The sequence below is a fragment of the Pseudomonas sp. P1.8 genome, from assembly GCF_001269805.1.
Lineage (GTDB): Bacteria > Pseudomonadota > Gammaproteobacteria > Pseudomonadales > Pseudomonadaceae > Aquipseudomonas.
Genome location: NZ_LHVM01000007.1, coordinates 400,776 through 513,317 on the forward strand (window position 1 = coordinate 400,776; position 112,542 = coordinate 513,317).

Annotated in this window: 111 protein-coding genes, 1 tRNA gene, 2 pseudogenes and 1 riboswitch (2 of these 115 running past the window's edge); of the genes and pseudogenes, 58 read left to right on the top strand and 56 right to left on the bottom strand. The window is 59.2% G+C overall.

Annotated features, from left to right (window positions below):
• The 3 genes from AD668_RS05640 to pdxH all read left to right on the top strand — a co-directional run.
• Positions 1–894 carry the 3' portion of a serine hydrolase domain-containing protein gene (locus AD668_RS05640; protein WP_053155543.1) on the top strand. It extends 252 nt beyond the left edge of the window, so only the last 894 of its 1,146 coding nucleotides appear in the window; its start codon lies off the left edge, out of view; its stop codon occupies positions 892–894.
• A gap of 111 nt (positions 895–1,005) precedes the next feature.
• Complete coding sequence (locus tag AD668_RS05645; RefSeq protein ID WP_053155545.1) at positions 1,006–2,106, top strand: OmpA family protein; 1,101 nt, start codon at positions 1,006–1,008, stop codon at positions 2,104–2,106.
• A gap of 24 nt (positions 2,107–2,130) precedes the next feature.
• Positions 2,131–2,778, top strand: coding sequence for a pyridoxamine 5'-phosphate oxidase (gene pdxH / locus AD668_RS05650; RefSeq protein WP_053155546.1), 648 nt, complete (start codon positions 2,131–2,133; stop codon positions 2,776–2,778).
• 5 nt (positions 2,779–2,783) lie between these two features.
• On the opposite strand, the gene AD668_RS05655 is transcribed toward pdxH, so the two are convergent.
• Positions 2,784–3,020, bottom strand: coding sequence for a hypothetical protein (locus AD668_RS05655; RefSeq protein WP_053155548.1), 237 nt, complete (start codon positions 3,018–3,020; stop codon positions 2,784–2,786).
• 167 nt (positions 3,021–3,187) lie between these two features.
• Here AD668_RS05655 and AD668_RS05660 point away from each other — a divergent pair, with 167 nt between their 5' ends.
• Positions 3,188–3,652 (top strand): glycine zipper 2TM domain-containing protein, encoded by a 465-nt coding sequence (locus AD668_RS05660; protein WP_053155550.1) that lies wholly within the window; start codon positions 3,188–3,190, stop codon positions 3,650–3,652.
• Positions 3,653–3,708: 56 nt separating this feature from the next.
• Here the strand turns inward: AD668_RS05660 and AD668_RS05665 are convergent, their stop codons facing one another.
• Entirely contained in the window at positions 3,709–3,918 is a 210-nt protein-coding gene (locus AD668_RS05665) for a hypothetical protein (RefSeq protein WP_053155552.1), read from the bottom strand.
• A 192-nt stretch (positions 3,919–4,110) separates the two neighbouring features.
• A complete protein-coding gene (gene nhaA, locus AD668_RS05670) occupies positions 4,111–5,313 on the bottom strand; it encodes a Na+/H+ antiporter NhaA (protein ID WP_053155554.1) in 1,203 nt (400 codons plus the stop codon).
• 250 nt (positions 5,314–5,563) lie between these two features.
• Here nhaA and AD668_RS05675 point away from each other — a divergent pair, with 250 nt between their 5' ends.
• A complete protein-coding gene (locus AD668_RS05675) occupies positions 5,564–6,658 on the top strand; it encodes a PLP-dependent cysteine synthase family protein (protein ID WP_053155555.1) in 1,095 nt (364 codons plus the stop codon).
• A gap of 109 nt (positions 6,659–6,767) precedes the next feature.
• Here AD668_RS05675 and AD668_RS05680 read toward each other — a convergent pair whose 3' ends face one another.
• The 3 genes from AD668_RS05680 to AD668_RS05690 form a co-directional block, all read right to left on the bottom strand.
• On the bottom strand, positions 6,768–8,381 hold the full coding sequence (locus AD668_RS05680; protein WP_053155557.1) for an NAD(P)/FAD-dependent oxidoreductase: 1,614 nt from the start codon (positions 8,379–8,381) through the stop codon (positions 6,768–6,770).
• 107 nt (positions 8,382–8,488) lie between these two features.
• Positions 8,489–9,157, bottom strand: a complete 669-nt coding sequence (locus AD668_RS05685) for a COG3650 family protein (protein ID WP_053155559.1) — start codon at positions 9,155–9,157, stop codon at positions 8,489–8,491.
• Between the two features lie 160 nt (positions 9,158–9,317).
• Entirely contained in the window at positions 9,318–9,917 is a 600-nt protein-coding gene (locus tag AD668_RS05690) for a short chain dehydrogenase (RefSeq protein WP_053155561.1), read from the bottom strand.
• A gap of 104 nt (positions 9,918–10,021) precedes the next feature.
• On the opposite strand from AD668_RS05690, the gene AD668_RS05695 reads away from it, so the two are divergent.
• On the top strand, positions 10,022–10,930 hold the full coding sequence (locus AD668_RS05695; RefSeq protein ID WP_053155563.1) for a LysR family transcriptional regulator: 909 nt from the start codon (positions 10,022–10,024) through the stop codon (positions 10,928–10,930).
• A gap of 87 nt (positions 10,931–11,017) precedes the next feature.
• On the opposite strand, the gene AD668_RS05700 is transcribed toward AD668_RS05695, so the two are convergent.
• The 5 genes from AD668_RS05700 to AD668_RS05720 all read right to left on the bottom strand — a co-directional run bounded on the left by AD668_RS05700 (position 11,018) and on the right by AD668_RS05720 (position 16,021).
• Complete coding sequence (locus tag AD668_RS05700; protein WP_034146751.1) at positions 11,018–11,719, bottom strand: ABC transporter ATP-binding protein; 702 nt, start codon at positions 11,717–11,719, stop codon at positions 11,018–11,020.
• Complete coding sequence (gene livG, locus AD668_RS05705; protein WP_053155565.1) at positions 11,720–12,487, bottom strand: high-affinity branched-chain amino acid ABC transporter ATP-binding protein LivG; 768 nt, start codon at positions 12,485–12,487, stop codon at positions 11,720–11,722.
• Positions 12,484–13,740: a high-affinity branched-chain amino acid ABC transporter permease LivM gene (locus tag AD668_RS05710; protein ID WP_053155567.1), complete on the bottom strand. Its 1,257-nt coding sequence runs from the start codon at positions 13,738–13,740 to the stop codon at positions 12,484–12,486. The genes livG and AD668_RS05710 overlap by 4 nt, the downstream gene beginning before the upstream one ends.
• Entirely contained in the window at positions 13,737–14,660 is a 924-nt protein-coding gene (gene livH, locus AD668_RS05715; protein ID WP_053155569.1) for a high-affinity branched-chain amino acid ABC transporter permease LivH, read from the bottom strand. Before livH ends, AD668_RS05710 begins: the two co-directional genes overlap by 4 nt.
• Before the next feature lie 233 nt (positions 14,661–14,893).
• A complete protein-coding gene (locus AD668_RS05720; protein WP_053155572.1) occupies positions 14,894–16,021 on the bottom strand; it encodes a branched-chain amino acid ABC transporter substrate-binding protein in 1,128 nt (375 codons plus the stop codon).
• A 350-nt stretch (positions 16,022–16,371) separates the two neighbouring features.
• Here AD668_RS05720 and AD668_RS05725 point away from each other — a divergent pair, with 350 nt between their 5' ends.
• A complete protein-coding gene (locus tag AD668_RS05725; RefSeq protein WP_053155574.1) occupies positions 16,372–16,677 on the top strand; it encodes a DUF2288 domain-containing protein in 306 nt (101 codons plus the stop codon).
• 254 nt (positions 16,678–16,931) lie between these two features.
• On the opposite strand, the gene AD668_RS05730 is transcribed toward AD668_RS05725, so the two are convergent.
• Positions 16,932–19,127 (bottom strand): hypothetical protein, encoded by a 2,196-nt coding sequence (locus AD668_RS05730; RefSeq protein WP_053155576.1) that lies wholly within the window; start codon positions 19,125–19,127, stop codon positions 16,932–16,934.
• A gap of 193 nt (positions 19,128–19,320) precedes the next feature.
• Between AD668_RS05730 and AD668_RS05735 the strand changes: the two genes are divergently transcribed.
• The gene (locus tag AD668_RS05735; protein ID WP_172681785.1) at positions 19,321–20,217 is read left to right on the top strand and encodes an NAD(P)-dependent oxidoreductase; all 897 of its coding nucleotides are present in this window, start codon (positions 19,321–19,323) and stop codon (positions 20,215–20,217) included.
• On the opposite strand, the gene AD668_RS05740 is transcribed toward AD668_RS05735, so the two are convergent.
• Complete coding sequence (locus AD668_RS05740) at positions 20,174–22,390, bottom strand: bifunctional diguanylate cyclase/phosphodiesterase (protein ID WP_053155579.1); 2,217 nt, start codon at positions 22,388–22,390, stop codon at positions 20,174–20,176. The genes AD668_RS05735 and AD668_RS05740 overlap by 44 nt on opposite strands.
• 147 nt (positions 22,391–22,537) lie before the next feature.
• Positions 22,538–22,903, bottom strand: coding sequence for a YkgJ family cysteine cluster protein (locus tag AD668_RS05745; RefSeq protein WP_053155581.1), 366 nt, complete (start codon positions 22,901–22,903; stop codon positions 22,538–22,540).
• Positions 22,904–23,207: 304 nt separating this feature from the next.
• On the opposite strand from AD668_RS05745, the gene AD668_RS05750 reads away from it, so the two are divergent.
• Positions 23,208–24,557 carry an MFS transporter gene (locus tag AD668_RS05750; protein ID WP_053155583.1) on the top strand — a complete coding sequence of 450 codons (1,350 nt, stop codon included), beginning with the start codon at positions 23,208–23,210 and terminating at the stop codon, positions 24,555–24,557.
• 98 nt (positions 24,558–24,655) lie between these two features.
• On the opposite strand, the gene rapA is transcribed toward AD668_RS05750, so the two are convergent.
• Complete coding sequence (rapA, locus tag AD668_RS05755; RefSeq protein WP_053155585.1) at positions 24,656–27,502, bottom strand: RNA polymerase-associated protein RapA; 2,847 nt, start codon at positions 27,500–27,502, stop codon at positions 24,656–24,658.
• Positions 27,503–27,720: 218 nt separating this feature from the next.
• On the opposite strand from rapA, the gene AD668_RS05760 reads away from it, so the two are divergent.
• The 3 genes from AD668_RS05760 to ccoM all read left to right on the top strand — a co-directional run bounded on the left by AD668_RS05760 (position 27,721) and on the right by ccoM (position 28,582).
• Entirely contained in the window at positions 27,721–28,062 is a 342-nt protein-coding gene (locus AD668_RS05760) for a hypothetical protein (RefSeq protein ID WP_053155588.1), read from the top strand.
• Positions 28,059–28,325, top strand: a complete 267-nt coding sequence (locus AD668_RS29395; protein WP_156322304.1) for a hypothetical protein — start codon at positions 28,059–28,061, stop codon at positions 28,323–28,325. Before AD668_RS05760 ends, AD668_RS29395 begins: the two co-directional genes overlap by 4 nt.
• Before the next feature lie 146 nt (positions 28,326–28,471).
• Positions 28,472–28,582 carry a cytochrome c oxidase subunit CcoM gene (ccoM, locus tag AD668_RS30180; RefSeq protein ID WP_007976669.1) on the top strand — a complete coding sequence of 37 codons (111 nt, stop codon included), beginning with the start codon at positions 28,472–28,474 and terminating at the stop codon, positions 28,580–28,582.
• 274 nt (positions 28,583–28,856) lie between these two features.
• On the opposite strand, the gene AD668_RS05770 is transcribed toward ccoM, so the two are convergent.
• Both AD668_RS05770 and AD668_RS05775 read right to left on the bottom strand, forming a co-directional pair.
• Positions 28,857–30,332, bottom strand: coding sequence for an inorganic phosphate transporter (locus AD668_RS05770; protein WP_053155590.1), 1,476 nt, complete (start codon positions 30,330–30,332; stop codon positions 28,857–28,859).
• 375 nt (positions 30,333–30,707) lie between these two features.
• The gene (locus AD668_RS05775; protein WP_053155592.1) at positions 30,708–30,908 is read right to left on the bottom strand and encodes a hypothetical protein; all 201 of its coding nucleotides are present in this window, start codon (positions 30,906–30,908) and stop codon (positions 30,708–30,710) included.
• A 687-nt stretch (positions 30,909–31,595) separates the two neighbouring features.
• Between AD668_RS05775 and pcaR the strand changes: the two genes are divergently transcribed.
• The 11 genes from pcaR (at position 31,596) to pcaC (ending at position 42,449) form a co-directional block, all read left to right on the top strand.
• Complete coding sequence (gene pcaR / locus AD668_RS05780) at positions 31,596–32,438, top strand: pca regulon transcriptional regulator PcaR (RefSeq protein WP_053155594.1); 843 nt, start codon at positions 31,596–31,598, stop codon at positions 32,436–32,438.
• Between the two features lie 124 nt (positions 32,439–32,562).
• On the top strand, positions 32,563–33,909 hold the full coding sequence (locus AD668_RS05785) for an MFS transporter (RefSeq protein WP_053155596.1): 1,347 nt from the start codon (positions 32,563–32,565) through the stop codon (positions 33,907–33,909).
• Between the two features lie 275 nt (positions 33,910–34,184).
• Positions 34,185–35,042, top strand: a complete 858-nt coding sequence (locus tag AD668_RS05790) for a CoA transferase subunit A (protein WP_053155598.1) — start codon at positions 34,185–34,187, stop codon at positions 35,040–35,042.
• The gene (locus AD668_RS05795; RefSeq protein WP_053155600.1) at positions 35,042–35,821 is read left to right on the top strand and encodes a CoA-transferase subunit beta; all 780 of its coding nucleotides are present in this window, start codon (positions 35,042–35,044) and stop codon (positions 35,819–35,821) included. The genes AD668_RS05790 and AD668_RS05795 overlap by 1 nt, the downstream gene beginning before the upstream one ends.
• Positions 35,818–37,023 (top strand): 3-oxoadipyl-CoA thiolase, encoded by a 1,206-nt coding sequence (gene pcaF / locus AD668_RS05800; protein ID WP_172681786.1) that lies wholly within the window; start codon positions 35,818–35,820, stop codon positions 37,021–37,023. Before AD668_RS05795 ends, pcaF begins: the two co-directional genes overlap by 4 nt.
• Positions 37,024–37,060: 37 nt before the next feature.
• A complete protein-coding gene (gene pcaH / locus AD668_RS05805) occupies positions 37,061–37,765 on the top strand; it encodes a protocatechuate 3,4-dioxygenase subunit beta (protein ID WP_053155605.1) in 705 nt (234 codons plus the stop codon).
• 1 nt (position 37,766) lies between these two features.
• The gene (gene pcaG, locus AD668_RS05810; protein ID WP_053155606.1) at positions 37,767–38,333 is read left to right on the top strand and encodes a protocatechuate 3,4-dioxygenase subunit alpha; all 567 of its coding nucleotides are present in this window, start codon (positions 37,767–37,769) and stop codon (positions 38,331–38,333) included.
• Positions 38,334–38,513: 180 nt separating this feature from the next.
• Positions 38,514–39,818: an MFS family transporter gene (locus AD668_RS05815; RefSeq protein WP_053155608.1), complete on the top strand. Its 1,305-nt coding sequence runs from the start codon at positions 38,514–38,516 to the stop codon at positions 39,816–39,818.
• A gap of 45 nt (positions 39,819–39,863) precedes the next feature.
• Positions 39,864–41,228 carry a 3-carboxy-cis,cis-muconate cycloisomerase gene (locus AD668_RS05820; protein ID WP_053155611.1) on the top strand — a complete coding sequence of 455 codons (1,365 nt, stop codon included), beginning with the start codon at positions 39,864–39,866 and terminating at the stop codon, positions 41,226–41,228.
• A gap of 11 nt (positions 41,229–41,239) precedes the next feature.
• Positions 41,240–42,046: a 3-oxoadipate enol-lactonase gene (gene pcaD, locus AD668_RS05825; RefSeq protein WP_053155613.1), complete on the top strand. Its 807-nt coding sequence runs from the start codon at positions 41,240–41,242 to the stop codon at positions 42,044–42,046.
• Between the two features lie 10 nt (positions 42,047–42,056).
• Complete coding sequence (pcaC, locus tag AD668_RS05830; protein ID WP_008054163.1) at positions 42,057–42,449, top strand: 4-carboxymuconolactone decarboxylase; 393 nt, start codon at positions 42,057–42,059, stop codon at positions 42,447–42,449.
• A 92-nt stretch (positions 42,450–42,541) separates the two neighbouring features.
• On the opposite strand, the gene AD668_RS05835 is transcribed toward pcaC, so the two are convergent.
• The 4 genes from AD668_RS05835 to AD668_RS05850 all read right to left on the bottom strand — a co-directional run bounded on the left by AD668_RS05835 (position 42,542) and on the right by AD668_RS05850 (position 49,943).
• Positions 42,542–43,801: an OprD family porin gene (locus AD668_RS05835; RefSeq protein ID WP_053155615.1), complete on the bottom strand. Its 1,260-nt coding sequence runs from the start codon at positions 43,799–43,801 to the stop codon at positions 42,542–42,544.
• A 359-nt stretch (positions 43,802–44,160) separates the two neighbouring features.
• Positions 44,161–45,621: an efflux RND transporter outer membrane subunit EmhC gene (emhC, locus tag AD668_RS05840; RefSeq protein WP_053155617.1), complete on the bottom strand. Its 1,461-nt coding sequence runs from the start codon at positions 45,619–45,621 to the stop codon at positions 44,161–44,163.
• Complete coding sequence (gene emhB / locus AD668_RS05845) at positions 45,621–48,782, bottom strand: efflux RND transporter permease subunit EmhB (protein WP_053155619.1); 3,162 nt, start codon at positions 48,780–48,782, stop codon at positions 45,621–45,623. Before emhB ends, emhC begins: the two co-directional genes overlap by 1 nt.
• A 3-nt stretch (positions 48,783–48,785) precedes the next feature.
• A complete protein-coding gene (locus tag AD668_RS05850; protein WP_053155621.1) occupies positions 48,786–49,943 on the bottom strand; it encodes an efflux RND transporter periplasmic adaptor subunit in 1,158 nt (385 codons plus the stop codon).
• A 266-nt stretch (positions 49,944–50,209) separates the two neighbouring features.
• Here AD668_RS05850 and emhR point away from each other — a divergent pair, with 266 nt between their 5' ends.
• Positions 50,210–50,842 (top strand): efflux system transcriptional repressor EmhR, encoded by a 633-nt coding sequence (emhR, locus tag AD668_RS05855; RefSeq protein WP_053155623.1) that lies wholly within the window; start codon positions 50,210–50,212, stop codon positions 50,840–50,842.
• A gap of 278 nt (positions 50,843–51,120) precedes the next feature.
• Here the strand turns inward: emhR and AD668_RS05860 are convergent, their stop codons facing one another.
• The 3 genes from AD668_RS05860 to AD668_RS05870 form a co-directional block, all read right to left on the bottom strand.
• The gene (locus tag AD668_RS05860) at positions 51,121–52,170 is read right to left on the bottom strand and encodes an alkene reductase (RefSeq protein ID WP_053155625.1); all 1,050 of its coding nucleotides are present in this window, start codon (positions 52,168–52,170) and stop codon (positions 51,121–51,123) included.
• 30 nt (positions 52,171–52,200) lie between these two features.
• Positions 52,201–53,367 (bottom strand): MFS transporter, encoded by a 1,167-nt coding sequence (locus AD668_RS05865; protein ID WP_053155627.1) that lies wholly within the window; start codon positions 53,365–53,367, stop codon positions 52,201–52,203.
• Positions 53,368–53,462: 95 nt separating this feature from the next.
• Positions 53,463–53,765 carry a helix-turn-helix transcriptional regulator gene (locus AD668_RS05870; RefSeq protein WP_007983055.1) on the bottom strand — a complete coding sequence of 101 codons (303 nt, stop codon included), beginning with the start codon at positions 53,763–53,765 and terminating at the stop codon, positions 53,463–53,465.
• A gap of 170 nt (positions 53,766–53,935) precedes the next feature.
• On the opposite strand from AD668_RS05870, the gene AD668_RS05875 reads away from it, so the two are divergent.
• Positions 53,936–54,514, top strand: a complete 579-nt coding sequence (locus AD668_RS05875; protein WP_053155629.1) for an ACP phosphodiesterase — start codon at positions 53,936–53,938, stop codon at positions 54,512–54,514.
• Positions 54,515–54,629: 115 nt separating this feature from the next.
• Here AD668_RS05875 and AD668_RS05880 read toward each other — a convergent pair whose 3' ends face one another.
• Entirely contained in the window at positions 54,630–55,421 is a 792-nt protein-coding gene (locus AD668_RS05880; protein WP_053155631.1) for a 1-acyl-sn-glycerol-3-phosphate acyltransferase, read from the bottom strand.
• A complete protein-coding gene (olsB, locus tag AD668_RS05885) occupies positions 55,421–56,176 on the bottom strand; it encodes an L-ornithine N(alpha)-acyltransferase (protein WP_053155633.1) in 756 nt (251 codons plus the stop codon). Before olsB ends, AD668_RS05880 begins: the two co-directional genes overlap by 1 nt.
• A 155-nt stretch (positions 56,177–56,331) precedes the next feature.
• On the opposite strand from olsB, the gene AD668_RS05890 reads away from it, so the two are divergent.
• The 5 genes from AD668_RS05890 to AD668_RS05910 all read left to right on the top strand — a co-directional run bounded on the left by AD668_RS05890 (position 56,332) and on the right by AD668_RS05910 (position 60,600).
• The gene (locus AD668_RS05890) at positions 56,332–57,210 is read left to right on the top strand and encodes an acyl-CoA dehydrogenase family protein (RefSeq protein WP_053155635.1); all 879 of its coding nucleotides are present in this window, start codon (positions 56,332–56,334) and stop codon (positions 57,208–57,210) included.
• Positions 57,211–57,324: 114 nt separating this feature from the next.
• Positions 57,325–58,419: a serine hydrolase gene (locus tag AD668_RS05895; protein WP_053155637.1), complete on the top strand. Its 1,095-nt coding sequence runs from the start codon at positions 57,325–57,327 to the stop codon at positions 58,417–58,419.
• Positions 58,416–58,748 (top strand): hypothetical protein, encoded by a 333-nt coding sequence (locus AD668_RS05900; protein WP_053155639.1) that lies wholly within the window; start codon positions 58,416–58,418, stop codon positions 58,746–58,748. Before AD668_RS05895 ends, AD668_RS05900 begins: the two co-directional genes overlap by 4 nt.
• Positions 58,749–58,850: 102 nt before the next feature.
• Positions 58,851–59,441 carry a YceI family protein gene (locus tag AD668_RS05905; RefSeq protein WP_053155641.1) on the top strand — a complete coding sequence of 197 codons (591 nt, stop codon included), beginning with the start codon at positions 58,851–58,853 and terminating at the stop codon, positions 59,439–59,441.
• Between the two features lies 1 nt (position 59,442).
• Positions 59,443–60,600 (top strand): phosphatidylserine/phosphatidylglycerophosphate/cardiolipin synthase family protein, encoded by a 1,158-nt coding sequence (locus AD668_RS05910; RefSeq protein WP_053155643.1) that lies wholly within the window; start codon positions 59,443–59,445, stop codon positions 60,598–60,600.
• 103 nt (positions 60,601–60,703) lie between these two features.
• On the opposite strand, the gene bglX is transcribed toward AD668_RS05910, so the two are convergent.
• Positions 60,704–62,995, bottom strand: a complete 2,292-nt coding sequence (bglX, locus tag AD668_RS05915) for a beta-glucosidase BglX (protein ID WP_053155646.1) — start codon at positions 62,993–62,995, stop codon at positions 60,704–60,706.
• A gap of 249 nt (positions 62,996–63,244) precedes the next feature.
• Between bglX and AD668_RS05920 the strand changes: the two genes are divergently transcribed.
• The 5 genes from AD668_RS05920 (at position 63,245) to AD668_RS05940 (ending at position 66,058) form a co-directional block, all read left to right on the top strand.
• Complete coding sequence (locus tag AD668_RS05920) at positions 63,245–63,850, top strand: LemA family protein (protein ID WP_053155648.1); 606 nt, start codon at positions 63,245–63,247, stop codon at positions 63,848–63,850.
• Between the two features lie 33 nt (positions 63,851–63,883).
• Entirely contained in the window at positions 63,884–64,636 is a 753-nt protein-coding gene (locus AD668_RS05925; RefSeq protein WP_053155650.1) for a YgcG family protein, read from the top strand.
• A 28-nt stretch (positions 64,637–64,664) separates the two neighbouring features.
• Complete coding sequence (locus tag AD668_RS05930; RefSeq protein WP_053155652.1) at positions 64,665–65,282, top strand: TPM domain-containing protein; 618 nt, start codon at positions 64,665–64,667, stop codon at positions 65,280–65,282.
• A gap of 130 nt (positions 65,283–65,412) precedes the next feature.
• A complete protein-coding gene (locus AD668_RS05935; RefSeq protein WP_053155654.1) occupies positions 65,413–65,715 on the top strand; it encodes a helix-turn-helix domain-containing protein in 303 nt (100 codons plus the stop codon).
• Entirely contained in the window at positions 65,702–66,058 is a 357-nt protein-coding gene (locus AD668_RS05940; protein WP_053155656.1) for a putative holin, read from the top strand. The genes AD668_RS05935 and AD668_RS05940 overlap by 14 nt, the downstream gene beginning before the upstream one ends.
• 46 nt (positions 66,059–66,104) lie before the next feature.
• Here AD668_RS05940 and AD668_RS28575 read toward each other — a convergent pair whose 3' ends face one another.
• A complete protein-coding gene (locus AD668_RS28575; RefSeq protein WP_156322305.1) occupies positions 66,105–66,530 on the bottom strand; it encodes a helix-turn-helix domain-containing protein in 426 nt (141 codons plus the stop codon).
• Between the two features lie 300 nt (positions 66,531–66,830).
• Between AD668_RS28575 and AD668_RS05945 the strand changes: the two genes are divergently transcribed.
• From AD668_RS05945 to AD668_RS05955, 3 genes are all read left to right on the top strand, one after another.
• Positions 66,831–67,115, top strand: a complete 285-nt coding sequence (locus tag AD668_RS05945; protein ID WP_053155658.1) for an ogr/Delta-like zinc finger family protein — start codon at positions 66,831–66,833, stop codon at positions 67,113–67,115.
• A complete protein-coding gene (locus tag AD668_RS05950) occupies positions 67,112–67,471 on the top strand; it encodes a hypothetical protein (protein WP_053155660.1) in 360 nt (119 codons plus the stop codon). Before AD668_RS05945 ends, AD668_RS05950 begins: the two co-directional genes overlap by 4 nt.
• Positions 67,472–67,602: 131 nt before the next feature.
• On the top strand, positions 67,603–68,817 hold the full coding sequence (locus tag AD668_RS05955; protein WP_053155662.1) for an SAM-dependent methyltransferase: 1,215 nt from the start codon (positions 67,603–67,605) through the stop codon (positions 68,815–68,817).
• 74 nt (positions 68,818–68,891) lie between these two features.
• On the opposite strand, the gene AD668_RS05960 is transcribed toward AD668_RS05955, so the two are convergent.
• Positions 68,892–69,782 carry a DMT family transporter gene (locus tag AD668_RS05960; protein ID WP_053155664.1) on the bottom strand — a complete coding sequence of 297 codons (891 nt, stop codon included), beginning with the start codon at positions 69,780–69,782 and terminating at the stop codon, positions 68,892–68,894.
• A 199-nt stretch (positions 69,783–69,981) separates the two neighbouring features.
• On the opposite strand from AD668_RS05960, the gene AD668_RS05965 reads away from it, so the two are divergent.
• The 3 genes from AD668_RS05965 (at position 69,982) to AD668_RS05975 (ending at position 71,388) form a co-directional block, all read left to right on the top strand.
• Entirely contained in the window at positions 69,982–70,563 is a 582-nt protein-coding gene (locus AD668_RS05965) for a DJ-1/PfpI family protein (RefSeq protein WP_053155666.1), read from the top strand.
• Positions 70,564–70,576: 13 nt separating this feature from the next.
• Entirely contained in the window at positions 70,577–70,882 is a 306-nt protein-coding gene (locus AD668_RS05970; protein ID WP_053155668.1) for a ribbon-helix-helix domain-containing protein, read from the top strand.
• 161 nt (positions 70,883–71,043) lie between these two features.
• Positions 71,044–71,388, top strand: a complete 345-nt coding sequence (locus AD668_RS05975; RefSeq protein ID WP_053155669.1) for a YegP family protein — start codon at positions 71,044–71,046, stop codon at positions 71,386–71,388.
• An 85-nt stretch (positions 71,389–71,473) separates the two neighbouring features.
• Here the strand turns inward: AD668_RS05975 and AD668_RS05980 are convergent, their stop codons facing one another.
• Together AD668_RS05980 and AD668_RS05985 are read right to left on the bottom strand one after the other, a co-directional pair.
• Entirely contained in the window at positions 71,474–72,493 is a 1,020-nt protein-coding gene (locus AD668_RS05980) for a DUF4917 family protein (protein WP_053155671.1), read from the bottom strand.
• Positions 72,494–72,642: 149 nt separating this feature from the next.
• A pseudogene (locus AD668_RS05985) lies at positions 72,643–73,437 on the bottom strand (MFS transporter); the annotation flags it as partial.
• Positions 73,438–73,638: 201 nt separating this feature from the next.
• Here AD668_RS05985 and AD668_RS05990 point away from each other — a divergent pair.
• The 4 genes from AD668_RS05990 (at position 73,639) to AD668_RS06005 (ending at position 78,357) form a co-directional block, all read left to right on the top strand.
• Complete coding sequence (locus AD668_RS05990; protein ID WP_053155673.1) at positions 73,639–74,553, top strand: LysR family transcriptional regulator; 915 nt, start codon at positions 73,639–73,641, stop codon at positions 74,551–74,553.
• A 186-nt stretch (positions 74,554–74,739) separates the two neighbouring features.
• Positions 74,740–75,933 (top strand): CaiB/BaiF CoA-transferase family protein, encoded by a 1,194-nt coding sequence (locus AD668_RS05995; protein ID WP_053155676.1) that lies wholly within the window; start codon positions 74,740–74,742, stop codon positions 75,931–75,933.
• Positions 75,930–76,856, top strand: coding sequence for a hydroxymethylglutaryl-CoA lyase (locus AD668_RS06000; RefSeq protein ID WP_053155678.1), 927 nt, complete (start codon positions 75,930–75,932; stop codon positions 76,854–76,856). The genes AD668_RS05995 and AD668_RS06000 overlap by 4 nt, the downstream gene beginning before the upstream one ends.
• Before the next feature lie 169 nt (positions 76,857–77,025).
• Positions 77,026–78,357, top strand: coding sequence for an MFS transporter (locus AD668_RS06005; RefSeq protein WP_053155680.1), 1,332 nt, complete (start codon positions 77,026–77,028; stop codon positions 78,355–78,357).
• A 78-nt stretch (positions 78,358–78,435) separates the two neighbouring features.
• Here AD668_RS06005 and AD668_RS06010 read toward each other — a convergent pair whose 3' ends face one another.
• On the bottom strand, positions 78,436–78,924 hold the full coding sequence (locus AD668_RS06010) for a DMT family transporter (RefSeq protein WP_053155682.1): 489 nt from the start codon (positions 78,922–78,924) through the stop codon (positions 78,436–78,438).
• Between the two features lie 77 nt (positions 78,925–79,001).
• Here AD668_RS06010 and AD668_RS06015 point away from each other — a divergent pair, with 77 nt between their 5' ends.
• From AD668_RS06015 to AD668_RS06030, 5 genes are all read left to right on the top strand, one after another.
• Positions 79,002–79,910 (top strand): LysR family transcriptional regulator, encoded by a 909-nt coding sequence (locus AD668_RS06015; protein ID WP_053155684.1) that lies wholly within the window; start codon positions 79,002–79,004, stop codon positions 79,908–79,910.
• Between the two features lie 88 nt (positions 79,911–79,998).
• On the top strand, positions 79,999–80,637 hold the full coding sequence (locus AD668_RS06020; RefSeq protein WP_053155686.1) for a LysE family translocator: 639 nt from the start codon (positions 79,999–80,001) through the stop codon (positions 80,635–80,637).
• Positions 80,638–80,739: 102 nt separating this feature from the next.
• On the top strand, positions 80,740–82,080 hold the full coding sequence (locus AD668_RS06025; protein WP_053155688.1) for a GGDEF domain-containing protein: 1,341 nt from the start codon (positions 80,740–80,742) through the stop codon (positions 82,078–82,080).
• 117 nt (positions 82,081–82,197) lie between these two features.
• Positions 82,198–82,359 carry a KGG domain-containing protein gene (locus AD668_RS28580; RefSeq protein ID WP_082344429.1) on the top strand — a complete coding sequence of 54 codons (162 nt, stop codon included), beginning with the start codon at positions 82,198–82,200 and terminating at the stop codon, positions 82,357–82,359.
• A 72-nt stretch (positions 82,360–82,431) separates the two neighbouring features.
• Positions 82,432–82,935: a DUF4142 domain-containing protein gene (locus tag AD668_RS06030; RefSeq protein WP_053155690.1), complete on the top strand. Its 504-nt coding sequence runs from the start codon at positions 82,432–82,434 to the stop codon at positions 82,933–82,935.
• Between the two features lie 42 nt (positions 82,936–82,977).
• Here the strand turns inward: AD668_RS06030 and AD668_RS06035 are convergent, their stop codons facing one another.
• Positions 82,978–83,388: a low affinity iron permease family protein gene (locus AD668_RS06035; RefSeq protein WP_053155692.1), complete on the bottom strand. Its 411-nt coding sequence runs from the start codon at positions 83,386–83,388 to the stop codon at positions 82,978–82,980.
• Between the two features lie 181 nt (positions 83,389–83,569).
• Between AD668_RS06035 and tam the strand changes: the two genes are divergently transcribed.
• Complete coding sequence (gene tam, locus AD668_RS06040; RefSeq protein ID WP_053155694.1) at positions 83,570–84,340, top strand: trans-aconitate 2-methyltransferase; 771 nt, start codon at positions 83,570–83,572, stop codon at positions 84,338–84,340.
• A gap of 61 nt (positions 84,341–84,401) precedes the next feature.
• Here tam and AD668_RS06045 read toward each other — a convergent pair whose 3' ends face one another.
• The 15 genes and pseudogenes from AD668_RS06045 to AD668_RS06110 form a co-directional block, all read right to left on the bottom strand.
• Complete coding sequence (locus tag AD668_RS06045; RefSeq protein ID WP_053155696.1) at positions 84,402–84,650, bottom strand: hypothetical protein; 249 nt, start codon at positions 84,648–84,650, stop codon at positions 84,402–84,404.
• A 246-nt stretch (positions 84,651–84,896) separates the two neighbouring features.
• Positions 84,897–85,304, bottom strand: a complete 408-nt coding sequence (locus AD668_RS06050; RefSeq protein WP_053155698.1) for a type II toxin-antitoxin system HicB family antitoxin — start codon at positions 85,302–85,304, stop codon at positions 84,897–84,899.
• A 38-nt stretch (positions 85,305–85,342) separates the two neighbouring features.
• Positions 85,343–85,519 (bottom strand): annotated as a pseudogene (locus tag AD668_RS28585) (type II toxin-antitoxin system HicA family toxin); the annotation flags it as partial.
• 288 nt (positions 85,520–85,807) lie between these two features.
• Positions 85,808–85,881, bottom strand: a tRNA-Gly gene (locus AD668_RS06055).
• A 176-nt stretch (positions 85,882–86,057) separates the two neighbouring features.
• Positions 86,058–86,942, bottom strand: a complete 885-nt coding sequence (locus AD668_RS06060; protein WP_053155700.1) for an alpha/beta fold hydrolase — start codon at positions 86,940–86,942, stop codon at positions 86,058–86,060.
• A gap of 312 nt (positions 86,943–87,254) precedes the next feature.
• Positions 87,255–87,947 (bottom strand): pseudouridine synthase, encoded by a 693-nt coding sequence (locus AD668_RS06065; protein WP_053156057.1) that lies wholly within the window; start codon positions 87,945–87,947, stop codon positions 87,255–87,257.
• Between the two features lie 34 nt (positions 87,948–87,981).
• Positions 87,982–88,200, bottom strand: a complete 219-nt coding sequence (locus tag AD668_RS06070) for a cysteine-rich CWC family protein (RefSeq protein ID WP_053155702.1) — start codon at positions 88,198–88,200, stop codon at positions 87,982–87,984.
• Positions 88,187–89,680: a sensor domain-containing diguanylate cyclase gene (locus AD668_RS06075; RefSeq protein WP_053155704.1), complete on the bottom strand. Its 1,494-nt coding sequence runs from the start codon at positions 89,678–89,680 to the stop codon at positions 88,187–88,189. The genes AD668_RS06070 and AD668_RS06075 overlap by 14 nt, the downstream gene beginning before the upstream one ends.
• Positions 89,681–89,880: 200 nt before the next feature.
• Positions 89,881–91,659 (bottom strand): allophanate hydrolase, encoded by a 1,779-nt coding sequence (gene atzF / locus AD668_RS06080; protein ID WP_053155707.1) that lies wholly within the window; start codon positions 91,657–91,659, stop codon positions 89,881–89,883.
• 25 nt (positions 91,660–91,684) lie between these two features.
• Positions 91,685–95,320, bottom strand: a complete 3,636-nt coding sequence (gene uca / locus AD668_RS06085; RefSeq protein ID WP_053155709.1) for an urea carboxylase — start codon at positions 95,318–95,320, stop codon at positions 91,685–91,687.
• A gap of 279 nt (positions 95,321–95,599) precedes the next feature.
• Complete coding sequence (locus AD668_RS06090) at positions 95,600–96,241, bottom strand: urea amidolyase associated protein UAAP2 (protein WP_053155711.1); 642 nt, start codon at positions 96,239–96,241, stop codon at positions 95,600–95,602.
• Positions 96,242–96,252: 11 nt separating this feature from the next.
• Positions 96,253–96,978 carry an urea amidolyase associated protein UAAP1 gene (locus AD668_RS06095; protein WP_053155713.1) on the bottom strand — a complete coding sequence of 242 codons (726 nt, stop codon included), beginning with the start codon at positions 96,976–96,978 and terminating at the stop codon, positions 96,253–96,255.
• Positions 96,979–96,991: 13 nt separating this feature from the next.
• Positions 96,992–97,780 carry an ABC transporter ATP-binding protein gene (locus AD668_RS06100; protein WP_053155715.1) on the bottom strand — a complete coding sequence of 263 codons (789 nt, stop codon included), beginning with the start codon at positions 97,778–97,780 and terminating at the stop codon, positions 96,992–96,994.
• Positions 97,777–98,592, bottom strand: coding sequence for an ABC transporter permease (locus tag AD668_RS06105; protein ID WP_053155718.1), 816 nt, complete (start codon positions 98,590–98,592; stop codon positions 97,777–97,779). The genes AD668_RS06100 and AD668_RS06105 overlap by 4 nt, the downstream gene beginning before the upstream one ends.
• A gap of 15 nt (positions 98,593–98,607) precedes the next feature.
• Positions 98,608–99,675 carry a putative urea ABC transporter substrate-binding protein gene (locus AD668_RS06110; RefSeq protein ID WP_053155720.1) on the bottom strand — a complete coding sequence of 356 codons (1,068 nt, stop codon included), beginning with the start codon at positions 99,673–99,675 and terminating at the stop codon, positions 98,608–98,610.
• Between the two features lie 60 nt (positions 99,676–99,735).
• Positions 99,736–99,836: riboswitch (guanidine-I (ykkC/yxkD leader) on the bottom strand.
• Positions 99,837–100,115: 279 nt separating this feature from the next.
• Between AD668_RS06110 and AD668_RS28590 the strand changes: the two genes are divergently transcribed.
• Positions 100,116–100,358 (top strand): hypothetical protein, encoded by a 243-nt coding sequence (locus AD668_RS28590; RefSeq protein ID WP_082344424.1) that lies wholly within the window; start codon positions 100,116–100,118, stop codon positions 100,356–100,358.
• A gap of 167 nt (positions 100,359–100,525) precedes the next feature.
• Positions 100,526–100,975 (top strand): hypothetical protein, encoded by a 450-nt coding sequence (locus AD668_RS06115; protein ID WP_053155722.1) that lies wholly within the window; start codon positions 100,526–100,528, stop codon positions 100,973–100,975.
• A 62-nt stretch (positions 100,976–101,037) separates the two neighbouring features.
• Here the strand turns inward: AD668_RS06115 and AD668_RS06120 are convergent, their stop codons facing one another.
• On the bottom strand, positions 101,038–102,150 hold the full coding sequence (locus AD668_RS06120; RefSeq protein WP_053155724.1) for an enoyl-CoA hydratase/isomerase family protein: 1,113 nt from the start codon (positions 102,148–102,150) through the stop codon (positions 101,038–101,040).
• 132 nt (positions 102,151–102,282) lie between these two features.
• Here AD668_RS06120 and ung point away from each other — a divergent pair, with 132 nt between their 5' ends.
• Positions 102,283–102,975, top strand: a complete 693-nt coding sequence (gene ung, locus AD668_RS06125) for a uracil-DNA glycosylase (protein WP_053155726.1) — start codon at positions 102,283–102,285, stop codon at positions 102,973–102,975.
• Between the two features lie 107 nt (positions 102,976–103,082).
• Here the strand turns inward: ung and AD668_RS06130 are convergent, their stop codons facing one another.
• From AD668_RS06130 to AD668_RS06145, 4 genes are read right to left on the bottom strand one after another with little or no spacing between them, the layout of a single operon-like run.
• Entirely contained in the window at positions 103,083–104,117 is a 1,035-nt protein-coding gene (locus AD668_RS06130; protein WP_053155728.1) for an AbrB family transcriptional regulator, read from the bottom strand.
• Positions 104,110–105,624 carry a tripartite tricarboxylate transporter permease gene (locus AD668_RS06135; protein ID WP_053155730.1) on the bottom strand — a complete coding sequence of 505 codons (1,515 nt, stop codon included), beginning with the start codon at positions 105,622–105,624 and terminating at the stop codon, positions 104,110–104,112. Before AD668_RS06135 ends, AD668_RS06130 begins: the two co-directional genes overlap by 8 nt.
• Position 105,625: 1 nt before the next feature.
• Positions 105,626–106,084 (bottom strand): tripartite tricarboxylate transporter TctB family protein, encoded by a 459-nt coding sequence (locus tag AD668_RS06140; RefSeq protein ID WP_053155732.1) that lies wholly within the window; start codon positions 106,082–106,084, stop codon positions 105,626–105,628.
• A 58-nt stretch (positions 106,085–106,142) separates the two neighbouring features.
• Positions 106,143–107,120, bottom strand: a complete 978-nt coding sequence (locus AD668_RS06145) for a tripartite tricarboxylate transporter substrate binding protein (protein ID WP_053155734.1) — start codon at positions 107,118–107,120, stop codon at positions 106,143–106,145.
• A 441-nt stretch (positions 107,121–107,561) separates the two neighbouring features.
• Between AD668_RS06145 and AD668_RS06155 the strand changes: the two genes are divergently transcribed.
• On the top strand, positions 107,562–108,233 hold the full coding sequence (locus tag AD668_RS06155) for a response regulator (RefSeq protein ID WP_053155738.1): 672 nt from the start codon (positions 107,562–107,564) through the stop codon (positions 108,231–108,233).
• Complete coding sequence (locus AD668_RS06160; protein WP_053155740.1) at positions 108,226–109,614, top strand: sensor histidine kinase; 1,389 nt, start codon at positions 108,226–108,228, stop codon at positions 109,612–109,614. The genes AD668_RS06155 and AD668_RS06160 overlap by 8 nt, the downstream gene beginning before the upstream one ends.
• A 50-nt stretch (positions 109,615–109,664) precedes the next feature.
• On the opposite strand, the gene AD668_RS06165 is transcribed toward AD668_RS06160, so the two are convergent.
• Entirely contained in the window at positions 109,665–110,486 is an 822-nt protein-coding gene (locus AD668_RS06165) for an HDOD domain-containing protein (protein WP_053155742.1), read from the bottom strand.
• 34 nt (positions 110,487–110,520) lie between these two features.
• Entirely contained in the window at positions 110,521–111,462 is a 942-nt protein-coding gene (locus AD668_RS06170) for a folate-binding protein YgfZ (RefSeq protein ID WP_053155744.1), read from the bottom strand.
• 149 nt (positions 111,463–111,611) lie between these two features.
• Here AD668_RS06170 and AD668_RS06175 point away from each other — a divergent pair, with 149 nt between their 5' ends.
• Positions 111,612–111,866, top strand: coding sequence for a succinate dehydrogenase assembly factor 2 (locus AD668_RS06175; RefSeq protein ID WP_053155746.1), 255 nt, complete (start codon positions 111,612–111,614; stop codon positions 111,864–111,866).
• Complete coding sequence (locus AD668_RS28595) at positions 111,850–112,302, top strand: protein YgfX (protein ID WP_082344425.1); 453 nt, start codon at positions 111,850–111,852, stop codon at positions 112,300–112,302. The genes AD668_RS06175 and AD668_RS28595 overlap by 17 nt, the downstream gene beginning before the upstream one ends.
• On the opposite strand, the gene nadB is transcribed toward AD668_RS28595, so the two are convergent.
• Positions 112,271–112,542, bottom strand: the 3' end of a protein-coding gene (gene nadB, locus AD668_RS06180) for an L-aspartate oxidase (RefSeq protein ID WP_053155747.1). Its footprint extends 1,345 nt past the window's final position; only the last 272 of its 1,617 coding nucleotides appear in the window; its start codon lies off the right edge, out of view — the gene reads right to left on this strand; the stop codon is at positions 112,271–112,273. The genes AD668_RS28595 and nadB overlap by 32 nt on opposite strands.

Below are 112,542 nucleotides of genomic sequence, written 5' to 3' on the forward strand. Positions count from 1 at the left end.
AAGCTGCAACTGGATGCTCCGGTAGCTCGGTACTGGCCGGAATTCGCCGCTGCCGGTAAAGAATCCGTCACCCTGCGCCACCTGCTTTGCCATCAGGCCGGACTGCCCGCGCTGCGCGAGTTGCTGGCTCCTGAGGCCCTTTACGACTGGCAAACCATGGTTGACGCGCTGGCCGCCGAAGCACCGTGGTGGACGCCGGGAGAAGGTCACGGTTATGCGGCGATCACTTACGGCTGGCTGATCGGCGAGTTGCTGCGACGCGCTGACGGTCGTGGGCCGGGCGAGTCCATCGTGGCCAGGGTTGCCAAGCCATTGGGGCTGGATTTTCACGTCGGTCTGGCTGACGAAGAATTCCATCGCGTGGCGCACATCGCTCGCGGCAAGGGCAACGTCGGCGACACCGCAGCCCAGCGCCTGTTGCAAGTGACCATGCGTGAGCCAACCGCCATGACCACCCGAGCCTTCACCAATCCGCCGTCGATCATGACCAGCACCAACAAACCGGAATGGCGGCGCATGCAGCAACCGGCCGCCAATGGCCACGGCAATGCCCGAAGCCTGGCCGGCTTCTACGCCGGGTTGCTCGACGGCCGCTTGCTGGAAAGCGAGATGCTCGACGAGCTGACCCGCGAACATAGCCTGGGCGAAGACAAGACTTTATTGACCCGGACCCGATTCGGCCTGGGTTGCATGCTCGATCAACCGGACGTGCCTAACGCAACATTCGGCCTCGGCCCGCGGGCGTTTGGTCATCCAGGTGCCGGTGGCTCCATCGGTTTTGCCGACCCGGAGCATGACGTAGCCTTCGGTTTTGTGACAAATACTCTGGGGCCCTACGTCTTGATGGACCCGCGTGCGCAGAAGCTGGTGCGGGTACTGGCCACCTGTCTGTAAAACGGGCTCATGGGTCCCAGGGCCGGAACCCGAACGCCTTTTCAGTTTCAAAGCGTCTGTTTATACGGCCGATGTGGCCTGATTTTTTGACTTCATTTTTGTGGATATCCAATGTCATCCAATAAAACCCTCGCCTTGGCCCTGTGCTTCGCTGTTACCGGTTGCGCACAGACCCCACAAAATGATTCCGATGGCGGTAGCTGGTGGTCGTTCGGCTCCTCCGACAAAGTCGCGGCGAAAGAGTCGGCACCCGCTCCAGCTCCGCTGAAACCGGCAGCCATTGCACCGGTCGCCAAGACCGATAGCAGCAGCCCTTGGTACTGGCCGTTCGGTTCCGATGACAGCGCAGACAAGTCCGCCAAACCGCAAGTGAAACCTGAAGTTAAGCCTGCTGCCGTTGCAGCCGCCAAAACCGAAGCCGATACCGGCGGCAAGTGGTGGTGGCCGTTCGGTGGTAGCGATCAGAGCACTGCCAAAGCCGTGCCGATGCCTGATCCAAAAATTACCCAAGCCTGGCTGGACGACTACGAACCACGTCTGCGCGAAGCGATCAAGGACAGCAACCTGCAACTCGAACGTCGCGAAAACGTGCTGGTAGTCATAGCGCCGGTCGAAGGCTCGTTCAACCCGGACCGCCCGGCCATGCTGCTGCCGGTCACGCTCGGCCCGTTCACCCGGGTCGCCAAAATGCTCGAAGTCGATCCAAAGACTGCCGTTCTGGTCCTCGGCCACAGCGACACGTCCGGTGCTGCTCCGGCCAACGTCAAGTTGAGCCAGGAACGTGCTCAGGCTGTCGCCGCGATTTTCCGTCTCAGTGGCCTGCAACGTGATCGTCTGATGTTGCGTGGCATGGGTGGTGATGCGCCGCGCGCTGCCAACGACAGCGTCGAAGGACGTGCGCTGAACCGCCGCGTGGAGCTGCTGGTTACGCCGCAAAACACCATGGTTGCGTTGCTGAGCAAATACAACATGCCGGCGCCGAAACCGCTCACGATGGTCGCCGCGCAGGACGTCAAGCCCGTCGCCAAACCTGTGACTGCGGCACCTGCCAGCTCGAAAGCGACCGTGCCAGCGGCGAAAAAAGCCCCCGCGAAAAAAGCACCGGCCAAGAAAGCCCCTGCCAAAACCGCGACCCCGGCGAAAAAGACCACGCCAGCCAAAGCCTCCACTGCTGACAAGAAGGTCGCCGCCACCGATACTGCAAAGAAGTGATTCGTTAACCAAAAGGAATGCGCCATGACCCAGGGCCTGGCTGATATGCGTCGTGACTACACCCGTGATGGCCTGACCGAGGCACAAGCCCCGGGCGAACCGTTTGCGCTGTTCCATCAGTGGTTCGCCGACGCGGTGAAAACGGAGCAGGCACCGGTGGAAGCCAACGCCATGACCCTGGCCACGGTCGATCCGGACGGTCGACCGCACTGTCGCATTCTGCTGCTCAAGGGCCTGGACGAGCAGGGTTTCACCTTCTTCACCAACTACGACAGCGCCAAGGGCCAGCACCTGGCCGCCAATCCATTCGCGGCCATGACGTTTTTCTGGCCAGCCCTGGAGCGTCAGGTGCGCATCGAAGGACGGGTGGTGAAGGTCACGCCACAGGAGTCTGACGCTTACTATCAGGTTCGCCCGCTGGGCAGCCGCCTGGGCGCCTGGGCTTCCCCGCAAAGTCGTGTCATCGCCGATCGTGGCGAGTTGGAAACACTGCTCAAGGACACCGAGCAACGCTTCAGCGATAGCCAGCCTCATTGCCCGGAGCATTGGGGTGGATATCGCCTGTTACCCGAGCGTATCGAGTTCTGGCAGGGTCGTCCGAGCCGCCTGCACGATCGCCTCAATTACCGTCAACAAGCCGCCCGCTGGATTCTTGAACGTCTGGCACCCTAGGCAGTCTACCGATCGGGATAGCCTGCCGCCGCGGCCTCAAGCCACTTCGGCAGGTCTCTGCGCTTGATCTTTTGCGCCTGAGCGTTTGCGAGCTGTTCGAGCATGAAGGCTTTTTTCTGTTCGTCGTTGCCCGCCAGCGCCAATGCCAGGTCGCGGTCCATCCAGCGTTTGATCCGCACGTACAACCACCCATGGAAGTACAACCCGGCGACGGTCGTGGCGACAATGATAAAGTAGTCCATATGAATCCTTGGGCCAGTGGCACAGTTTTTTGGTTTGCCGCTACTGTGTGGTGAGTTCGTGCAGGCGTCTTAACGAAGCCTGAATCAAACCAGTTTTATCCGTGCCGTGCCGTGACAGGCGTCAAGCTGCGGGGTTTAATGAATACCTGTCCTTTGGAGTTGATGCTATGCGTAAGTCTGTTCTGCTGGTTGCTTCTTTTTCCACGATGGCGATGTTGCTCACCGGTTGCCAATCGAGCCTGACCGGTGACTCCTACTCCCGTGACGAAGCGCGTCGTGTGCAGACGATTCGCATGGGGACCATCGAAGCCCTGCGTCCGGTGAAAATCGAAGGTACCAAGACCCCCATCGGCGGCGCTGCGGGCGCAGTGGTCGGCGGCGTTGGCGGTAGCTCTATCGGCGGCGGCAAGGGCAGCATCGTCGCCGCCGTCATCGGCGCCGTCGCCGGTGGCCTGATTGGCTCGGCTGCCGAAGAAGGCCTGACCCGTACCCAGGGTGTGGAAATCACCGTGCGCGAGGACGACGGCAGCATGCGCGCCTACGTGCAACAGGTTCAGGAAAACGAAGTGTTCCGTGTTGGCGAACGTGTACGGATCTCCACCGTTGACGGTACGAGCCGCGTTTCGCACTAAGCGTAAACAATCCATAAGAAAAACCCCGATCAGGCGACTGATCGGGGTTTTTCTTTTTAAGGCAGGTTTTCAGCATCAAGCTGCAAATCGCTATTCTTCAGGGCTGTTTCGATTATCTGCTCCGGTGTCAGTTCTCGAGAGTTGTCCCGGTCACCAAAATATTCAACCGGCCAGAATGGAAAATCGAAAGTACGAGCATTCGGAATATTGAGAGCCAGCGTTTCCATGCAGAGCCAGGTGGCGTGTTCCGGGCCATGGGCAACCATCACTTTCTCCATCGCTGTTTTGCTATTGAAGGCCCTGTGTAAAGCAAGGCGTGCAACGCAAAGTTAGCGAGGAAAGTTGGAGGTTGATGCCAGCAGCGTCCGAAATGGCCGCAGTACGAATCCGACAACGCTGTATGGCCTGTCTGACGAAAATGAAGGAGTTATCTGCTCCCTCATTTCTCGTTATTCCGATCAAGCCTTTGGAGGCGCAGCCGCGTGCAGCAAAGGCTTGCGACTCGCCATCGCAGTCACCGCATATCCAATCAGCGCGGCCAGTATCGAACCGGTCAGAATCCCCATGCGATCCATCCCGGCGTAGTCGCTGACCCCAGGTTCGAATGCCAGCGAACCGACGAACAGACTCATGGTGAAGCCGATGCCACAGAGGATCGCCACACCCAATACCTGACCCCAATTGGCGCCTTGAGGCAGGGCGGCGATGCCGATTTTTACCGCGAGCCATGTCAGTCCGAACACACCTACGGTCTTGCCCAGCAGCAGTCCGACCGCAATGCCCATCGGCACGTCGTGGGTAAAGCTTTCGACAGTTACCCCACTCAGGGAGAGGCCGGCGTTGGCAAACGCAAACAGCGGCAAAATGCCGTAGGCCACCCATGGGTGTAGTGCATGTTCAAGCGTGAGTAGGGGGGACGTCTCGGCGTTTTTCGTGCGCAAAGGAATACAGAATGCCAAAGTGACGCCGGCCAGCGTGGCATGGACGCCGCTCTTGAGCACGCAAACCCAGAGGATCAAGCCAACGATCATATACGGGCCAAGCTTCACCACGCCGAGCCGGTTCATCCCGATCAGCGTTGCGATGCACGTTGCAGCCAGAGCCAGAGACAGTGTCGAAAGCGCGCCGGAGTAAAAGATTGCAATGATGATGATTGCACCGAGGTCGTCGATGATTGCCAGGGTCATCAGGAACAGCTTCAGCGATACCGGTACGCGTTTACCCAGCAGTGCCAGCACGCCGAGGGCAAAGGCGATATCGGTGGCCGTCGGGATTGCCCAGCCGCTAAGGGCGGATGGGTTGTCCCGGTTGAGGAACCAGTAAATCAGCGCCGGCACCACCATGCCGCCAATGGCGGCGGCACCGGGCAACACGATCTGCGACGGTCTGGACAGTTGGCCGTCAAGGACTTCGCGTTTGACTTCCAGGCCGATCAGCAGGAAGAACAAGGCCATCAGGCCATCGTTGATCCAGAGCAGCGCGGGTTTGGCGATTTTCAGGGCGCCGATCTGGGCCACGACGGGGGTGTCCAACAGCCCGGTGTAGAGCCACGACAGCGGCGAGTTGTTGATGACTAGAGCCAGAACGGCAGCCGCGATCAATAACAGACCGCTGGCAGCTTCCAACTGAAAGAAACGCGTGAAAGTGCTACGCAGAGGCAAGGTCGCTCTCCATCCGTGAATTCAAAAGGTGTTACACCCTAACAAGTACTGTTAGTTGTTAAAACAAAAGTTATATTCTTTTTTGTTATATGCCGTTACAGACCAAACCAATAGCTCGGGCTTGAGCCTAGCAGTTGCCAGACGTATTGAACCTCAGCTGTATCTGTGCCGGATGCCGGATTTTTCCTAAGCTTGTTGATTGAGCCCTGTACCAGGGGCGACTTTTGCCTGATTCAGCGAGAACCTCATCATGAGCGTCAACCGACAGTGGTCCCGCGAGGCGATCCGGATTATCGAAGCCGATTTCCAACGCAGCGCCGACACCCACCTGATCCCTTTGCCGCTGCCGGGTTTTCCGGGCATCGAGTTGTACTTCAAGGATGAGTCCAGCCACCCCACGGGCAGCCTCAAGCATCGCCTCGCACGTTCGTTGTTCCTGTATGCACTATGTAACGGCTGGCTCAAACCCGGCGCGCCGGTCATCGAGGCTTCAAGTGGCTCGACCGCCATTTCCGAGGCTTACTTTGCGCGCATGCTGGGCTTGCCGTTCATTGCAGTGATGCCTGCCACCACCTCGAAAGAGAAAATCGCGCAGATTGCGTTCTACGGTGGCCAAAGCCATTTGGTAGACGACCCGACCCAGATCTACGCCGAGTCCGAGCGTCTGGCGCGCGAGCACGACGGGCATTTCATTGACCAGTTCACCTATGCCGAGCGTGCCACCGACTGGCGGGCTAACAACAACATCGCCGAGTCGATTTTCCATCAGATGCGATTCGAGCAGCATCCCGAGCCGAGCTGGCTGATATCCAGCCCTGGCACCGGCGGTACCACTGCGACCTTGGGCCGCTACGTGCGTTATCGCCAGCACGACACCCGCGTCTTGTGTGCCGATGCCGAACGCTCGGTGTTCTTCGATTACTATCAGACCGGCGATGCCAGTCTGCGTCTTGATCATGGTTCACGGATCGAAGGCATTGGACGGCCACGGGTGGAAGCCTCGTTTCTGCCCAAGGTGATCGATGCGATGGTCAAGGTGCCGGATGCGCTGTCCCTGGCAGCCATGCATTACCTGGCGGAGCGCTTGGGGCGTCATGTCGGCGGGTCGAGCGGGACCAACCTGATCGGCGCATTGATGGCGGCTCAGCACATGAAAGCGCAAGGGGAGACGGGGTCGATGGTGGCGATTCTGTGTGACAGCGGCGAGCGCTATGCCACGACGTATTACAATCAGGCCTGGCTCAAGGCTCAGGGGTATGAATTGAGTGGGATGATCGCCGCAGTGGCTGCGACGGTGGAACAGGGTGAGCCGTTGCCGACGTCGGTACTGCGCGCCAACATCTGACAAGCATGACCTGTAGGAGCTGGCTTGCCAGCGAAGACGGACTCACCTTCAACATCAATGCTGGCAGGTCCGACGCCTTCGCTGGCAAGCCAGCTCCTACAGGTTTTTATCAAGCCTGCAGGCCGAGAATGTCCCGGGCGACGGCTTCAGCAATACGAATCCCGTCCACACCTGCCGACAGAATCCCGCCCGCATAACCCGCGCCTTCACCGGCCGGGAACAAGCCTTTCACGTTCAGGCTCTGCATCGACTCGTTGCGGGTAATACGCAGTGGCGACGACGTTCGCGTTTCGATGCCGGTCAGTATGGCGTCATGCAGCGAATATCCACGAATCTGTTTCTCGAACGCCGGCAAGGCTTCGCGGATCGCTTCGATGGCGAAGTCCGGCAAGGCCAGGGCCAGGTCGCCCAGTGCGACGCCCGGTTTGTAGGACGGCTCGACGCTGCCCAGTTCAGTGGACGGCTTGCCCGCGATAAAGTCGCCGACCAATTGCGCCGGTGCTTCGTAGTTGCTGCCACCGAGCACAAAGGCGTGGGATTCCAGGCGTTCCTGCAACTCGATGCCTGCCAGCGGTCCACCCGGATAGTCGACTTCAGGGGTGATGCCGACGACAATCCCGGAGTTGGCGTTACGTTCGTTACGCGAGTACTGACTCATGCCGTTCGTGACCACTCGGTTCGGCTCGGAGGTCGCCGCCACCACGGTGCCGCCTGGGCACATGCAGAAGCTGTAGACCGAACGGCCGTTCTTGGCGTGGTGCACCAGTTTGTAGTCGGCGGCGCCGAGTTTCGGGTGCCCGGCGTACTTGCCCAAGCGAGCGCGGTCGATCAGCGACTGTGGATGCTCGATGCGGAAACCGACCGAGAACGGCTTGGCCTCCATGTACACGCCGCGAACGTGAAGCATGCGGAACGTGTCGCGGGCGCTGTGGCCGAGGGCCAGGATCACGTGTTTCGAAAGAATCCGCTCACCACCGTTGAGCTCGACACCGACCAACTGGCCATCATCGATCAGGACATCCGTGACACGCTGCTGGAAGCGCACTTCGCCGCCGAGCGCACGAATCTGCTCGCGCATGTTTTCCACAACACCAGTCAGACGGAATGTACCGATATGTGGCTTGCTGACGTAGAGGATCTCTTCCGGCGCACCGGCCTTGACGAATTCGTGCAGCACTTTGCGGCCGAGGAATTTAGGGTCCTTGATCTGGCTGTAGAGCTTGCCGTCGGAGAACGTGCCTGCGCCGCCTTCGCCGAACTGCACGTTGGATTCGGGGTTGAGCACGCTTTTGCGCCACAGACCCCAGGTGTCCTTGGTGCGCTGGCGTACTTCGGTGCCGCGCTCGAGGATGATCGGCTTGAAGCCCATTTGCGCGAGCAACAACCCGGCGAAAATCCCGCACGGGCCGAAGCCGACAACGATCGGGCGAGCACTCAGGGCGGCCGGCGCCTGGCCGACTTCTTTGTAGCTGACATCCGGCGCCACGCTGACGTTACGGTCATCGGCAAACTTGTGCAGTACCGACGCTTCATCGCGAACTTCAAGGTCGATGGTGTAAATGAAGCACAGTTCGGAGGACTTTTTGCGCGCATCGTAGCTGCGCTTGAACAAGGTGAAATCGAGTAGGTCATCGCTGGCAAGCCCCAAACGCTGCACGATGGCAGGGCGCAGGTCTTCTTCGGGATGGTCGATCGGCAACTTGAGTTCGGTGATTCGTAACATGGCGGGATCCGGTTCGCGGGGCGCACAACTGCGCCAGGGCGTTTGAAGCCGGCGATTATAAGCCCCAATGGCACCGTCCAGTGAGGCAAAAACCGCCTCTCGTCGAATCAGTCGTCCCGTGCACCACCGAAGGATGCGCAACCGCGCTGCACTTTACCGTCGACGCGAAGTTCAGCGCTCATGTGCTGGATGCTGCCGGTGCTGCTGTCGACGCAGCGTTGCGGTGCGACCCACAGCTCGATGTGTTGATTATTGGCATCGGTGCTGAGGTTGAATCGACCATCGCCCAGTTGCTCTTCAACGTAGGGCACGGCCAATGGCGGCAGGCCGGCACGCTCGAGGATCAGGCCTTTGCCACTGACTTTCATCGTCCATTGCGGGTTGTGGCCCGCTGCACGCAAAATCGACAGTTTGAAGTTTGGATCGTCACATGCCGTGCCCGAGCGCTCGATGCGGTACAGCGTTTCCAGGTCAAGTTGGCCGTCGGCACCGTTACCGGAGACAACCTTGCCACGCACATCGGCAAACAGCTTGCCCTTGCCATCGGCCAGGGTGGCAGCCTGTTGCAGGACGCTGGTGCCACCCGTGTCGTTGACCACATAACGATTTGGCTGGTTGCACGGTTGGAACAGCAGTTTGCCATCCGCCGCCGTCAACTGCCCTTGCAAACGGGTCTGACCGACATGAGACGCGCTTTCACGCGGGCTGTCGAACAATTGGCACGCGGCGAACAGCGGAAGCAGGGCAACGACGATGAAGGAACGGGCAACACGCATCTTTGGCTCTCCAGACAAGTGCCGCCACGTTACTCAGCCTGACCGTTCATCACAACCCCATCGGTTGTTGTCGATCAACCGGTAGGAGCCGGCTTGCTGGCGATAGCGATCTGGAGGGCGCCATCGTCAGCAAGCCGGCTCCTACGGTTTTCTGGGTGAATTAACCTACTTGAAAAGTCTGACCCGTCTGCAAGCCTTCCACGGTTTTGGCGTAGGCCAACGCCACATCCGCCGCAGGGACCGGTTTGAACCCGCGGAAGTACGGCGCGTATTTGCCCATGGCTTCAACCAGGACGTTCGGACTGATCGAGTTGACCCGCAGGCCGCGCGGCAACTCGATGGCGGCGGCGCGTACGAAACTGTCCAGTGCACCGTTGACCAGTGCTGCCGATGCGCCGCTGTAGATCGGATCGTGGCTCAGTACGCCGGTGGTGAAGGTGAACGATGCGCCGTCATGGGCGTATTCGCGGCCGATCAGCAACAAGTTGACCTGGCCCATGAGTTTGTCTTTCAGGCCGAGAGCAAAACTGTCTTCGGTCATCTCATTGAGCGGGGCAAAGGTCACGTTGCCGGCGGCGCAGATCAGGGCATCGAATTTGCCGGTCTGCTCGAACAGTTTTCGAATCGATGAGCTGTCGCTGATATCCACCTGAAAATCGCCGCTGTTTCGGCCAATGCGGATAATTTCGTGACGCTGGGACAGTTCCTTGTCGACAGCCGAACCAATGGTTCCGCGTGCGCCGATCAATAGAATTTTCATGGGGGCCGATCCTCGTGGGTGGGAAGAGGCTTCAGTTTAGAGTGGTTTTTTAAGCAGATAAGCGCACTAATAGGCAACCTTTGGTTTTCAAATGGAAACAATCCATGAGCGAAATGGATGACCTCGCGGCGTTCGCGGTGTTGATCGAGGCGGGGAGTTTTACCTTGGCGGCGCAGCAGTTGGGATGCAGCAAGGGCCAATTGTCCAAACGCATCAGTCAATTGGAGGCGCAGTTTTCCGTTGTCCTGTTACAGCGCACCACACGGCGCTTGAGCCTGACGGCGGCGGGCGCGGCGTTGCTGCCGCAAGCCCAGGCGTTGGTCGTGCAGGCCGAGCGAGCACGTCAGGCGTTGGCGCGCTTGAAAGATGACATGGCCGGTCCGATACGTATGACCGTTCCGGTTTCGCTGGGGGAAACCTTTTTCGATGGCCTGTTGCTGGAATTTTCCGCCCAGTATCCCGAGGTGCAGATCGAGCTGGATCTCAACAACAGCTACCGTGACTTGTCCCGCGACGGTTTCGACCTGGCGATCCGCTCGGATGTGGCGATAGACCAGCGACTGGTGGCTCGCCCGGTGTTGGCGTGGCACGAAATGACCTGTGCCAGCCCGGCCTATCTGGATCTGCACGGTGAACCGCAAACGCCGCAGGCGCTCGGTGAGCATCGTTGTTTGCTAAACAGCCACTACAGTGGGCGTGAAGAATGGTTGTATCACCAGCAACATGAATTGCTGCGGGTGCGGGTGTCGGGACCGTTCGCCAGCAACCATTACAATCTGCTGAAAAAAGCCGCGCTGGCTGGTGCAGGGATTGCGCGCCTGCCGTCTTATTGTTTGTCAGCGGAATTGGCTGACGGGCGTTTGCGCTGGCTCCTGCGCGATTACCAGACGCGGAGCATGCCGATGTATCTGGTGCATGCGTATCAGGGGGGGTTGCCCAAGCGCACGCAGGTGCTGGCGGATTACTTGATTGGGTGGTTCAAGCGCAGTGGCGAAGCGCTGGACAGGCTATAGGCTCCTACAGAGGTTATTCATTGTTTTCGGTATTGTGTGTGGGTAAACAAAAACGGCCCGAAGGCCGTTTTTGTTTACCGCAAAGGCTTAACCGCCGAGGTACGCTTCGCGCACTTTAGGGTCGGTCAGCAGTGCTTCACCGGTGCCTTGCATCACCACGCGGCCGTTCTCCAGAACGTAGGCGCGATCAGCAATTTTCAGTGCCTGGTTGGCGTTCTGCTCGACCAGAAACACCGTCACACCGTCCTTGCGCAGCTGTTCGATGATGTCGAAGATCTGCTGGATGATGATCGGTGCCAGACCCAGCGACGGCTCGTCGAGCAGCAGCAGCTTGGGCTTGCTCATCAGCGCGCGGCCGATGGCGAGCATTTGCTGTTCGCCACCGGACATGGTGCCGCCACGCTGGCTGAAACGCTCTTTCAGGCGTGGGAAAAGTCCGAGAACCTTGTCCATCTGTTCCTGATAATCGCCTTTCGCGGTGAAGAAACCGCCCATGGACAGGTTCTCTTCCACGGTCAGACGGGAAAACACCCGACGACCTTCCGGCACCACGGCAATGCTCTTGCGCATGATCTGCGAAGAGTCCTGGCCGACCAGCTCTTCACCCATGTAGCGGATGCTGCCGCTGTGGGCTCGCGGCGAACCGCACAGAGTCATCAGCAGCGTGGACTTGCCCGCACCGTTGGCGCCGATCAGGGTCACAATCTCGCCCTGGCGGACTTCGACGTTGACGCTGTGCAAGGCCTGGATCTTGCCATAGAAGGTGGAAACGTTTTCAAACTGCAGCATTTACGCTTCCCCCAGGTAGGCTTTGATCACTTCAGGATTATCGCGGATCTGTTCCGGCGTACCGTCGGCCAGGGGCGTGCCCTGGTTGATCACGACGATGTGATCGGAAATGCTCATGACCAGCTTCATGTCGTGTTCGATCAGCAGCACGGTCACGTTGTGCTCTTCACGCAGCATGCTGATCAGCGCCTTGAGGTCCTCGGTTTCCTTCGGGTTGAGGCCGGCCGCCGGTTCGTCGAGCATGAGGATCCGCGGGCGGGTCATCATGCAGCGAGCGATTTCCAGACGACGTTGCTGACCGTAGGCCAGGGTGCCGGCCGGACGGTTGGCGAACTCCTTGAGGTTGACCTTTTCCAGCCAGAACTCGGCAAAGTCCATGGCCTCGCGTTCGCTTTTGCGGAACGCCGGGGTCTTGAACAGGCCGGACAGGAAGTTGGTGTTCAGGTGACGGTGCTGAGCGATCAAGAGGTTCTCGACCGCGGTCATGTCCTTGAACAACCGCACGTTCTGGAAGGTGCGCACCACGCCTTTGAGGGCGATCTTGTGGCCCGGCAGGCCTTCGATCGGCTCGCCGTCGAGCAGGATGCTGCCGCCGCTCGGCTTGTAGAAGCCGGTCAGGCAGTTGAACACGGTGGTCTTGCCGGCGCCGTTGGGGCCGATCAGGGCAACCACTTGTTTCTCTTTCACGCTCAAGGCTACGCCGTTGACCGCCAGCAAGCCGCCGAAGCGCATGCTCAGGTTTTCTACTTTAAGGATCTCGCGGCTCATTTGCGCAGCTCCATGTGAGGACGTTGCATGGGCAGCAGACCCTGAGGGCGCCAGATCATCATCAGTACCATCAAGGCACCGAACATCAACATGCGGTACTCACTGAACTCACGCATCATTTCCGGCAGCAGGATCATCACCACGGCAGCCAGGATCACGCCCAGTTGCGAGCCCATGCCACCCAGTACCACGATGGCGAGAATGATCGCCGACTCGATGAAGGTGAAGGACTCCGGTGTCACCAGACCCTGACGGGCGGCGAAGAAGCTACCGGCGAAACCGGCGAAGCTCGCGCCCAGGGTAAAGGCCGACAGTTTGATGAGGGTCGGGTTCAGGCCCAGCGCACGGCAGGCGATCTCGTCTTCACGCAAGGCTTCCCAGGCGCGGCCCAACGGCATGCGCAGCAAGCGGTTGATGACGAACAGCGCAGCCAGTGCCAGGAACAGCGCAACGAGGTAAAGGAAGATCACCTTGTTGATCGAGTTGTATTGCAGGCCGAAGTATTCGTGGAAAGTCTGCATGCCTTCCGCGGCTTTACGTTCGAAGGTCAGGCCGAAGAACGTCGGCTTCTCGATGTTGCTGATGCCGTTCGGGCCACCGGTGATATCGGTCAGGTTGCGCAGGAACAGACGGATGATTTCACCGAAGCCCAAAGTCACGATCGCCAGATAGTCACCGCGCAGACGCAACACCGGGAAACCCAGCAGGAAGCCGAAGGTAGCGGCCATCAAACCGGCAATCGGCAGGCAGATCCAGAAACTCAGACCGAAGTAGTGCGACAGCAGCGCATAGCTGTAGGCGCCGACGGCATAGAAGCCGACGTAACCAAGGTCAAGCAGACCGGCAAGACCGACCACGATGTTGAGGCCGAGGCCGAGCATTACGTAGATCAGCACCAGCGTGGCGATATCCACCGCGCCGCGGGAGCCGAAGAACGGCCAGACCAGGGCACCGGCGATCAACGCGATGATGATCCAGCGCTGGGTGGTCGGCAGGGTCAGGAAGTTGCTGGCCTTGGCCGGAATCAGCGGCATGCCTGGCGACGAACGCCAGGCCGAGCTGATCCGCTGGTCGAACAGCACACGCAGGAACATCAACACTGAGCACACCGCAATGGTGATCAGGGTGGCGTTGCTGGTGCCATGAACTTCAAGGTTGATGCCGACGATGGTCAGTTTCAGACCGAGTACCGGGTAGGCCACGGCCCACACCAGCAAGGCACTGAACAGTGCCTGTTTAAGATTCCTAGTCATACCTTCTCAACCTCCGGACGGCCCAACAGGCCGGTTGGCCGGAACAACAACACCAGAACCAGAAGGCCGAAGGCCACGACGTCCTTGTACTGGTCGCCGAAGATATCGGCACCAAAGGCTTCCGCCACGCCCAGTACCAGCCCGCCGAGCATGGCGCCCGGAATGCTGCCGATACCGCCCAGTACCGCTGCGGTGAAGGCCTTGAGGCCGACCAGGAAACCGGCGTTCGGGTTGATCACGCCGTATTGCATGCTCAACAACACGGCCGCGACGGCCGCCAGTGCGGCACCGATGACGAAGGTCAGAGCGATGATGTTGTTGGTGTTGATACCCAGCAGGTTGGCCATCTTGATGTCTTCGGCACAGGCGCGGCAGGCGCGGCCCAGGCGGGAGCGGGAGATGAACAGCGTCAGGCCGAGCATGGCGACCAGGGTCACCACGAACACCACGATTTGCATGTAGGAAATCAGCACTTCATGTGCGCCACCTGGCCCAAAGGCAAAATTGCCCGGAATCAGGTTGGGGATGGATTTGTCCTTGGAGTCTTGCGCCAGCAGAACGGTGTTCTGCAGGAAGATCGACATGCCGATGGCAGAGATCAGCGGGATCAGACGGTTGCTGCCGCGCAAGGGGCGGTAGGCGATCCGTTCGATGCTGTAACCGTAGGCACTGGTCACGACAATGGTTGCGATGAAAGCGGCGGTCATCAACAGCGGAACACTGTCGAGTCCCATCATGGCCAGCCCGGCGATGGCGATGAACGCCACGTAGGAACCGATCATGTACACCTCGCCGTGGGCGAAGTTGATCATTCCAATGATGCCGTAAACCATCGTATAGCCGATGGCGATCAGGGCATACGTGCTGCCAATGGTCAGACCATTAACCAGCTGTTGGAAGAAGTGATAGATGTCAGGCATTACAGCGCTCCTAAAAACCTGATACGCATTTCACTGGTGGAGTCATTTTCCCGCCCGAGCCCCGTGGATCTGCATCCACTTCGAATTCGGGGTTTGCCAGCGAACCGCTGATGACGGTTTTGAGATTTTCAGGTGGGGAGACTGGCGGATCACGCCAGCGCGGCCCAGATACGTTCGTAAAACAAAGCCCACGGCACGCCGTGGGCTTTGTTGGCAGTCAGTCAGGCAACGCCTTACTGGGGCTTGGCTTCAGTTTTTGGTTTGCCGAAGTGCCACTCGTAAACCACGAATTTGAAGTCTTTGAGGTCACCTTTCTCGTCGAAGCTCAGGTCGCCGGTAGGGGTCTTGAAGGTGCCGGCGTGGATGGCTTCGGCCACTTTGGCAGCGTCTTCGGACTTGGCAGCCTTGATGCCGTCGGCGATCACGGTCACAGCCGAGTAGGCCGGGAACACGAACGGACCGCTCGGATCTTCTTTCTTGGCTTTGAACGCATCAGCCAGGGCAACGTTGGCCGGATCCTGGTCGAAGGATTTCGGCAGGGTCACCAGCAGGCCTTCGGAAGCGTCCTTGGCGATCTGCGAAATGGAGTCGTTACCCACGCCTTCCGGACCCATGAACTTGGCTTTCAGGCCTTTTTCCTGGGATTGACGCAGGATCAGGCCCAGCTCCGGGTGGTAGCCGCCGTAGTAGACGAAGTCGACGTTGGCTTGCTTGAGCTTGGAGATCATCGAGGAGAAGTCCTTGTCGCCGGCGTTGACGCCTTCGAACACGGCAACCTTCACGCCTTTGCCTTCCAGGGTTTTCTTCACTGCGGTGGCGATGCCTTCACCGTATTGCTGTTTGTCGTGCAGAACAGCAACGATTTTAGGCTTTACGAAATCGGCAATGTAGTTACCGGCCGCAGGGCCCTGGGCGCTGTCCAGGCCGATGGTGCGGAACACCATTTTGTAACCACGGGCGGTGATGTCCGGGCTGGTGGCTGCCGGAGTGATCATGATCACGCCTTCGTCTTCGTAGATGTCCGAAGCCGGTTGAGTGGAGCTGGAGCACAGGTGACCGACCACGAACTTGACGCCGTCGTTGACGACTTTGTTCGCGACCGCCACAGCTTGTTTCGGATCACAGGCGTCATCGTATTCAACGGCTTCGAGTTTCTTGCCGTCAACGCCGCCTTTGGCGTTGATTTGCTCGATGGCCATTTTAGCGCCACTGAATTGCATGTCGCCGTATTGGGCTACAGGGCCGGTTTTAGGGCCGGCGATGCCGATCTTGATGGTGTCAGCTGCGAACGAATGGCTGGCAACCCCGGCCAGAACCATAGCGGCAAACAGTTTGGAAATCTGCTTAGTAGCCTTAGTCATAGTGCTCCACTCTTACTGTTGTAGTTTTTATAGTCCTGGCGCCGTGGGGCGGCAGAACCGGGTCAGATATCGAAGACATCCCCGGAAAAGCCCCTCGGCAACTGTACCGGTACAGTGTAGAGCGCCGATTGTCAGCCTGGGAAGCTGGCGCCGGGGGGCAAAATCTGCGGGTGTCGCTATTTTGAAAGAAAAAGTCAGAATTACGGCGGGGTTTTGACGGGCATATAACCTGATTCCGTGCATTCCCTGGCATTCCTGCTCTTTTCATTCAGTGACGTAAATTGCTTCAGGGTTTTTCTGCCAGACCACCGACGTTATCATTGCGCCGATTTCTTTTCCGGACCAAACCCATGACTGAAGAACCTAGCACCCTCTATGCCAAGCTGCTTGGTGAAACCGCATCTATTACCTGGAAGGAATTAGAGCCGTTCTTCGCCAAGGGTGCCCTATTGTGGGTCGACCCCAGCCTGGATTTGATCGCTGCGGCTGAGGCTGTAGCGAGTGATGAAGGCGAGAAAGTGGCTGCCTGGCTGGCCGCTGACAAGGTCGCCAAGCTGTCTGAAACACGGGCGCTGGATCTTTTCGAGCGTGATCCGCAGCTGTGGGCGGTTGTGGTTTCGCCGTGGATTCTGATCCAGGAAAGGGCGACGGCCTGAAGCGTTGCACCTTATCGGTGCGACGTTTCGCCAGCCGAAAGTGTGTAGCCGAGTAGCGTGATGGCACGTTGCCGTGGAGAAAGGCCACAGCCTCACGGTGACGTAAACGTAACGGGAACAGTTGAGAGAGCAGCCTGAGGGCTGCTTAATTGTTTCCGGGTGTGGATAAAAGAAAAAGATCGCAGCCTGCGGCAGCTCCTACAGAGCCAGCTGTACACCCGTTGGAGCTGCCGCAGGCTGCGATCTTTTCAGGTCTAAGCCGTCTTGCCCGTATGGTTATTCAGCGAAATAACCTTGGTCTTGCCAATGCGATGACGGTAGATCTCGCGCAGGTACTTGATCGATTTCTTCACGCAATCCCGAGAAAGACGTATGTCGTTGATCGAGACAAACTTGTCCTTGTCGTTGATCAGCTCGCGGTACTTCTTCTCGTACATCGGCTTGATCGCGTACCAGTTGGTATCGAGGATCTTTGCCGGGTTCTCGAATTCGTTGAGCAAGTCATCGATACGGTCTTCGTCGAACTCTTCCTGGACGATGAAATCCAGGATCGAGTTGTCCAGGGTTTCGTCAAATCGGTACGGTGCCTTGGCGAAGCAACGCTTGATGAACGCCACGATCAGCGTCAGGAAGTCGTCCGACAGGCACGGGCTCTTGGCGATCAACGTGGTCAGCGACAGGTTGGCCGAGGCGCCGATCACCAGCGCGTAACGCTTGAGCGTGGTGTTGGGGAACAGACTGTTGAGGTGGGTCTTCAACCGGTTCAGGTCCATGTAGGACAGCTTGTAGTCTTTGGGCAGCGAAACAATCGACACCACCGACGAGCAATTCTTGAAGAAGTGCAGGTCGTGCAGGGCTGCGGCGTCGTAACCCGAATTCTTGTACTGCTCCAGCGACGCACGATAGCGCTTTGACTCGATCGGCAGCAGACTGATGCCTTCGATCGCCTGGGTGACCTTGTTGAAGTGCGGCAGGTCGATCGAACGGAAGAACAGGTCGTCGATGTTCAAGCGCTGTGGCTCTTTCTCGAACACCTTGAACTTGTCGTTGCTCGGTTGTGGGGTTTCCGGAACAACGGATTCGGCATAGGCAATCGCCACCGGCCCGGCCAGGCTCATGAACAGGTCGTTGGCGTCCAGGCGGATGGTTTCACCAATGTCGATGCCGGCGCGACGGAAATAGTTCTGGTCATAGTCAGTCGTGACCGCCTGCGCGGTCAGAATGTTGAAAATCTGCTGCGAAATGTATTGGTTGGCGTGCTTTTCCATCGCATTGACATCAATGTTCTGGATGTTGCCGTCATCGTTCTCTTCGGCGTAACGCATGATGTCGTTAGAGATGAGCATCATCGCGTTCCATGGGCGGATGCGGCCCATGACGCTGGCTTCGCTGCTGTCTTCATTGGCGAAATTGTAGGAAAAGTCCCACTCTTCCGACAGGTATTTGCACAGCAAGCGCCCGGCGTTGATATGTAGCGCTTCGGACATTTCACTGCGGTGATCGGAAATGTTCGGCAGCACGCAGATGCCGCTGGTGAAGATCGGCTCGAACACGAACGAGTGGCCGCTCTTGCCGTCATGCTCGTCCATCGGCTTGGTGTCGAACGTCTTGTTCATGTACGAGTGCTGCTGGGCCAGACCAAATTCAGAGGCCATGCCCGAGCCCGTACCGCCACCGGCGCTGAAGATCGAGAAATACAGGCGCGACTGGTTGGCCTTGATGCCGCAGCTGTCGATCAGGTACGAGTGAATCATCTTCCAGTCAGGGCTGGAAAAACGCTGGGTGTCCTTGTTCAGAATGATCTTGGCCAGGTACTGACCGAGGATCGGCGCGTTACCGGCGCCACCGGCGTGGACTTCCGACAAGTCCATGATTTTCATTTTGCTGTAGTCGCGCAGGAAGCCGCTTTTTTCGCCCTTGCGCGAGAAGCGGATACGCCCGGCGATGTCCTTGTCCAGGTCGCCGAGCATCACCAGCGGCTCGACCAGGAACACTGGCTTGGTGGCCTTGTTCGGGCCCAGGCGCAGGTTGTTGCGAATCCATTGGGCAGGGCTGTAGCCCTTTTCGGCATAACGCTTGTCTGGCGACAGGCGATCGTCATTGTTGAATTCGTTGAGGTAGAACTTGCGCGCGTTGTACACCAGCTCCGCGACATCCAGCGCGATGTTCGAGCCACATCGGCCCAGACCGATCAGGCACACTGACGGGAATTCCTGGTGGCTATGCTGTTCGCTGTCGCCTTCCAGGTGCGCAGGGCGCGGGAACACCATGTCGCGCAGGCCGTCGAGGTTGTCGAGAATACGGTCGGTGTTGGTTTCGGTGAAATACAGGTACTGCTGGGTCGACAACGGACGAGAAGGGAGCGAAGGCTTCGGTGATGACGGGCTGTTGGCCGCAGGGGGCAAGGTCAGATCGGATAGCGCAGGGGCCGGGTTATTTTTAGAAGTCATTGTTCGCCATCTACCTGGGCTGGTGGGTAGGCCGACTCACTGTCGTCAAACCTTCACGGAATTGAATCGCGTCTTTTGTCAGCGCGTATTGAGCCCAAGCCTGGGCTTGAGACTGAGTTGTGCTCGGGGAATCCTTTCCCAAGTCATGATGAATCGGCCAATATTCGGCGTTCTTTAATCAAAAGGAGGCCAAATGATGTCAATACTACCTTCGCTGGGATTTGCCGGTATCGGGCTGATGGGGTTGCCGATGTGCCAGCGTTTGTTGGCGGCTGGTTATCCTCTGACCGTGTGGAACCGCAATCCGGCCAAGTGCGCGCCTCTGGTGGCGGCTGGGGCGCGACAGGTCGCCACAGCGGCCGAATTGTGTCAGCACGCGGACGTGGTAATGCTCTGCCTGGCAGACACGGCGGTGGTGCGTGAGGTGGTCTTTGGTCCGGCGGGTGTTGTTGAAGGGGCGAAGAACGGTCAGTTATTGGTGGATTTTTCCAGCCTCGAGCCCAGTGCCACGCGGGAAATGGCCAACGAGCTGATGGAAGAAACCGGCATGGCCTGGCTGGACTCCCCGGTGTCCGGTGGTGTGGTCGGCGCTGAAGCGGGGACATTGGCGATCATGGTGGGCGGGGAGATTCGGAACCTTGAACGGGTCCGCTCCGTATTGTTGAGCCTGGGACAGCGCCTAACACACATGGGTGGCGTTGGAGCGGGGCAGGTGACCAAAGCGTGCAATCAGATGATTGTCGCCTGCAATGCGTTGGTGATTGCCGAAGTGGTGGCGCTGGCGGAAAGTTCCGGGGTGGATGCCAGCCTGATCGCCGCCGCACTGGCGGGCGGTTTTGCTGATTCCAGGCCGCTGCAGATCCTGGCTCCACAAATGGCCGAAAGTCGTTTCGAACCGGTCAAGTGGCATGTTCGGACCCTGCTCAAGGATCTCGACACAGCGGTGAAATTTTCTCGTGAACAGGGTTCGGCTACACCGATCACCGGCTTGGCGGCGCAGTTGATGCGTTTGCATGGGGGGCAGGGATTTCTTGAGAAAGACCCGTCTACATTAGTGCAGATGTTCCGTGCACCAGACTCAACGTCGTAGCGCTGTAAGAGTGCTTGCGCTGATTGATTTCATTGAGCACCGGATGCAGGTCGGCCAGCGGTACGGGCCGACTGAACAGGTAACCTTGAACGAAGTCGCAGCCGTGGTCCTCGAGGAACTGGTATTGCTCGAAGGTTTCAACGCCTTCGGTGACCACCTGCAAGTGCAGGGTGTGGGCCATGACGATAATGGCCTGGACGATCTCCATGTCCGCGGTGGCCTTGGGAATGTCCTGAATGAATGAGCGATCTATTTTCAGCGTATTGAGCGGTAGGCGCTTGAGGTAGGCGAGGGATGAATAGCCGGTGCCAAAGTCATCAATCGACAGCGACACACCGAGGGCGCGTATCTTTCGCAACAATACCAGGGTGTTGGCGATGTTGCCCATCAATGCGTTTTCGGTGACTTCCAGTTCAAGTCGATGGGGAGCGACCCCGTAAGTCCGCAGAGCGTGTTCGATTTCATCGGCCAGATCTTCGCGCGCCAGGTTCAGGGGCGAGCAATTGACGGCAATCTTGAGTTCTTCACAGTCTTGGCGCGAAAGCTCCCCCAGATCCTCGCAGGCTTTGCGCAGCACCCAATTGTCCAGTTCGGCAATCAGGCCATTGGCCTCCGCGATAGCGATAAAACGGTCGGGAACGAGAAAGCCGTGGACCGGGTGTTGCCAGCGGATCAACGCTTCAAGTTTGCTGACTTGACTGGTTTTCAGGTCATAGATCGGTTGGTAATACAGCATCAGCCCGGTGTCCTCGCGCAGGGCGAAGCGTAGTTCTTCTTCGAGTTGCAGCTCCAGTGTGGCCCGGGCTTTCAGGTTGGCGCTGAAGAAGTTCAGGCCATTTCGTCCACCGCCCTTGGACTGGTAGAGCGCCAGGTCGGCGTTTTTCAGCAGCTCCTCGCAGGTCTTGCCATCTTCCGGGAACAGGCTGATGCCGATGCTGGTGGTCATGACCATGCGCCGTCCGGCCAATTCGATGGGGTCTTTCATTTTCAACATGATGCGCTGGGCCATCTGCCGCGCCTCTTCACGATCATGCAGGTCGATGAGCAGGCAGAACTCGTCGCCGCCGAAGCGCGCCACGACATCTGCATGACTGCGTATCGAACTCTTGATATGGCCGGCCAGCACTTTGAGCAGCTCGTCACCGGCGTCATGGCCGAGGCTGTCATTGATCCGCTTGAAATGATCAATGTCCAGGAACAGGACCGCCAGCATCCCGCCCTCGTTGGTCTTCTCGATGAGTTTTTCGGCGAATATCTGATTAAAACCACGGCGGTTGAGCAGGTTGGTCAAGGCGTCGTAGTGCGCCACCTGCTGTAGCGACATGCGCGCCTGGTCCAATTGGCTAAGCAAGGAGTTGACCCGCTGCAGGTCGTGGTCCTTGTGCTGGAGTTTCTTGTCCGCGAGCGCTGCGCTGATGCTGCTGCCGATGATCAGCAGAGTCACGACGGCGATCGTCAGCGCCAGTTGTACATGATTGTGTTCACTCGCCTGCGTCAGGAGGCTACCGACGGGTTGCACCAGATTGAAGGCGGCCATGGCCGTAAAATGCATGCTCAGAATGCCCGCGCCGAGCAGCAGACTGGCGCAATACTTGAGAAGCTGGTGCATCACTCCCGCGCCATTGCGCAGGTGCCTGGCCAATAGCAGTGTTGCCAGGGCAGCGGCAATGGCGATGAGGATGGAAAGCGCGAACAAGCCGGGTTGGTAATAAGCCGTGGCATTCGAATGCATGGCCGTCATGCCCACATAATGCATCGCGGCGATGCCCAGTCCGATGCCGATCGACGACGTGCAGCAATGCCGCAATTTCAATTGCGCAAGGCTCAACGTTTGCATGGCCAACCATGACGCGATCAATGCGATTGACAGGGATAGCAGTGTGACTGGCAGCTGGTAATGAATTTCGATGGGCACGCGAAACGCGAGCATCCCGATGAAATGCATGGCCCAAATACCGCCCGCCAGGCACCCGGTACCCACCCAACGCCAGCGCGTCTGAGAAGTGGCCTGTTCCGCATGGTTTACCCGCTCGGCCATGTCCAGCGTGGCAAAGCATCCGACGCAGGCGACCAGGTAAGCCAGCAGCACCAGAAAAGGGTCATGCACACAATCAAGTATGACCTGCCCGTTCTCTGGCAGCGCGGAAATGAACTGCAGCCCCGGCCACTCCATTAACCTGCCCCATCATTGTCATCCTTGCCGACGCAATGAGCGTCGGCGAATTCATGGAGTATAGAGGTCATGGATGGACAGCAAGCGATAGTGGCACTTTGGTGCAAATGATTTTGGCATTAACCCAATAGCAATTAGTGCTAACGGTCAGGCTATTTTCCTCTCGGCCATATCGAACTCTGGTTGCAGGGCCGGTAGACCGAACGCAGCTCGGGCGGCATCGCAATCCGGGTTCGCCTCGCCGTCTACCCAAGAGGCTTCGAATTCCCGGCAGGTGCTCGAGCGTTTGTCATAGATCGAGCATTGCACCTCACTGCCTACATCACCCACCAGGCTGATGCAGCGCACCGGTTTGCACCCGGTGCCAAGCATCGCTACCCGGCTTGGACTGATTTGATCGACAAGCTCATCGGGCACAGTTCCCCCGGCCGAGGTGCATTCACCCCAGAAAAATGACACGCGAAAATGAGAACAGCAGGCACCGCAATTCAGACACGGACTGGCTTCGGACATGGGCGATTATCTAAGGAGGAATGGGGACGCAGGGGGATAAAGCAAGGTCGCTATTCTAGGCTTCGCCAGCGGGTTGGGAAGGGGGGGCGGCAGGTATTTTTCAACGGCAGGTGTCAGGCCGGAAATTGCAGGTTTTGCCTCGAAAACATTGAGCCTTATCGAGCCGCGGACCAGAGCGTTTTGCCAAAGATTGCGATGGTCTGATATCAGCCTTACGAATAATTACAGACAGCTCTGGCAGGCCTGTCTAGATTGCAAATTCCGGGGACAGTGACGACCCCATAACAATAAATGAGACGGACCCATGCAGAAATCGACCCAAGCGGCGAATGCCTGGCGCATTCTGTTCCTGTTGTTCCTGGCCAATCTGTTCAATTTTTTCGACCGTACCATTCCCGCCATTATCATCGAACCGATCCGCATGGAATGGCATCTTAGCGACTTCCAGCTGGGTATCATCGGTACTGCATTCACCCTCGTCTACGCGATCGCCGGTCTGCCACTTGGGCGTATGGCCGATACAGGTTCGCGCAGCAAACTCATGGGTTGGGGCCTGGCGGTATGGAGTGGCCTGACAGCGGTCAACGGCATGGTCGGCAGTTTCTGGAGTTTCCTGATCGTGCGCATGGGTATCGGTATCGGTGAGGCCAGTTACGCACCCGCCGCCAATTCGTTGATCGGCGACCTGTTCCCCGCTCACCGTCGGGCACGGGCCATGGGCATTTTCATGCTCGGCTTACCGTTGGGGCTATTGCTGGCGTTCTTCACCATTGGCGCGATGGTCAAGGCTTTCGACAGTTGGCGCGCGCCGTTCTTTATCGCGGCGGTGCCGGGGCTGATCCTCGCGGTTTTCATGTTCTTCATCAAGGAGCCCACACGCGGTGCCGCGGAGAGTGTGCAGGTTTCCCAGGAACGTGTAGACCGGCCGATCCGCCGAGTGCTGGCCGTACCGACATTTTTGTGGCTGGTCTTGGCTGGCCTGTGTTTCAACTTCGCCACCTACGCCTGTAACTCGTTTCTGGTGCCGATGCTGCAGCGTTATTTCCTGATGCCATTACAGGAGGCTGCGGTGGCCACCGGGGTGATTGTGGGTGTCACCGGGTTGGTCGGTTTGACGCTTGGCGGCTGGATTGCGGACAAGATTCACCAGCGAGTCGCTAATGGTCGCCTGCTGTTTGCCGCATTCAGTCTGATTGTTTCTACCGTCTGCACCGCTTGGGCGCTGCATGCCGGCCGCATCGAGATCGGTGTTTTTGTGGCAGTGTTCAGCCTGGGCTGGTTGTTTGCTTACAACTTCTACACTTGCGTCTACACGGCGATCCAGGACGTGGTCGAACCGCGTCTGCGGGCCACGGCGATGGCGCTGTTTTTTGCCGGGTTGTACTTGCTGGGTGGTGGCCTGGGGCCGGTGGTGGTGGGCGGATTGTCCGATCACTTTGCCCACACGGCGATGTTGACGGCCGGTGCCGAACAAATGACCGAAGCTTTCAAAGCGGTCGGCCTGCATGACGCGATGTACCTGATCCCGGTGGCGCTGTTTTTCACCGTGGTGTTTCTGGTACTGGCTTCGCGGTGTTTTGTGCGCGATGCCAAGCGGATGAAGGAGGGGTTGGTTGGGGTGGTTGAGCCAGAGGTTGCACCGGCGACTGCATGATTGCTAGCGATGAGGCCATCGGCATCACCACAAAAGTCAGATGGAAAAAGGCCCGCATCGCTGCGGGCCTTTTTGTTTACAAGAGTGGCGCAGGGGACTTAACCCGCTACCAACACCCGGATCGCTTCCAGTCGCAGCGCCGCCTTGTCGAGCATGGCCAGGCCTTGCTCGCGTTGTTTGCGCAAGGCAACCAGTTCGCTGTCACGCACGGTCGGGTTGACCGCTTGCAACGCGGTCAGGCGCGCCAGTTCTTCGTCGGTATCGGCTGCCAGGCGACGTTGCGCCTCGGCAACACGTTCGGCGTGGCGCGGGAAGATTTTCGCTTCGCCGGCGTTGATCCGTGGCGTCAGTTGATCGCGCTGGGCCTGGATGAACTTGTTGGCGCTGGCACGCGGCACGCTTTCCAGCTGATCGTTCAAAGTCTCGAACGATACGCGGGCCGACAAGTCGTTGCCGTTGGTGTCGAGCAGGCAGCGCAGGGCTGCCGGTGGCAGGTAACGGCCCAGTTGCAGCGAACGCGGGGCAACCACTTCGCTGACATACAGCAGTTCCAGCAACACGGTGCCAGGTTTCAGCGCCTTGTTCTTGATCAGTGCCACGGCGGTGTTGCCCATGGAGCCGGATAGCACCAGATCCATGCCGCCTTGAACCATCGGGTGTTCCCAGGTGATGAACTGCATGTCCTCGCGGGACAGCGCCTGGTTGCGGTCGTAGGTAATGGTCACGCCTTCGTCGTCGCCCAGCGGGAAGCTGGCGTCGAGCATTTTTTCGCTTGGCTTGAGGATCAGCGCGTTTTCCGAATGGTCTTCGCTGTCGATACCGAATGCATCGAACAGGGTTTCCATGTAAATCGGCAGGGCGAACTGATCGTCTTGCTCGAAGATGTCTTCAACCAGTGCATCACCTTCGCCAGCGCCACCGGAGTTGAGCTCCAGCAAACGGTCGCGACCGGTGTGCAGTTCTGCCTCCAGACGCTCACGCTCGGTGCGGGCTTCGTCGATCAGCGCTTGCCACTCTCCGTCGTCCGCTTCTTCGAGCAACGGCAGCAGGCGCGGGCCGAACTGATGTTGCAAGGCGTTGCCGGTTGGGCAGGTGTTGAGGAACGCGTTCAGTGCTTCGTGATACCACTGGAACAGGCGCTCTTGCGGGCTGGTTTCCAGGTACGGCACGTGCAATTCGATGATGTGCTTCTGGCCGATCCGGTCCAGGCGACCGATACGTTGCTCCAGCAGATCCGGGTGGGATGGCAGGTCGAACAGCACCAGGTGATGGGAGAACTGGAAGTTGCGGCCTTCGCTGCCAATTTCTGAGCAAATCAGCACTTGCGCGCCAAATTCTTCGTCAGCGAAGTAGGCGGCGGCGCGGTCACGTTCGAGGATGTTCATGCCTTCGTGGAACACCGTGGCCGGGATCCCGGAACGTACGCGCAGGGCGTCTTCCAGGTCCATGGCGGTTTCGGCATGGGCGCAGATCACCAGCACTTTGGTGCGCTTGAGCATTTTCAGCTGGTCGATCAGCCACTCGACGCGCGGGTCGAATTTCCACCAGCGCTCTTCTTCGTTGGCGTCCGGCTGGGCCTGGAAGCTGACTTCCGGGTACAGCTCGGCGTGATCACCCAATGGCAGTTCAAGGTATTCGTCGGGACACGGCAGCGGGTACGGGTGCAGCTTGCGCTCCGGAAAGCCTTGCACGGCGGCGCGGGTGTTACGGAACAGCACACGGCCGGTGCCGTGGCGATCGAGCAGTTCGCGCACCAGGCGGGCGCTGGCTTCGGTGTCGCCATCATTGACTGCGGTCAGCAGGGCTTCGCCTTCGTTGCCGAGGAAACCGTGGATGGTCTTGTGCGCTTCAGGGGACAAGCGACCTTTGTCGAGCAGTTCCTGAACGGCTTCGGCCACCGGGCGATAGTTTTCGCTCTCGGCGCGAAAGGCCTTCAGGTCGTGAAAACGGTTCGGGTCGAGCAGACGCAGACGAGCGAAGTGGCTGTCCTGGCCCAACTGTTCCGGGGTAGCGGTCAACAGCAGCACGCCAGGAATGGTTTCGGCGAGTTGCTCGACCAGCGAGTATTGAGGGCTGACCTGATCTTCATGCCAGACAAGATGGTGAGCCTCGTCAACCACCAGCAAGTCCCAGCCGGCCGCGAACAGGGCGTCCTGAGCTTTTTCGTCATCCACCAGCCATTCCAGAGCGACCAACGCAAGCTGGGTGTCTTCGAACGGGTTGGAGGCATCGCTTTCGATGAAGCGTTCTTCGTCGAACAGCGCGACCTGCAGGTTGAAACGACGGCGCATTTCCACCAGCCATTGGTGCTGGAGGTTCTCCGGTACCAGGATCAGCACGCGATTGGCGCGGCCAGAAAGCAGTTGGCGATGGATCACCAGACCGGCTTCGATGGTTTTGCCCAGGCCTACTTCGTCGGCCAGCAGCACCCTTGGTGCTATGCGGTCGGCGACTTCGCGGGCAATGTGCAGCTGGTGCGCGATCGGTTGTGCACGCACGCCACCCAGGCCCCACAGCGAGGACTGCAACTGGCGGCTGGTGTGTTCCAGAGTGTGATAGCGCAGGGAGAACCAGGCCAGCGGATCGATCTGACCGGCGAACAGTCGGTCGCTCGCCAAACGGAACTGGATGAAGTTCGACAACTGGGTTTCCGGAAGAGTGACTACTTCGTTCTGCGCGTTGAGGCCGTGGTAGACCAGCAAGCCATCGACGTCGTCGACTTCGCGAACGGTCAATTTCCAGCCTTCGAAGTGAGTGATGGAGTCACCCGGCGAAAACCGCACACGGGTGAGGGGCGCGTTCCTTAGCGCGTACTGGCGAGTGTCGCCAGTGGCCGGATAGAGCACGGTCAACAAGCGGCCGTCCTGTGCCAGAACGGTGCCTAAACCCAGCTCGGCTTCGCTGTCACTGATCCAGCGTTGCCCCGGTTGATACTGCTGCGCCATGCTGCCTGACTCCCACCTTGAAAAAGCGGGCTATCTTAACGGAATGAGGGCTTCAGGGCCAAAGGACTCTCAGAAAAACTCACAGTCTTACGTTAGCCCACTCACGCAGGGAGCGCAGTTCGGGGCACCAATGCGTGCCAATTGAGTCACAGTTTGCGACCGATGGCTCAAGTCGCCATCCGCGCAGCCGACAGCCTGCTGAAAGGAGACTGAAAATTATGCTGCCACCGATGCTCCCCTTGAGTGCCGTGCCGATCACTTCGCAACATGACCCGATCCGCCAGCGTCCGGATATTCCCCCTGTAGTGCCGGTACAGGAAAGCTCCGGGGACAGCACTATCAATCTGCAGAACCGCGATCCTGAGGAGTCTGCGTTGCTGCTGCGTGAGGAGCAGCGCCGTAAACAGGAGCAGGAGCGCCGCCGCCGTGAGGCCGATGAAGACCCTGATGCCTATCTGGCTGTTCCGGGGGACGAACTCAATAGCGACAATACCGTGCCGGTCGCGCCATTGATGGAAGACCAGCCACGCCAAGGGTTATGGGTCGATATCGAGATTTGAGTGCGCGACTGGTCAGCGCTGGCGTCAGGACGCATTATTGGCACCATCCTGCCCAAGATGCGGCATCTGAAACTTACATATCAAGCGATGCACTGAACGCCATGAACCAAGACGACAAACTGATTGACCTCAACGCTGAACGCGCCAAACGTGTTCACGACCTCAATGACAAACGGCTCAACGAAGTGCGCCAGGCGTTCGAGCAGGCTATGCCATTGGGAAAAGCCAAGAAAAAGCCGAAGAACAAACCTAAAAAACGCTGATCTTCCCCCCCGCATTGATTGATGCGGGTCAAACTTTCCCCTTCCTCTTGCCCTGCCGAGGGCAACATTGATCCCGGTCAATGTTCTCTCCTGCCCGTTTGGTTAACTTAGCCCCATCGCAACACGGCAAGTACAGGAGACGCGTCATGTTTTTCGACAACGTGGTGATCGCCGGAGTGCTGACTGTCAGCCTCATGTTTGTATTTTTTGCAGGGTTCGGACTTTTTATCTGGAAGGATTCGCACAAGCGGAAGTAAACCGTAGTTCTTTCTGGATGTAATGAGCACGCAAGGCATTTTGGGCAACTTCGGTTGCCCTTTTTTTTTTCTGAAAGAATTTGCTGTCATCCACCGTCCCCTGTAGGAGCGGGCCTGCTCGCGATGCGTCGTAACATTCAACGGATTAGTTGGCTGTAACACCGCCATCGCGAGCAGGCTCGCTCCTACACGGGGGGTGTAGTGACAGGGAAGTTAGCGACCATAAAAAAGGCGCGGTCCTTGCGGAACGCGCCTTTTTTCGTTGGGCTCTGTATCAGCTGCCCAGTGCCTTCGAGGCCAGCCAGAACAATCCGGCCGACAAGGCAATGGTGGCTGGCAGGGTCAGCACCCAGGCCAGCAGGATCGTTTTCACGGTGCCACCCTGCAGGCCGCTTTTGTTGGCGACCATGGTGCCGGCCACGCCTGAGGACAGGACGTGGGTGGTGGACACCGGCAGGCTGAAGATGTTGGCCATGCCGATCAGGCTGGCGGTGGTGATCTGCGCCGACATGCCCTGCGAATAGGTCATGCCTTGCTTGCCGATCTTCTCACCGATCGTCAGTACCACACGCTTCCAGCCAACCATCGTTCCCAGGCCCAAGGCCAGTGCCACTGCCAGAATCACCCAGAACGGAGCGTATTCGGTAGTGGTGGTCAGGTCCTTGCGCAATTTGTCCAGGTCAGCCTTCTCGCGGGCTCCCAGGCTTGGCAGTTTGCTGACTTTCTTCGCGGTGTCATCCAGGCAAAGCAGATAGCGACGCACTTCGATGCGGCTTTCCGACGACAGCGAATGGTAGTCGGCTACACCCTTGAGCGTGCCCAGCAGTGCGGTAATTGTCGGTTCGGTCTGTTGCGGATTGCAACGGAATTTCTCCGGCAGGTCGCCTTCAACACTCTTGCCAAGGGCCAGGAACTCACCCAGGGTTTCGGAATTGCGCTGGTAGAACTGGTTGAGGTGCAAGGTAGCGTCGCGGGTCCGCTCGATCTGATAGGTGGTGCTGTTCAGGTCGAGTACGAATTGCGCTGGCACGATGCCGATCAGCACCAGCATGATCAGACCGATGCCTTTCTGGCCATCGTTGGATCCGTGTACGAAGCTCACGGCCATGGCCGAGATCACCAGGACCAGGCGATTCCAGAACGGCGGATGTTTCTTGTCGTCGATCTTACGGCGTTGTTCCGGTGTCTTGTGCATCTTTGACAGCGGACGCCACCATTTAAGACCGATCAGGATCAGTGCAGCGATCAGGAATCCGGCCATCGGCGAGAACACCAGCGAGGCAGCGATGTCGATCGCTTTCTGCCAGTTCACCCCGTCAGCCAACGGAATGTCATTGATCAGGGCATTGGCCAGACCGACACCGAGGATTGAACCAATCAGCGTGTGAGAGCTCGAAGCGGGGATGCCGAAGTACCAGGTGCCCAGGTTCCAGGTGATGGCAGCCGCGAGCAACGAGAACACCATGGCCAGGCCGTGACCGGTGTTCACGTTGATCAGCAGTTCTACCGGCAGCAGGTGGACGATGGCATACGCCACGCCGACCCCGCCCAGCAACACGCCGAGGAAGTTGAACACACCGGAAAAGAACACGGCCAGGTGTGGCGGCATGGCTTTGGTGTAGATAACGGTAGCCACCGCGTTAGCGGTGTCATGAAAGCCGTTGATGAACTCGAAGGCGAGGACAAAGGCCAGGGCGAGCAAGAGGCTCACAAGCACCCAAGCATCCAGTCCGCTGAATAAATCGATCATGAAGGTTTTCTGACCCGGTCGTAAGGGGGCGCGATTATGCCAGAAAAGTCTGACAATCAACGCATTCGCTGCTCATCGGTAACATTCTTCAACGATTTTTCTTCGAGAAGGGGCCCAATTCCCAGGCATCTGCTGTGACTTGCAAGTCATTGATATTACGTGCAAAGCCCCGTACTGCCGGCGTATTGCTCTCGACAGGGAAAGCCTGAAGAGCCTGTACGAAATATCTGATAAGAAGGTCAGATTTAGGTGTTTTTCCGTAGCGAGTGTCACAGATGGCCGCTGCCCGCTCGTAGCGGGCGCGAAAGGCAACATCAATACATCCCGCTTTTAACGGGGGTAGTGGCAGGCCCTTGAAGGATCAGGCCGAAGCACTCATGGCTCTTCGGCTTTGAGTTCCTTTTCAATTTTTTGAATTTCCTGCTGGAAAACCTGATCCTGAACCGTGGCGCGTTTACGCCAGGGTTTGCGTTCCGGTTCCGGCTGAGCGGCGTAGGTGGTGACTTCTCCGCCGTAAACTTCCTTGTAACGTTGTTCCTGGCGCTCAAGTTCCGCGCGCAGTTCGTCTTTCGTCACAGTAATACCTGTTTGAGTTGAGATTATTTCTGGTGAAACGCGCTGCATCAAATCGACTGATCGCGCTCGACGAATGGACAATACCTTTCAAAGGCATCGTTCTTACGACAAGTGATCAATGCTTCCATGTCGCAGGCGGCCACGGCACCAGAGTTAAACGGCTGACGTAGCATCAGTTTCCTTTTCCAGCGAACGCACTGGCGAAATCCATGTATGGAGGTCAGGCGCTTGCTGTGATCGGCAACGATAAAACACATCATTGCCAGGTTGCAGCGACGGCAAGTAAAAGGCGCGCTACTGAATTGTATTATAGCGGGCCATTTGAAGAACACTATCTCCAAACAGTTAAAAGTGGTGCAGGGATGTGACCGAATTGTTGCTGGAAACTTAACGGACGATAAGAAATCTGGCAGATATCAGATGCGGGGCGATGCCTTTCTGACGCCATTAAGTCGGTCAATTCAAGGTAACTATATCGTCTCCCTAACTGTGGAGACCAGGCGGCGAAAATTCAAGTTGGTGATTGAGGGAACGCGCTTTGATTGCGATCACTCAAGGGAGGCAAGCGACTGGATTGCGATTATCGGGCGCGCGTTCGATAATCGCCCATTGTTGATTGCCCGGGGTTGTGCGATGAGTGCCAGCCCCTTGTAATAGCCGCTGATCCGTGCGGGAAAAGGACCTTATATGAACGATCAATTGCGCAACTCTTTCGCTTCCGTCGCCCCGCCCATCGTCGCGTCGCCGGCCAAGCGGATTCAGGCATTAACGGGTGATCCGGATTTCATGACCTCCCTGGCCCGTGGCCTGGCCGTGGTGCAAGCTTTTCAGGAGCGCAAGCGGCACCTGACCATCGCCCAGATCAGCCATCGCACGGAAATTCCACGTGCCGCTGTGCGTCGTTGTCTGCACACGTTGATCAAGCTCGGCTATGCCACCACCGATGGCCGCACGTATTCGTTGTTACCTAAAGTGCTGACCCTGGGCCATGCCTATGTATCCTCGACGCCGCTGGCGGTTTCTGCCCAGCCGTATCTGGATCGCATGAGCGAGCAGCTCCACGAGGCATGCAACATGGCCACGCTGGAAGGCGACGACATCCTGTACATCGCCCGTTCCGCAACAACCCAGCGGCTGATCTCGGTTGATCTGTCGGTAGGCGGGCGCCTGCCGGCGTATTGCACATCGATGGGGCGGATTCTGCTGGCAGCGCTGGATGACACGTCTCTGGGCGAATACCTCGATCACGCCGAATTGCAGGCCAAGACCAGTCGTACAATTCACACCCCCGAGGCCTTGCTCGAATGCCTGCAAGAAGTTCGACAGCAAGGCTGGTGCATCGTCGACCAGGAACTCGAGCAAGGGCTGCGTTCGATTGCGGTCCCGGTGTACGACGCCTCCGGCCAGGTGGTCGCCGCGCTCAATGTGAGCACCCATGCCGGCAGGGTCAGCCGCAACGAACTGGAACAACGGTTCCTGCCGGGCCTGTTGAGTGCCAGCCGCGACCTCAGCGCGCAGCTGTTTGCCTAAGCTGTTCGATAAACGCACAAAGTCGCGTTTATCGAATTGACGCTGTTTCCTCTGGCTCATTACTGTCGCGGCTTCGTCAGAGTCTGCTGACACCGTTCGCCTGCGATTTGTGGAAATAAAAATAATGAACCAGCCTCAGTCTGCTGTAGGAAACTGCCTCGACGTGCAGTCCTTCATCAATGCCCAACCCATTTCACGCTACCAGTGGCGCGTGGTGATTCTGTGTTTTCTGATTGTCTTCCTCGATGGCCTCGACACCGCAGCCATGGGCTTCATCGCGCCGGCGCTGTCTCAGGATTGGGGTATCGACCGCGCCAGCCTTGGCCCGGTGATGAGTGCGGCGTTGATCGGCATGGTCTTCGGCGCGTTGGGCTCGGGTCCGTTGGCTGACCGTTTCGGACGAAAAGTCGTACTGGTCGGCGCGGTACTGTTGTTCGGTGCCTTCAGTCTGGCTTCGGCGTACAGCAGTAATGTCGAGCAGCTTCTGGTGCTGCGCTTCCTGACTGGCCTGGGCCTGGGTGCCGGCATGCCGAACGCCACGACGTTGTTGTCGGAATACACCCCGGAGCGTAAGAAGTCTTTGCTGGTGACCAGCATGTTCTGCGGCTTCAACCTCGGCATGGCCGGTGGCGGATTCATTTCGGCCAAGTTGATTCCCGCGTTCGGCTGGCACAGCCTGTTACTGATTGGCGGGATTCTGCCGTTGATTCTTGCGGTGGTTTTGCTGTTCTGGTTGCCGGAATCGGCACGTTATCTCGTCGTCCGAAACCGCGGCACCGACAAAGTACGCAAAGCGCTGGCGCCGATTGATCCAGGCGTGGTGGCGCAGGCGTCCAGCTTCAGTGTGCCGGAGCAGAAAACCGTCAAGGCGCGCAATGTGTTTGCGGTGATTTTCTCAGGCACCTACAGCGTGGGCACCTTGTTGCTGTGGCTGACCTACTTCATGGGCCTGGTCATTGTTTATCTGCTGACCAGTTGGTTGCCGACCCTGATGCGCGACAGCGGCGCGAGTATGGAGCAGGCGGCCTTCATCGGTGCGTTGTTCCAGTTTGGTGGTGTGCTCAGTGCGGTCGGAGTGGGCTGGGCGATGGATCGGTTTAATCCGCACAAGGTCATCGGCACCTTTTACCTGTTGGCCGGGGTGTTTGCCTACGCGGTGGGGCAGAGCCTGGGCAACATCACGATTCTGGCGACGCTGGTGCTGGTGGCCGGGATGTGCGTCAACGGTGCGCAGTCCGCGATGCCATCCCTCGCGGCGCGGTTCTATCCGACCCAAGGCCGTGCAACCGGGGTCTCGTGGATGCTCGGCATCGGACGTTTCGGCGCGATTCTCGGTGCCTGGATGGGTGCCACGCTATTAGGGCTTGGCTGGAACTTTGAGCAGGTACTGACGGCGTTGGTGATTCCCGCGGCGCTGGCGACCGTAGCGGTGGTGATCAAGGGCATGGTCAGCCATGCGGATGCGACCTGATTCGGGTTTGAAATAGTGGTGTAGCAGTAAAAGATCGCAGCCTGCGGCAGCTCCTACAGGGGAATGTATAAATCTGTAGGAGCTGCCGCAGGCTGCGATCTTTTGGGGGCAGCGCATAAAGATAGCCAAACAACAATGTGTTCGATAAACGAACACTCAGTCGATTATCGGATTGTTTGACGTTTTTCAGGGGCTTAATCTTCAGTCATTCCGGCGTCGCGCATCGGCGCCTTTTTCATCCACTGTTGGTTAATAACAAATGGGAGCCTGCCCCAATGGCTGAAATCCTTTCGCTGCACGACGCGGTGAAGCAATTCGTAAACGACGGCGATACCGTCGCGCTCGAGGGCTTTACTCACCTGATCCCTACGGCGGCGGGTCACGAAATCATTCGCCAGGGCAAGAAAGACCTGACTCTGGTGCGGATGACCCCTGACCTGATCTATGACCAGTTGATAGGTGCCGGTTGTGCTCGCAAACTGATTTTCTCCTGGGGCGGCAACCCGGGCGTTGGTTCGCTGCACCGTCTGCGTGACGCTGTCGAGAAGCAATGGCCCCACGCGCTGGAAATCGAAGAACACAGCCACGCCGACCTGGCGAATGCCTACGTCGCCGGGGCTTCTGGCCTACCGTTCGCGCTACTGCGTGCCTACGCCGGTTCCGACCTGCCGAAGGTCAACCCGCTGATCAAATCCGTCACTTGCCCATTCACCGGTGAAGTGCTGGCCGCCGTGCCTTCGGTGCGCCCGGACATTACCGTGATTCACGCACAGAAAGCCGACCGCAAGGGCAACGTGTTGCTCTGGGGCATTCTCGGCGTGCAGAAAGAAGCCGCGCTGGCCGCCAAGCGCTGCATCGTCACCGTTGAAGAAATCGTCGACGATCTCAATGCACCGATGAACTCCTGTGTATTGCCAACCTGGGCCTTGAGCGCAGTCTGCCACGTACCTGGCGGCGCGCATCCGTCCTACGCCCACGGTTACAACGAGCGCGACAACCGTTTCTACCAAGCCTGGGACCCGATTGCCCGCGACCGTGAAACCTTCACCGCGTGGATCAACGAATACATCCATGGCAGCGCTGACTTCAGCGAGTTCCAGGCCAAACTGGCCGCCGCTTCGGAGGCTAAGTAATGACTTACACCACTAATGAAATGATGACCGTCGCCGCTGCCCGCCGTCTGAAGAACGGTTCGGTGTGCTTCGTAGGCATCGGTCTGCCGTCGAAAGCAGCCAACCTGGCACGCCTGACTTCTTCGCCGGATGTAGTCCTGATCTACGAATCGGGCCCGATTGGTGCCAAGCCAAGCGTATTGCCCCTGTCGATCGGTGACGGTGAACTGGCGGAAACCGCTGACACCGTGGTGCCGACCGGTGAGATTTTCCGTTACTGGTTGCAAGGCGGGCGTATTGACGTCGGTTTCCTCGGCGCGGCGCAAGTCGACCGTTTCGGCAACATCAACACCACCGTGGTCGGTGATTACCACTCGCCGAAAGTGCGCCTGCCAGGTGCCGGTGGCGCGCCGGAAATTGCCGGTTCGGCCAAGAGCGTACTGATCATTCTCAAGCAATCGGCACGTTCCTTCGTTGATAAGCTCGACTTCATTACCTCGGTCGGCCATGGCGAGGGCGGTGATTCGCGCAAGCGTCTCGGCCTGCCTGGCGCCGGTCCGGTCGGCATCATTACCGATCTGTGCATCATGGAGCCGGAAGAGGGCACCCATGAGTTCGTGGTCACTGCACTGCACCCGGGCGTCACCCGTGAGCAAGTGGTTGCCGCCACCGGTTGGGCGATTCGTTTTGCCGACCATATCGAGCAAACCGCTGAGCCGACTGAAGTCGAACTGACAGCGCTGCGCGATCTCGAAGCCCGCACCGCTGCCGCCCACGGTCAAGCCCCGGGAGAAGCGTGATGCGTGACGTATATATCTGCGATGCGATCCGCACACCTATCGGCCGCTTCGGCGGTGGCCTGTCGACGGTTCGCGCCGACGACCTGGCTGCCGTGCCGATCAAAGCCTTGATGGAGCGCAATCCGTCGGTGGACTGGAACGCGGTGGACGAGGTGTTCCTCGGCTGCGCCAACCAGGCGGGTGAAGACAACCGCAACGTGGCGCGCATGGCACTGCTGCTGGCCGGACTGCCGGAAACCATTCCGGGCGTGACCCTCAACCGCCTCTGCGCTTCGGGTATGGATGCCATTGGCACTGCCTTCCGCGCCATTGCCAGCGGCGAAATGGAGTTGACGATTGCCGGCGGCGTCGAGTCGATGTCCCGGGCGCCGTTCGTGATGGGCAAGGCCGACGCGGCGTTTTCGCGCAATATGAAACTGGAAGACACCACCATCGGTTGGCGCTTCATCAACCCGTTGATGAAAGCCCAGTACGGCGTGGACGCGATGCCGCAGACTGCCGACAATGTCGCGGATGATTACAAGGTCTCCCGCGCCGATCAGGACGCGTTCGCCTTGCGCAGTCAGCAACGTACCGCCGCCGCGCAAGCTGCAGGCTTTTTCGCCGAAGAAATCGTTGAAGTGCGCATTGCCCACAAAAAGGGTGAAACCGTGGTCAGCCAGGACGAACATCCTCGCGCCGATACCACCCTGGAAGCCCTGACCAAACTGAAACCGGTCAACGGCCCCGACAAAACCGTCACGGCCGGCAACGCCTCCGGTGTGAACGATGGCGCTGCCGCGTTGATCCTGGCCTCGGCCGAAGCGGTGAAGAAACACGGTTTGACCGCCCGTGCCAAAGTGCTGGGCATGGCCAGCGCCGGTGTGGCCCCGCGTGTGATGGGTATTGGCCCAGTGCCAGCGGTGCGTAAACTGATCGAGCGCCTCGGTGTGGCGGTCAGCGATTTCGACGTGATAGAACTCAACGAAGCGTTTGCCAGCCAGGGTCTGGCGGTGCTGCGTGAACTGGGAATCGCCGACGACGCGGCCCAGGTCAACCCGAATGGTGGCGCCATTGCCTTGGGTCATCCGTTGGGCATGAGTGGTGCGCGATTGGTATTGACTGCGTTGCATCAGCTGGAAAAGACCGGTGGCAAGAAAGGTCTGGCGACCATGTGTGTCGGTGTTGGCCAAGGTCTGGCTCTGGCTATCGAGCGCGTTTGACGCGCTCTGAAGACTTATAAGAACTGAGGAATGTTTCATGACTGACAAGCCTGGTTACCGTCGCCCGCAGGAAGGCACTCAACCGCCGTACCTGCATCCGACTTACCAATCAACCAACCTGCGCTCGCCGTCGAAACCGTTGGTGTTCCTGCCGCATTCATTGTCGGAAATTACCGGTCCAACCATCGGTGCCGAACGCATCAATGAGAAGGACAATGACCTGACTGCCCAGCATGACGCGGAACCTCAGGGTGAGCGCATCATCATCCACGGCCGTGTGCTGGACGAAAACGGTCTGCCTGTGCCGGGGATTCTGGTAGAGATCTGGCAGGCCAACGCCGCCGGTCGCTACGCCCATGCCCGCGACCTGCACGACGCGCCGCTGGACCCGAACTTCACCGGCACCGGTCGCACCGTGACCGACGCCGATGGCTGGTATCAATTCCAGACCATCAAGCCTGGTGCGTATCCGTGGGGTAACCACCACAACGCCTGGCGCCCGGCGCACATCCATTTCTCGTTGTTCGGGCCGAGCATCCTCACGCGTCTGGTCACGCAGATGTATTTCCCGGGCGACCCGCTGCTGGCCTACGACCCGATTTACAACTGCGTACCCGACACCGGTGCAAAAGAGCGCTTGATCGCCACGTTCGATCTGGAAAAAACCATCCCTTCCTATGCCCTCGGTTATCGTTGGGACATCGTTTTGCGCGGCCGCGACGCCACGCCGATGGAGAAATAAGATGACGCTGACTGCGACCACGTCCCACACCGTCGGACCTTACTACCACATCGGCCTGACCTGGCTGAACCGCGAAAACCTGACCGTCGAACAAACCCTGGGCGAGCGCGTGGCGATCACCGGGCAAGTGGTTGATGGCAACGGCGATGTCGTCAACGACGCGATGCTGGAAGTCTGGCAGGCCAACGCGGCCGGCAAATACGACCACCCGGAAGACGACCAGGACAAACCCCTGGACCCGAATTTCGAGGGATTTGGCCGGGTGCCGGTGGATGCCGAAGGGCGCTTCCGTTTCACCACGATCAAACCGGGTACCGTGGAAGGCCTGAAAGGTACGATCCAGGCGCCGCACTTGGTGGTGCTGGTGTTCGCCCGTGGTCTGGTGAAACACTTGCTGACACGGATCTATTTTGATGGCGAACCGGCCAACGTCGACGATCCGCTGCTCGAATGCGTACCGGCCGAACGCCGCAGCACGCTGATGGCGAAGCAGGATGCATCAGGTGTTTACCAGTGGAATGTGATTCTGCAGGGCACTGATGCCGAGACGGTGTTCTTCGATTATTGAGTGAGCACCGTGCCCCCTGTAGGAGCCGGCTTGCTGGCGATTGCGGTGTCAGTTTCATCAATGTTGAATGACACAGCGCAATCGCCAGCAAGCCGGCTCCTACAGAGGCTCCTGCATCTGCGGAACGGGACTGTTGCAAAGTGTGCCTAGACTCTCACTGTCCCCATTGAGTGAAAAACGATGACAACCCCGATTTCTACTACAGCTTTATATACGGGCGAGGAGCGCAGCAAGCGGATCTTCGCCATTGTCGGTGCCTCGTCCGGCAACCTGGTCGAATGGTTCGACTTCTACGTCTACGCCTTCTGTGCGATTTATTTCGCCCCAGCCTTTTTCCCGTCCGACAACCCCACGGTGCAGCTCGTCAATACGGCGGGCGTATTCGCCGCCGGGTTCCTGATGCGACCGATCGGCGGCTGGATTTTCGGGCGTGTCGCGGACAAGCACGGGCGCAAGAACTCGATGCTGATCTCGATTCTGATGATGTGCTTCGGCTCGTTGTTGATCGCCTGTCTGCCGACCTACAAGGACATCGGTGTCTGGGCGCCGATCCTGTTGCTGTTCGCGCGTTTGCTGCAGGGCCTGTCCGTGGGGGGCGAGTACGGCACCACCGCAACCTATATGAGTGAAGTGGCGCTCAAGGGCCAGCGTGGGTTCTTCGCTTCGTTCCAGTACGTGACCCTGATCGGCGGACAGCTGCTGGCGGTGTCGCTGGTAGTGATCCTGCAACAATTCCTCACTGAGGACGACCTGCGCGCCTACGGCTGGCGGATTCCGTTCGTGGTCGGTGCCGTGGCGGCGCTGATTTCGCTGTTCCTGCGTCGTTCGCTGAAAGAAACCACCAGCAAGGAAATGCGCGAAAACAAGGACGCCGGCAGCATCAAGGCGCTGTTCCGCGATCACAAAGCCGCGTTCATCACCGTGCTCGGTTACACCGCCGGTGGCTCGCTGATTTTCTACACCTTCACCACGTACATGCAGAAGTACCTGGTGAACACCGCCGGCATGCACGCCAAGACGGCCAGTTACATCATGACTGGCGCGCTGTTTCTTTATATGTGCATGCAGCCGATCTTCGGCATGCTCGCGGACAAGATTGGCCGACGTAACTCTATGCTCTGGTTCGGCGCGCTGGGTACCTTGTGCACCGTGCCGATCCTGCTTAGCCTCAAAAGCGTCAGCAGCCCGTTCATGGCTTTTGTGCTGATTACCCTGGCGCTGGCGATCGTGAGTTTTTACACCTCGATCAGCGGCCTGGTGAAAGCCGAGATGTTCCCCCCGGAAGTGCGCGCACTGGGCGTTGGCCTGGCGTATGCGGTGGCGAATGCGATCTTCGGTGGCTCGGCGGAATACGTGGCTCTGAGCCTCAAGGCCGTAGGGATGGAAAACTCCTTCTATTGGTACGTGACGGTGATGATGGCAATCGCCTTCCTGTTCAGCCTGCGCCTGCCGAAACAGGCGAAGTATCTGCATCACGATCTTTGATCTTCACGCGCGGGTCGGCAAGGCCCGCGCCTTCAGGAACTGTTTATGAACCAGCGACCGGGCAATCAATTGTTCGATGCCTATTTCACTGCCCGCGAGATGCGTGAGGTGTTCTGCGATCAGGGCCGGGTCCAGGCCATGCTCGATTTCGAAGCGGCGCTGGCCCGTGCCGAGGCTCGGGTTGGCTTGATTCCGGTGAGTGCTGTCGCGCCGATTGAGGTCGCGTGCAGCGCCGGACATTACGACTTTGCCGCTCTTGGCGAGGCGATTGCCACGGCCGGGAACTCGGCGATTCCGTTGGTCAAGGCGCTAGGCAAACAGATCGCTGCGCACAATGCCGAGGCTGAACGTTACGTGCATCTTGGCGCGACCAGTCAGGATGTGATGGACAGTGGTCTGGTTCTGCAATTGCGCCGAGCGCTGGAACTGATTGAAAAAGATCTCGCCGACCTGGGCCAATCCCTCGCGGTGCAAGCCCAGCGCTACGCCGCCACTCCCCTGGCAGGGCGTACCTGGTTGCAACATGCGACCCCGGTTACCCTGGGCATGAAAATCGCCGGTTGGCTGGGCGCAGTGACCCGCAGTCGTCAGCGGTTGCAGGAACTCAAGCCGCGCCTGTTGGTGCTGCAATTTGGCGGTGCGTCCGGAACCCTTGCAGCCCTTGGCGAACAGGCGATGCCGATAGCCCAGGCGCTATCTGAAGAACTGCAACTGACCTTGCCAGACCAGCCGTGGCACACCCAGCGCGATCGCGTGGTGGAGTTCGGTTCGGTTCTGGGTCTGATCGCCGGCAGCCTCGGCAAAATGGGCCGCGACATCAGCCTGTTGATGCAGACCGAAGCCGCCGAAGTGTTCGAGCCATCGGCACCGGGCAAGGGCGGTTCCTCGACCATGCCGCACAAACGCAACCCGGTGGGCGCGGCGGTGTTGATTAGTGCGGCGACCCGTGTTCCCGGTTTGCTCTCGACGCTGTTCAGCGCCATGCCGCAAGAGCACGAGCGCAGCCTCGGTTTATGGCACGCCGAATGGGAAACCCTGCCGGAGATTTGCTGCCTGGTGTCCGGCAGCCTGCAACAAGCGCTGCTGGTTGCCCAGGGACTGGAAGTGGACGCCGAACGCATGACGCGCAACCTCGACCTGACCCAAGGCCTGGTGCTTGCCGAAGCGGTGAGCATCGTCCTTGCGCAACGCGTAGGGCGCGATACCGCACATCATCTACTCGAACAATGCTGCAAACGTGCCGTGGCCGAACAGCGTCATCTGCGAGCGGTGCTCGGCGACGAGCCGCGAGTGACTGCCGAGTTGTCGGCCACCGAACTCGATCATCTGCTGGACCCCGCCCATTATCTCGGTCAGGCCAAAACCTGGGTCGAGCGAGCGGTGGCTGAACATTCTGCATTGACTGCCTGAAGGAGATTGCTGTGGCTTTCGTTCAACTCGCCGATGGCGAACTGCACTACCAAATTCAAGGGCCGCAACTCGACGGACCGGTCGACGCGCCGGTGCTGGTGCTGTCCAACTCTCTGGGCACCGATCTGCACATGTGGGACGCGCAAATCCCGGCGTTCACCGAGCATTTTCGTGTGTTGCGTTTTGACACTCGCGGCCACGGCCAGTCCTTGGTGACACCGGGGCCGTACAGCATCGAGCAACTGGGTCACGACGTGCTGGCGCTGCTGGATGCCTTGCACATCGAGCGCGCACATTTCTGCGGCCTGTCCATGGGCGGGTTGATCGGCCAGTGGCTGGGCATAAATGCCGGCGAGCGCCTGAACAAGCTGATCGTGTGCAACACTGCAGCGAAAATTGGCGATCCATCGATCTGGGACCCGCGCATCGAGATGGTGCTGCGCGATGGTCAGGCGGCCATGATTGCCCTGCGTGATGCATCGATTGCACGCTGGTTCACCCCGGACTTCTCCGAAGCCAACCCGGCGGCGGCCAAGCAGATTACCGACATGCTCGCGGCCACTTCCCCACAGGGTTATGCAGCCAACTGTGCAGCCGTGCGCGATGCCGATTTCCGCGAGCAATTGTCGTCGATCAAGGCGCCGCTGCTGGTCATCGCGGGCACCGAAGACGCCGTGACGCCACCGTCCGGCGGCCACTTCATTCAGGAACACGTGCCGGGTGCCGAGTACGCCGAGTTTTACGCCGCGCATTTGTCCAACGTCCAGGCAGGCGACGCATTCAGCGAACGCGTGCTGACGTTCCTGTCGGCTCAGTGAGGGATTTTCCGTGGACGAAAAACAACGTTACGACGAAGGTATGGAAGTCCGTCGCGCGGTGCTGGGCGACGCCCACGTCGACCGCAGTCTGACCACCCTGACCGAGTTCAACTCGGAGTTTCAGGAGATGATCACCCGCCACGCCTGGGGTGATATCTGGACCCGACCAGGCCTGCCGCGCCACACTCGCAGCCTGATCACCATTGCCATGCTGATCGGCATGAACCGCGAGGGCGAACTCAAATTGCACCTGCGCGCCGCCGCCAACAACGGCGTCAGCCGTGGCGAGATCAAGGAAGTGATCATGCAGAGCGCAATCTACTGCGGGATTCCGGCAGCCAATGCGACGTTCCACCTGGCGGAATCAGTGTGGGATGAGTTGGGGGTTGAGTCGCGGGAGTAAGTTAAGGCTTAAAAAAGATCGCAGCCTGCGGCAGCTCCTACAAGGGAATGTGAACACCTGTAGGAGCTGCCGCAGGCTGCGATCTTTTGACTTTAAAGCAAGCTGATCGGATAGCTGACGATCACGCGGTTTTCATCGAACTCGTTGTTGCTGTAGTCCCGGCGCATGGTCGAGTTGCGCCACTTCACGTTCAAGTCCTTCAGCGCACCGCTTTGCACGGTGTAGCCCAGTTCCGATTCACGTCCCCATTCCCTGCCATCGGTGATGGTGCCGGTGTGCACGTTGTCACCGCTGATGTAGCGGTTCATCAGGGTCAGGCCCGGCGCGCCGACGCCGGCGAAGTTGTAGTCGTGGCGTACTTGCCAGGATTTTTCCTGGGCATTGTCGTAGCTGGAGTTGTAGCTGTCGTTGGCCAGCGTCCCGCCGCTGGTGCCGTTGACGCGCATCCAGGCGCTGTCTCCGGTGAGTTTTTGCAGGCCGACATAAAAGGTGTTGCTACCGTATTTTGCCGAGAGCATCCCGGACCAGGTCTTGTTGTCCAGATCGCCGGCCCGGGCGCTGCCGTCTTCCTTGCCGTAGAAGTAGCCAAGGTTGGCGCCCAGGGTCCAGTCGCCAAGGGGCTGGCTGTGGATCAGATTGACGTATTGCTGGCTGTAGATGTCCTTGAGTTCAGCGTTCCACAGACCGATCTGGGTGCGCTTGTCGTTGAACACGTACTCGCCGCCCTGGAAGTTGAAACGGTCGGACGTGAACGCGGCTTTGCCGGTCATCGACATGTCGCCCATGCTGCTGTCGTCACGCGGGCTGTTCTGCCGGAACTGGCCGCCGTAGAGCGTCAGGCCATTGATCTCCTTCGAGGTGATCTGGCCGCCACGGAAGGTTTGCGGCAGCGAGCGACCATCATCCGAGCGCAGGATAGGCAGCACCGGCATCCATTCGCCGACCTTCGCTTCAGTCTGCGACAGCCTGGCCTTGAACGCGACGTTGGTGCGGCCGAAGTTGTCTGCCGGGCGACCATCGCTATCGAGCGGCAGCAGTTGCGTTCCGCCAGTGCCCTTGCCGCCATCAAGCTTTACCGAGTACAACCCCAGCACATCCATGCCAAACCCGACGATGCCTTGAGTGAATCCGGACTTGGCATCGAGGATGAAACTTTGCGTCCACTCCTCAGCCTTGCCCTGGGCCTTGGTCGGGTTGGTGAAGTTGCGGTTGAGGTAGAAGTTGCGCAGGTTCAGGTTGACCTTGGCGCCTTCGACAAAACCCGGTTCCTCGGCATGGGCAGGCAGGGTCGCGCTGGCCACGGCAATGGCGATCAGGCCGGGAACGAAATACTGCGCAGGAGAAGGCTTCATGGGGTTGGGTCTCTCTAATTCTTTGGGGTGAAACGGGGCGATGCCGCAACCCGGGGTTGCAGACGAACAGTCGATCAGGACAAGCGAAGCGGATCAGCCAGAGAGGGCAGGGCGCGGGGGCATGGTGTCGAACCTGTTGTTTTTGGTTTTGTGGTTCGGATGGTGTGGGAAATGTACTGGATGGTTCAATTGCTAAGATTGGGTTTTGGGCGATTATCGAACGGCAAAAGATCGCAGCCTTCGGCAGCTCCTACAAGGGAACGCGAATGTCCGCGTAGGAGCTGCCGAAGGCTGCGATCTATTAATTTTAACCAACAAAAAGCCCACCAATCGGTGGGCTTCGTGTTTTCACAGCGCTATCAGAACAACTTCAACTCCGGCGCTTCTTTTTTCAACGGCTCGTTCTTCGCCGTTTGTTCGTTCCAGCCACCGCCCAAGGCCTTGTACAGATTGACCTGGCTGACCAGCTGCGCCAGACGGTCAGTGATCAGCACTTGTTGCGCGCTGAACAGCTGACGCTGGGCATCGAGGAAGGTCAGGTTGCTGTCGACACCGATGCGGTAACGACGCTCGGCCAGGCGGTAGTAGTCCTGGTTGGCACTGACGAAATCTTTCTGTGCCTGCAACTGCTGGACGTAGGTCTGGCGCGCGGCCAGGCCGTCGGCGACTTCCTGGAAGGCCGTTTGAATGGACTTCTCGTAATTCGCCACGCCGATGTCTTTCTGGATTTTCGAGTAATCCAGGCTGGCACGCAGGCTGCCGGCGTTGAAGATCGGCAGGTTGATCTGCGGCTGGAACAGCCAGGTCCCCGAACCACCGTTGAACAGACCGGACAGGTCCGGGCTCAAGGTGCCTGCGTTGGCCGTCAGGCTGATGCTCGGGAAAAACGCAGCCCGCGCCGCGCCGATGTTGGCGTTGGCGGCCTTCAGGTTGTATTCGGCCTGGAGGATGTCCGGACGACGTTGCAGCAGGTCCGATGGCAGGCCAGGCGGAACGTCGCTCAGCAGATCGTCGTTCAGCGGTTTGGCCGCTTGCAGGTTGGCTGGAATGCTGGTGCCGAGCAACAGCACCAGGCTGTTCTCGTCCTGGGCGACCTGGCGGGTGTACTTGGCCAGTTGCGCACGGGCGTTTTCCACCGAGGTGCGCGATTGCGCCAGGTCCAGGGCCGAAGCGACGCCGACTTCATTGCTGCGGGCGGTGAGCTTATAGCTCTCCTCGAATGCAGCGAGGGTGTCCTGGGTCAGCTTCAGCAGTTCCTTGTCGGCCTGCCAGGTCAGGTAGGCGTTGGCTACGCTGGCCACCAGGCTGATCTGGGTGCTGCGGCGACCTTCTTCGGTGGCGAAGTACTTTTGCAGCGCTTCTTCGTTCAGGCTGCGAACGCGACCAAACAGGTCGAGTTCGTAAGCACTGACACCCACAGTCGCCGAGTAGGAACTGGTGATGCCGGATTCACCGGTCTGCGAAGCGTCGGCCGGAACCCGCTGGCGGCTGCCGGTGCCGTTGGCCGAAACCGCCGGGAACAGATCGGCCCGGGAGATGCGGTACTGCGCCGCAAAGGCATCGATGTTCAAGGCAGCGACGCGCAAGTCACGGTTGTTTTCCAGCGAGATCTGAATCAGCTGTTGCAATGCCGGGTCATGGAAAAACTGCTTCCAGCCTTGTTCGGCAGCGGCCTGAGCGGGAGCCTGGGCCGGCGAATACGCCGGCCCTTCAGGGTATTGGCCCGCCACCGGAGCGTCCGGCTGCTGATAGTCAGGTATCAGCGAGCAGCCACCGAGCACGAACGCGGCAACTGCCAGGGAGAGTAGCGACTTGCTCATTAGCCAGCCTCTTTAGGAGTTTCAGTAGCGTCATCCTGGTCGACGTTTTTACGCTGACCCATGGCAGACACAGTGACGAAGAACAGTGGGACCCAGTAGATTGCCAGCACGGTAGCCGTGATCATACCGCCAATCACACCGGTACCGATTGCATGCTGGCTACCGGAACCGGCGCCCGTGGAGATCGCCAGCGGAACCACACCGAGGACGAACGCCAGTGAGGTCATGATGATCGGCCGCAGACGCATCCGGCAGGCTTCGATCGCTGCATCGCGCAGGCTGCGCCCTTGTTCATGCAGCTCCTTGGCGAATTCGACAATCAGAATGGCGTTTTTCGCCGCCAGACCGATAGTCGTCAACAGGCCCACCTGGAAGTACACGTCGTTGGACAGACCGCGCAGGCTGGTGGCCATGAGCGCACCAATGATCCCCAGCGGAACAACCAACATCACCGCGATCGGAATCGACCAGCTTTCATACAGCGCCGCCAGACACAGGAACACCATCAGCAGCGACAGGGCATACAACGCTGGCGCTTGCGAGCCGGACAGACGTTCCTCGTACGACAGGCCGGTCCAGGAAATACCGACACCGGCCGGCAGTTTCTTGGCAATGGCTTCAACTTCGGCCATGGCTTCACCGGTGGAGTATCCCGGAGCCGGGGCGCCGAGGATTTCCATCGCTTCGACGCCGTTGTAACGGGCCAGTTTCGGCGAACCGTAGATCCACTCGCCCTTGGCGAACGCCGAGAACGGCACCATGGTCCCGGTGCTGTTGCGCACGTACCACTTCTGCAGGTCTTCAGGGCTCATGCGAGCACCGGGCTGGCCTTGCACGTAAACCTTCTTCACCCGACCGCGGTCGATGAAGTCGTTGACGTAGCTACTGCCCAAGGCAATCGACAAGGTGTTGTTGATGTCAGCGATGGTCACGCCCAACGCGCTGGCCTTCTCGTCATCGATTTCCAGCTGGTATTGCGGTTCGTCGTTCAGGCCGTTCGGACGGACCTGCGACAGGATCTTGCTTTGCGCCGCCATGCCGAGGAACTGGTTGCGCGCTTCCATCAATTTTTCGTGACCGATACCGGCGCGGTCCTGGAGGAACACGTCGAAACCGGTGGCGTTCCCCAGTTCCAGTACCGCCGGTGGCGCGAAGGCAAACACCATGGCGTCACGGAAGGTGAAGAAGTGCTGCTGGGCACGGGCCGCGACCTTGAACACGTTGTTGTCGGCGTTACGTTCATCCCACGGGCGAAGCATGATGAACGCCATACCCGAGCTCTGGCCACGGCCGGCGAAGTTGAAGCCGGTCACGGTAAACACCGAGTTCACCGCATCGCCTTCACCGCCATCCTTGCCCGGACGCAGCAGGAATTCGCGCATTTCGTCCACGACCACCTGGGTACGCTGGGCCGTCGAACCGGCTGGGGTTTGCACCTGGGCAAACAGTACGCCCTGGTCTTCTTCCGGCAGGAACGCCGTTGGAATGCGGGTGAACAGCCAGATCATGCCGACGACGATCAGCAGGTACGCCAACAGGTACGGTGCCTTGTGCTTGAGCATACTGCCCACACCGCGCTCGTAGCTTCTGACACCGCGGTCGAAATTGCGGTTGAACCAGCCGAAGAAGCCGCGTTTCGGGGTGCCATGTTCGCCTTTGGCAATCGGCTTGAGCATGGTGGCGCAGAGTGCCGGGGTGAAGATCAGTGCAACCAGGACCGACAGGGCCATGGCCGAGACGATGGTGATCGAGAACTGCTTGTAGATCACGCCGGTGGAACCGCTGAAGAACGCCATCGGCAGCAGAACCGCCGACAGTACCAGGGCAATACCGACCAGTGCACCCTGGATCTGGCCCATGGATTTCTTGGTGGCTTCCTTGGGTGACAGGCCTTCTTCGCTCATCACCCGTTCGACGTTTTCCACCACGACGATGGCGTCGTCCACCAGCAAGCCGATGGCCAATACCATACCAAACATGGTCAGGGTGTTGATGCTGAAACCGGCCGCCGCGAGGATCCCGAACGTACCGAGCAATACCACCGGCACGGTCATCGTGGTGATAATGGTGGCGCGGAAGTTCTGCAGGAACAGGAACATCACCAGGAACACCAGCGCGACCGCTTCGACCAGGGTGTGAACCACGCCTTTGATCGATTCGGTCACCACCGGGGTGGTGTCGTACGGGAATACCACTTCCATCCCTTCCGGGAAGAACGGCTTGAGGCTGTCGATGGTCGTGCGCAGGGCTTTTGCGGTGTCGAGGGCGTTGGCGCCGGTGGCCAGTTTCACCGCCAGACCGGACGCCGGAGCGCCGTTGAACTGGGCGTTGATGCTGTAGTTCTCACCGCCCAGGCCGACTTCGGCGACATCTTTCAAACGAACTTGCGACCCGTCCTTGTTGACCTTGAGCAGGATCTTGTCGAATTGTTCGGCGGTCTGCAGGCGGGTCTTGCCGATGATCGTCGCGTTCAGCTGTGTGCCGGGCAGGGCCGGCAAACCGCCGAGCTGACCGGAAGACACCTGCACGTTCTGTGCGGCGATGGCGGTCTTGACGTCGATCGGGGTCAGGTTGAAGTTGTTCAACTTGGCCGGGTCGAGCCAGATACGCATGGCGTACTGCGAACCGAACACCTGGAAGTCGCCGACACCGGCGGTCCGTGAGATCGGGTCCTGCATGTTCGACACGATGTAGTTGGACAGGTCGTCCTTGGTCATGCTGCCGTCACGCGACACCACGCCGATCACCAGCAGGAAGTTCTTCACTGCCTTGGTCACGCGGATACCCTGTTGCTGCACTTCCTGCGGCAGCAGCGGGGTGGCCAGGTTCAGTTTGTTCTGTACCTGAACCTGTGCGGTGTCGGAGTTGGTGCCTTGCTCGAAGGTCGCGGTAATGGTCATGGTGCCGTCGGAGTTACTTTCCGACGAGACATAACGCAGGTTGTCGATACCGTTGAGTTGTTGCTCGATCACCTGAACCACGGTGTCCTGCACGGTTTGCGCCGAAGCGCCCGGGTAGGCTACGGAGATCGCAATCGCCGGAGGCGCAATGCTCGGGTATTGGTTGATCGGCAACCGGAGGATCGATAGTGCCCCGACCAGCATGATCACCAGGGCAATTACCCAGGCGAAAATCGGACGGTCGATAAAAAATTTCGACATGGGTTACTCCCCTTTGCCGCTGGAAGCCTTGTCAGCTGCCTGTGCGGGGGCCGGGTTTTTTGTGGCTACGTTGGTCGCTTCCCTGGCGTTGACTTCGATGCCGGGTTTGACGAATTGCAGGCCTTCGGTGATCAGGCGATCGCCAGCCTTCAGGCCGTCTTCGATCAGCCATTGGTTGCCGACGGTGCGGTTGGCCTTGAGCTGACGCAGTTGGACCTTGTTGTCCGGGCCGACAACCATTGCGGTCGGCGTGCCCTTGAGGTCGCGGGTCACACCTTGCTGTGGCGCCAGGATCGCCGCGCTGTTCACGCCGGCTTGCAGTTTGGCGTGTACGAACATGCCCGGCAGCAGGGTGTGGTCAGGGTTCGGAAACACGGCGCGCAGGGTGACGGAACCGGTGGTCTGGTCAACCGAAACTTCGGAGAACTCCAGCTTGCCGTCCAGCTTGTACTGGCTGCCGTCCTCAAGGGTCAGCTTGACCGTTGCGGCATTGTCACCGGCCTTTTGCAGACGACCACTTTCCAGTTCGCGGCGCAATTGCAGCATTTCGACCGAGGACTGCGTCACGTCGACGTAGATCGGGTCGAGTTGCTGGATGACCGCCATCGCGTCGACCTGGGCATTGCTGACCAATGCGCCTTCGGTCACCGAAGAGCGCCCGATGCGACCGCTCAGCGGTGCGTAGACCTTGGTGTAGCGCACGTTGATCTGGGCGGTTTGCAGCGCGGCTTCCGATTGCAGGCGGTTGGCCACGGCGGTGTCGTATTCCTGACGACTGACAGCTTGCTCGTTGACCAGTTGCTGGTAGCGGTCGGAGACCGACTTGGTCGAACGCAGGTTGGCTTCAGCGCTTTTCAGTGTCGCTTCATAGACCGACGGATCGATCTGATACAGCTGCTGGCCGGCCTTGACGTCGCTGCCTTCCTTGAACAGGCGCTTGAGAATGATGCCGTTGACCTGAGGGCGAACTTCGGCCATGCGGAATGCGCTGGTGCGCCCCGGCAGATCAGACGTCAGGGTGAAACTTTGCGGTTGCAGGGTTACGACTCCGACCTGAGGGGGCGGTGCGGCTGGTGCTGCCTCTTCCTTTTTGCATCCGCTGAGTAGCGATGCCAGGGCGACGGCGGCGACCAGAGCGGTAACAGCTGGCTTGAATTGCATGAAAATCCTCGGGTCAGGCGCGCAAGGTGCGCACAAGAAAGGTGGAAGGTTTAAAAAATGGGTGCCGAGTGGATAAGTAGCTTGCTAAGGAATATACTTACGTACATGGTTGTTTGTAAATACCTTGGCTGTGTACACATACCGTTACAGTGGCCGTGGAAAGGTTCGAATTGTAGGCCGGGGACGAGACTCAAGAACGCTCGCCCCACTCTTTTTCAGCAGATATTCAGACATCGCTGAAGCACCCTGATTGAGGTTGTACTGCCATGGTCCGTCGTACCAAAGAAGAAGCTCAGGAAACCCGTGCCCAGATTCTCGTGGCGGCGGAGAAGGCCTTTTTCGAACGGGGTGTGGCGCGTACCACGCTGGCGGACATCGCAACCCTCGCCGGTGTCACTCGCGGTGCCATCTACTGGCATTTCAGCAACAAGGCGGACCTGGTGCAGGCCATGCTCGATACCTTGCATGAGCCGCTGGAGGAAATGGCCAAGGCCAGTGAGAGCGAAGATGAGCTCGATCCCCTGGGGTGCATGCGAAAGCTGCTGGTTCATTTGTTTCATCAAATTGCGCTGGACCCGAAAACCCGACGCATCAACGAAATTCTGTTTCATAAGTGCGAATTCACCGATGAAATGTGCGACCTGCGCCAACAGCGCGTGACAGCCAGCCTCGACTGCAACGTGCGCATTGGCGTGGCCCTGGGTAATGCAGTCAATCGTGGGCAATTGCCGGAAAACCTCGACACTGCCCGTGCGGCGATCAGCCTGCATGCATACATCGACGGCATCCTGTACCAGTGGTTGCTGGCCCCCGACAGCTTTGAACTGCACACCGAAGCCGAGCGTTGGGCCGATACAGGGCTGGACATGCTGCGTTTGAGCCCCAGTTTGTGTAAATGAAGGAACATGCGTAATCGACGTATTGTGTGTCAACCGTCGAGACCGTAAATGAACTGTTCTTCACGTGCCCTTCGACAATGGGCTGCTTTTATATACTTACACTCGGCCCGTTGACAGGTTGCGAGCTCAGTAATTTGTAGGAGTTTTGTGTCGAGTCTGTGAGCAAGTCCTTTTCGCGGTCCCCGTAGGGGATGGTGTCAAAGCCATAATATTGTTTTCAAATAACAAAAAGCCCCTGCTCTTTCGAGTCGGGGCTTTTGCATTTCCAGGATGACTGATTACAGCGTCGGGTAGTCGATATAACCAACCGGTCCCTTCGCATAAAACAGCTCCGGACGCGCTTCGTTAAGCGGCGCATCGGCTTTCAAGCGCGCCGGCAAATCCGGATTGGCGATGAACGGCACACCGAATGCGACCGCATCGGCCTTGCCACTGGCCAGCCATTCGTTGGCGCTGTCCTTGGTGAAGCGTTCGTTGGCAATGTACGGGCCTGCGAAAGCTGCTTTCAATTGTGGGCCGAGGCTGTCAGCGCCTTCTTTCTCGCGTGAGCAAATGAAGGCGATGCCACGCTTGCCGAGTTCACGAGCAACGTAAGTGAAAGTTTCAGCCAGGTTGTCGTCGCCCATGTCATGGGAGTCGGCGCGTGGAGACAAATGCACGCCCACGCGACCGGCGCCCCAGACTTCGATCGCCGCGTCGGTCACTTCCAGCAGCAGGCGTGCACGGTTTTCCAGGGAGCCGCCGTAATTGTCGGTGCGCTGGTTGGTGCTGCTTTGCAGGAACTGGTCAAGCAGGTAACCGTTGGCTCCGTGAATCTCCACGCCATCAAAACCAGCAGCCTTGGCGTTTTCAGCACCCACGCGATAAGCGTCGACGATGTCGGCGATTTCAGCGGTTTCCAGTGCGCGTGGGGTAGGGTAGTCCGCCAGCGGACGCACCAGGCTGACGTGGCCTTTTGGCTGGATGGCGCTGGGTGCAACCGGTGCTTCACCATTCAGGTACGTCGGATGCGAAACCCGGCCGACGTGCCACAGTTGCAGGAAAATCTTGCCGCCTGCGCCGTGGATGGCCTTGGTCACGTTGGACCAGCCACGTACTTGATCGTTGGACCAGATGCCCGGGGTGTCCGGGTAGCCGACGCCCATGGGTGTGACCGACGTGGCTTCGCTGAGAATCAGGCCAGCGGAAGCGCGTTGTACGTAGTACTCGGCCATCAGTGCGTTTGGCACTCGACCTTCATCGGCGCGGCAACGGGTCAGCGGCGCCATGATGATGCGGTTGGCCAACTCGAGGTCGCCCAGTTTGATCGGATCGAAAATAGTCGTCATGTAATGCAACCCTCGTGAGGTAATGGTTGATCAGTTGGTAGCAGGAGCCAGATCGGGATTACCGCTCTGACGGAACGTAATCAGGGTCACCAGCAGGGCGAGTACCGCCAAAACAGCCGCTGCGAGCGGCACGCTGGTCAGTCCGAAACCGTGGGCGATCACGCTGCCGCCGACCCAGGCACCCAACGCATTGCCGACGTTGAATGCACCGATATTCAGGGTCGACACCAGGTTCGGAGCCGCTTTGCCAAAGGTCACGACGTTCACTTGCAGGGCAGGCACTGCGGCGAAACACGCAGTGGCCCAAAGGAACAGGGTGATTTCGGTCGGGATCAGCGCGACGCTGGTCCAGGTCAGGACGGTGGAGATCACAGCCATGGCGATGAAGACGCCGATCAGGGTTGCCGCCAGGCCTTTGTCGGCCATCTTGCCGCCGATGATGTTGCCGACCGTCAGGCCCAGGCCGATCAACATCAGGGTCCAGGTCACGCCACGGGGCGAGACGCCGGTGACTTCACCCAGCAACGGTGCGACGTAGGTGAACAGCGTGAACACCGAGGCGGCGAACAGTGCGGTCATGCTCAGCGACAACCAGATTCCGGCACCCTTGAGCGCGGCCAATTCAGCACGCATGTCGAGTTTTTCTTCGTCGCGCTTTGCCGGCAGGAAGCGGATCAGGCCGATCAGTGCGATTACGCCGATCACGGTTACCGCCCAGAAGGTCGAGCGCCACCCGGCTTCCTGACCGAGCGCGGTACCCAGCGGTACGCCGAGTACGTTGGCCAGGGTCAGGCCGGTGAACATCAGGGCCACAGCCGAAGCACGTTTGTTCGCAGGCACCAGGCCCGCGGCGACCACCGAACCGATACCGAAGAAGGCGCCATGGCACAGTGCTGTGACCACACGGGCAAACATCAGCACGTTGTAGTCGCCAGCCACTGCGCAGAGCAGGTTGCCGACAATGAAGATGCCCATCAACGCCACCAGTGCGGCCTTGCGTGGCAGCCTGGCGGTGGCCAGCGCCATGAACGGCGCACCGATCGCCACGCCCAGGGCGTAACCGGTCACCAGCCAGCCGGCACCGGGGATCGACACACCAAGGTCCGCCGCGACGTTGGGCAGCAAGCCCATGATGACGAACTCGGTGGTACCGATGGCGAAGGCGCTCAAGGCCAATATGAGTAGCGAGAGAGGCATTGTTTGATTCCTTGTCGGCTGGCTGACGTGGGGGGCGTTCTCAATTGGCCTACCCGTTGCTGTGTGAAAACCAATTGAGAACCGCCCCCACAGGGTCAGAGCTCTTTACTGAAGGTTTTGAGGAACTCCTGAATGGTTTCCTCGTTGCGCTTGAAAAAATGCCATTGGCCGACTTTGCGGCTGCTGATCAGGCCGGCGCGTTGCAGGGTCGCCAGGTGTGCGGACACTGTGGACTGCGACAAACCGCAACGTTGATCGATCTGCCCGGCGCAAACGCCGTGCTCGTTGCTGTGGGACTGGTCGGGAAATTCGACGGTCGGGTCTTTGAGCCAGTGCAGGATTTCTCGCCGTACTGGGTGTGCCAGGGCTTTTATTATTTCGTCGAGATTGATGGTCATGATGTGGGCTCGTGATGTTTGAAACGCTATATCGCGATGAAGCGAACTTTAAATCGGTATTTCGCGATATACAAATATGATTTGGCTCTGACCAGCTCACATTTCGGTATATCGAGTTATAACGATACGTTGAGTGTAACAAGGGATGGCCGCAGTGCTAAGCTGCGCCCATGAACTATCTCGCACATCTTCACCTCGGTGGCCAGCGCCCCGGTCAATTGCTCGGCAGCCTGTATGGCGATTTCGTCAAGGGCAGGCTGCAAGGGCAATACGATCCGGAGATCGAAGCCGCCATCCAGCTGCATCGCAGCATCGACGTGTTTACCGATCGGCATCCGCTGGTGGATGCGTCGTTGTCACGGTTTTCCCTGACGCGCCGGCGTTATGCCGGGATCGTGCTCGACGTGTTTTTTGACCATTGCCTGGCGCGGGACTGGAAGTTGTATGCGGACCGGCCACTGGCGTTGTTTACCTCGGATGTTTACCAGGTGCTGTCCACTGAACCGCAGCTCCCGGAGCGCTTGGCTCGCATTGCGCCTTATATGGTGGCCGATGACTGGTTGGGTTCTTACCGGGAGTTCGACGTGCTGGAGCAGGTGCTTCGGGGTATTTCACGACGGTTGACCCGTCCGGAGGAACTGGCGGGCGCGATGCAGGAACTGCGGCGGTTGTATGAGCCTTTGAGCGAGGATTTTCGGTTGTTCTATCCGCAGTTGCAGGATTTTGCGCAGAACTACCCAGTACGCTGAACCCCCTGTAGGAGCGAGCCTGCTCGCGATTGCCATTTGTCATTTGTCATTGAGCATCATCGTTGAATGTAAATCCGCTATCGCGAGCAGGCTCGCTCCTACAGGGGGAATGTGTTTACGCGGCAATCGCGGGGCGCAGGGGAACTCGTTGCGATTCAACAACAGCACCAAACAACGCCTTTTGCACCACCTGCTGCGCCTCGAACGCCAGTGCTGCGCGTTCCCGACCTTCGCAAGCGATGGGCTTGAGCAGATGAATCTCCACGCCGCCGCGATCATTGGCAAACAACCGCATCAGGTGCGACAACAGATCATCGTCGCCAATGAACGGTGCCAACGCATCGAGTTCGCCGTTGCGCACATAACGAATCGCCACCGGTTGCATCGCCACTCCGGAATCGATGGCGGCGGACAGCAAGCGGCCATGAAAGGTGCGCAGTGAACGGCCATCGGTGGTAGTGCCTTCCGGGAACATCAGCAGCGGATGCGCCGTTTCCAGATGACAGGTCATCTGTTTGCGGAGCAATTGGCTATCACCCGAACCACGTCGGATGAACAGGCTGCCAGCCTTGGCCGCCAACCAGCCAGCCACCGGCCAGGTGCGCACTTCGGCCTTGGACAGGAACGACAGGGGCGTGAGCATCCCCAGCAACGGAATGTCGGTCCAGGACACGTGATTGCAAACCCACAGCATCGGCGCCTTTGGCAGCTCACCGTGGACCGTGACGTCAAAGGGCAGGGCGTTGCTCAGGCGAGCCATGAAAAATCGCGACCAACGCTGGCGGCGTTCCATCGAGTGCGCCATGCCCAGGCGCTCGAACAACCCGAACACACTGGCCATGCTCAGCCCCAGCGCCACCACCAGCAAGACCCGCGCAACTCGCGTGTATACGCGCAACCGGCTCATCACACAGCTGCCTTGAAGTGTTTGGCGTAGCGCGGGCAGAGTTCGTCGCGCTTGAGCAGGATGAACACGTCGGCGACCTGGAAGTCTTCGTCCCAGCACGGCTCGCCGCAGATCTTCGCGCCCAGGCGCATGTAGGCCTTGAGCAGGGGGGGCATTTCGGCGATCACGTTGGAAGGGATGTCCAGGCTCGGCAATGGCTTTTTCGGCTCGGCCCGCAGGTGTTCGGTGCACAGGTAGCGCTCGCGCAGACGCTGCATGATCGCGTGGGCCTGGATGCCGCCATCCTGCATCGGAATGCTCGCGCAGCCCATCAAATAGCTATAGCCGCCCTGGTTGAGCACTTCGGCCAATTCGCCCCAGAGCACGGCAATGGTGCCGCCGTTGCGATAGGCGGGATCGACACAAGTACGACCGATTTCCAGGATCGGGCCCTGCAAGTGGATCAGGCCATTCAGGCTGAACTCTTCTTCGCTGTAGAACTTGCCCAGGCTGCTCGCGGCGGTATGGTCGAGCAAGCGGGTGGTCGCCACCAGACGTCCGGTGTTGAGGTCGCGCACACCGATGTGGGTGCAATGTACGTCGTAGTCATCCATGTCCAGACCCCGTTCCGCGCCTTTGAGCCTGGCGTTGAATTCGCCGCTGAACACGTTGAATCGCAAGGCCTGGGCTTCTTGCAAAGCCTCGGCGCCCACCAGGCGTTCGGCTTGCAGGCGGCGTTCGTTGCCGGTGTCGCTGATGCGGGCGATCTGAGTCATGGCGAATCTCCATTCGGGTTGCTCACCCGTCTTTGGGCTACAGCGAATCGACTTTCTTTGTCTAGCCGTGTTGTGCAAAGTCAGGCTATGTAGCCCCGGTGTCATCGCCATTAAGCTTTGGTGATGCTTATATGACAGCCCACAAGGAGCCTCTTATGCCCTGGCAAACCCTGTTGAACCGTGGCGAGCGCCTGCCCGCCAATCCTGATCTGGCCGAAGGTTTTGCAACCTTGTTGCAGCAACTGGGTAGCGTTACACCGTTCGAGTTGGCGGTGGCGGGCGCACGCTTGATGGCCACACCGGGTTTGGCGTTTCTGGTGGGCTATCAAGCCGCGTTGCGCATGCTCTGGCCGAGCGCCCCGGCGAGTCTGGGCGCGCTGTGCGCCACCGAACAGCGCAGCCTGCGCCCGGTGGACATGCAGACCCGACTCAGTGGTTTGCGCCTGAGCGGCCGCAAGGATTTTGTCACTGCTGGCGATGCCGCCGACTGGTTGCTGGTGGCTGCACGCAGTGAAGAGCCCGACGAAGATCCGCGTTTGAGCCTGGCGGTGATTTATCGTGATGAGCCGGGTGTGCGGGTGGAGCAACTGCCGGCGATCCCATTGATGCCGGACATCAGCCATGGCCGGCTGTTTCTGGAAAACGCGTTATGCGAATTGCTGGCGGGGGATGGTTGGGATGCCTACGTCAAACCGTTCCGCACGCTGGAAGACATTTATGTACTGAGTGCCATGACCGCGTGGTTGTATGGCGTTGGCCAGCAGAGTGATTGGTCGCAAGGCTTGCAGTTGCGTTTGTTGGCTTTGCTCGCCGGTTGCGCGGAAGTCAGCCGACTGCCGCCCACCAGCCCGGCCGGGCATGTGTTGCTGGGCGGGTTGTTTGCGCAGTTCGAGGCCCTGAAAAAACCAATCAATGAAGCGCTGGCCGAGGGACCTCCAGAGTGGGCGGCAATGTGGCAGCGCGATCAGGCCGTGATGGATCTGGCGGCGGGGGCGCGGGGCAAGCGGTTGGCCAAGGCATTGGCGGGCCTCTGAGAATTTTGGGAGCTGTCGAAGGCTCGGGCCGCGTTCGGCAGCTCCTACAAGGGGTCGCCTGAGTGTCATTTGATTGGGCTAGGCTAACCCGGTTATTTCCCATGAGCCCCCGCCATGCTGAAAGGCTTTTCCCTGATTTTCCTGCTGTTTTTTAGCGTCTTCGCCCACGCCGAACAGTGGCCCGCCGAGCAATGGCCGACCGGCCCGACCATCACCGGGTCTGCGCGAGAGGCGCTTGAGTCCTACGCCTTCCCACCTCGCGACGATAGTACCCGTCAAGGCATTCGCACTGACGCCTTGGTCGTGATCCACGACGGCCAGTTGATCTACGAACGCTACGCCGGCCCGACCACGGCCCAGACGCCACACCTGACGTGGTCGATCAGCAAGAGCCTGATGGCATCCGTCCTTGGCATGGCTTACGGCGAAGGGTTGTTCAAGCTTCAAGACCCGGTACAGAAGTTTTATCCGCCGCTGCACAAATACCCGGCCATGACCCTGGCCGACCTGCTGCACTGGGCCTCGGGCATCGACTGGCAGGAAGACTACGAATACGCACCGTTGAAATCCTCGGTTGTGGCCATGCTCTACACCCGGGGCCGTAGGGATATGGCTGAATTCACCGTCGATCACGACAGCTATGCAGCGCCGGGCCAGGCGTTTCGTTATTCCAGTGGTGACAGCAACCTGTTGTCCGCTGCGTTGAAAAACATCGTCGGGCCCAATCGCTACGCCGACTATCCATGGACTGCGCTGTTCGAGCCGTTGGGTATTGGCCATGCCGTGTGGGAAACCGATGACACTGGCACTTTCGTTGCGTCTTCGTATGCGTATCTCACGGCGCGGGATCTGGCGCGCGTCGGCTTGTTGATGGCCCGTGACGGGCGTTGGGGCGATAAACAACTGTTGCCCAGAGACTGGATCGCGTTCAACCGCGAACCCTTTGCCAACTATCGTGCCCGTCAGGATGACGCCGTGCCCGGTGGCCACTGGTGGCTCAATCGCGCAGCTGACGGGGCCGCCCAACCTTGGCCCGATGCGCCTGCCGACACCTTCGCTGCGTTGGGCCATTGGGGGCAGGCGATGTACGTGATACCCAGTGAAAAACTGGTGATCGTGCGCTACGGCGACGACCGCGACGGCAGCTACCGGCACAACGAAATGCTCAAGCTCGCGCTGAAAGCCGTCGCCACAACGGTGCAGCCATGAGCGGATTTCTTCGACGCCGACCGATCAGCTCGCTGTTGTTGATCCTGCTGTTGGCATTGCTCGGCTGGATCTGGCATGAGCGCGTGGCGTTAGGGGCGTTCCCCGACATCATCAGCGCCTACACCGCCAAGGAGTATTGCTCGTGCCGTTATGTGATGAACAACCACCCCGAGTATTGCCGCGGGTATGTGAAACAGTGGTTGCCGACCAGCGGCTTCACCGATGACATTGCCATCAAGCGTGTAACAGCCAGCGGTATGGGGCGCAGCAACAGCGCACAGTGGATTGGCGAGCATCAGGGCTGTCGCTTGCTGCCCTGGAAGCAATGAAGCTTGCTCGCCACAAAAGCGGGTTGGGTGGCGTAGATGGCTTGCAATGCGCTGAGGGCCAGTTAAGGTTCAGCACAGGTTTATCTGCCCTCACGAGTTTTTATGTTCAAGTGTTTCACTTTGAAAACCCTATCTTTCCTGCTGTTGGCTGGCGCTACGCTGTCGGCCCACGCCGACTGGTACCTCGACGGCGAATCCTCGCGGCTGTCATTTGTCAGCACCAAAAACGCCAATGTTTCTGAAGTGCAGCGCTTTCTGGTGCTGCATGGCCAGGTCGATCCCAAGGGTTTGGCGCGAGTGGAAGTCGAGATGGATTCGATCAACAGCGGCATCCCGTTGCGCGATGAGCGCATGCGCAAAGAGCTGTTCGAGATCGAAAAGTTTCCCGAAGCCTTGATCACCACCCAGATCGATTTGCGTCCGATCAACGATCTCGCTCCCGGTGCGCAACTGGAATTGCGCCTGCCGCTGACCGTCGATCTGCATGGCAAGCAGCACACGTACAACGCCCAGTTGCTGGCCACCCGTCTCGATGACCGGCGTTTCCAGGTGGTGACGCTTGAGCCGGTGGTTATCAGCGCTGAAGACTTCGAGCTGGCGCCTGGCCTTGAAACCTTGCGCAAATTGGCCGGGTTGTCCGCGATCGGTCTGTCGGTGCCGGTGGGTGCGGTGCTGATTTTCACGGCGCGCTGACATGGCCGGACCGATATTTCCCTGGCGTGAAGGCAACCACTTCGAACTGTTGATCGACGGCCCGCAGTTCTTCCCGCGCATGCTGGTGGCGATTGCCCGTGCCGAAGAACAGGTTGAACTGGAGTTGTACCTGGTCGAGGCGGGCGCTTGCGCCGAGGAGATGGTTCAGGCGCTGGTCCAGGCCGCCGAGCGCGGCGTGCGGGTGCGGTGCCTGTTCGATGACTATGGCAGCCTGGCTTTCACACTGGCCTTGCGCCAGCGCCTGACGTCCGCCGGGGTCGAGTTGCGGTTCTACAATCGCCTGAACTGGCGGCGCTGGGTCGGCAACTTCTACCGTGATCATCGCAAGCTGTTGTTGGTCGATCAGAGCCTGGCCGTCGTTGGTGGCACTGGCGTTACCGATGAGTTCTGGATGCCTGGTGAAGACGTCAGCGAGTGGCACGAAGTCATGGTGGAAATGTCCGGGCCGCTGGTGCTCGACTGGCAGTTGCTGTTCGACCGCCAATGGATCGCCAACCGTCATCGCCGCGCCTGGCGCCCGGCTTCGCATTTTGGTTTGCCACGCTTGCCGCGGGTACCTTCGGTGGGTGAGGGCATGGGCCGCGTTGCCTACGCCGACGCCCGCCAGCACCGCGATATTCTGCAATCGTTGATTCGCGCATTGAATAGCGGCCAGCGTCGGATCTGGCTGGCCACGCCATATTTTCTGCCGACCTGGAAAGTCCGTCGCTCATTGCGCCGTGCCGCTGCCCGAGGCGTCGATGTGCGCCTGCTGTTGACCGGGCCGCGCACTGATCACCCGTCCGTGCGTTACGCCGGGCATCGCTACTATCCGCGACTACTCAAGGCCGGGGTGCGGATTTTTGAGTACCAGCCGTGCTTCCTGCACCTGAAAATGGTCCTGATCGACGACTGGGTCAGTATTGGTTCGTGCAATTTCGATCACTGGAACTTGCGCTTCAACCTGGAAGCCAATCTTGAAGCGCTGGACCCAAGCCTGACCCGGGCGGTAGCGGCGAGTTTCGAACGGGACTTTACCCAGAGCCTGGAAGTCAGTCTGGAGGCATGGCAGCGTCGACCGCTGTGGAAGCGGGTCAAACAGAGGATCTGGGGGTGGGTGGATCGGCTGGTGGTGAATCTGCTGGATCGGCGGGGATAAAGTTAAAGCGAGATCAAAAGATCGCAGCCTTCGGCAGCTCTTGCAGGGGTATGAGGTGTTCCCCGTAGGAGCTGCCGAAGGCTGCGATCTTTTGCGTTGAGGGTTACAGCAACTCAAAACTCTGCTGCGTCACGTCCTGGGAATCCAGGCCGATCTGCACGTTGAACTTGCCGGGCTCCGCTGCGTACTTGAGCTGGGTGTTGTAGAACTTCAGATCATCCTCGGTGATGGTGAAGTGCACGACTTTCTGTTCGCCAGCCTTGATCATCACTTTCTGGAAGTTCTTCAACTCCTTGAGCGGCCGGATCATCGAACCGGTCACGTCCTGAATGTACAACTGCACCACGGTTTCGCCGTCACGCTTGCCGGTGTTTTTCACCGTGACGCTGGCGTCGAGCTTGCCGGTCTTGTTCAGCGTGGTCGACGACAGTGCCATGTTGCTCAGGTTGAAATCGGTGTAGCTCAAGCCGAAGCCGAACGGGAACAGCGGGCCGGTGGTGTCATCGAAATACTGCGACGTGTAGTTGCCCGGCTTGCCCGGCGTGAAGGGCCGGCCAATGCTCAGGTGGTTGTAATAGGTCGGAATCTGGCCTACCGAGCGCGGGATAGTGATCGGCAGTTTGCCCGACGGGTTGTAGTCGCCGAACAGCACGTCGGCAATGGCGTTGCCGCCTTCCGTACCGCTGAACCAGGTTTCCAGGATCGCGTCAGCCTGTTCCTTCTCTTCGAGAATCGACAGCGGGCGGCCGTTCATCAACACCAGCACCAACGGTTTGCCGGTAGCTTTCAAGGCTTTGATCAATTCGCGCTGGTTGGGCGGGATGTTGATATCGGTGCGGCTCGATGATTCGTGCGACATGCCGCGGGACTCGCCCACCGCTGCGACCACCACATCGGCATCCTTGGCGGCTTTCACCGCTTCGTCGATCAGCACTTGCGCCGAACGCGGATCGTCTACCACTTCCGGGGCATCGAAGTTGAGGAAGTTCAGGTAACCGAGGATTTTTGGATCGCTGGTGATGTTGGCGCCACGGGCATAGATCAACGTCGATTGCGAACCCAGTGCAGCGGTCATGCCGTCGAACAGCGTGACCGATTGCGCAGGGCGACCGTTAGCGGCCCAGCTACCCATCATGTCGATCGGTGCCTTGGCCAGCGGACCCACCAAAGCGATTTTCGCGGTTTTTTTCAGCGGCAGGGTTTCGCCCTGGTTTTTCAACAGCACCAGACTGCGGCGCGCCACGTCTCGGGCCTCGGCCCGGTGCAGGCGGCTATCGGCATTGGTGTCGGCCGGATCTTGCTCGGCTTTGCCGATGCGCAGGTACGGGTCCTTGAACAGGCCCATGTCGTACTTGGCCGCCAGCACTTCACGCACGGCGTTATCGATGTCGCTTTGTTCAATCTCGCCGGCCTTCAACAGCCCTGGCAGCTCTTTGCCATAGAGGGTGTCGTTCATGCTCATGTCGATACCGGCCTTGATCGCGAGCTTCGCGGCTTCGCGGCCATCGGCGGCAACGCCGTGCTTGATGAGCTCGAAAATTGCCCCATGGTCACTGACGGCCAGGCCTTTGAAGCCCCAATCCTTGCGCAGCAGGTCATTCATCAGCCAGGTGTTGGCGGTGGCCGGCACGCCGTTGATCGAGTTCAGTGCAACCATCACCCCGCCAGCACCCGCGTCAATTGCCGCGCGGTAGGGCGGCAGGTAATCCTGGTACATCTTGACCGGGCTCATGTCGACAACGTTGTAGTCGCGTCCGCCCTCGACCGCGCCGTACAAGGCGAAATGCTTGACGCTGGCCATGATGCTGTCGGCCGCGTTTGCACCGGAGCCCTGGAACGCCTTGACCATGACGCCGGCAATGCGCGACACCAGGTAGGTGTCTTCGCCGAAGCCTTCGGAAGTACGGCCCCAACGTGGGTCGCGGGAGATGTCGACCATCGGCGCGAAGGTGAGGTCGACGCCGTCCGATGAGGCTTCCTTGGCGGCGATGCGCCCGGACAGGGCAATGGCGTCCATGTCCCAGCTCGAGGCCAGGGCCAGCGGGATCGGGAAAATGGTGCGGTGACCGTGGATCACGTCATAGGCGAAAAACATCGGGATCTTCAGGCGGCTGCGCATCGCCGCGTCCTGCATCGGCCGGTTTTCCGGGCGGGTGATCGAGTTGAACGTGCCGCCGATGTTGCCTGCCGCGATTTCCTTGCGGATCAGCTCCCGGGGCATTTCCGGGCCGATGCTGATCAGGCGCAGCTGGCCGATTTTTTCATCGAGGGTCATTTGCTTCATCAGGTTGCTGATGAAAGCGTCCTTGTTCTCCAGGGGTGCGGGTGTCGTGGCGGCCAATACGTTATGACTGGCCAGGCCGACGAACAGGCCCAGCAAACACAGCTTCTTCATGAATAGTTTTCTCAAGGGCCCAAACGGCGATGAACGCGCCGGCCAGCCAAAAGTTAGGGAGCGACTATTGTTGTTCGGGTGCTGACTGAAAAAACCACAACCGAAGTCCGCACGCGTTTTCGCGCAGGGCCTCTTTTTAGCCCATCGGCCCGTGGCAATCCAGAGGCGCGGGCGATTATGCCCCAAGAGCCGGCTGAGAAGGTTTCACGGTCGGGTTTTTCATGAAATGTATAAGGGAGCTTGATCCTGATGAATGTCAGTCCAATCTATCGTTCGCGCCTGCAGGTCGCCACGCTGCTCATGCTGGCCACACTGCTGAGCGCCTGCGGCATCAACAATATCCCGACCCTGGACGAACAGGCCAAAGCCGCGTGGGGCCAGGTGCAGAACCAGTACCAGCGCCGCGCCGACCTGATCCCCAATCTGGTGGAAACCGTGAAGGGCTATGCGGCTCACGAGAAGGAGACCCTGACTGCCGTCATCGAAGCGCGGGCCAAAGCCACGTCGATCCAGGTGGACGCCTCGACCCTGGACAACCCGGAAAAGCTCAAACAGTACCAGCAGGCCCAGGACCAGCTCAGTGGCGCCTTGAGTCGGTTGATGGTGGTGTCAGAGCGTTATCCGGACCTCAAGGCCAACCAGAATTTCCTTGCCCTGCAATCGCAGCTTGAGGGCACCGAAAACCGCATCAGCGTGGCCCGGCGCGACTTCATCCTCGCGGTGCAGAAGTACAACACCGAGATCCGTACCTTCCCCGGTCGCCTGTGGCATACGGTGATGTACAGCAGCCTGCCGGTTCGCGAGACCTTCGAAGCCACACCGGGCTCGGAAAAGCCCCCAGAGGTCAAGTTCTGAAAACGGGATGAACATCACGACAAGAGGTTGCCAATGCGTGTGTTGAAAGTGGGCTTGATGCTGGTGTTGGGGATGCTGGCCGTTACCGCTCGTGCCGAGCTGGTTTTTCCGGCGTTGACCGGGCGGGTGGTGGACAACGCCCAAATGATCGAACCGTCGGTGCGACAGCAACTGACCCAGCAACTTCAGGCCCACGAAACTGCCACTGGCGAGCAACTGGTGGTGGTCACGTTGCCGGATTTGCAGGGCACCGACATTGCCGATTTCGGTTATCAACTTGGCCGCCACTGGGGCATTGGCCAGAAGGACAAGAACAATGGTGCCTTGCTGATTGTCGCCCGGGACGAGCGAAAACTGCGTATCGAAGTCGGCTATGGTCTGGAGGATCGCCTCACCGATGCCCAGAGTTCGGTGATCATCAATCAGGTCATCACGCCGTCATTCAAGGCTGGAAACTTCAGCAAAGGCATCAGTGATGGTGTTGCGGCCATGCTGGTGGTACTGGGCGGCAATCCATTGGACGAGCCGTCGACCGTCTATGAGTCTCGAGGTGACCCGGGGGACGATTTCGTCTCGCGCCATCCCGGGGTCTTCGTGTTTTTGCTGCTGTTGTTCATCCTGACAGTCTTTGTTGGGCAAATGCTCGGTATCCTCCCTTCCGGCCGTGGCGGTTCCGGAAGGTCCGGCGGCGGTTTTGGCGGAGGGGGTTTTGGCGGTGGCGGTGGCGGGGGCTTCAGCGGCGGTGGGGGCAGTTTCGGCGGTGGCGGTTCTTCCGGCGGCTGGTGAAAATAATTCCGATCAGGCATTTCACGACATGGCATTACTGACTGAACACGAACAACGCAAGGTCGCCGAGGCGATTGCCCGGGTCGAGCGCGACACCGATGCGGAACTGGTGACCGTGCTCGCGGCCCGTGCCGACGACTATGCCTACATTGCGCTGCTATGGGCCAGCCTGGTGGCGCTGCTGGTGCCAGGCATCGTGCATTACCTTACCGGCTGGCTGACCCTGCACAGCCTGCTGCTGATGCAATGGATCACCTTTATCGTGTTGTGCCTGGTGTTTCGCCTGCCGAAAGTGACCACCCACCTGGTCCCGCGTTCGGTGCGTCATTGGCGTGCCTCAAACCTGGCCCGCCGACAGTTTCTGGAGCAGAACCTGCACCACACCGAAGGCAGTACCGGCATGCTGATTTTTGTCTCAGAGGCCGAACGCTATGTGGAAATTCTGGTGGATGAGGGGATTTCCAATCGTCTCGACAACAAGAATTGGGACGAAATCGTTGCCAGTTTTACCCGGCAGGTGAAGCAGGGCCAGACCCTTCAAGGGTTTGTCAGCTGCATCGAGGCTTGTGGCGAGCTGCTCAAAGTGCATGTTCCGGTGACTCATTTGCGCAATGAGTTGCCGAACCGATTGGTGGTGCTCGCTTAAATCTTTTCATGTCGTCCTGTAGCGCTCGCCGCTACAAATCCCGTCAATTGTCCGGGATTATTCTACTCGTCAGTATTTCTCTCTATTAGCGGACGCCCAGCGAAGGGCGCTTCGACGTAGAGGGATTCTTATGTCAACCCAACAATCGATCGACTCTCTGGCACGGTTAGGTCCTGGCACAAAGAAAAGCGCACCGTCGGTGAAGTTGACGGTGAAAGAAACACAAATCCTGATGTGGTGTTACAGGGGAAAGACGACCTGGGAAATCGCCCGGATCGAGAATTGCGCGGAGTCGACCGTCAATTTCCACTTCGCCAACATTCGAAGAAAATTCGACGTCAACTCTCGCAGCACTGCGTTACTCAAGGCGATCGAGTCAGGAGCGTTCAAGGTCGATTCTGTCGCCCGGCGAGGTTCCCATGAGCCTGACTGATTCGATATACCACAGCATCAGCGCACTTATGTTGGCGTTGGGAATTGCAACATTGCCTGTTCTTGACGGAGAGGTTCTGTTCGGTGCAGCGCTCGGCGCGTGGCTGGTCACGACTACTCGCAGCAACCTCAAAACCTGGCAGCGTATAGGCTCATGGTTGCTTTCTGCCGGTGTCGGTTACCTTTTCACGCCTGTCGCACATCCGTTGGCGCCTTTTCTGACTGCCGGCGTAACGGCCTTTCTTTGCGCACTGATCGTTATTCCCGTCAGTATCAAGCTCATGCAGTGGGTCGATGGCGCCGGTATCGGCGACATCATTCGGCACCTCAGGGGGCGACGATGAAAGGGCCAGGAAATTTGCCTTGAAACAATGAAGAGCGGATTTTTCTTCAAGTTTCGCTCGAAGGTTTAAGTGTCGCCAGAATCGTGGCCATTTCGCAAAGCTTGATTTCCATGTCTCGTAGCCGTTGCTTTTCCTCCAGTGTGTTTTGGATGGCGCAACGTCCTTCTTCGTCGAGCAACCGCCATAACGCGAGAATAGTGTTTTCCCGTTCAGTGCTTGGCGGAGGGCTTGCCGAAGTATCGGTCATGGCTTGTCTCAAAATCGGACCCTCACCCAGCAGCAACCAGTCGAGGGAGATGCCACGCGCTTGAGCAAGATCTACGCATAATGAGTATGGTGTGCTGTCGCGACCTTTCCAGCTACTTAAGGTTTGTGGGCTGATCTGAAGGGCAGAAGACAATGAGGCGTCGGTTTTTGTGCCGGTTACCTGTTTAAGTCTGGCCAGAACAGCTTGTGATTTTTTGCTACGCAATTTGAGCCTCTTCCTTTTGACTTATGCTTTTTGAGTGCCTAATTTATGCGTAATGAGTACTTATTTTCTTGCAAGTAATCAATCATCAACTATGAGACAGCAAAATACGATGTCGAAACTTCCCAATGGTATCAGGGTGATTTCCTACGAGCATGGTTCAAGCCCATTACGCGTCTGCCCGATGCACTTCCTTATGTCTGGCAGACATTGTTCGCAAGATCGAAACGCTGCGATGAGCGTTTTAAACAGTATTACGGTTGATCACGTTGATTGCCACCAAGTGACTATCGGGAATAGAGCATGAGTACTTATAAAATGGTGTGTCCGCACTGCTTGAACAGGATGCGCATTCGCACCAGCGAGGGTCGCCATATTTTTCTGCGCGTGGCGTATCTGCAATGCACGTCGGAGGCCTGCGGCTGGTCCGTTCGTGCCGAATTTGAGATGACCCACGAGCTTTCGCCCAGCGGCATGCCCAATCCAGCCGTACGCCTGCCTTGCGCAGGACCCGATTTGCGCCATGCCGCGCGTCCTGTCGTTGTGAATCCTGTCACGACCGATGCACCGCAGGTGGCGAAAGCATGAAGGAGGATGAAAAGGCCGATCTGAATGAGGAGTTGCTGGCGATTGCCCAAGCGTATCTGGTGCGCCATGAAACCGAAGGGGGAGTCGATGATCAAGTCTTGTTCTGTCGCGCGGTCAAACATTTGCAGAGCGTGGATGTGCCGATGCATGTGGCGGAAAAACTGGTCAGTCATGCTTACGGCGTACTCAAATCCAGCAACGACCGTCGACGTCTGGACATCGCTGCAAGCTCTGAAACGGTCGCCATGGTGACTGACCCGGTCAATGGCCTGACCTGGGCGGTGCCGGTAGGACTGATTGTCAAACACATCATCAATTCGCCGAGTAACCGCAAGCTTCGCCTGGTGGAGCGCTGACGTTTCAAAGGCGGTATCGAGGTCCTGGCGTCATGACCGGGACCAGCAACAAAAATAACTCCGTGCCCAAAGTCCTCCTCGCCCTTAAAATAACGGCATTCTCCGATTTGCATCGCCCGAGGCCGTTTTCCATGTCTGTCACCGCTACTCCCGCCAGCCTCGCGCCGGATCATCACGCCCAGTTCATCGATCTGTTGCAAACCAGCCTCGATCAAAACGCCTTTATCAAGCTGGTGCTGGCCAAGTACGCAGGCACCGAGGCAGACCTGCAGCGGCTCATCATCAAGCCGGTCACGGTCAAGGCGCAGCCGTGCCTGTCCTTCGTCTACCGGTACAAGACCCGCGACATCACCAAAAATCTACCCGTGGCCGAAGGCGTCGCGAGCATTGCCGAACTGCTGCCCGCGGCATTCAAAAATGCGCATTTGTTATCGTTGACAGACGAAGCCCAGCTCGAATACAGCAAAAAGGGCAAGTCTTCGCTGTTCAAGAGCAAACCCCAGCAATTGCGTGAAGCACCGTCTGCCGAACATAACCGCGAGAAAAACCGGTTTCTCGATCTGAATCGGCCGTTTCTCGCTGACCTCGGCGTCACCAACAGCAAGCATGAACTGATCCCGGCGATGTCGCGCAAGTGGAAGCAGATCAACAAATTCATCGAAGTCTTCAGCCATGCCCTGACCTCGTCGCCATTAGCGCTGGACAAACCGGTGCGGGTGGCGGACTTCGGTTCAGGCAAGGGCTATCTGACGTTCGCCATCCACGATTACCTGCGCAATACCTTGAAGGCCGAAGGTGAAGTGACCGGCGTCGAGTTGCGAGAAGACATGGTCACCCTGTGCAACACCGCGGCGGCAAAGCTCGAGCATCCGGGGCTGATCTTCAAGTGCGGTGATGTGCGCAGCGTGGCGCCGAGTGAGCTGGATGTGATGATCGCCCTGCATGCCTGCGACATCGCCACCGATTATGCGATCCACACCGGTATACGTTCCGGCGCCTCGATCATCATGTGCTCGCCGTGCTGCCACAAACAGATTCGCCTGCAAATCCAGAGCCCGGCGTTGCTCAAGCCGATGTTGCAATACGGATTGCACCTGGGCCAGCAGGCAGAAATGGTCACCGACAGCTTGCGTGCCTTGTTCCTGGAGGCTTGCGGTTACGAGACCAAGGTGTTCGAGTTCATCTCCCTGGACCACACCAACAAGAACAAGATGATTCTGGCGGTCAAACGCGCCGAGCCGGTAGATCCGGGCCAGCTGTTGGCGAAAATCCAGGAACTGAAGGACTTCTACCACATCACTGAACACTGCCTGGAAACCCTGCTGCGTGCTGATGGTTACCTCTGATCCTGTAGGAGTCCGGCTTGCCGGCGATAGCGATCTCGAGGACGCCTTCGCCGGCAAGCCGGGCTCCTACGGGGTTAAGCGGTGGCAGCTTGCGCCGGGTGCACTGCGGTCTTGCGCCCCAGCACTACCGTCACGATCACACCCGCCGCAAACACCCAAGTGATCGGTTCAACGTGTTCACCGAAGAACAGTGCTGAAAAGGCGATGGTGAAGAAGATCTGCAACAACTGGATCTGACTGACCCGGGCAATGCCGCCCATGGCGAGCCCGGCATACCAGGCGAAGAACCCGATGAACTGCGAAAACAGAGAAACGTAACCGAAAGCCCACCAGGTCTTTGACGAGATTTCACCCTGATGCTGCAGCGCCAGGTACATCACCGGCCCGATCAGCAAGGGCGTCGACAATACCAGCGCCCAGCAGATGACCTGCCAGCCGCCCATCTCCCTGGCCAATCGACCACCTTCGGCGTAGCCAAGGCCGCCCACCGCAATGGCTCCGAGCATCAACAAATCCCCGGCTTGAATACTGCCTGCGCCGCTGATCAGCGCATAACCGAGCACCAGCGCACTGCCTAGTGCTGCACAAGCCCAGAAGGCTTTCGACGGTCGCTCATGGGACAACCACGCGGCATAGAGCGCTACGCACAGAGGCTGCAGGCCGTTGACCAGTGCCCCATGAGACGCCGGCAAGGTTTGCATGGCCCAGGCTGACAGCACCGGGAAGCCCAGGATCACCCCTGCAATCACCAGGCTCAGGCCTTTGACCTGTTTCCAGGTCGGCCACTTTTCCCGTCGCCACAGCAACAGCAAAGCCGCCGGAATCGCTGCGAACAACGCCCGCCCCAAGCCATTGAGCAGCGGATGAAGTTCCTGCACGACGATCCGTGTGAAGGGCAGGGTAAGGCTGAAAATCACAACGCCGAGCAGGCCCAGGGCCATGCCGGTGTTTTCGCGCGAAGACATGTTGGCAACCAGAATCGTGGAGGGTGGTGGATGTTTTTATCTAGCCATAAAACCGGGGCTTTGGCGCTTACAGATGGCCGCAGAAATATCCGTACAGTTTGAGATCGGCATCGCTTCAGGTAGTAGCCGGTTGTTACCCGACCCGCTGGATAAGGACTACCTTGAATACTCCTACGCATTTTCCAGAGGAGTCCTCCCCATGGCGGCGAAAAAAATTCTGATGCTGGTCGGCGATTACGTCGAAGACTACGAAGTGATGGTGCCTTTCCAGGCGCTGCTCATGGTCGGCCACACGGTGCACGCCGTTTGTCCGGACAAGGCTGCCGGTCAAACCGTTCGTACGGCGATCCATGACTTCGAAGGCGATCAGACCTACAGCGAAAAACCCGGTCACCTGTTCGCCCTGAACTTTGATTTTGCCAAGGTCAAGTCTGCTGACTATGACGCGTTGTTGATTCCGGGTGGTCGTGCTCCGGAGTACCTGCGCCTGAATGAAAAAGTTTTGGAGCTGGTCCGGGATTTCGATAAGGCGGGTAAACCGATTGCCGCGGTATGTCATGGCGCGCAATTACTGGCGGCAGCGGGAATTCTTGAGGGCCGTGAATGCAGCGCCTACCCCGCCTGCGCCCCGGAAGTTCGCCTGGCCGGCGGTACATTCATCGACATCCCGGTGACGGACGGCCATGTTCAAGGCAATCTGGCCACTGCACCGGCCTGGCCTGCGCACCCGAACTGGCTTGCCGGTTTCCTCGGGTTACTGGGGACCCAAATCACGCTGTAACGAGGGATTTGCCATGTGCGAGCTGTACGTCAAAGCCGACCCGATTCTCTACGAGTCGCGCTCGCGCTCGCTGCGCATCTGCGGGGTGGTCACGACCCTGAGACTGGAGAATCAGTTCTGGGACATCCTCAGCGAAATTGCCGAGGTCGACAGCATGACCACCAATCAGTTGATCGCCAAGTTGTACGAAGAGGTGATGGACTATAGAGGAGAGGTGGTCAATTTCGCTTCGTTTCTGCGGGTGAGTTGTACGCGGTATTTGAGTCAGCGACGCACGCAGGCGCCAGAGTTATCGGTGGTGCGGGCGGTGGTGAAGTAACTGCTACCGCATGGACTACCGCGAGCAGGCTCGCTCCCGCAGGGATTACGCTGAACCTGTGAGAGCGAGCCTGCTCGCGAAGGGCCTGGACAGGCGACAGAAGCCTGGTGCTGGTCTTTACTCTGAAGCGCGCATCCTCTCAATTGTCCAGGAGAAACAGCATGTCCGGATGGTACGAAGTCAGCAAAAGCAGTAGTGGTCAGTTCAGGTTTGTGCTGAAGGCAGCGAACGCCGAAACCATTCTGACCAGCGAGCTGTACACCACCCGCGCCGCCGCCGACAAAGGCATTGCATCGGTCCAGGCCAACAGCCCGCTGGATGAACGCTACGAGAAAAAAACCACCAAGGATGGCCATCCTTACTTCAATCTCAAAGCCGGTAACCACGAAATTATCGGCAGTAGCGAGGCCTATTCATCACCCGTGGCCATGGACAAAGGCATCGCCAGCGTGAAGGCCAATGGGCCAACGACCGTGATCAAGGACAAGACCTTGCCCGTGCTTTGAACGTCCCCTTCAAACCCGACTCGCCCCCACATTGAAATGCATTCCACTGTGGGGGCGAGCCTGCTCGCGAAGGCGTCATCCGCCGCTAAAGCTCGACAGGAACCGTGAGCTTCGGGCTGCCCAAACCATGCGTCTTCGAATCAAAAAACCGCAACTCAACCCCCGTCCCTTCGAACACCTTCGCGTAATGCCGCTTCTGATGCTGGATGAACGCCTTGCTGCGCGGATAAATCGAGATCGCCACCACCTGCGGTTTCGCAAGGCGCAAGGCATGGATGATGTGGCTGTCCTGCTCGCCCAGGGCATGGCCGAAAATACACAGCGCCTGGTCATGGCCGAGTAACTGCTCGTAGCAGAACGACAGATAGTCCGAACTGCGAATGGTCTTGAGCTTTTCCGCACTCGGCCCTTCGTTGACGAACAATGGCACATCGTCGAGGGTCTTGATCGTGTTGTTGATGGCGAAACTGCCCAGCAACGTGCCTTCGGTCGACATCAATTTTCGCGCGGTTCCGTCCTGATTGCGCACCAGGTGCAAACCACCGTGCAGGTACAGCAAACGGGTTTTGTCGGTGGCCGTGGCGCTGAGGTCAAAACCGGGCTCGGCGCCCTGAAACAGATCAGTAATCGCGCCGGGTTGATGCTGCAATGCCCAATAGTTGAGCAAGTCGTAATTGGTGGTGAACACAGTGCGGTAGCTGGCCATTTCCTGATTGATCGTTGCCAGTGTCGAAGGCACTACCAACCGCCATGGGATGTGCACCGCATGCACCGTGTTGATCAGCGCTTCCTTGATCGCGTAATAACGATTGCGCGGTGCGGCAGAACTGACGGCCAAGGCCTTGTTGACCCGACTGGTGATTTTCAGCGCGCTCAGCACTTGCTCGAAACTGCGCGTCTGCATCGCATCGAACACACTCAGTTCCGAAGGGCTCAGGGGTTTTTCTTCAACGGTGCGAGCGTTCTCGAACAACGACTCGTACCCAAAGTCATCCCACACCGCCCGGCTGGCACCGTTACCCACCAGCAAACCGCTGAACGAAACGGTGCTGCGCAAGGCGTTCCAGTCTTCAAGTTGGGCATCGACATCCTGGAAATCGGTCATTGCGATCAAAGTCTCACGGCAAAAGGGGGCTGATGGGCGGCGACTTTATCACGAGCCGATGCCGAGCCCGATCAATGCGCGCTTTGACCCCTCGAAGCGAGTACACAAAACATCGCACCCAAAGCGAGGAAGGTGCATAACAGTGACAGAACCACGAAAGCGTTGACGCCCAAGGCGCCCAGGAAATACGCCGCACTGATGGGCCAGCCCAGTCACCCGTAATCCACTGCCGACCACTTGAAGAGGCCCTGCAGAATCAACGGTGCTGCCGTGTTGAATGCGATGATCACGCCATACCCCAAACCTCCGGCGAGTGTCGGCAACAGGAAGGCTCGATCACGCAGTATTCGCCAGTAATTTGGCCAGGCGAATAACTGTGAATTTTCTTCGGTCGGCTTCGCAAATCTGATTCGCATCACAGTCGCGAGCATCAACAGGGTCACACCACCCAAGAGGTAAAAAATCCAAGGCCAACCCAGGCCAGACTGGATGATTGAGCCCAGGTACTGGCCTACACCCAATGCCACCACAAAGGAAATCGAAATCCAGGAAAGCGCTTTGGCCAGCAAAGCGCCACTGAAACTGTCGCGGATCAGTACCCGGGCCATCACCGAAATCCCGCTTGCGCCGACGCCTTGAAGCAGGCGAAGGATCAAAAAAGATTCCAGCGTCGAAGACAGAGGCAAGACAAGATTCGCTGAACCATAAATTCCCAATGCTGCCAGTAACACCGGTTTGCGCCCTATGCGCTGGGACAGACTGCCCCAGAACAGCATCGGCATCGCCATTCCGATCAGATACACCGCTAACCCCCAGGATGCCTGCGAGGCGTCGGCTTTGACATATCGAGCAATCTCCGGCAGTGCTGTCAGGTAAATGCTCATGCCTAGCTGGGCGAGAAACACCGTGCTGCAGGTGACGAGGAGGGTGGTGGTGTTTTTCATGGACCTGGCGTCTTTTCTAAACAAGTACTTTGATCGCTGCGTGGCCGGTTATGAATAGTCCCGATCCTGTAGTGGTGTATGGCGTGGTTAAGAGCCGCGTAGGACAATTCGCGATGAGCGTTGGAGGTGTTGGGTTTGCATTTCGCGACATAAAGCGAGATATCCTGCCAATTCAACCGATCTCTATTTAACGAGTCCCAGATGCTGCAAAAAAGCCTGATCCGTCGTCTCGACCTGATCACTCTGCAACTCTTCGTCGCCGTGCATGAAGAGGGTACGCTGACCCGTGCGGCGACCCGTGAAGCCATTGCGGTGTCGGCGGCGAGCAAGCGTCTGATGGAGCTTGAAGAGGCGCTGGGCATCAGCCTGTTTGTGCGTCAGGCCAAGGGCATGACGTTGACGCCGGCCGGCGAAACCCTGCTGCACCATGCGCGGCAGATGCTGTTCAACGTCGAGAAGATGGGCCTTGAAATGGGCGAGCACAGCCACGGTGTGCGCGGTTACGTGCGGATGCTCGCCAATCTGTCGGCGATCATTCAGTTTTTGCCCGAAGACCTGCGCGATTTTTCCGAGCGTCATCCGCAGGTCAAGACTGACCTTGAAGAGCGGCCAAGCGCCGGGGTAATCCAGGGGGTGCTGGATGGCGTGGCGGATCTCGGGATCTGTTCCATCGACAGTGACGTCAAGGGGTTGCACAGCGTGTTGTATCGTCAGGACAAACTGGTGGTGTTGATGCCGTCGCATCATCCGTTGGCGAGCCGTTCGAGCCTGGCTTTTGCCGACACCCTGGACAGCGATTACGTCGGTCTGCACGCCGCCAGTTCGATCAACATGCGCACCCATGCGGCGGCGCGTGAATCCGGCAAGGTGTTGCGCCTGCGCATTCACGTGCCGGGGTTTGATGCGATGTGCCGGATGGTTCAGGCCAACATGGGCATCGGCATTTTGCCGCACAAGGCTTACGAGCTGTTTGGTCGGGCGTTGGGATTGCATGCGGTGCCGTTGACGGATCAATGGTCGGATCGGGCGTTGATTCTGGTGGTGCGCGATGAGGCGTTGCTGTCGCCGGTGAGCCGGATGTTGTTTGAGCATTTAAAAAGTACCTCTCCCCCGTAGGAGCTGCCGCAGGCTGCGATTCTTTGATCTCGATCTTCCAATGATCAAAAAGATCGCAGCCTGCGGCAGCTCCTGCGGGAGCGTTCGCGTTTCGCGAACGCTTGTTGCCAACTGAAGGTTGGATTCCTCAGGGCTCGGTCCTCTAGCCTTGGCATCAATTCCAAGAACAACCAGAGGTACCCCGCGATGACTGCCCCCTTGAGTGCAATCAAAGTGATCGAGATCGGCACGCTGATCGCCGCGCCATTCGCTGCCCGCATGCTCGCCGAGTTCGGCGCCGAGGTGATCAAGATCGAAGCCATGGGCCAGGGTGATCCCTTGCGCAAATGGCGCAAGCTGCACGAAGGCACTTCGTTGTGGTGGTACCTGCAATCACGTAACAAGAAATCGTTGGCGCTGAATCTCAAATCCCCCGAAGGCATCGAACTGGTCAAACAACTGGCAACCAGCGCCGATGTACTGATCGAAAACCTGCGTCCCGGCGCGCTGGAGAAACTCGGCCTTGGCTGGGACGTGCTGCATGCCCTCAATCCCGATCTGACCCTGGTGCGGATTTCCGGTTACGGCCAGACAGGCCCGTACCGCGACCGTCCGGGTTTCGGCGCGATCGGCGAGGCCATGGGCGGGATTCGCTACACCACCGGCACCCCCGGTTCGCCACCGGCAAGAGTGGGTGTCAGCCTTGGCGATTCCCTGGCGTCGCTGCACGCGGTGATCGGCGCGCTGATGTCGCTGCTGCGGGTCAAGACCGGGCAGGGCGGTGGGCAGATCGTTGATGTGTCGCTGGCCGAAAGCGTGTTTAACGTCATGGAAAGCCTGGTGCCCGAATACGACATGCTTGGCCATGTGCGTGAACGCAGTGGCGGTGCTTTACCGGGAATCGCACCTTCCAATACTTACCTCACTGCCGATGGCGCCTACGTGGTCATCGCCGGTAACAGCGATCCGATCTACAAGCGTCTGATGCAAACCATTGGCCGCTCCGATCTGGCCGAGGCGCCGGAATTCGCCCATAACGACGGGCGTGCAGCCAAGAGCGGTTTGCTCGATGCTGCCATCACTCGCTGGACGAGTAGCCTGCCCATCGACGACGTGCTGGCCGCGCTGGAAGCCGCCGAAGTGCCCGCCGGGCGCATCTACTCCGTGGCCGATATCGTCGCCGATCCGCACTATCAAGCACGAGACATGCTGCTCAACGCCGAGCTGCCCGGAGGTGCCATGGTGAAGATGCCGGGCATCGTGCCGAAACTCTCCGAAACCCCCGGTGGCGTGAATTGGTCCGGGCCTGGCCTGGGTCAGCACACCGACAGTGTCCTTGTGCAATTGGGTCTGACAGTGGCCGACATCGAACGTCTGAAAACAGAAGGAGTGGTGCAATGATCACCGATTATTCCGAGCGCCTGATCGTTCAGGAAGTGTCTGCGCGTGACGGCCTGCAGATCGAACCGACCTGGGTTGAAACCGTGGATAAGATCGCCTTGATCGATCAACTGTCGCAAGCCGGTTTCAGTCGTATCGAAGCGGGTTCGTTTGTCTCGCCCAAGGCTATTCCCGCATTGCGCGATGGTGAGTCGGTGTTCAAGGGCATCGCCCGCAAACCGGGAGTGATCTATGTTGCATTGATCCCCAACCTTAAAGGTGCGCAACGGGCACTGGCCTGTAGCGCCGATGAGTTGAACCTTGTGATGTCCGCCAGCCAGACCCACAACCTGGCGAACATGCGCATGCGTTGTGAAGATTCGTTGGCCGCGTTCGGTGAGATTGTGCAGTTCGTTGGCGACAGTCCGGTGCGACTCAACGGCAGCATCGCCACCACCTTCGGTTGCCCTTTCGAGGGCAAGATCGACGAGGACCGTGTGCTGCAAATCGTCGAGGTCTACCAGGAACTCGGCATCCAGGGCATCACGCTGGCCGACACCACGGGGATGGCCAATCCGCGTCAGGTCGATCGCCTCGTGCGTCGGGTGTTGCAGCGGGTTTCGCCTGCGGACCTGACCCTGCATTTTCACAACACTCGAGGCCTTGGCCTGTGCAACGTGTTGGCCGCTTACGAGGCCGGCGCTCGACGTTTCGATGCGGCACTTGGCGGGCTTGGCGGTTGCCCGTTCGCACCGGGAGCCTCGGGCAATATCTGCACCGAAGACCTGGTCAATCTATGCGATGAAATCGGTATTCAAACCGGTATCGATTTGCCGTTATTGCTCAAGCTATCCCGAGGATTGCCAGCGCTGCTGGGGCACGAGGTTCCCGGTCAACTGGCCAAGGCCGGACGCAACTGCGATCTGCATCCGATCCCTACCTGACATCAACCCCTTGTAGGAGCTGGCTTGCCAGCGATGAGGTCATCCCGTTCAACATTAATGTCGACGGGTACACCGCTTCGCCAGCAAGCCGGCTCCTACAGAAACACGCACCTCAACCAGACAACAAAAACAATGGGACCCCCATGGGAAGTCCGCCTGGAGAACCACAATGAGCCTGAATGCACTGGAGGCGAGCGCGAGCCCGTCCGTTAGCCACGACGAAGAAAAAGCCCTGGTCAGCAAAGTCGCCTGGCGATTGATGCCCTTGATCATGGTCTGTTACCTGTTCGCGTTTTTCGACCGAATCAACATCAGCTTCGCCAAGTTTCAGCTACAAACCGACCTGAGCCTGAGCGACACCGCTTACGGCCTCGGTGCCGGGTTGTTCGTGGTCGGTTACGTGATTTTCGAAGTGCCAAGCAACATGATGCTGTACAAGGTCGGCGCCCGTCGCTGGATCGCCCGGATCATGATGTCCTGGGGCCTGGCCACGGCACTGATGGTCTTCGTCAACAGCGAATGGCAGTTCTATGCCCTGCGCTTCGTGATTGGCGCGATGGAAGCGGGTTTTGCGCCGGGCGTGCTGTATTACCTGACGCTCTGGTTTCCGCAACACTACCGCGGTCGCATCACGTCGATGCTGTTTCTGTCGTCGGCGTTTGCCGGTCTGGTGGGGGCGCCGTTCTCCGGTCTGGTGCTGCAACACCTCGACGGTGTGCTGCAAATGCGTGGCTGGCATTGGCTGTTCCTGCTCGGCGGTGTGCCGTGCATCGGCCTCGGTTTGCTGGTGCTGACCTTGCTCAAGGACCGCATCGAAGACGCCCATTGGTTGACGCCGTCGGAGAAGACGCTGCTGGCCAGCCGTATCGCTCATCCCGAACCGCACAAGAGTGGCGGCTCACTGCTTGCGGCGCTGCGGATTCCGGGGTTTCTGACACTGGGGCTGATCTACTTTCTGATTCAGGTTGCGTCCTATGGACTGAATTTCTGGGCCCCGCAATTGATCCGCAGTGCAGGTACCGAGAGCCCGGTGATGATTGGTCTGCTGACGGCCATTCCGTACATCTGTGGCGCCATCAGCATGGTGGTTATCGGACGGTTGTCCGACGCGACGGGTGAGCGGCGCAAATTCGTTGCAGGTCTGGTGGCCGTGGGTGCGATTGGCTTCTTCTGCGCCGGGATCTTTGCCGATCACACGACCTTTCTGATCGTCGCCCTGGGCTTGCTAGGTGCCGGCATTATCGCCTCCATCCCGAGCTTCTGGACCTTGCCGCCAAAACTGCTGGCCGGTGCTGGCGCAGGTGCCGCGGGCGGGATCGCGGTGATCAACACGTTGGGCCAGTTCGGCGGTATCGTCAGCCCGGTCATGGTCGGACGGATCAAGGACCTGACCGGCAGCACTACGCCGGCGCTGTATGTGATTGGTGTGTGTGCGCTGATCGCCGTGGCGCTGCTGATGTGGGGGTTGCCGCAGAAGCTGCGCACCCTCGACAAGTTTTAAAAAATCGCAGCCTTCGGCAGCTCCTACAGGGACCACGCATCCCCGTAGGAGCTGCTGGAGGCTGCGATCTTTTGATCTTCAAGAAGTCGCTACCACTGCTTTCCCCACCGCATCACCAAACTGAATCAACACCACCCCCACAATCAACAACACCGCTCCAAACACCTTGGGTAATGTCACGTGCCGTTCCACCAATCCAAACCAGCCAAAGTGGTCGAGTAACATCGACGCCACCACTTGCCCCGCGAGTGCCAATGCCATGAACCCCGAAGCCCCGAGCCTGGGCAGCAGCACCAGCGCCAATGAAATAAAACACGCCCCGAACGCGCCACCGGCCCATATCCACAACGGCGCCTTGCTGATAAATGCCAGTGACGGCAACGGCAAACGCAACGCCAACATGATCGGCAACAGCACCAGAATGCTCACCACGAGTGAAGCGAGGGTAGCCCACAACGGATGACCCAATCCGCGGCCAAGGTTGACATTGATCGCACTCTGAAACGGCACCACCGCCCCGGCGAATGCGGCCAGCAGTAAAAGGCCAGCCCAGTGCAACGTACTCATGTTCATCCTCCAACAGGTTTTGCTGGACTCTAGAGTATTCGTCGCGCAGATTTAAATTCCGTTTTGCTATTCAGAACATGCATGAAATGAATGATCTGCGCTGCATCGACCTCAACTTGCTGGTGATCCTGGACGCCTTGCTCAGCGAGCAACACGTCACCCGCGCCGCCGAGCGCTTGCATTTGAGTCAACCGGCAGTCAGCCATGCCTTGGCGCGTTTGCGCGATCTGCTGGGTGATCCGTTGCTGGTCCGCGCGGGCGCGACTCTGGTGCCTACTGCGCGCGCATTGGAGTTGGTCGCGCCACTTTCGCAAGCGTTGGCCCAGGTGCAATCCTTGCTGGCACCGAATGCCTTCGATCCGGCCACCGCCAAGCGCACCTTTCGCTTGGCCATGTCCGATTACGGCGCGGCCATTGTTCTGCCGGGATTGATCCGCACCTTGCGCCGCGAAGCGCCAGGCATCGACCTGCAAATCAGCCACGCCAGCCGCGAAGGCATGCTCGAAGGCGTGGTCAACGGTGAAATCGATATCGCCGCCGCGGTATTTCCAGAGTTACCGAACGAGTTACGCAGCACACCGCTGTTCGAAGAGCACTACGCCTGCCTGGTCGACCACAACAGCCTGTCCGACAGCGGCATCCTCGATTTGCCCACCTATTTGCGTCGTCCCCATGTCCTGTTGGAAATGCGTGGCAGCGGCACGCCGGAAATCGAACGCGCCCTGACCAGTCTGCGCGAACGCCGTCGAGTGGCAGTCAGCCTGCCGCACTGGCGTGTCGCCCCGGAGCTCATCAGCGGCACCGACCTGATCCTGACTGTCGCCTCCCGTGCCCTGCGTGATATCGATGAGTCGACGTTGGTCGTCGTGCCGCCGCCGTTTCAGATACCGTCGTTCACGTTTGTCCTGGTGTGGCACACGCGGCGGGGTGGAGATCAGGCGTTGAACTGGTTGAAACAGCAGATCGTGCAAGGGATTGAACCTTGATGTGTTTCTTCGGCAATCTGGCAGTCCAGAGCCAAAGACCTGGGATAGACTGGCGAGCATTCAACACCGCGTATAAAAAGGAGCCCCGATGACCCCCTCGCTACTCATGGCTGTGCTCGCCTCGGGTTTTATTTACGGCATAACCCCGGGGCCCGGTGTATTGGCAGTTTTCGGCATTGGCGCAGCGCATGGACGTCGGGCCGGTGCAGGGTTTCTTTGCGGGCATTTGCTGGGCGATGTGGTCTGGTGCAGCACTGCGCTGGTGGCTATTGTCGGTGCACGGGAAGTCGGCAGCACCGCGTTCGATGTGCTCGGCGTACTCAGCGGGCTCTATCTGTTCTGGCTGGGTTGGCGCGCTGTACGGGCGCAGCGCAGTGGCAGCGAAGCACCGCAGGGCCCGGCGCGTCAGCCGTTCTGGCACGGCATCCTGTTCGGTCTGACCAACCCGAAGGCTTATCCGGTGGCGGTGGCCACGTTCACCGCGTTATTGTCGAGTCGCGCCGAGTTGCTGACCTGGTCGATGTTGCCGTGGCTGATCGTCCTCAGTTTCCTGGGCGGTCTTATCGCCTACGCTATCCTCATCGGCATCGTCGGTGCCCAGCGGGTACGTACCTTGTACCAACGCCATGAACTGGCAATCACCCGACTGTGCGGGGTAATGTTCATCGGTTTCGCCATCAATGCACTGGCACATGCGTTGCCAGGGTTGGTGGCGAACAAGGCTTGACACTGATCGCAGGGAGGCGACAGTCATACCGTCAGCGCAGGGGCGCCTGAGCGGTCAGGGACGGATTTGATTGCTACATTGTCCGGAAGCGCTCTCGGTACCATGGCAACCAGAAACTCTGCGCCGCTGGCGAGCTACATCGATCTGTTGCTGGACGCCGTTTGCGCGGTGGATAAACAGGGCCGCTTCGTCTTTGTCAGCGCGGCCTGCGAACGCATTTTCGGCTACTGCCCCGACGAGTTGATTGGCCAGTCCATGATCGATCTGGTGCACCCGGCCGACCGCCAACGTACTCTCGATGCTGCGCGGGAAATCATGGGCGGCGAGCCAAAGCTCAATTTCGAGAATCGCTATATGCGCAAGGACGGTCGGGTGGTGCACATCCTCTGGTCGGCGCGTTGGTCGGAAGTCGACCAGTTGCGTATCGCCGTGGCGCGCGACATCACCGAACGCAAACAGGCCGAATCCCGGCAAGCGGCACTGTATGCCATTTCCGAAGCGGCCCATGCGGCTGAAGACCTGCTGGCGCTGTTCAAACGCATCCACATGATCATTGGCGAATGGCTGCCGGCGCTGAATTTTTCCGTGGCGCTGTATGACGAGCACTGCGCGCAGCTGAATTTCCCCTATCACGTCGATGACCAGGAGCCACAACCCGGGCAGCCGGGAACGCTGACCGGGCGCTTGTGTGCTGAAGTCATTCGCTCGGGCCAGCCGATTCTGTTGACGCCAGACCAGATTGCACCTGGTTTTGAAGCGCTCATGAGCGCTCATGACGCGCCCTGCTGGCTGGGCGTTCCGCTGAACTCGCAAAAGGGCACCATCGGTGCGCTGATCGTCAAAAGCATACCGGGCGGGGAGCGTTACACCGAGCAAGACATGGAACTACTGCAATATGTCTGTGCCCAGGTCGCCACCGCGATCGAGCGCAAACAATTGCATACACGTCTGCAGCATATGGCCCAGTACGACCAACTGACGCAACTGCCCAATCGTGAGCTGCTGCGCGACCGCCTCAAGGCGTCATTGGAGATCGCCCAGGAAACGAATGGGCGCCTGGCATTGTTGTATGTCGATCTCGACCGCTTCAAACAGGTCAACGATACCCACGGCCACGCGGTCGGCGACATGCTGCTGCAAGCGGTGGCCAACCGCCTCAAGGGCTGCGTGCGGGAAACCGACACCGTGGCGCGCATTGGCGGCGATGAATTCGTGGTGTTGCTGCACAGCATCCACGCTCCGGAAGATACGGACATCGTGGTCGGAAAAATCCGTCAGGTGCTGGTTCAACCCCTACGGCTGGACGGTCATAGCCTGTGCATCCAGCCCAGTATCGGGGTCGCTCAATATCCGGATCACGGCACTGAAGAGAAGCAGCTGTTCCGGCACGCTGACGAGGCCATGTACACCGCCAAGCGTGAGCAGCACCTGCGGCTCGTCTGAAAACATCGTCACCGTTCGTCGTGACGATTTCAGCTTTTCTAAACCTTTTGGATGGCAAAAATTCAGATTCTATGCGGGCTACAGCTCGCCGCGATCAATACCAAGAGGAAGAGAATCATGCCTAACTCAAGAAACTCGAACTCGGGAAACTTCGCCAACGATCGAACGAAGGCGTCTGAAGCCGGTCGCAAAGGTGGGAAAACGACCACCACGACTGTCGACAAAGAAAAACCCGACATGGGCCGCAAAGGCGGACAAGGCGGGCAAAAGTCTCGCTAGTGGATGAAGGTTGTTTTGATTGAGAAGCGGGGGCGAAAGCTCCCGTTTGAATTTGAAGAGGAGGGCGCGACCATGAACCGGATGGCCACCCGATTGCGTAATGTCAGTTTTGTCACGTTGTTGGGCCTGTACGCCAGCAGTGCGTGCGCCCAGTCGCCCGCCGAGTTCATCAACGATGCGTCGGCCCAAGGTATGGCGGACATCGAAGCCAGCCGCCTGGCGCACCAGAAGTCCGAATCCAAAGAGGTCAAGGACTACACCATTGTCGTGATCAACGACCGCACCACCGCCAATCAGCACCTGGCAAAAATCGCCAAACAACTGGACCTGCCGGTGGCACCGCGAGAAGAGGTCGTCGAAAAAGCCAAGGCGTTGATGCCAGAAGTCCTGGAGGGCGCCAGTTTCGATGAGGCTTATGCTGCCAGTCAGGTGAAAACCACCGAGCAAGCTATCGAACAGCTGGAGCAGACGGCGCAGACCACCGACGTGCCGCAGATCAAGGCGTTTGCCGAAGAGACCCTGCCCAAGCTGCAAAACCATCTGCAAATGGCCCGGACACTGCAAGCCAGTCGCTAAGGCTTGAGTTGCGCAGGTGACGACGGTCACCTGCGCTTTTTATCAGCAGTCTTTCAACCCGGACTTACCTTTTTCTTCGACAACGGTACCGTCCAGCGAAATGGTCTGGCCTTCGCCGAGGGTCCGATATTGCTTTCTCAGCGCTTCCAACTCCTTGAGGTCCAGCGCTTCAAGCCCAAGCATTGCGTTCTGCGCTTCCTTGGTCACCCGCAGCAATTCATCGACCTTCAAATGCAGAATGTCCGTGTCGCGGTTCTGCGTGTTCTGGATCAGGAACACCATCAGAAAGGTGATGATGGTGGTCGAGGTATTAATGATCAGCTGCCACGTATCGTTGAAATGAAAAATCGGCCCGCTCAATCCCCACAAAAAAATCAGGACAATCGCCCCCAGAAACGTTTTAGGGCTACCGGTCCATAGGGCGAGTTTCTGTGCGACTTTTGCGAATTTCATGGCCGTTTTCCTTATTGGGGATGAACCTGAAATTCAGACATCGGGGGGGAGATGAAAATTCGGCAGTGATTGACGCGTAACTGAAAAAGCGGAGTTCTGAACCACTGGCAGTGACCATCGCGCTATCGTAGTGAACCGGTTGTCGGTCCACGTTCCGACAACGCACTGACAGGAGAACGCAATGACCTGGTCCGCCAAACAATACGTCGCTTTTGAAGATGAACGCACCCGTCCGGCCCGTGACCTGCTGGCGGCGATCCCCGCTGCTGATGTGCGCTCGGCCGTCGATATCGGTTGTGGCCCCGGTAACTCGACGCAGTTGCTGGTGGAACGTTTCACCGGCGCGACGGTGCGCGGGCTGGACAGTTCGAGCGACATGATCGAGGCGGCCCGCAAGCGTCTGCCGCAGGTGAAGTTCGATCTCGCCGACATCGATACCTGGAGCGAATCAGGTCCGTTCGACGTGATTTTTGCCAACGCAGTGTTGCAGTGGGTGCCCGATCACGCCACGTTGTTGCCTTCACTGGTGAGCAAGCTCGCGCCCGGGGGCAGTCTGGCGATCCAGATGCCCGACAACCTCCAACAACCTTCGCACCGGTTGATGCGCGAGGTTGCGGCTGACGGCCCATGGGCCAGCAAATTGGCAAAAGTCGCCGGGCAACGAACCGAAATGGCCGACGCCGGTATTTATTACTCGATGCTCAAAGCCTGCTGCGCGCGCGTCGATGTGTGGCGCACCACCTACCATCATCCACTCGCGGACGGTGCAGCCGGCGTGGTTGAGTGGTTCAAGGGCAGTGGGTTGCGCCCGTTTCTCGAACCGCTGGATGAGGCGCAAAGGGTGCAGTATCTCAAGCAGTATCAAACGGCGATTGAGCAGGCTTATCCGGCATTAACCGATGGTTCGGTGCTGTTGCCGTTTCCTCGGTTGTTCATCGTCGCGACTCGCTGAGGCGAAAAGGTACCCCGACATTGTGTGGCGAAGAAACAAGGTTCCTCGCCACAAGGTCGCGTCAGGATGGCTCTGCATCCATGCGCCGAGCGATCACATCCAGCTCATCGCAGCCATCGCGCAACGGTTTGCAGCACAACAATGCGAAGTCGCTGAGGATCACCGAGTCAGTGCTGATTTCACCGCGCATCGCGAGATTTTCGAGCACCTGTGTCACGGCGCCGATTCTATAACCGGCTGTGCTGAGGAGGGAGTGCAGTGGCTGGGTGGTGTTGACGTAGAGGGCTCGGAGGTTCCTGTGCTTTGCCATCGAGTCGCCAAACCCGATACGCCATTGGGGCGCGCTCGGACTATAGGGCTCATGACAAAGGCACAGCAATGCGCAAGTCTACGGACAATTCCCTGTGTCGTGTAGGACATTGCTTTTTCGAAGAGACTTGGTACGCGCCTTCAAAAATGGGGCCCTTGATATCGGTCCAGGTGGACGTTCCACAAATGCCCACCCCAAAAAAAACCGGCCACTCGGGCCGGTTCATTCATCGCTCAAGCAAGGTCTTCAACTCTGCTGCAACACTTTCAATGCCGCCGAGGCCAAAAAACCCGAACGGCTTTTTTCTTCCGGATGGTGCAACACGTACTCATCAATACGGTTGAGCAGGTAACCCGGCAATGTGATGTTCAGCTTCTGGGCCTTGCCCAGATATTTGGTGACGTCGATGTCGACCAGCGCCCACGCACACCCGGCGTATTTTGGGTTGGCTGCATGCAAGGTCACTTTATTGGCTGGTGGAATGGGCGAACCGTCTTCGGCCAGAATTTCGAAATGGCCTTCAATGGCTTCCCGCGCCATGGCCATCGCGTCATCCAGATCTTCCCCGGCGGAAAAGCAGCCCGCAATGTCGGGGACTTCAACGCCCCAGGCGTGCTTGTCATCGCCCATTGAAATCGCAATCGGGTAAAGCATGTTGTTTGTCCTCCGCGGACCTGGCGCATCGGCTCCTGGAGCAGCGCCTGTTGCAAAATACTGATGGCCGTTTTCTTCAGCAGATCTTTCTTTGGATGAGGGACAGTCACCAGCCCCGGTTTGGTCGGGTGCTTGAAGTGGTGATGGCGGCCTCTGATTCGTACCAGATACCCGCCGTCCGCAACGAGTTGGCTTATCAAAAATCGGCTGTTCACATCACCTCCTTGTGGTGTGCTTGTGGTTGCTATACCTACTGTTTTTCTGTAATCAACACTATAACCACCGAAGCTTCCTGATTCGGCGGTTAAGGGATTGGTATCAAGCCTAGGGGGCCGTTGTGGGCTGGGCCTTGGACAAGCCTGAAATGATCGGCCTGGTGTATTGCGGGGTTTTGCTGAAGCGTGGGGCCCGAATTTCAAGCACAAAAAAACCGGCCACAAGGACCGGTTTTTTTGTGTCTACATCCCCGTCAAAACCCTCTTGACGTGAGACTAAAATTCGATTGGAGCGGGTGAAGGGAATCGAACCCTCGTTATCAGCTTGGGAAGCTGGAGTAATGCCATTATACGACACCCGCTCAGAGCGGTGACTTTGTACCAGATGTGCGCGGGGAAATGAAGTTTTTCTTTGCGCCAGACGGGTTTAGCGCAGATGAAGCCAGGCAAAGACCGGTAGCGGTCGTTCGCGGGCAAGCCTCGGCTACAGGAATGGAATCAACACTGTAGCGCGGAGCTTGCTCGCGATGACGCTGTTTCAGATGGACAATGCATGGTGGTCCTGGACGTAGTGGTAACGCGGTCGGCTTTCATTCTGCGCCGGTTTCAGGAACCCCATCAGTGCGTTGCGGCTGTCCCGGCAGGCGGCTTTGTGCTCCATGTCGAGAAAGTGCCCGGTGGCCTGGAGGGTGCTGAAGGTGCTGTGTTGCACGTGGCCGGCGAACAGTCGGGCGTCATCTGCGGCGGTGTATTCGTCCCATTCACCGTTGAGGAACAGCACCGGCACGTCGATCTTCTTCGCCGCGTTCAAGTAGCACTGGCGATCGCTGTGCAGCACGTCGTTGATGTGGAAGTGCATCTGCCCGTACTCGTGCTCGGCGAGGGAGCTGACGTGGCGGTAGTTGAAGCGTTTGAACAACGACGGCAAGTGTTTACCGATGGTGTCGTTCACCAGGTGCCCGACCCGGTCCCCATCGCGGCTGCCGAGGTAGTCGACGCCGCGCTCGAGGTAATCGAGCATGTGCGCGTTGATCACCGGAGAGAACGAGCTGATCACGGCTTTTTCGATACGCCGTGGCCTTTGCGACAGCGCCATCATGGTTGCCGCGCCACCCCAGGAAAACGACAGCACGTGTTCGGCGGCGAAGTGGTCGATCAGCTCCAGGAGGATCTGCCCTTCGATTTCCTTGGTGAGCATTTTTTCATGCAGGTTGTGGGCTTTTGACCTGCCCGCGTAGGGCTGGTCGTAGCAGACCACGTTGAACTGCGGATAGAGGTTTTTCACGGTTTGTGCAAACGACGCAGTCGTGGCCATCGAGCCGTTGACCAGGATGATGGTCTTCTCTGCGGCGTCTGCGCGATAGAACTCCGTGTAAACCCGGTACTGACCCTGTATATCCAGCACAGCGATTTCTGGCCTCATGTCATAAGACTCCTGGCAAGCGTGTATGCGCGCAAATGAGATTGCACGAGCTTTGTGACAGGTAGGCATACGCCTGGAATTTGAGAGGCCCATGTCGATCCACTGCAGTCCGGTCGACGGGTATTGTTATTGGCGGGCAGTCTGCCGGATGAGGCCGGAACCCAAGGGTTCCTACCGGCAAAAAGTTTCTTAGAAGTATGGGGTGACTCGTCGGTCACATTTCGGCCGACGTCCTGATTCAAGCAGGGGTCACATCAATGTGCAAGTGCCGTTGGTAAATTGTTCGACAACTTCTGCTGAGCGGTCGATTGCTTAGATCAATCCGATCTCTTCATCGCTCAATGGACGGTATTCGCCCGGTTTCAACGCGTCGTCGAGCACCAGGGGGCCCATGCGTTCTCGGTGCAGGCGCAGCACCTTGTTGTCGAAATGACCGAACATGCGCTTGACCTGGTGATAACGGCCTTCGACGATGCTCAGGCGTGCACACTTTGGTCCGAGCAGCTCTAGTCCGGCAGGTAGGGTGGTGAGGTCTTCGAAGGCGAAGTACAGGCCTTCACTGAATGTGATGGCGTATTCGGCGCCGATGTCCTGTTCGGTTTCGACGTAATAGACCTTCGGCAATTGGGTCTTTGGTTGGGTCAGGCGTCGCGACCAACTGCCGTCGTTGGTGATCAGCATCAGCCCGGTGGTGTTGAAATCCAGGCGTCCGGCGATGTGCAGGTCGTCCTTGTTCGGCTCATCGATCAAATCGAGCACGGTCGGGTGCTGCGGGTCACGGGTGGCGCTGACGCAACCGGCAGGCTTGTGCAGCATGAAATGGCGCAGGGGTTTGCCCACTTGAAGCACATCATTGTCGACTTCGATACGGCTGAATTCGCGAACTTCGCTGTGCGGGTCGCTGACGATTTTTCCGTCAACCCGCACGCGTTTTTCCACCAGCAACAGGCGCACCTGCTTGCGGTTGAAGCACGGCAGGTTGCTGAGGAAACGGTCGACGCGCATGAACGAATGATCATTGAAGTAAGGGGCGCGCATCTTACTTCAATGGCTGCGCCGCCGCTTGCAACTGCGCCTCGACTTCGGCGCAACGCGGGCACAGGCAGGAAGCATTGCGCAGTTCGGTCGGCAACGACTGGAGCACCGCCGGGTCGATAGTGACGCTGTAGCACCAGCAGGTGCGGTCGGCGGTTCGCGGATCGGCCAGGGTGCAATCGTTGGCGGCGCCACAGGCTGGGCAGAGGTCAGGCGGGTTCATGATCGAGGTGAGGCATTTCCATACAGGTGCGGTTACGGCCACTTTGTTTGGCCCGGTACATCGCATGATCCGCCCGCGACAGCAGGCTGTGCAAGGTGTCATCGGACAGCAGGGTGGTGAGACCGATGCTGACGGTCACTTGCAGGGTCTGATCGTTGTAGGCATAGCGCTGTTGTTCCACGTGCCGACGAATTTTCTCGGCGATCATCCGACCGGTCTCAGCGTCGGTGTCCTTGAGCAACACGATGAACTCTTCACCGCCCCAGCGGCAGACGATGTCGGAGTGCCGAAGGCAACTTTCCAGATCCCGGGCAAAACCGATCAGCACCTGATCGCCGGCCAGGTGACCGTAGGTGTCGTTCAACGCCTTGAAGTGGTCCAGGTCGAGCAATAGAGCGGTCAGCGGCAGGGGTTCGCGTTGGGCTTCGTGCATGGCCTGAGCGGCCAGCAGGTCGAAACCCCGACGGTTGGGCAGCTCGGTCAGGCTGTCGAGGGTCGCCTGGGTCTGGATCTTGTCCTGATAACGTCTGATTACCCGGTTGAGCAGCACCAGCACGCTCAGCGTGACCAGCAGGCAGATCAGCAGGTTGAGGTACAGCGACTGGCGGATTTCAGTGAGCGCGCCGTCTTCACGTTTATCGACGAACAAGTACCAATTGAGCTCGGGAATGTAGCGCACATTGAGGAAATGCCCCTGGCCCTGGACCGAATATTCGTAGCTGCCGCTATGGGGCTTTGGCAGCCGGCCGAGCAGGTCTTTCATGCTGTCGAGCTCGCTGAGTTTCTGCCCGATGTGCGCACCTTGCGGCCCGCCTTCGGCACCTGTGAGCACCAGGCGCCCGAAATTGTCGACGAAGAACACGCTGCGTTGATAACGCTGCTGGTACTTGTCGATCAGCTTGATCACCGCATCCACGGTCAGACCGACGCCCGCCGCGCCGATGAATCGGTCGTTGTAGTCGTAGACCTTGTAGTTGATGAAGAAGGTCAGGTTGTCCTTGTTGGCAAGGTCCGGGTCGACGTTGATCTCGTAGGGATCGTTCATGTCGCGCACGCGAAAGTACCAGGCGTCGCGGGGTTCGGAGACCTTGACCTGTTTGAGCACACCCTTGGCGTGATAGTAGGTCAGGCTGGTGTTGGAAATGAAGAACGCGGTGTAGGCCCCGTAATGGGTCATGACCTCGTTGAGGTAGCGGGTCATCTGGTCGGAGTCTTTTTCACCGTTGACGACCCAGTCACGCATGAAGGTGTCGCGGGACATCATCGAGGAAATCAGGATCGGTCTGACAAGGTCTTTCTGGATTTCCGAGTAGACCGTGTCGGATGTCAGTGGCAATTCGGTATTGACGATGCTGTCGCGGATCGACGCCCGCGAGGCGTAGTAACTGAGAAAGGAAGTAGCAAGATAGCCTGCGCCCAGCAACGCAACCAGCGTGAAGACCAACGAACGTTGAGAATACAGCGGCGAGCGAAGCGGCATGGCAGTTCCATTGGCAGTCATCCGATGGTCGCATTCTAATGGCACTGCGGGGAAAAAACTGCTCCATGTGCGCCGCGAATAGTCGTTCCAGTGGTTGCGTCATCACATAACTCTGTAGGAGCTGCCGCAGGCTGCGATCTTTTGATCTTTAAGTTCAAGACCAAAAGATCGCAGCCTGCGGCAGCCCCTGGCAAGCGCGTTTATGCCAGTGTTTTCAGGTAAGCCCGCCATCCGCCCAGATGGCTGATTTGGGTCGCGCCCTCCAAGCCATAGGCCTCACAGATAAACCCGCTTTCCCAGCGACCGTCCGCCAGTTGCACTTTGCCCAGCCCCAGCGGTGCAGCAATCCCGGTCAGGAATGAGCCCAACTCCGTGCTCGGCAACTCCCAGACTTCCACGCTAATCGCCACGCCACCGTCCTTCACACGAACCATTCCAGGACGAAACGGTGGGCCGCCGGCCAATGCGTAGAGCTGATAGTCAGGCGAGCTAAGTGTCGTTTCCAACAACCGGGCGCCACGCTGCTTGAGCTGCCAGTTCAGCGCCAAGCCGTCCAGGTGTGCGCCGCAAACCACCAGCCGCGCCCGATCATGGCGCGCCACGGCCGTCAAGGCTGGTGTCGCCAAAGCGTCCTGGCGCTGCAAGCCATCGGCCACGCTCAACAAGTACTGATCGGTGAAAGCACGACCAAACAGTGTCACGCCCCACGGCAAACCGTTGCCCATGAAACCGCTTGGTACGGCGATCGCGGCGTAGTCGAGCAGGTTCATGAAGTTGGTGTAGTAACCCAGTTCCGAGTTGCGCAGCACGGGTTCAGCGTCGAGTTCGGCCAGGGTGACGGGACGGCCAATGGTCGGCGTGACGACGCAATCGAGACCCTCCAGCGCTTTATCACACACGGCTTTGAGTGCTTGCAGCCGGTATTGGGCGCGGAAGGTTTGCACGCCGTTGACGGCGGGGGCCTGGGCCAGAACGGCGCGGATCACTGGCAGCACGGCTTCGGGATTTCGCTCCATCAGTTCACCCGCCACGCTGTAGCGTTCGGCAACCCATGGGCCTTCATAGAGCAGGCGCGCCGCTTCCAAAAATGGCGACAGGTCCAGTTCCACCGCTTCACCGCCTAACGCCTTGAGCCGATCGATGGCATCACCGAACAGCAGCGGGCCTTCAGGGCAGCCGAAGAACTCAAGGTCCTGCGCACGCGGTACGCCGAAGCGGAACGGGCGTGGAGCACCGAACGCCGAGCCGTCATTCCACGAAGGATTATTGCGACTATACGCGTCCCGAGGGTCGAGGCGTGCTGTGAGCGACAGCAGCTGACTGGCCTCCCGAGCCGTCGCGGTAAACGTGGTCACACAATCGAGGGTGCGACAGGCCGGGACCACCCCGGCGGTGGAGATCAGTCCCTTGGTGGCTTTCATGCCTACCAGATTGTTCAGCGCTGCCGGCACGCGTCCGGAGCCAGCGGTGTCGGTGCCTAGCGAAAAACTCGCCACGCCAAGCGACACTGCCAGCGAAGAACCGGCGCTGGAACCGCCCGATGGATACTCCGGCAACACACTATTCGGGCAGGCGCCATAAGGCGAACGGCTGCCATTGAGGCCTGTGGCGAATTGGTCGAGATTGGTCTTGCCCAACGGGATTGCGCCCAGCGCCAGCAGTTGCTCGACAATGGTGGCCGAACGTTCCGGAACATAGGCGAACGCCGGGCACGCCGCCGTGGTTGGAATGCCCGCCAGGTCGATGTTGTCCTTGATCGCGAACGGCACGCCGTACAGCGGCAGGCTGTCGATGTCGCGGCCATCGAGGGCGGCGAGGTAGGGTTCCAGTTCTTCGACACTGAGCAAGTGGATGAACAGGTGATAGTCCGGGTTCAGCGCCGCGGCTTTATCCCTAAGGTGCAGCAGCAGTTGCCGGGGCGTGGTGCTGCCGTCGCGGTAAGCGCAGCGCAGGGCGTCGAGTTGCAGATTGATGTTCATGGTGTCAGTCCTTATCAAAATGGCTTCAGTCGAGTTCCAGCACTGCGACGCGCTGTCCGGCGCGCACCGCCGAACCGGGTTGCACGCGAATCTCGCGCACCACGCCGGCCATCGGGGCGAGCAGGGGGATTTCCATCTTCATCGACTCCAGGATCACCAGCACATCGCCGGCCTCGACCCGGCTGCCGGCCTCTACCTGCACCTGCCAGAGGTTGCCGGCGATGTGGCTGTCTATGCTCAGTTGGCCGTTGCCCAGCGGCGCGTCTTCGGTTGGCTCCGGGGCGGCTTCCTCACTCTCGAAATGCGCCTGGCCGCTGGCAATCCAGCGCTCGCGTTCGGCGTTGAACGCACCTTGTTGCTGCTTGCGAAACGCCTCGATGCCGCCGGCCTCTTTCGCCAGAAACGCCTGGTAATCCGCCAGGTTCAACTGGCTGTGCTCGATGTTCAAATCGAAGCGGCCGAGGGGGAAGTCGCGGCGGATGCGCAGCAGTTCATCGGCACTCACCGGGTAGAAACGGATCTGGTCGAAAAAGCGTAGCAGCCATGGTTTGCCATCGAACGCAGCGACTTCGCGGTAGCGGTTCCACATCTGCAAGGTGCGGCCGACAAACTGATACCCGCCGGGGCCTTCCATGCCGTACACGCACATGTAGGCGCCACCGATGCCCACCGAGTTCTCGGCGGTCCAGGTGCGGGCCGGGTTGTACTTGGTGGTGACCAGACGATGGCGCGGGTCCAGCGGGGTGGCGACCGGTGCGCCGAGGTAGACGTCGCCCAGTCCCATCACCAGGTAGCTGGCATCGAACACCGTGCGCTGCACTTCATCGAGGTTCGGCAGGTCGTTGATGCGGCGGATGAATTCCAGATTACTCGGGCACCACGGCGCGTCCTTGCGCACGGTGGTCATGTATTTCTCGATGGCCAACTGGCACGCCGGATCGTCCCAGGACAGCGGCAGATGCACGATGCGCGACGGTACTTGCAGGTCCTTGGCGGCGCACACGGCATCCCATTCGCCTGCGACGATACCGAGCAGGTCGCAGAGCGACAGTTGCTCAGGCTGGTAATGGATTTGCAGCGAACGAATGCCAGGCGTGAGGTCGATCACGCCGTGCAGGGTTTTACTTTCCAGGGCTTGCATAAGGGCGTGGGCGCGGAAACGCAAAACCAGATCGAGTTCGGGTGCGCCTATCTCAAGCAGTAGATGAGTATCGCCTGAGAGTCTTGCAACCAGCCGCGTATCGTCCTGACCGATATCCAACACCACAGGCGACACAATCCCCTGTAGGAGCCGGCTTGCTGGCGATGAACTTGTAGCGGTTTCTGCCAGGGCCCCATCGCCAGCAAGCCGGCTCCTACAAGGGGCATCCCATTTCAAGGCGAGGCTTCGGGCAGTCTTGAGGTCGATCGGTGAGAACTGCACTTTGTCCCCGGCCTTGAGTTGCCCCAACTGCCAAAGATCCGCTTCGATCACCGTCACCGGGCACACGAACCCGCCAAGGCTCGGGCCGTCCGGCCCAAGGATCACCGGCATGTCGCCGGTAAAATCCACGGCACCGATTGCATACGGATTGTCGTGAATATTCGACGGGTGCAAGCCCGCTTCACCGCCATCGGCACGCACCCATTCCGGCTTCGGCCCGATCAGGCGCACACCGGTGCGGCTGGAGTTGAAATGCACTTCCCACTGGGTGGCGAAGAAGGTGCCGATGTAGTTTTCAGTGAAGTACTCCGGCGCGCCGTGGGGGCCGTAGATCACTCGAATCTGCCGCACCGCCGGTAGCTCGGCGAGCTGCTCTTCAGCCAGTTGCTGACCGACGCTGTGGTCACTCAAGGCCGGTACATGCAACACGTCGCCAGCACGCAAGGCGCGTCCGCCATGACCGCCGAACTGGCCGAGGGTGAAGGTGCTTTTGCTGCCCAGGTAATCCGGTACTTGCAGGCCACCGCGCAGGCACAGGTAGCTGCGGGCACCGGCACCGGCAATCGTACCGAGGCTCAACGTTGCCCCCGATTCAACCAGCAGCGCGGTGTTCATCGGCACGGTTTCGCCATTCAAGGTCAGAGGAATAGCGGCGCCGGTTACGGCCACGACCGCAGCGCAATTGAAGCGCAGCATCGGCCCGCTCATGGTGATTTCCAGCGCCGCAGCGCCTTCGTCGTTGCCCAGCAAGCGATTGCCCAGACGCAGTGCGCGGCTGTCCATCGGCCCTGATGGCGGCACACCGACTGCCCAGTAACCGAGGCGGCCAGGGTAGTCCTGAACGCTGGTCTGGGTGCCTGAGCTGATCACCTCGAAGGTGTTGGCCTGATACACCAGGCCTTCCAGGCAACGGGTCCACGGCTGGCCGCTGGCGAACGGCGCATCCAGCAGAATTTGCCGCAGGTAATCGCGGTTGGTTTCGACGCCATACAGTTGGATGTCGCCGAGGGCTTGATGCAGATCGGCGCGAGCCTGTTCCCGAGTCGGCGCCCAACTGATCACCTTGGCGATCATCGGATCGAAGTAGGGCGGGATCTCGCAGCCAGCCTCGACCCAGGTGTCGATACGCAGCTGAATGCCATTGGCCGCTGGAAAGTTCACGGCAGTGAGCAATCCCGGGCTCGGCTGAAAATCCCGGCCCGGATCTTCCGCATACAGCCGCGCCTGAATCGCATGCCCCTCCGGTTTCAACGCCTCAACCAACTTGCACAGCGGTGGCAGATCACCAGCGGCCAATTGCACCATCCAGCGCACCAGATCGACGCCCCAGACCTGTTCAGTAACGCCGTGCTCCACCTGCAACCGGGTGTTCACTTCCAGAAAATAGAAGCGCTGTGCCTCACTATCGAACACAAATTCGACGGTGCCTGCACTGCGATAATTCACCGCTTTGGCGAGTTTGATGGCCGCCGCGCACAGTGCCTCGGCCATGCCGTCGGGCAGATTCGGTGCCGGGGTTTCTTCGAGGACTTTCTGGTTGCGGCGCTGTACCGAACAGTCGCGCACGCCGAGGGCAATCACCTCGCCACGGCCGTCACCGAACACCTGAACTTCCAGGTGACGAGCACGCTGGATGTACTTCTCGATGAACACGCCCGCGTCGCTGAAGTTGTTCTGGCCCAGACGTTTGACCGCTTCGAAGGACTCGCTCAACTCGGCTGCGCTGCGGCACACGCGCATGCCAATGCCGCCGCCGCCGGCGGTGCTCTTGAGCATCACCGGGTAACCGACCTGTTCACCGGCTATCAGGGCCGCATCGAGGCTGTCGAGCAACTCGGTGCCTTCGAGCATCGGCACGCCGTGTTGCTTGGCCAAGGCGCGGGCGGTGTGCTTGAGGCCGAACACACGCAGTTGCTCAGGCGTTGGGCCGATGAAGGCAATCCCGGCGGCTTCGCAGGCTTCGGCGAACGCGGCGTTCTCCGAGAGAAAACCGTAGCCAGGATGGATCGCGGTAGCACCGCTGGACTTGGCGATGGTGAGGATCTTGTCGACCGCCAGATAAGTGCCGGCCGCCGCGCCTTTACCGAGGCTGTGGGCTTCGTCGGCTTGCAGGATATGCAGGCTGGCGGCATCGGCTTCGGAGTACACGGCAACACCCTGCACATGCAGTTCGCGCAAGGTGCGCAGGATGCGGCAGGCGATGGCGCCACGGTTGGCAATCAGGACTTTTTCGAACATGGCATAACCCCCGGAGGCGATAGCGCATCAGCCTCGACTTGGGATGCGGGCCGTCCCGCAGTTTTTCGAAAGGCACCGGGGTCGTCCCCGTTGACAGAAATACACAGCACCCTTGTAGGAGCTGGCTTGCCAGCGATAGCGGCGTGTCAGCCGACATCATGGTTGAAGGTGCCGGCCAATCGCTGGCAAGCCAGCTCCTACAGGGGAACGGTTACTTGATGCACTGCCCCGAACGGGCCTGGCACAGGGCAAACAACCATCTACGCAACCGCGCTAATTTCAGTTCCATACCAGCAGCTCCGCAGGGGTCGGGTTGTAGGCGTTGCACGGGTTGTTCAGCTGCGGACAGTTGGAGATCAGCACGATCACGTCCATTTCGGCACGCAGGTCAACGTACTTGCCCGGTGCGGAAATCCCGTCTTCAAAGGTCAGGCCACCGTCAGCGGTGACCGGCACGTTCATGAAAAAATTGATGTTCGGACCGATGTCGCCTTTACCCAAGCGGCCGTCATGTACACAGGCGCGCAGGTAGTTGTCGCGGCAGCTGTGCATGTAACGTTTTTCCAGGGCATAGCGCACGGTGTTGCTCTCTTGTGCGCAGGCCCCGCCGAGGGTGTCGTGGCGGCCGCAGGTGTCGGCGACGATGGTCAGCATCGGTTTGCCCAGGTTGGAATACAGCACGCTGCCGGTGCTCAGGTACACGCTGTTCTGACGGCGCAAGGTGCGCTGCACGTCGTAGCGCTCCTTGGGGTTGGCAACGCTGTAGAACAACGTGTCGACGGCCTGATTGCCTTCCAGATCGAGGATGCGCAGCGTTTGCCCGGCCTTGACTTCCATCAGCCAGGGTTCACCGGCCGGGATGGTGGCGCGGTAGATTGCGGCTTCAGGCTGCTTTTCAGTGGTGATGAGAGCGAGTGACATGACAGCGATCCTCAGGCGAACAGACGGTCGGTGTTGATGAAGCCGCGCTCGTTTTCCGGGCGCAAAGTTCGGCAGTGTTCGGCGATGCTGGCGTCGGCGTTCATCCAGCTGAGCTTCAAGGGTTTGGGGGCGTATTCCGGCGATGGATCCATCGGGTGTTGCAGGGCCGTGAGCACCACCAAGGTATCCATCGGTGCGTACAACTCGATGTAATCACCGGCCTTGGAATTGCCCTCAACGAAGTGGAAACGCCCAGCGTCATCGACGTTCACCCGGCTGAACAGGTTGAGGGTCATCAGCAAGTCCGACAGGCCCAGGCCCCACTTGCCCAGCTCCACCAGCAGGTTGTCGGTGCCGTTGCGGAAGAAACCGTTGCGCAGCTCTTGATAGCGACCGGTACCGTATTTTTCTGCGACCTCTTCAGCGCAAAGCACGCCGCCGAGGCTGTCGCTCCAGCCGCAGGTGTCGGCAGTGATTGCGGCCAGCACGCGACCCATGTCCGAGTACAGGCAATGGCCGGTGGTGAGCTTGGCGGTGTGTTGGCATTTGAGGCTGTCGGGCAGATTCAGGCGCTCGGTTTTTTCATTGGCATTGAGCAGCGTCAGGCTGACGTTGGCGCCACCGCGCAGGTCGGTCAGGCGCAGCAACTGGCCGCGTTTGAGCACGAAGGAGCGATGGCCGCCGCCGGGGAGCATTTCGTCGGCGAAGGGCGGGAACAGTTGGGTCGAATCAGTCATCGGGAAAATCCTCTCAAGCGGTTCGAAGTGAGCCCGCCAGTTGCACCGGCAAGGCGTCGACGGCGGCACGGCTGATGCGGCGGTCGCTGTTCAAGGGAATGTCGTAGGTGATGCGCGCGCCATACGCGCCCGGGGCGTGCGGGTCGACGCGGACCTTGTCGAACACCAGCAGACGGGTGCCGAGGCTGAAGCCTTCGGACAGGTCATGAGTGACCATGAACACCGTCAGTCGCGTCTCGCGCCACAGCTCCAACAGCAAGGCGTGCATGTCTTTGCGGATGCCCGGGTCGAGCGCGCCGAACGGCTCGTCGAGCAGCAGCACTCGCGGCTTCATGATCAGCGCCTGAGCGATGGCCAGTCGTTGCTGCATGCCGCCGGAAAGTTGCGCCGGGTACTTGTCCAGCGAATGGCCGAGGCCGACTTTGTGCAGCAGCACCGAGGCTTGTTCGCGGGCCTCTTTTTTGGCGCTGCCGAACAAGCGCCCGAGCAGTGGCGAGCGCGGCAGTTCGAGACCGAGCGTGACGTTGTCCAGCACGCTCAAATGCGGGAACACCGAGTAGCGCTGGAACACCACGCCACGGCTCGCGTCCGGCTCACCGGCCAAGGGTTGATCATCGAGCAGGATCTCGCCGCGACTGGCGCGCTCCTGGCCGAGCAGCAGACGCAAAAAGGTCGATTTACCACAACCGGACGCGCCCACCAGGGTGCAGAATTCGCCCTCGTTGACGTTCAGGTTCAGGCCTTCGAGCACCACCTGGTCGGCGTATTGCTGCCAGACGTTTTTTACCGTGATAAAACTCATTTGGCGGCCCCTTCATACCAAGGGAAGGCGCGACAGGTGAGGTACTTGAGGCCCCAATCCATCAGCCAGGCGAGCAGGGTGATCCACACCACATAGGGCAAAATCACGTCCATTGCCAGGTAGCGGCGCACCAGGAAAATCCGGTAGCCCAGGCCGTCGGTGGAGGCGATGGCTTCGGCGGCAATCAGGAACAGCCACGCTGAACCCAGCATCAGGCGCAGCGAGATAAGCAACCGTGGCAGTAACTGCGGTAGCACCACCCGTAGCATCAAGGTCCAGGTCGAGGCACCAAGGGTCTGGGCCTTGATCAGCAGTTCCACGGGGATTTCCCGGGCGCGCTGTTCCAGGTCACGGGCCAGCGCCGGGGTGATGCCGATCACGATCAGCATCACCTTCGACAACTCGCCCAAGCCGAAAACGATGAACAGGATCGGCAGGATCGCCAGCGGCGGCACCATCGACAGCACCGTCAACAAGGGCGACAACGGTGCGCCAAACAGCGGCAGGGTGCCCGCGGCGATGCCCAGGCACAGACCGGCCAAGGCACTGATGCCGAGGCCGATGGCCAGCCGGCGCAGGCTGGACGCGGTGTCTTGCCAGAGCAGGTATTCGCCGGTGCGGCTGTCGGCGACAAACGCCAGGCGTTTCACCGCGTCGCTCATCTGCACGGCGCTGGGCAGCAGCTTGTCATTGGGGTTGTCCGCCAGCCGCTCGGCCGAGCCCATGAAGTAGGCAAACAGCACCAGGGCGAACGGCAGGATCACCAACAGCAGGCGACTCGGGCGATCCGGGTGTCGATTGATCAGGCGCATGGCCAATTCTCCTGATTACAGCTTGGCGTCGGCGGCCATCTGCACGTAGCTCGGGTCGAAGCGCAGCTTGAGGTTACTTTTGTCGCCGCTGGTCACGCCGTTGGCGAAGGCCATGCCGACCGCGCTGGTGTCCTTGGCGCCTTCACCCAGCAAACCGTGCTGAAAGGAAAACTCGGCGACTTTGCGCATGGTCTCCGGCAATTGCTGGCTGGTGCTGAAAGCCAGAGCTTCCTTGGGGGTGGCGAACAATTTGGTGGAGTCCAGTTGCGCCTGGAAACCCGCCAGGTCGGTGCCCGAGGCCTTGGCCATGTGTTCCAGCGCGGCTTTGCTCGCGGCGTTCCTGGCATTCATCAACTCGACCACTTCGAACCACGCGCCAGTCAGCGCTTTGCCCAGTGCCGGGTTGTCTTTGAGGGTGGCGCTGTTGACGACCATCATGTCCATGATTTCGCCGGGGATCTGGCTGGAGTTGAAGACTTCGGTCACCGCAGGCTTGGCCTTGATGTCCGAAAGCATCGGGTTCCAGGTGGTGACGGCGTTGACTTGATCGGTGTTGAAGGCGGCCGAAATGTCGGCGTCGGAGGTGTTGACCACTTTCAGGTCTTTCTCGGTGAGGTCCACCGAGTCCAGCGCCCGGGCCAACAGGTAGTGCGAGACGGACAGTTCGACCAGATTGACGTCCATGCCCTTGAGGTCGGCGATTTTCTTGCCTTCACCCTTGAGCACGATGCCGTCATTGCCGTTGGAAAAGTCGCTGACGATCAACGCGGTGCTGTCGACGCCACCGGCCGCCGGAATGGTCAGGGCGTCCATGTTGGTCATGGTGCAACCGTCGAACTGGCCGGCGGTGTATTGATTGATGGATTCGACGTAGTCATTGAGCTGCACCACGTCAATCTTGATGCCGTACTTCTTCGCCCATTTGTCGACGATGCCCTGACTGCCGGCGTATTCCCAAGGCATCCAGCCGGCATAGATCGTCCAGCAAACGCTGAAGTGATCTTTCTGGGCGGCTTGGGACGAAAAGCTCACAAGGGCTGCGAACGCAGCGGCGAGCAGGGCGGGTAAACGAAGCTGGGACATGGTGGTTCTCCAGTTGATCAAGGGCGGACAGGAAGGCAGCGACACCGCTAGCGGTGGCTTGTCTCCCGGGCTTTTGTCCCGCCGTGTAACCTCAACTGGAGGTCGCCAACTCTCGGACCAGCCACTCGCGCTTGCGAGCCGGAACCCTAGTCAGCCATTTTCAGATTGTGGTGCCGCGAACCTGTGATGACTCCTGCACGGACTTGCTAAAGCGAGAGCCGTGCCAAGTCTGTTCGAGGCGTCTGGCACGGGGATCAAAGGACGGGGTGGTGGGCGCGATCATGGGTTGCTGCATTGTGATGGTGCGTCCTTGCACCGAGATGCAGCGCGCTGCGCCATTGATCCGAAGGTCAGCACCACCAGGCACTTGAAAGGGGGAACGTCAGTCAAAACAGGTGTCAACCGGCCTGGGCCGGTTGTGGGTCTTTCAGGAGGCCGTCATGTTTCGTCGACTGTTGCTCAGTGCTGTTCTCGGTCTTGGGTTATCCGGTTGCTACTATTACGCCGGCTCCTACGACGTCTACTCCGCTCCGTATTACTACCCTGGTTATTCGCCCTATTCCTACTATTACAGCCCACGCTATTACTACGGCGGCCCGCGCTTTTATGGTGGATATCGATACTATTATCGGGGTGGTCACGCGCCCAGGTATCACGGCGGTGGATATCACCATGGCCACTGATCAATGCGTGAAGGGATGAAAAACCTTTCATCGGGCAGATGTTTCAACTTGTTGCGTGAACGCACCAGATTCGGAAAACGGTGTCTGATCTATCGACAGTCACCGAATCTTTGATTGTCGCCTGCCAGCGTCGCTGGTGTGGCTCACTCGCGGTCCAGGAGGCCGCTATGTATCGCCGAATTCTTCTGATTGCAGTGTTGGGATTATCCCTTGGTGGGTGCGTGCCTTATTACGATGAAGGAGGCAGTTACTACAGTTCCGAAGTCTATACCTCGCCGTCACCGGCCTATTACGCCGGGGGCAGTTCCTACTATTCCAATGGCGGCGGTTACTACACGCCACCGCCCCGGTACTACGCGCCGCCAGCGCGCTACTACCAACCGACGCCGCGTTATTACTATCAACCGCGTGTCTATCAACCGTCTCCACGCTATTACCAGTCGGCCCCGCGGTACCATCAACCATCGCGCAATGACTACCGGGCGCATCAGAGCCAGGGATGGGACGGCCGCAGTCGCGGTGGCTGGGACAATAACAAAGGCCACGACGGACGACGTGGCGGTCGAGGCGACCATAACGGTCGTGGCAATCACGACGGTCGTGGCAGTCACCGCTGATCGTTACAACAGTGCATTTTCCAATGTGGGAGCGAGATTGCTCCCCCATTTTTTTGCAGACTTCAGTAATTCAACAAATCCGCCAGCGGATGCCGACCTTCCCATACCTTGTGAAAATGCGCCTCCACCACCGCGTCCGGCACGTTGTTGATGTCGGGCCAATGCCAGCGGGGCTTCTGATCCTTGTCGATCAACCGCGCGCGCACGCCTTCGCTGAATTCCGGGTGGCGGCAGCAGTTGAGGCTCATGGTGTATTCCATCTCAAAGACCTGGGCCAGCGACAGGTGTTTGGCGCGAATGATCTGTTCCCACACCAGATGCGCAGTCAAGGGCGAGCCTTCGCTCATGGTCCTGGCGGCGCGACTCATCATCGGGTCGCTGTTGTCGCGCAGGGCGCTGATGGCTTTCCAGGCGCAGCGCACATCACTGACATCCAGCAGCTCGTCGATTTGCTGGCGACGCGGCAGCCACTGGGCCTGGGGCATCTGTGCCACGGCTTCCTGCTGCAAGGCCTTGAGCAAGCTGTTGAGCTGCATCGGTGTTTGTTCCTGCCAGTTCAATTGCAACAGGCCTTCGATCAATTGCGCTTGCTGCTCATCGAGCAGAAAACGATCTGCCAGATCCAGGTCGATGGCATCGCGGCCATTCATGTGCGCGCCGGTCAGGCCCAGAAACAAGCCGAGCTTGCCCGGTAGCCGCGACAGAAACCAACTGGCACCCACATCCGGATACAGGCCGATGCTGATCTCGGGCATCGCCAAGCGACTGCTCGGCGTGACGATACGCAGGCTTGCACCTTGCAACAGGCCCATGCCACCGCCGAGCACATAGCCATGGCCCCAGCAGATCAACGGTTTCGGGTAGGTATGCAGGTTGAAGTCCAGACGATATTCCGCGGCGAAGAATTGCGCGGCCAGCGGTGGCACTTCGCCCGGGTGGGCGCGACAGGCCTCCACCAGGCTGCGCACTTCACCACCGGCACAAAAGGCCTTGGCACCATTGCCGCGTAACAGGACGCAGACGATTTGCGGATCCTTGGCCCATGCGTCCATTCGGTCGCGTAAAGCGTTGATCATCGGCAGAGACAGGGCGTTGAGGGATTTTTCGGCATCCAGGCTAGCGATGCCGATACGGGCGCCGTCGGTGCCGGTGAGCTCTTCGAAGTGCAGATTCATCGTGACCTCGATCGGGAATTTGAGGGTTAAGTATGATCGCTGTGTAAGAAAGTGCCGGATCTGCATCAGATCATTTGACAAGCGTGGTGCGCTTTCCTAGGGTTCGCCCCATTGTTTTTGCCGGATGTAACCATGACTGCTGACGACCGTATCAAACTCGAACCGAGCTGGAAGGAGGCGCTGCGTGCCGAATTCGACCAGCCCTACATGACAGAGTTGCGAAATTTTCTGCAGCAGGAGCGAGCGGCCGGCAAAGAGATCTATCCGCCAGGGCCGATGATCTTCAATGCGCTCAACTCCACGCCGCTGGACAAGGTCAAGGTCGTCATCCTCGGTCAGGATCCCTACCACGGTCCGGGTCAGGCCCATGGCTTGTGCTTCTCGGTGCAACCGGGCGTGCCGGCGCCGCCGTCGCTGGTGAACATCTACAAAGAGTTGAAGCGCGACCTGAACATCGACATCCCCAACCATGGCTACCTGCAAAGTTGGGCGGATCAGGGCGTACTGATGATCAACACCACCATGACCGTCGAGCGGGCCAATGCCAACGCGCACAAGGACAAGGGCTGGCAGTTTTTCACCGACCGGATCATTGAAGTGGTCAGCCAGCAGCAGCCGCACCTGGTGTTCATGCTGTGGGGTGCCCATGCGCAGAGCAAGCAGAAGCTGATCGATGCGACCAAGCATCTGGTGCTGACGTCGGTGCACCCGTCACCGCTGTCGGCTTATCGCGGCTTTCTCGGTTGCGGGCACTTCAGCCGCACCAACAAATTTCTCGAGCAGAATGGCGAGACGCCGATCGAGTGGCGCTTGCCGCCGGTTTGAAAAGCATCGTCGGAGCGGCGCCCGCAGAAGGCTGGCTCCCACATTGGTTTTGCGGTGTTTACAAACCTGTGGGAGCCAGCCTGCTGGCGATGAATTCAACACTGTCTTTACTCTGGATTGCGGTTCCAATACTTGAACAACGGCTCTGCCAGAAACAACACAAACAACAGCCGCATCACCTGCATCGCCGTCACCAGCGGCACCGACAATTGCAGGGTCTGCGCCGTCAGGCTCATTTCGGCAATCCCGCCGGGCATCATGCCCAAGGTCAACGAACGCAGATCAAGATGGGTCAGCGCACTCAAGCCCATTGCCGCCACCGTGGCGATCAGCATGGTCAGTACCGTGCCAATCAATGTCCGCCCCATGAACGAAGGCGCACGCCGGAAAAACTGGCGGTTGAAGTGACAGCCCAGCCCGCTGCCGATCAACCATTGGCCGATCTGGCTGCCGCCGTCAGGCAAGCCAATGTGCAAGTCCCAACCGATACTCACTGCCGCACTCACTAGCAAGGGGCCGAACAGCCACGGGTTGGGTTGACGCAGACGCTCCCATATCCAGGCAGCCAGTGCCCCTGCGGGAAACAAAACCGCCAGCCAGCGCCAGTCGATGCTGCCAGCGTGTGAAATCGACGCGCCGTCGCCCAGCAGATATTTGAACGCCGCGGGAACACACAGCACCACCACCAACACGCGCAGACTCTGGCCAGCCGCTACCCGACTGAGCACCGCGCCGTTACGTGCGCCGAGGTTGACCATCTCGCCGGAACCACCGGGCATGCTGGAAAAGAACGCAGTGGCGCGATCTTCGCCAGTGCGCCGCATCAGCCATACGCCGACCACCGCCGACAGGCTGGTGACCAGCGCACCGAAGAAAATCAAGCCGAAATGACTGAGGACCTGCTCCATCACCACAGGAGTGAAGTGCAAGCCGATACCGATTCCGACGATCCACTGGCCGCACTTGCGCCCACCAGGGATTTCGGCCAATTGCCAGGGTGTCAGGCAGCGCACGAGGATGATGGCCAGCAACGAGCCGACCATCCACGGCAAAGGCCAGCCGACCTGGCTGGCGAGGTAACCGCCGAGCAGGCCGACCAGCGGGGTTCCCCACCAGGCTTTGAAAGGTGTTCGATCAGACATCGGCAATAACGCGCCGCGCAACTGAACGTTTACGCCAGATGCGCACAATCGGCACCAGCAACATGACCGCGATCAACCCCCAGACGCCGACGGTGATGCCGCTCGACCAGAGAATGTCCAGCGAACCGTTGGAAATCGACAGCGCTCGACGCAGGTTCTGCTCCATCAACCCCCCGAGGATGAAACCCAGCAGCACCGGCGATAACGGGAAGTCCAGCTTGCGCAGGATGTAGCCGAAGATGCCGATGCCGATCATCAGGAACAGGTCGAAGGTGGTGGCATGCACCGCGTACACACCGATGGCAGTGATGATCGCGATCATCGGCACCAACGCCCAGTTAGGTACGGCGAGGATTTTGGTAAAGATACGGATCATCGGGATGTTCAGGATCACCAGCATGATGTTGGCGATGAACAACGATGCGATCAGGCCCCAGACGATGTCCGGCTGCTGTTGAAACAGCAGCGGGCCGGGTGTGATGTTGTAGAGCGACAGCGCGCCGATCATCACTGCCGTGGTGCCAGAGCCTGGAACGCCAAGGGTCAACATCGGAACCAGTGCACCGCAAGCCTCTGCACCAATGGCGGTTTCGGGGGCGGCCAGGCCGCGTTTGTCGCCTTGTCCGAATTTTCCGCTTGGGCCAGCGATGCGTTTCTCGGTCATGTAGGCCACGGCGCTGGCCAACGTTGCGCCAGCACCTGGCAGCACACCCATGATGAACCCGAGCACACCGCAACGCATGTTCACCCAGAACACCGAAGCCGCTTCCTTGAAGTTGAACAACATTCGGCCGGTGGCCTGGAACGCTTCCTGACCACGGTGGGTTTTTTCCAGCAGCAGGAGGATTTCGCTGATGGAGAACAAGCCCAGCACCAGCACCACGAACTGGATACCGTCGGTGAGGTGGATGTTGTCCCCGGTGAACCGGTACACACCGCTGTTGGCATCAATGCCGACGGTCGACAGGAACAGCCCGATCAGTGCCGCGATAAACGTCTTGAGTGGCCGGTCACCCGCCATACCGCCCAGACAGACAATCGCAAATACCATCAGTACGAAGTATTCCGCGGGACCAAAGGCAATCGCCCACTTCGCCAGCATCGGCGCGAACACCACCATCCCGCAGGTCGCAATGAAGGCACCGATGAACGAACTCCACGCCGACAGCGACAACGCGACTCCGGCCAGACCCTGGCGGGCCATCGGGTAGCCGTCGAGGGTGGTCATCACGGTGGACGCTTCGCCCGGGATGTTCAGCAGAATCGAACTGATCCGGCCGCCATATTCGCAACCCAGGTAAACCGCGGCCAAAAGGATCAAAGCCGACTCCGGTGGCAGACCCAACGCGAAGGCGATCGGGATCAGCAATGCCACGCCGTTGATCGGACCCAGGCCGGGGAGCAGGCCGACGACCGTACCAATCAGTGTGCCGCTGAGTGCAGTCACGAGGTTGTAAGGGGTCAGTGCGACGCCGAAACCGTGACTCAAATATCCAAGCGTATCCATATCAGTTCTCCAGATCGTCGAGCAGGCCCAGAGGCAGTGGCACGTCCATGACTTTGTCGAACAGCAGGTACAGGCCGATACTCATCAGGCTGATGATCACCGCGCCCGGCAGCCAGCGCCCGCCGTACAGGCGAGCCAGCGGAATGCCAACCAGCATGCTGCTGAGGATGAAGCCCAACGGTTCGAACAGCCCGGCGAAGACCAGCAGCAACAGCACGCAAACACCAATCTTGGTCAGGGTCTCGCGATCCATCGGCGGATCTTCATCGGTGTGTTTGATCGGCGAGGGGCGATACACCATGTAAACCAGGGCCAGGCCCATCAGTCCCAGCATCAATAGGGGGAACGCGCGCGGGCCGATCGGCTCGTAGGAAAAAGGTGCCTGGTAGGGCAGGGCCATCAGCATCAGGCTGATGCAGGCCAGCAACAGCACTGAAGCAAAAATGCGTTGTAAGAGCATGGGGAACTCCTGTGCTGCGGCTCCGCCGAACGGAGCCGCAGCCGCTAGACAGAGGCGATCACTGGATCAGGCCGAACTCTTTGGCCAGCACTTTGTAGTCCGCGACTTGCTTCTTCACATAGGTGTCCAGTTCCGGGCCGGTCATGGCGAACGGGAACAGTTCACGCTGATCGCGCAGCTTGGCGAACTCGGGTGATGCCAGCAGCTTGTCGAACGAGTCTTTCCACCAGGCGTAGTCTTCATCGCTGACTTTAGGCCCGACGTAGAAGCCGCGAACCACCGGCCAGACGATGTCATAGCCTTGCTCGCGGGCGGTCGGAATGTCCTTCATTTCCGGCTCGTCCAGACGCTTGTCGGAGAACACCGCCAGCAGGCGCATGTCGCCGCTCTGGATGTGCGGCATGGAGTCGGAGATGTCGGTGCTGCCGACCTGAATGTGCCCGCCGAGCAGGGCGGTGGCGATTTCGCCACCGCCTTCGAGGGCGACGTAACGCAGGTCACGCGGGTTGATACCGGCGGCCTTGGCGATCAGCGCGGTTTGCATCCAGTCCTGGCTACCAACGGTGCCACCAGAACCGATCACCACTTTGCTCGGATCTTTCTTCAGCGCCTGTACCAGATCGTCTAGGGTCTTGTAGGGCGAATCGCTTTTCACCGCGATGGCACCGTAGCTGGTGCCAACGGCAGCGAGCCAGCGTACGTTGGTTTCATCGAAGCGACCGAACTTGCCTTGCGCCAGGTTCAACAGCGAACCGCTGGACCACGCCACCAAAGTACCGGCATCCGCAGGCCGCTGCGCGACCACCGCGTTATACGCCACCGCGCCGACACCACCGGGCATGTAGGTCACGCGCATGGGTTTGGTCAGCAGCTTTTCGTTGATCAGCGCGCTTTGCGCCAGTTTGCAGGTCAGGTCGAAGCCACCGCCAGGTGACGCCGGGGCGATGCATTCCGGGCGTTTTGGCTCGGCCATGAGTTGGCCGGCAAACAGCATGCAGCTGGCGGCGAGGGCGAAACGGCGCAGTGATCGATTCATTGTTGTCTCCACAGGAGTTTTTGTTTTTCGGGATGATTCAGGTGCGTCGATTTCGCACAGTGCTGGTGTGTTCAAGTCCACAAGGACTGAACGACGAACAGCCGGCTTCGGCGCTGGCGATTACGAGAGTTGGAATTGGATCGAAAGGATGGGGCGGGTAAGCCTGGAGCTGTCTGGACAGCATGCTGCAGTACCTCGGTTATTGTTCTTATTGGCGAAAACGCTTCAAGGCGTTTTTCGAGAGCTACATTTCACAACAGGTTACGAACGACGGAGAGGATGTCGGCAATCGGAACATCCCGTAACCAGACTCTAACGGCCCAACCTTTCGCTAACCTTTCAGCGGGCCTTCGCGTTTTTTCGGGCTTCACAGCGACGGATGCCGCTGTAAACTCCGCGCCAAAGAATGGCGTCGGCCGTCCCTGAATGAGGTAAATATCCATGCGTGTTCTGCTCGTCGAAGATCATCTGCAGCTCGCCGAAAGTGTCGCCCAGGCGCTCAAAAGCACCGGGCTGACCGTGGATGTGTTGCACGATGGCGTGGCTGCCGATCTGGCGCTGAGCAGCGAGGAATACGCCATGGCAATCCTTGATGTCGGGCTGCCGCGCATGGATGGATTCGAAGTGCTGGCGCGCCTGCGGGCGCGGGGCAAGAACCTGCCGGTGTTGATGCTGACCGCCCGCAGCGACGTCAAGGATCGGGTCCATGGCCTGAACCTCGGCGCCGACGATTACCTGGCCAAGCCGTTCGAACTGACCGAACTCGAAGCGCGGGTCAAAGCCTTGCTGCGCCGCAGTGTGCTGGGCGGTGAGCGCATTCAGCGCTGCGGTGTGCTGGCTTATGACCTGGAAACCCGGCGTTTTACCCTCGGTGAAGAATTACTGACCCTGACTTCCCGCGAGCAGGCCGTATTAGAAGCCCTGATCGCACGTCCCGGTCGGGTGATGAGCAAGGAACAACTGGCTTCCCAGGTATTCGGCCTCGACGAAGAGGCCAGCCCCGATGCGATCGAAATCTACGTGCACCGCTTGCGCAAGAAGCTCGATGGCCAGCCGGTCGCCATCGTGACCTTCCGCGGCCTCGGCTACTTGCTGGAAAGCCGCGATGCATAAGCCCAGCAGCCTGCGCTGGCGGTTGCTGTGGAACCTCGCGCTGTTGCTGGTGGTATTGATGCTCGCCAGTGGGCTGAGCGCTTACTGGAATGGTCGCGAAGCTGCCGACACTGCGTATGACCGGACTTTGCTGGCCTCGGCGCGGACCATCGCTGCCGGCCTGTCCGAACGCGACGGTAGCCTCAGTCTCGATGTGCCTTACGTGGCCCTCGATACCTTTGCCTACGACAGCGCCGGGCGGATTTTCTACTTGGTCAATGACATCAACCAGAAGCTGATCTCCGGTTACGAAAATCTTCCAGCCCCGCCCCCGGGAACGCTGCGTACCGATAACTATCCCGCCCTGGCGCGTTTTTACAATGCGACGTATCAGGGGCAGAACGTGCGTGTGGTCAGCCTGCTCAAGGCGGTCAGCGAGCCGAACATGAATGGCATGGCGGAGATCCGCGTGGCGGAAACCGATGAAGCGCGGGTCAGTATGGCCCGCAGTCTGGCGGCCGATACCTTGTTGCGCCTGGGCATGCTGGCGATCGGTGCATTGATGCTGGTCTGGTTTGCGGTCAGCGCCGCATTACGCCCGTTGGAGCGCTTGCGCACGGCGGTGGAGGAGCGACAACCCGATGATCTGCGGCCGCTGCCGCTGGTCGAAGTGCAGCGCGAATTGTGGCCGCTGGTGCGAGCGCTCAATCACTTTACCGAGCGTCTGCGCGAACAATTCGAGCGGCAAGCGCAATTCATTGCCGATGCGGCCCACGAGCTGCGAACCCCGCTGGCGGCATTAAAGGCGCGACTGGAACTGGGCATGCGTTCGGCTGAGCCCGATACCTGGCGCAGTACGCTGGAAACTGCCGCCCAAGGCACGGATCGCCTGACCCATCTGGCCAATCAATTGCTTTCTTTGGCGCGAGTCGAAAACGGCGCACGAGCGATCGCCGAGGGGGGCGCGCAGTTGCTGGATCTGAGTCAGTTGGCGCGAGAGCTGGGCATGGCCATGGCCCCGCTGGCCCACAAGCGCGGTGTCGCTCTGGCGCTGGAAGCGGACGAGCCGGTGTGGTTGCGAGGCGAGCCAACACTGCTCAATGAGCTGCTGAGCAATCTGGTTGATAACGCCCTGGCCCATACACCAGCGGGTGGCAATGTGATTTTGCGCGTCACCGCGCCGGCGGTGCTGGAGGTCGAGGATGACGGCCCGGGCATTCCCATTGACGAACGTGGCCGCGTGTTCGAACGTTTTTATCGGCGCAACCAGCAAGTCGCCGGATCAGGTTTGGGCCTGGCGATCGTCGGTGAAATCTGCCGCGCACATCTGGCGCAAATCAGCTTGCACGATGGTGAGCACGCCGGGTTGAAGGTGCGGGTGAGTTTCATGTCCGGGGAGTAACACGGCAACACCACACCTGTGGCGACGGGCAAGCCCTCTCGCCACATTGCTCAGTAGAACATCGAGCGGGTTTCTTCCAGATCGGCGCACATGACCCTGTCGTCAAAGTCGATGCCGAGCGTCCTGAATACCGGCACGTCGCAGACATCGACACGGGCGAACGGGTGGTCGGTGTCCTTTTGGCAATACAGGCTCGCGATCTGCACCAGGTCCGCGTAGTCGACTTGCGCTGACTGACGCCTGAAGTCCAGGTAAAGCCGCGGCACCTGTACGAGCTTGTCCGGGAAATCCCAGACTTTGAGCAATTTTTCCCCGATCAGCGGATGAATCTGGTCAATCACATGATTGAGGCTGACCGGGTCGGACAGCAATTCATAGTGATCTTCGGCGTAGGTCAGAATCGGCAGCACACCGATCTGGTGCACCAGTCCACCCAGAGCGGCCTGATCAGGTTTGAGCCGGGTATAGCGGCGGCACAGCGCATAGCTGACCCCGGCGATCTCCAGGCTTTTGCGCCAGACATCACGCATCTTCTGTTCCACTACATCGGAGCGGGCATGGAAAATCTGCTCCATCACCAGGCCGATGGCCAGGTTACAGCTGTAGTTGATGCCCAGGCGCGTGATTGCCGTGTGAAGATCGGTCACTTCCTGAGTGGCGCGCAGAAGCGGGCTGTTGACCACTTTGATCAGGCGCGCCGACAGCGCGGTATCGCGACTGATCACTTTGCTCAGGGTACTGACGCTGACTTCCGGGTTTTCAGCGGCCTTGTGAATCTGCAGGGCCACCTCCGGCAACGTTGGCAGAACCAGGTCATCGTTATCGATGGCCTCAACCAAATCCTGTTGGACCTTTTCCGCCAGCTCGCTCATTTAGTTTCTCTAGGTGTTGCACAAAGTGCTGCCGTTATCGCTGGATTTCGCGATCGCGGTCCAGTTCGTACGGCAGGTCGAGCAGTTTTAAAGCGGGGCCTTCAAGTGCGCCCAGGTGGATATCCCCATTTTCTGCTGCTTCGGCTTGCAACACCGCCAGGAGTTCAATGTTTTGCCCGGTGTGTGCGGCGAGCACCACTTCGCCGATAGAGCTGCCGTGGGTTGGGGAAAACAGTTGAACGCCTGGATCCGGCAGTTCGTCGGCGATGAGCTGCAGGCGATACAAGCGGCGCTTGAGTTTGCCCAGATACTGCATCCGCGCGACGATTTCCTGGCCGGTATAGCACCCTTTCTTGAAACTCACGCCACCAATGGCCTGCAGGTTGAGCATCTGCGGAATGAACAGCTCGCGGGTAGCTGGCATGACCTGGCCAATCCCGGCGCGGATCTGGCCCAGCAACCATTGGTTCAGATCGCCTTCACTCAATGCTGCGGACAATTTGCTCTTGATCGCATCAGCCTGATCGGCGGCCACCCACAGCTCGGCCCGCTCTGGCGAAACGCGGAGGGCGATCAAGCCATTGCTGCGAACAACACTGTCGGTTTCTGTCGGCAGCTCCAGACCGAAATCGGCCAGTGTCGCGTCGCCGTGCGCAATGCCGAAACGGACCCAGGCGGCACTTTCATCGGTCAGCCTGGACTTGGAGAACACCGCATATTTTTTCAGGTCCGCCAACTGCGGTTCAAGTAACTCGGTGGCCATGGCCATCAGTACGCCGTCGCCTTCAAGCAGGATGCGAAAACTCGATTGCATCCGGCCTTTTTGCGTACAGCGCGCGCCAAGGCTGGCCCGGGCGTCGCTCAGATAATTGAGATTGCAGGTCAGTTGGCCTTGCAGGAATTTGCTGGCGTCCGCGCCGCGAACCGCGAGAACACCTTCGTGAGACAGGGTGCAGAAAAAAGCAGAGTCGGCCATGGGTCATCGCAGGGTAAAAAGTCTGGTAGACATCATAAGGGGGCGCCTTCGAAATGGGTAGTTAACAAAGGCTTGTCGATGCCCGACCAAAGCCGACTGTGCGGCGAGGTCCGGGCCTGTATACTTGCCGCCTATTTGAGGAGCGCTCCATGGTCGAAGATGTTGAACTGAACCGCCTCTTTTGGCATAGCCGCCGCGGCATGCTTGAACTTGACGTGTTGCTGGTACCGTTCACGAAAGAGGTTTACGCAACGCTCAATGAGGTGGATCGTGCGTTGTACGTCCGCCTGCTGACGTGTGAAGATCAGGATATGTTCGGCTGGTTCATGGAGCGTGCCGAATCGGAAGATCCAGAGCTTCAGCGCATGGTTCGCATGATCCTGGATCGTGTCCAGCCCAAGTAAAACGTACGAATGCCGCTGGCATGCCTCACGGCAGTTGCTGGCGGCATACCTGTTGGCCCAGCTGTTCGCGCTGGGTTCGCTGTTTCTACTCTCTATCCCACTCAGGGCCAGTGTGCTCGGGGTTGTGCTGTGCGTGGTTCACGGTATTTGGTCGTTGCCCCGGCAGATCCTGTTGACACATCCGCAGGCATTCTGCGGCTTGCGCCGCGAGGCTGATGGCTGGCAATTATGGCGTCGGGCTGGGGGATGGCAGCCGGTTCAACTGCGTCCGGACAGTCTGGCATTGCCGTTGATCGTGGTGTTGCGATTTCGGTTAAATGGCGAGCGTCGGGTCAGGTCCATTTGCGTGCCCCGGGATTCGCAAGCGACGGATGTGCACCGGCGCCTGCGAGTCCGGCTCAAGTTCAGCCGGCGAAGGTGGGAGGTACCAGAATAGTGTCCAGCGCGACCGGCAACAGGTTCGGATAGTCGAGGGTGTAATGCAGGCCTCGGCTTTCCTTGCGCTCCATGGCTGACAGAATCATCAACTCGGCAACCTGGGCCAGGTTGCGCAATTCGATCAAATCCCGGCTGACCTTATAGTTGCTGTAGAACTCGTCGATTTCATCGAGCAATAGTTGCACCCGGTGCTGAGCCCGTTGAAGGCGCTTATTGGTGCGCACGATGCCGACGTAGT

Coding starts and splice junctions, on each gene's coding strand:
- AD668_RS06035 (WP_053155692.1), bottom strand. CDS start 83,388: ATGAAATTCGCAAAAGTCGCACAGAAACTCGCCCTATGGACCGGTAGC.
- AD668_RS06075 (WP_053155704.1), bottom strand. CDS start 89,680: ATGCCGCTTCGCTCGCCGCTGTATTCTCAACGTTCGTTGGTCTTCACG.
- AD668_RS05785 (WP_053155596.1), top strand. CDS start 32,563: ATGAACCAGCCTCAGTCTGCTGTAGGAAACTGCCTCGACGTGCAGTCC.
- AD668_RS05795 (WP_053155600.1), top strand. CDS start 35,042: ATGACTTACACCACTAATGAAATGATGACCGTCGCCGCTGCCCGCCGT.
- AD668_RS05815 (WP_053155608.1), top strand. CDS start 38,514: ATGACAACCCCGATTTCTACTACAGCTTTATATACGGGCGAGGAGCGC.
- AD668_RS06155 (WP_053155738.1), top strand. CDS start 107,562: ATGCGTGTTCTGCTCGTCGAAGATCATCTGCAGCTCGCCGAAAGTGTC.
- AD668_RS05760 (WP_053155588.1), top strand. CDS start 27,721: ATGCTGCCACCGATGCTCCCCTTGAGTGCCGTGCCGATCACTTCGCAA.
- AD668_RS06170 (WP_053155744.1), bottom strand. CDS start 111,462: ATGGCCGACTCTGCTTTTTTCTGCACCCTGTCTCACGAAGGTGTTCTC.
- AD668_RS05695 (WP_053155563.1), top strand. CDS start 10,022: ATGAGCGAAATGGATGACCTCGCGGCGTTCGCGGTGTTGATCGAGGCG.
- emhC (WP_053155617.1), bottom strand. CDS start 45,621: ATGAGCAAGTCGCTACTCTCCCTGGCAGTTGCCGCGTTCGTGCTCGGT.
- AD668_RS05905 (WP_053155641.1), top strand. CDS start 58,851: ATGTTCAAGTGTTTCACTTTGAAAACCCTATCTTTCCTGCTGTTGGCT.
- AD668_RS05770 (WP_053155590.1), bottom strand. CDS start 30,332: ATGATCGATTTATTCAGCGGACTGGATGCTTGGGTGCTTGTGAGCCTC.
- emhB (WP_053155619.1), bottom strand. CDS start 48,782: ATGTCGAAATTTTTTATCGACCGTCCGATTTTCGCCTGGGTAATTGCC.
- emhR (WP_053155623.1), top strand. CDS start 50,210: ATGGTCCGTCGTACCAAAGAAGAAGCTCAGGAAACCCGTGCCCAGATT.
- AD668_RS05710 (WP_053155567.1), bottom strand. CDS start 13,740: ATGACTAGGAATCTTAAACAGGCACTGTTCAGTGCCTTGCTGGTGTGG.
- AD668_RS06015 (WP_053155684.1), top strand. CDS start 79,002: ATGCATGAAATGAATGATCTGCGCTGCATCGACCTCAACTTGCTGGTG.
- AD668_RS05875 (WP_053155629.1), top strand. CDS start 53,936: ATGAACTATCTCGCACATCTTCACCTCGGTGGCCAGCGCCCCGGTCAA.
- AD668_RS05685 (WP_053155559.1), bottom strand. CDS start 9,157: ATGCGTGTTGCCCGTTCCTTCATCGTCGTTGCCCTGCTTCCGCTGTTC.
- AD668_RS05965 (WP_053155666.1), top strand. CDS start 69,982: ATGGCGGCGAAAAAAATTCTGATGCTGGTCGGCGATTACGTCGAAGAC.
- AD668_RS06000 (WP_053155678.1), top strand. CDS start 75,930: ATGATCACCGATTATTCCGAGCGCCTGATCGTTCAGGAAGTGTCTGCG.
- AD668_RS05690 (WP_053155561.1), bottom strand. CDS start 9,917: ATGAAAATTCTATTGATCGGCGCACGCGGAACCATTGGTTCGGCTGTC.
- tam (WP_053155694.1), top strand. CDS start 83,570: ATGACCTGGTCCGCCAAACAATACGTCGCTTTTGAAGATGAACGCACC.
- AD668_RS06070 (WP_053155702.1), bottom strand. CDS start 88,200: ATGAACCCGCCTGACCTCTGCCCAGCCTGTGGCGCCGCCAACGATTGC.
- AD668_RS05955 (WP_053155662.1), top strand. CDS start 67,603: ATGTCTGTCACCGCTACTCCCGCCAGCCTCGCGCCGGATCATCACGCC.
- AD668_RS05895 (WP_053155637.1), top strand. CDS start 57,325: ATGCTGAAAGGCTTTTCCCTGATTTTCCTGCTGTTTTTTAGCGTCTTC.
- AD668_RS05865 (WP_053155627.1), bottom strand. CDS start 53,367: ATGCCTCTCTCGCTACTCATATTGGCCTTGAGCGCCTTCGCCATCGGT.
- AD668_RS06020 (WP_053155686.1), top strand. CDS start 79,999: ATGACCCCCTCGCTACTCATGGCTGTGCTCGCCTCGGGTTTTATTTAC.
- AD668_RS06065 (WP_053156057.1), bottom strand. CDS start 87,947: ATGCGCGTCGACCGTTTCCTCAGCAACCTGCCGTGCTTCAACCGCAAG.
- AD668_RS06160 (WP_053155740.1), top strand. CDS start 108,226: ATGCATAAGCCCAGCAGCCTGCGCTGGCGGTTGCTGTGGAACCTCGCG.
- AD668_RS05925 (WP_053155650.1), top strand. CDS start 63,884: ATGCGTGTGTTGAAAGTGGGCTTGATGCTGGTGTTGGGGATGCTGGCC.
- AD668_RS05910 (WP_053155643.1), top strand. CDS start 59,443: ATGGCCGGACCGATATTTCCCTGGCGTGAAGGCAACCACTTCGAACTG.
- pcaR (WP_053155594.1), top strand. CDS start 31,596: ATGAACGATCAATTGCGCAACTCTTTCGCTTCCGTCGCCCCGCCCATC.
- AD668_RS06105 (WP_053155718.1), bottom strand. CDS start 98,592: ATGCGCCTGATCAATCGACACCCGGATCGCCCGAGTCGCCTGCTGTTG.
- AD668_RS05725 (WP_053155574.1), top strand. CDS start 16,372: ATGACTGAAGAACCTAGCACCCTCTATGCCAAGCTGCTTGGTGAAACC.
- AD668_RS05700 (WP_034146751.1), bottom strand. CDS start 11,719: ATGCTGCAGTTTGAAAACGTTTCCACCTTCTATGGCAAGATCCAGGCC.
- livG (WP_053155565.1), bottom strand. CDS start 12,487: ATGAGCCGCGAGATCCTTAAAGTAGAAAACCTGAGCATGCGCTTCGGC.
- AD668_RS05870 (WP_007983055.1), bottom strand. CDS start 53,765: ATGACCATCAATCTCGACGAAATAATAAAAGCCCTGGCACACCCAGTA.
- AD668_RS05900 (WP_053155639.1), top strand. CDS start 58,416: ATGAGCGGATTTCTTCGACGCCGACCGATCAGCTCGCTGTTGTTGATC.
- atzF (WP_053155707.1), bottom strand. CDS start 91,659: ATGAACATCAATCTGCAACTCGACGCCCTGCGCTGCGCTTACCGCGAC.
- AD668_RS06175 (WP_053155746.1), top strand. CDS start 111,612: ATGGTCGAAGATGTTGAACTGAACCGCCTCTTTTGGCATAGCCGCCGC.
- AD668_RS05665 (WP_053155552.1), bottom strand. CDS start 3,918: ATGGTTGCCCATGGCCCGGAACACGCCACCTGGCTCTGCATGGAAACG.
- AD668_RS06050 (WP_053155698.1), bottom strand. CDS start 85,304: ATGCTTTACCCGATTGCGATTTCAATGGGCGATGACAAGCACGCCTGG.
- AD668_RS06110 (WP_053155720.1), bottom strand. CDS start 99,675: ATGTCCCAGCTTCGTTTACCCGCCCTGCTCGCCGCTGCGTTCGCAGCC.
- AD668_RS05880 (WP_053155631.1), bottom strand. CDS start 55,421: ATGAGCCGGTTGCGCGTATACACGCGAGTTGCGCGGGTCTTGCTGGTG.
- AD668_RS05920 (WP_053155648.1), top strand. CDS start 63,245: ATGAATGTCAGTCCAATCTATCGTTCGCGCCTGCAGGTCGCCACGCTG.
- olsB (WP_053155633.1), bottom strand. CDS start 56,176: ATGACTCAGATCGCCCGCATCAGCGACACCGGCAACGAACGCCGCCTG.
- AD668_RS06135 (WP_053155730.1), bottom strand. CDS start 105,624: ATGGATACGCTTGGATATTTGAGTCACGGTTTCGGCGTCGCACTGACC.
- AD668_RS05935 (WP_053155654.1), top strand. CDS start 65,413: ATGTCAACCCAACAATCGATCGACTCTCTGGCACGGTTAGGTCCTGGC.
- AD668_RS06165 (WP_053155742.1), bottom strand. CDS start 110,486: ATGAGCGAGCTGGCGGAAAAGGTCCAACAGGATTTGGTTGAGGCCATC.
- AD668_RS05960 (WP_053155664.1), bottom strand. CDS start 69,782: ATGTCTTCGCGCGAAAACACCGGCATGGCCCTGGGCCTGCTCGGCGTT.
- AD668_RS05820 (WP_053155611.1), top strand. CDS start 39,864: ATGAACCAGCGACCGGGCAATCAATTGTTCGATGCCTATTTCACTGCC.
- AD668_RS05745 (WP_053155581.1), bottom strand. CDS start 22,903: ATGTCCGAAGCCAGTCCGTGTCTGAATTGCGGTGCCTGCTGTTCTCAT.
- AD668_RS05675 (WP_053155555.1), top strand. CDS start 5,564: ATGAGCGTCAACCGACAGTGGTCCCGCGAGGCGATCCGGATTATCGAA.
- AD668_RS06090 (WP_053155711.1), bottom strand. CDS start 96,241: ATGTCACTCGCTCTCATCACCACTGAAAAGCAGCCTGAAGCCGCAATC.
- AD668_RS06100 (WP_053155715.1), bottom strand. CDS start 97,780: ATGAGTTTTATCACGGTAAAAAACGTCTGGCAGCAATACGCCGACCAG.
- AD668_RS05680 (WP_053155557.1), bottom strand. CDS start 8,381: ATGTTACGAATCACCGAACTCAAGTTGCCGATCGACCATCCCGAAGAA.
- AD668_RS05790 (WP_053155598.1), top strand. CDS start 34,185: ATGGCTGAAATCCTTTCGCTGCACGACGCGGTGAAGCAATTCGTAAAC.
- ccoM (WP_007976669.1), top strand. CDS start 28,472: ATGTTTTTCGACAACGTGGTGATCGCCGGAGTGCTGACTGTCAGCCTC.
- AD668_RS06115 (WP_053155722.1), top strand. CDS start 100,526: ATGTATCGCCGAATTCTTCTGATTGCAGTGTTGGGATTATCCCTTGGT.
- AD668_RS05890 (WP_053155635.1), top strand. CDS start 56,332: ATGCCCTGGCAAACCCTGTTGAACCGTGGCGAGCGCCTGCCCGCCAAT.
- livH (WP_053155569.1), bottom strand. CDS start 14,660: ATGCCTGACATCTATCACTTCTTCCAACAGCTGGTTAATGGTCTGACC.
- AD668_RS05950 (WP_053155660.1), top strand. CDS start 67,112: ATGAAGGAGGATGAAAAGGCCGATCTGAATGAGGAGTTGCTGGCGATT.
- AD668_RS05975 (WP_053155669.1), top strand. CDS start 71,044: ATGTCCGGATGGTACGAAGTCAGCAAAAGCAGTAGTGGTCAGTTCAGG.
- AD668_RS06010 (WP_053155682.1), bottom strand. CDS start 78,924: ATGAGTACGTTGCACTGGGCTGGCCTTTTACTGCTGGCCGCATTCGCC.
- AD668_RS05930 (WP_053155652.1), top strand. CDS start 64,665: ATGGCATTACTGACTGAACACGAACAACGCAAGGTCGCCGAGGCGATT.
- AD668_RS06030 (WP_053155690.1), top strand. CDS start 82,432: ATGAACCGGATGGCCACCCGATTGCGTAATGTCAGTTTTGTCACGTTG.
- AD668_RS06025 (WP_053155688.1), top strand. CDS start 80,740: ATGGCAACCAGAAACTCTGCGCCGCTGGCGAGCTACATCGATCTGTTG.
- AD668_RS06140 (WP_053155732.1), bottom strand. CDS start 106,084: ATGCTCTTACAACGCATTTTTGCTTCAGTGCTGTTGCTGGCCTGCATC.
- pcaH (WP_053155605.1), top strand. CDS start 37,061: ATGACTGACAAGCCTGGTTACCGTCGCCCGCAGGAAGGCACTCAACCG.
- AD668_RS05940 (WP_053155656.1), top strand. CDS start 65,702: ATGAGCCTGACTGATTCGATATACCACAGCATCAGCGCACTTATGTTG.
- AD668_RS28580 (WP_082344429.1), top strand. CDS start 82,198: ATGCCTAACTCAAGAAACTCGAACTCGGGAAACTTCGCCAACGATCGA.
- AD668_RS05740 (WP_053155579.1), bottom strand. CDS start 22,390: ATGGAGTGGCCGGGGCTGCAGTTCATTTCCGCGCTGCCAGAGAACGGG.
- AD668_RS06145 (WP_053155734.1), bottom strand. CDS start 107,120: ATGAATCGATCACTGCGCCGTTTCGCCCTCGCCGCCAGCTGCATGCTG.
- AD668_RS05945 (WP_053155658.1), top strand. CDS start 66,831: ATGAGTACTTATAAAATGGTGTGTCCGCACTGCTTGAACAGGATGCGC.
- rapA (WP_053155585.1), bottom strand. CDS start 27,502: ATGGCGCAGCAGTATCAACCGGGGCAACGCTGGATCAGTGACAGCGAA.
- AD668_RS05720 (WP_053155572.1), bottom strand. CDS start 16,021: ATGACTAAGGCTACTAAGCAGATTTCCAAACTGTTTGCCGCTATGGTT.
- AD668_RS06130 (WP_053155728.1), bottom strand. CDS start 104,117: ATGTCTGATCGAACACCTTTCAAAGCCTGGTGGGGAACCCCGCTGGTC.
- AD668_RS06060 (WP_053155700.1), bottom strand. CDS start 86,942: ATGAGGCCAGAAATCGCTGTGCTGGATATACAGGGTCAGTACCGGGTT.
- AD668_RS05750 (WP_053155583.1), top strand. CDS start 23,208: ATGCAGAAATCGACCCAAGCGGCGAATGCCTGGCGCATTCTGTTCCTG.
- AD668_RS05980 (WP_053155671.1), bottom strand. CDS start 72,493: ATGACCGATTTCCAGGATGTCGATGCCCAACTTGAAGACTGGAACGCC.
- AD668_RS05660 (WP_053155550.1), top strand. CDS start 3,188: ATGCGTAAGTCTGTTCTGCTGGTTGCTTCTTTTTCCACGATGGCGATG.
- AD668_RS05655 (WP_053155548.1), bottom strand. CDS start 3,020: ATGGACTACTTTATCATTGTCGCCACGACCGTCGCCGGGTTGTACTTC.
- AD668_RS06095 (WP_053155713.1), bottom strand. CDS start 96,978: ATGACTGATTCGACCCAACTGTTCCCGCCCTTCGCCGACGAAATGCTC.
- AD668_RS05735 (WP_172681785.1), top strand. CDS start 19,321: ATGATGTCAATACTACCTTCGCTGGGATTTGCCGGTATCGGGCTGATG.
- pcaG (WP_053155606.1), top strand. CDS start 37,767: ATGACGCTGACTGCGACCACGTCCCACACCGTCGGACCTTACTACCAC.
- AD668_RS05995 (WP_053155676.1), top strand. CDS start 74,740: ATGACTGCCCCCTTGAGTGCAATCAAAGTGATCGAGATCGGCACGCTG.
- AD668_RS05970 (WP_053155668.1), top strand. CDS start 70,577: ATGTGCGAGCTGTACGTCAAAGCCGACCCGATTCTCTACGAGTCGCGC.
- AD668_RS05730 (WP_053155576.1), bottom strand. CDS start 19,127: ATGACTTCTAAAAATAACCCGGCCCCTGCGCTATCCGATCTGACCTTG.
- uca (WP_053155709.1), bottom strand. CDS start 95,320: ATGTTCGAAAAAGTCCTGATTGCCAACCGTGGCGCCATCGCCTGCCGC.
- ung (WP_053155726.1), top strand. CDS start 102,283: ATGACTGCTGACGACCGTATCAAACTCGAACCGAGCTGGAAGGAGGCG.
- AD668_RS28590 (WP_082344424.1), top strand. CDS start 100,116: ATGTTTCGTCGACTGTTGCTCAGTGCTGTTCTCGGTCTTGGGTTATCC.
- AD668_RS05645 (WP_053155545.1), top strand. CDS start 1,006: ATGTCATCCAATAAAACCCTCGCCTTGGCCCTGTGCTTCGCTGTTACC.
- AD668_RS05990 (WP_053155673.1), top strand. CDS start 73,639: ATGCTGCAAAAAAGCCTGATCCGTCGTCTCGACCTGATCACTCTGCAA.
- AD668_RS05860 (WP_053155625.1), bottom strand. CDS start 52,170: ATGACGACTATTTTCGATCCGATCAAACTGGGCGACCTCGAGTTGGCC.
- AD668_RS06005 (WP_053155680.1), top strand. CDS start 77,026: ATGAGCCTGAATGCACTGGAGGCGAGCGCGAGCCCGTCCGTTAGCCAC.
- pdxH (WP_053155546.1), top strand. CDS start 2,131: ATGACCCAGGGCCTGGCTGATATGCGTCGTGACTACACCCGTGATGGC.
- AD668_RS06045 (WP_053155696.1), bottom strand. CDS start 84,650: ATGGCAAAGCACAGGAACCTCCGAGCCCTCTACGTCAACACCACCCAG.
- bglX (WP_053155646.1), bottom strand. CDS start 62,995: ATGAAGAAGCTGTGTTTGCTGGGCCTGTTCGTCGGCCTGGCCAGTCAT.
- AD668_RS06120 (WP_053155724.1), bottom strand. CDS start 102,150: ATGAATCTGCACTTCGAAGAGCTCACCGGCACCGACGGCGCCCGTATC.
- AD668_RS05850 (WP_053155621.1), bottom strand. CDS start 49,943: ATGCAATTCAAGCCAGCTGTTACCGCTCTGGTCGCCGCCGTCGCCCTG.
- AD668_RS05835 (WP_053155615.1), bottom strand. CDS start 43,801: ATGAAGCCTTCTCCTGCGCAGTATTTCGTTCCCGGCCTGATCGCCATT.